The 115,343-nt window shown below is 72.4% G+C and carries 91 protein-coding genes and 3 pseudogenes (2 of these 94 cut by a window edge); 55 read left to right on the top strand and 39 right to left on the bottom strand.

All coding sequences use genetic code 11. The features are described 5' to 3' along the window. The 5 genes from GA0074692_RS11380 to GA0074692_RS11360 all read left to right on the top strand — a co-directional run. Positions 1-6,711 carry the 3' portion of a non-ribosomal peptide synthetase gene (locus GA0074692_RS11380; protein ID WP_091643040.1) on the top strand. The gene continues 1,044 nt to the left of window position 1, outside the view, so the window shows 6,711 of its 7,755 coding nt (coding positions 1,045-7,755); its start codon lies beyond the left edge, outside the window; the stop codon is at positions 6,709-6,711. Between the two features lie 137 nt (positions 6,712-6,848). After that, positions 6,849-7,046, top strand: a complete 198-nt coding sequence (locus tag GA0074692_RS11375) for a hypothetical protein (RefSeq protein WP_141725240.1) — start codon at positions 6,849-6,851, stop codon at positions 7,044-7,046. A gap of 10 nt (positions 7,047-7,056) precedes the next feature. Then, complete coding sequence (locus GA0074692_RS11370; RefSeq protein WP_091643031.1) at positions 7,057-8,001, top strand: phytanoyl-CoA dioxygenase family protein; 945 nt, start codon at positions 7,057-7,059, stop codon at positions 7,999-8,001. After that, positions 7,998-9,629: a condensation domain-containing protein gene (locus GA0074692_RS11365; RefSeq protein ID WP_091643028.1), complete on the top strand. Its 1,632-nt coding sequence runs from the start codon at positions 7,998-8,000 to the stop codon at positions 9,627-9,629. Before GA0074692_RS11370 ends, GA0074692_RS11365 begins: the two co-directional genes overlap by 4 nt. Positions 9,630-9,764: 135 nt before the next feature. After that, positions 9,765-10,559 carry a leucyl/phenylalanyl-tRNA--protein transferase gene (locus GA0074692_RS11360; RefSeq protein ID WP_091643025.1) on the top strand — a complete coding sequence of 265 codons (795 nt, stop codon included), beginning with the start codon at positions 9,765-9,767 and terminating at the stop codon, positions 10,557-10,559. Positions 10,560-10,601: 42 nt separating this feature from the next. Here the strand turns inward: GA0074692_RS11360 and GA0074692_RS11355 are convergent, their stop codons facing one another. Both GA0074692_RS11355 and GA0074692_RS11350 read right to left on the bottom strand, forming a co-directional pair. Continuing rightward, positions 10,602-11,471 (bottom strand): alpha/beta fold hydrolase, encoded by an 870-nt coding sequence (locus GA0074692_RS11355; RefSeq protein ID WP_091643021.1) that lies wholly within the window; start codon positions 11,469-11,471, stop codon positions 10,602-10,604. Between the two features lie 61 nt (positions 11,472-11,532). Continuing rightward, entirely contained in the window at positions 11,533-12,765 is a 1,233-nt protein-coding gene (locus GA0074692_RS11350) for an ATP-grasp domain-containing protein (RefSeq protein WP_176738403.1), read from the bottom strand. Between the two features lie 208 nt (positions 12,766-12,973). Here GA0074692_RS11350 and solA point away from each other — a divergent pair, with 208 nt between their 5' ends. The 3 genes from solA (at position 12,974) to GA0074692_RS11335 (ending at position 15,024) form a co-directional block, all read left to right on the top strand. Next, positions 12,974-14,116, top strand: coding sequence for an N-methyl-L-tryptophan oxidase (solA, locus tag GA0074692_RS11345; protein WP_218106629.1), 1,143 nt, complete (start codon positions 12,974-12,976; stop codon positions 14,114-14,116). Positions 14,117-14,219: 103 nt separating this feature from the next. Next, positions 14,220-14,594, top strand: coding sequence for a helix-turn-helix transcriptional regulator (locus GA0074692_RS11340; protein WP_218106771.1), 375 nt, complete (start codon positions 14,220-14,222; stop codon positions 14,592-14,594). 10 nt (positions 14,595-14,604) lie between these two features. Continuing rightward, positions 14,605-15,024 carry a VOC family protein gene (locus GA0074692_RS11335; protein ID WP_091653296.1) on the top strand — a complete coding sequence of 140 codons (420 nt, stop codon included), beginning with the start codon at positions 14,605-14,607 and terminating at the stop codon, positions 15,022-15,024. A gap of 142 nt (positions 15,025-15,166) precedes the next feature. Here GA0074692_RS11335 and GA0074692_RS11330 read toward each other — a convergent pair whose 3' ends face one another. Then, positions 15,167-16,108, bottom strand: a complete 942-nt coding sequence (locus GA0074692_RS11330; protein ID WP_091643011.1) for an EamA family transporter — start codon at positions 16,106-16,108, stop codon at positions 15,167-15,169. Positions 16,109-16,175: 67 nt separating this feature from the next. Here GA0074692_RS11330 and GA0074692_RS11325 point away from each other — a divergent pair, with 67 nt between their 5' ends. From GA0074692_RS11325 to GA0074692_RS11310, 4 genes and pseudogenes are all read left to right on the top strand, one after another. Beyond that, complete coding sequence (locus tag GA0074692_RS11325) at positions 16,176-17,051, top strand: LysR family transcriptional regulator (protein ID WP_091643008.1); 876 nt, start codon at positions 16,176-16,178, stop codon at positions 17,049-17,051. Between the two features lie 68 nt (positions 17,052-17,119). After that, the gene (locus GA0074692_RS11320) at positions 17,120-18,493 is read left to right on the top strand and encodes a cellulase family glycosylhydrolase (RefSeq protein WP_091653292.1); all 1,374 of its coding nucleotides are present in this window, start codon (positions 17,120-17,122) and stop codon (positions 18,491-18,493) included. A gap of 67 nt (positions 18,494-18,560) precedes the next feature. Continuing rightward, on the top strand, positions 18,561-19,043 hold the full coding sequence (locus GA0074692_RS11315; protein ID WP_091643005.1) for a hypothetical protein: 483 nt from the start codon (positions 18,561-18,563) through the stop codon (positions 19,041-19,043). 76 nt (positions 19,044-19,119) lie between these two features. Beyond that, a pseudogene (locus tag GA0074692_RS11310) lies at positions 19,120-20,232 on the top strand (MFS transporter); the annotation flags it as partial. Positions 20,233-20,283: 51 nt separating this feature from the next. Here the strand turns inward: GA0074692_RS11310 and GA0074692_RS35965 are convergent. Continuing rightward, positions 20,284-21,360: a DNA glycosylase AlkZ-like family protein gene (locus GA0074692_RS35965; protein ID WP_091643001.1), complete on the bottom strand. Its 1,077-nt coding sequence runs from the start codon at positions 21,358-21,360 to the stop codon at positions 20,284-20,286. Positions 21,361-21,506: 146 nt separating this feature from the next. Between GA0074692_RS35965 and GA0074692_RS33925 the strand changes: the two genes are divergently transcribed. After that, positions 21,507-21,689, top strand: coding sequence for a hypothetical protein (locus tag GA0074692_RS33925; protein ID WP_141725239.1), 183 nt, complete (start codon positions 21,507-21,509; stop codon positions 21,687-21,689). Here GA0074692_RS33925 and GA0074692_RS11300 read toward each other — a convergent pair. From GA0074692_RS11300 to ccsA, 5 genes are read right to left on the bottom strand one after another with little or no spacing between them, the layout of a single operon-like run. Next, positions 21,648-22,592, bottom strand: coding sequence for a cytochrome c-type biogenesis protein CcmH (locus GA0074692_RS11300; protein WP_176738401.1), 945 nt, complete (start codon positions 22,590-22,592; stop codon positions 21,648-21,650). The two genes, GA0074692_RS33925 and GA0074692_RS11300, sit on opposite strands and share 42 nt — an antisense overlap. Then, positions 22,589-23,140 (bottom strand): TlpA family protein disulfide reductase, encoded by a 552-nt coding sequence (locus GA0074692_RS11295; RefSeq protein ID WP_176738400.1) that lies wholly within the window; start codon positions 23,138-23,140, stop codon positions 22,589-22,591. The genes GA0074692_RS11300 and GA0074692_RS11295 overlap by 4 nt, the downstream gene beginning before the upstream one ends. After that, positions 23,137-25,032, bottom strand: coding sequence for a cytochrome c-type biogenesis CcmF C-terminal domain-containing protein (locus GA0074692_RS11290; RefSeq protein WP_091642993.1), 1,896 nt, complete (start codon positions 25,030-25,032; stop codon positions 23,137-23,139). Before GA0074692_RS11290 ends, GA0074692_RS11295 begins: the two co-directional genes overlap by 4 nt. Continuing rightward, positions 25,022-25,420, bottom strand: a complete 399-nt coding sequence (locus GA0074692_RS11285; protein ID WP_091642990.1) for a cytochrome c maturation protein CcmE — start codon at positions 25,418-25,420, stop codon at positions 25,022-25,024. The genes GA0074692_RS11290 and GA0074692_RS11285 overlap by 11 nt, the downstream gene beginning before the upstream one ends. Beyond that, a complete protein-coding gene (ccsA, locus tag GA0074692_RS11280) occupies positions 25,417-26,181 on the bottom strand; it encodes a cytochrome c biogenesis protein CcsA (protein WP_091642986.1) in 765 nt (254 codons plus the stop codon). Before ccsA ends, GA0074692_RS11285 begins: the two co-directional genes overlap by 4 nt. A 134-nt stretch (positions 26,182-26,315) precedes the next feature. Between ccsA and GA0074692_RS11275 the strand changes: the two genes are divergently transcribed. From GA0074692_RS11275 to GA0074692_RS35355, 12 genes and pseudogenes are all read left to right on the top strand, one after another. Continuing rightward, positions 26,316-27,347, top strand: coding sequence for a cytochrome c oxidase subunit II (locus GA0074692_RS11275; protein ID WP_141725238.1), 1,032 nt, complete (start codon positions 26,316-26,318; stop codon positions 27,345-27,347). 17 nt (positions 27,348-27,364) lie between these two features. Then, positions 27,365-29,287 carry a cytochrome c oxidase subunit I gene (gene ctaD, locus GA0074692_RS11270; protein WP_218106628.1) on the top strand — a complete coding sequence of 641 codons (1,923 nt, stop codon included), beginning with the start codon at positions 27,365-27,367 and terminating at the stop codon, positions 29,285-29,287. Next, complete coding sequence (locus tag GA0074692_RS35365; RefSeq protein WP_218106627.1) at positions 29,284-29,904, top strand: cytochrome c oxidase subunit 3; 621 nt, start codon at positions 29,284-29,286, stop codon at positions 29,902-29,904. Before ctaD ends, GA0074692_RS35365 begins: the two co-directional genes overlap by 4 nt. Next, positions 29,904-30,308: a hypothetical protein gene (locus tag GA0074692_RS11265; protein ID WP_091642980.1), complete on the top strand. Its 405-nt coding sequence runs from the start codon at positions 29,904-29,906 to the stop codon at positions 30,306-30,308. The genes GA0074692_RS35365 and GA0074692_RS11265 overlap by 1 nt, the downstream gene beginning before the upstream one ends. Further along, a complete protein-coding gene (locus GA0074692_RS11260) occupies positions 30,296-31,186 on the top strand; it encodes a cytochrome c oxidase assembly protein (protein ID WP_091642977.1) in 891 nt (296 codons plus the stop codon). Before GA0074692_RS11265 ends, GA0074692_RS11260 begins: the two co-directional genes overlap by 13 nt. After that, positions 31,183-31,572 (top strand): c-type cytochrome, encoded by a 390-nt coding sequence (locus GA0074692_RS11255; protein ID WP_218106626.1) that lies wholly within the window; start codon positions 31,183-31,185, stop codon positions 31,570-31,572. Before GA0074692_RS11260 ends, GA0074692_RS11255 begins: the two co-directional genes overlap by 4 nt. 3 nt (positions 31,573-31,575) lie before the next feature. Then, a complete protein-coding gene (gene qcrC, locus GA0074692_RS11250; protein ID WP_091642974.1) occupies positions 31,576-32,388 on the top strand; it encodes a cytochrome bc1 complex diheme cytochrome c subunit in 813 nt (270 codons plus the stop codon). After that, positions 32,385-33,251, top strand: coding sequence for a QcrA and Rieske domain-containing protein (locus GA0074692_RS11245; protein WP_176738399.1), 867 nt, complete (start codon positions 32,385-32,387; stop codon positions 33,249-33,251). Before qcrC ends, GA0074692_RS11245 begins: the two co-directional genes overlap by 4 nt. Beyond that, entirely contained in the window at positions 33,248-34,954 is a 1,707-nt protein-coding gene (gene qcrB / locus GA0074692_RS11240; RefSeq protein WP_218106625.1) for a cytochrome bc1 complex cytochrome b subunit, read from the top strand. Before GA0074692_RS11245 ends, qcrB begins: the two co-directional genes overlap by 4 nt. Positions 34,955-34,975: 21 nt before the next feature. Next, positions 34,976-36,742, top strand: coding sequence for a thiamine pyrophosphate-binding protein (locus GA0074692_RS11235; RefSeq protein ID WP_091642971.1), 1,767 nt, complete (start codon positions 34,976-34,978; stop codon positions 36,740-36,742). Further along, positions 36,739-38,243: pseudogene (locus tag GA0074692_RS35960) on the top strand (FAD-binding oxidoreductase); the annotation flags it as partial. The gene GA0074692_RS11235 and the pseudogene GA0074692_RS35960, both read left to right, overlap by 4 nt. Then, positions 38,232-38,906 carry an enolase C-terminal domain-like protein gene (locus tag GA0074692_RS35355; protein WP_281199110.1) on the top strand — a complete coding sequence of 225 codons (675 nt, stop codon included), beginning with the start codon at positions 38,232-38,234 and terminating at the stop codon, positions 38,904-38,906. The pseudogene GA0074692_RS35960 and the gene GA0074692_RS35355, both read left to right, overlap by 12 nt. A gap of 13 nt (positions 38,907-38,919) precedes the next feature. Here the strand turns inward: GA0074692_RS35355 and GA0074692_RS36480 are convergent, their stop codons facing one another. Continuing rightward, complete coding sequence (locus tag GA0074692_RS36480; RefSeq protein WP_091642968.1) at positions 38,920-39,111, bottom strand: hypothetical protein; 192 nt, start codon at positions 39,109-39,111, stop codon at positions 38,920-38,922. 122 nt (positions 39,112-39,233) lie between these two features. Between GA0074692_RS36480 and GA0074692_RS11220 the strand changes: the two genes are divergently transcribed. From GA0074692_RS11220 to GA0074692_RS11200, 5 genes are read left to right on the top strand one after another with little or no spacing between them, the layout of a single operon-like run. After that, positions 39,234-40,391 carry an ABC transporter substrate-binding protein gene (locus GA0074692_RS11220; protein WP_091642965.1) on the top strand — a complete coding sequence of 386 codons (1,158 nt, stop codon included), beginning with the start codon at positions 39,234-39,236 and terminating at the stop codon, positions 40,389-40,391. Between the two features lie 3 nt (positions 40,392-40,394). Then, positions 40,395-41,264 carry a branched-chain amino acid ABC transporter permease gene (locus tag GA0074692_RS11215; RefSeq protein ID WP_091642962.1) on the top strand — a complete coding sequence of 290 codons (870 nt, stop codon included), beginning with the start codon at positions 40,395-40,397 and terminating at the stop codon, positions 41,262-41,264. Then, positions 41,261-42,289: a branched-chain amino acid ABC transporter permease gene (locus tag GA0074692_RS11210; RefSeq protein ID WP_091642958.1), complete on the top strand. Its 1,029-nt coding sequence runs from the start codon at positions 41,261-41,263 to the stop codon at positions 42,287-42,289. Before GA0074692_RS11215 ends, GA0074692_RS11210 begins: the two co-directional genes overlap by 4 nt. Further along, positions 42,286-43,041 carry an ABC transporter ATP-binding protein gene (locus GA0074692_RS11205; protein ID WP_176738398.1) on the top strand — a complete coding sequence of 252 codons (756 nt, stop codon included), beginning with the start codon at positions 42,286-42,288 and terminating at the stop codon, positions 43,039-43,041. Before GA0074692_RS11210 ends, GA0074692_RS11205 begins: the two co-directional genes overlap by 4 nt. Then, positions 43,031-43,798: an ABC transporter ATP-binding protein gene (locus GA0074692_RS11200; RefSeq protein ID WP_218106624.1), complete on the top strand. Its 768-nt coding sequence runs from the start codon at positions 43,031-43,033 to the stop codon at positions 43,796-43,798. The genes GA0074692_RS11205 and GA0074692_RS11200 overlap by 11 nt, the downstream gene beginning before the upstream one ends. A gap of 73 nt (positions 43,799-43,871) precedes the next feature. Here the strand turns inward: GA0074692_RS11200 and GA0074692_RS11195 are convergent, their stop codons facing one another. The 3 genes and pseudogenes from GA0074692_RS11195 to GA0074692_RS11185 all read right to left on the bottom strand — a co-directional run bounded on the left by GA0074692_RS11195 (position 43,872) and on the right by GA0074692_RS11185 (position 52,029). Further along, on the bottom strand, positions 43,872-49,325 hold the full coding sequence (locus tag GA0074692_RS11195) for an ATP-binding protein (protein WP_091642949.1): 5,454 nt from the start codon (positions 49,323-49,325) through the stop codon (positions 43,872-43,874). A 703-nt stretch (positions 49,326-50,028) separates the two neighbouring features. Further along, positions 50,029-50,478, bottom strand: coding sequence for a flagellar protein FlhE (locus GA0074692_RS11190; RefSeq protein ID WP_091642945.1), 450 nt, complete (start codon positions 50,476-50,478; stop codon positions 50,029-50,031). A 217-nt stretch (positions 50,479-50,695) separates the two neighbouring features. Continuing rightward, positions 50,696-52,029, bottom strand: a pseudogene (locus GA0074692_RS11185) (MFS transporter). 918 nt (positions 52,030-52,947) lie between these two features. On the opposite strand from GA0074692_RS11185, the gene GA0074692_RS11180 reads away from it, so the two are divergent. The 11 genes from GA0074692_RS11180 to GA0074692_RS11130 all read left to right on the top strand — a co-directional run bounded on the left by GA0074692_RS11180 (position 52,948) and on the right by GA0074692_RS11130 (position 66,697). Continuing rightward, positions 52,948-55,083, top strand: coding sequence for an Agd3-related carbohydrate deacetylase (locus tag GA0074692_RS11180; protein WP_091642940.1), 2,136 nt, complete (start codon positions 52,948-52,950; stop codon positions 55,081-55,083). Positions 55,084-55,133: 50 nt separating this feature from the next. Continuing rightward, positions 55,134-56,858 (top strand): GT4 family glycosyltransferase PelF, encoded by a 1,725-nt coding sequence (gene pelF / locus GA0074692_RS11175; protein WP_141725237.1) that lies wholly within the window; start codon positions 55,134-55,136, stop codon positions 56,856-56,858. Continuing rightward, positions 56,855-58,384: a hypothetical protein gene (locus GA0074692_RS11170; RefSeq protein WP_141725236.1), complete on the top strand. Its 1,530-nt coding sequence runs from the start codon at positions 56,855-56,857 to the stop codon at positions 58,382-58,384. The genes pelF and GA0074692_RS11170 overlap by 4 nt, the downstream gene beginning before the upstream one ends. 16 nt (positions 58,385-58,400) lie before the next feature. Further along, positions 58,401-59,189, top strand: coding sequence for a sugar phosphate nucleotidyltransferase (locus tag GA0074692_RS11165; protein WP_091642930.1), 789 nt, complete (start codon positions 58,401-58,403; stop codon positions 59,187-59,189). After that, on the top strand, positions 59,186-60,082 hold the full coding sequence (locus GA0074692_RS11160) for an NAD-dependent epimerase/dehydratase family protein (protein WP_091642925.1): 897 nt from the start codon (positions 59,186-59,188) through the stop codon (positions 60,080-60,082). The genes GA0074692_RS11165 and GA0074692_RS11160 overlap by 4 nt, the downstream gene beginning before the upstream one ends. Next, the gene (locus GA0074692_RS11155; protein WP_245730270.1) at positions 60,079-61,032 is read left to right on the top strand and encodes a glycoside hydrolase family 191 protein; all 954 of its coding nucleotides are present in this window, start codon (positions 60,079-60,081) and stop codon (positions 61,030-61,032) included. Before GA0074692_RS11160 ends, GA0074692_RS11155 begins: the two co-directional genes overlap by 4 nt. A gap of 85 nt (positions 61,033-61,117) precedes the next feature. After that, on the top strand, positions 61,118-62,464 hold the full coding sequence (locus GA0074692_RS11150; protein ID WP_091642921.1) for a nucleotide sugar dehydrogenase: 1,347 nt from the start codon (positions 61,118-61,120) through the stop codon (positions 62,462-62,464). After that, a complete protein-coding gene (locus tag GA0074692_RS11145; RefSeq protein ID WP_091642918.1) occupies positions 62,461-63,426 on the top strand; it encodes an NAD-dependent epimerase/dehydratase family protein in 966 nt (321 codons plus the stop codon). The genes GA0074692_RS11150 and GA0074692_RS11145 overlap by 4 nt, the downstream gene beginning before the upstream one ends. Further along, positions 63,426-64,118, top strand: a complete 693-nt coding sequence (locus GA0074692_RS11140; protein WP_245730269.1) for a hypothetical protein — start codon at positions 63,426-63,428, stop codon at positions 64,116-64,118. Before GA0074692_RS11145 ends, GA0074692_RS11140 begins: the two co-directional genes overlap by 1 nt. Before the next feature lie 220 nt (positions 64,119-64,338). After that, positions 64,339-65,529 (top strand): hypothetical protein, encoded by a 1,191-nt coding sequence (locus tag GA0074692_RS11135; RefSeq protein ID WP_091642913.1) that lies wholly within the window; start codon positions 64,339-64,341, stop codon positions 65,527-65,529. 220 nt (positions 65,530-65,749) lie between these two features. Beyond that, positions 65,750-66,697: a hypothetical protein gene (locus tag GA0074692_RS11130; protein ID WP_091642909.1), complete on the top strand. Its 948-nt coding sequence runs from the start codon at positions 65,750-65,752 to the stop codon at positions 66,695-66,697. Positions 66,698-66,889: 192 nt separating this feature from the next. Here the strand turns inward: GA0074692_RS11130 and GA0074692_RS11125 are convergent, their stop codons facing one another. From GA0074692_RS11125 to GA0074692_RS11110, 4 genes are all read right to left on the bottom strand, one after another. Next, entirely contained in the window at positions 66,890-67,843 is a 954-nt protein-coding gene (locus GA0074692_RS11125) for a carbohydrate kinase family protein (RefSeq protein ID WP_091642904.1), read from the bottom strand. A gap of 54 nt (positions 67,844-67,897) precedes the next feature. Continuing rightward, on the bottom strand, positions 67,898-68,737 hold the full coding sequence (locus GA0074692_RS11120; RefSeq protein ID WP_091642900.1) for an ATP-binding cassette domain-containing protein: 840 nt from the start codon (positions 68,735-68,737) through the stop codon (positions 67,898-67,900). After that, on the bottom strand, positions 68,734-69,762 hold the full coding sequence (locus GA0074692_RS11115) for an ABC transporter permease (RefSeq protein WP_091642895.1): 1,029 nt from the start codon (positions 69,760-69,762) through the stop codon (positions 68,734-68,736). The genes GA0074692_RS11120 and GA0074692_RS11115 overlap by 4 nt, the downstream gene beginning before the upstream one ends. Before the next feature lie 87 nt (positions 69,763-69,849). Continuing rightward, positions 69,850-70,935: a substrate-binding domain-containing protein gene (locus tag GA0074692_RS11110; protein ID WP_091642892.1), complete on the bottom strand. Its 1,086-nt coding sequence runs from the start codon at positions 70,933-70,935 to the stop codon at positions 69,850-69,852. 241 nt (positions 70,936-71,176) lie between these two features. Between GA0074692_RS11110 and GA0074692_RS11105 the strand changes: the two genes are divergently transcribed. Both GA0074692_RS11105 and GA0074692_RS11100 read left to right on the top strand, forming a co-directional pair. Continuing rightward, positions 71,177-73,729 (top strand): GH32 C-terminal domain-containing protein, encoded by a 2,553-nt coding sequence (locus GA0074692_RS11105; RefSeq protein ID WP_091642889.1) that lies wholly within the window; start codon positions 71,177-71,179, stop codon positions 73,727-73,729. A 78-nt stretch (positions 73,730-73,807) separates the two neighbouring features. Continuing rightward, complete coding sequence (locus GA0074692_RS11100) at positions 73,808-74,863, top strand: LacI family DNA-binding transcriptional regulator (protein WP_091642886.1); 1,056 nt, start codon at positions 73,808-73,810, stop codon at positions 74,861-74,863. Between the two features lie 92 nt (positions 74,864-74,955). On the opposite strand, the gene GA0074692_RS34675 is transcribed toward GA0074692_RS11100, so the two are convergent. The 13 genes from GA0074692_RS34675 to GA0074692_RS34670 form a co-directional block, all read right to left on the bottom strand. Continuing rightward, complete coding sequence (locus tag GA0074692_RS34675; protein WP_091642883.1) at positions 74,956-75,387, bottom strand: hypothetical protein; 432 nt, start codon at positions 75,385-75,387, stop codon at positions 74,956-74,958. Positions 75,388-75,565: 178 nt separating this feature from the next. Next, positions 75,566-76,327 (bottom strand): M23 family metallopeptidase, encoded by a 762-nt coding sequence (locus GA0074692_RS11090; protein WP_091642880.1) that lies wholly within the window; start codon positions 76,325-76,327, stop codon positions 75,566-75,568. A 196-nt stretch (positions 76,328-76,523) separates the two neighbouring features. Further along, positions 76,524-77,093 carry an NADPH-dependent FMN reductase gene (locus tag GA0074692_RS11085; protein ID WP_091642877.1) on the bottom strand — a complete coding sequence of 190 codons (570 nt, stop codon included), beginning with the start codon at positions 77,091-77,093 and terminating at the stop codon, positions 76,524-76,526. Continuing rightward, entirely contained in the window at positions 77,080-77,655 is a 576-nt protein-coding gene (locus tag GA0074692_RS11080; protein ID WP_091642874.1) for a flavin reductase family protein, read from the bottom strand. Before GA0074692_RS11080 ends, GA0074692_RS11085 begins: the two co-directional genes overlap by 14 nt. A gap of 11 nt (positions 77,656-77,666) precedes the next feature. Continuing rightward, on the bottom strand, positions 77,667-78,938 hold the full coding sequence (locus GA0074692_RS11075) for an acyl-CoA dehydrogenase family protein (RefSeq protein ID WP_091642871.1): 1,272 nt from the start codon (positions 78,936-78,938) through the stop codon (positions 77,667-77,669). Further along, the gene (locus GA0074692_RS11070; RefSeq protein ID WP_091642868.1) at positions 78,931-79,488 is read right to left on the bottom strand and encodes an OsmC family protein; all 558 of its coding nucleotides are present in this window, start codon (positions 79,486-79,488) and stop codon (positions 78,931-78,933) included. Before GA0074692_RS11070 ends, GA0074692_RS11075 begins: the two co-directional genes overlap by 8 nt. A 47-nt stretch (positions 79,489-79,535) precedes the next feature. After that, complete coding sequence (locus GA0074692_RS11065; protein WP_091642865.1) at positions 79,536-80,681, bottom strand: LLM class flavin-dependent oxidoreductase; 1,146 nt, start codon at positions 80,679-80,681, stop codon at positions 79,536-79,538. Further along, positions 80,671-82,443 carry a dipeptide ABC transporter ATP-binding protein gene (locus tag GA0074692_RS36475; RefSeq protein ID WP_091642861.1) on the bottom strand — a complete coding sequence of 591 codons (1,773 nt, stop codon included), beginning with the start codon at positions 82,441-82,443 and terminating at the stop codon, positions 80,671-80,673. Before GA0074692_RS36475 ends, GA0074692_RS11065 begins: the two co-directional genes overlap by 11 nt. Beyond that, entirely contained in the window at positions 82,440-83,357 is a 918-nt protein-coding gene (locus GA0074692_RS11055; protein WP_091642857.1) for an ABC transporter permease, read from the bottom strand. The genes GA0074692_RS36475 and GA0074692_RS11055 overlap by 4 nt, the downstream gene beginning before the upstream one ends. Continuing rightward, entirely contained in the window at positions 83,350-84,303 is a 954-nt protein-coding gene (locus GA0074692_RS11050) for an ABC transporter permease (protein WP_176738397.1), read from the bottom strand. Before GA0074692_RS11050 ends, GA0074692_RS11055 begins: the two co-directional genes overlap by 8 nt. A gap of 45 nt (positions 84,304-84,348) precedes the next feature. After that, positions 84,349-85,965 carry an ABC transporter substrate-binding protein gene (locus GA0074692_RS11045; protein ID WP_091642853.1) on the bottom strand — a complete coding sequence of 539 codons (1,617 nt, stop codon included), beginning with the start codon at positions 85,963-85,965 and terminating at the stop codon, positions 84,349-84,351. A 12-nt stretch (positions 85,966-85,977) separates the two neighbouring features. Beyond that, on the bottom strand, positions 85,978-86,511 hold the full coding sequence (locus tag GA0074692_RS11040; protein ID WP_091642850.1) for an OsmC family protein: 534 nt from the start codon (positions 86,509-86,511) through the stop codon (positions 85,978-85,980). A 185-nt stretch (positions 86,512-86,696) separates the two neighbouring features. Continuing rightward, positions 86,697-86,846 (bottom strand): hypothetical protein, encoded by a 150-nt coding sequence (locus GA0074692_RS34670; RefSeq protein WP_176738396.1) that lies wholly within the window; start codon positions 86,844-86,846, stop codon positions 86,697-86,699. Between the two features lie 222 nt (positions 86,847-87,068). Here GA0074692_RS34670 and GA0074692_RS11035 point away from each other — a divergent pair, with 222 nt between their 5' ends. After that, positions 87,069-87,797: a GntR family transcriptional regulator gene (locus GA0074692_RS11035; RefSeq protein ID WP_091642846.1), complete on the top strand. Its 729-nt coding sequence runs from the start codon at positions 87,069-87,071 to the stop codon at positions 87,795-87,797. A 30-nt stretch (positions 87,798-87,827) separates the two neighbouring features. Here the strand turns inward: GA0074692_RS11035 and GA0074692_RS11030 are convergent, their stop codons facing one another. Next, positions 87,828-91,628, bottom strand: coding sequence for an nSTAND1 domain-containing NTPase (locus tag GA0074692_RS11030; RefSeq protein ID WP_091642841.1), 3,801 nt, complete (start codon positions 91,626-91,628; stop codon positions 87,828-87,830). A gap of 208 nt (positions 91,629-91,836) precedes the next feature. Between GA0074692_RS11030 and GA0074692_RS11025 the strand changes: the two genes are divergently transcribed. Beyond that, the gene (locus GA0074692_RS11025) at positions 91,837-92,319 is read left to right on the top strand and encodes a DUF2690 domain-containing protein (protein ID WP_176738395.1); all 483 of its coding nucleotides are present in this window, start codon (positions 91,837-91,839) and stop codon (positions 92,317-92,319) included. Positions 92,320-92,382: 63 nt separating this feature from the next. On the opposite strand, the gene GA0074692_RS11020 is transcribed toward GA0074692_RS11025, so the two are convergent. Further along, entirely contained in the window at positions 92,383-92,991 is a 609-nt protein-coding gene (locus GA0074692_RS11020) for an RDD family protein (RefSeq protein ID WP_091642833.1), read from the bottom strand. Positions 92,992-93,157: 166 nt separating this feature from the next. Next, positions 93,158-94,141 carry a GlxA family transcriptional regulator gene (locus GA0074692_RS11015; RefSeq protein ID WP_091642829.1) on the bottom strand — a complete coding sequence of 328 codons (984 nt, stop codon included), beginning with the start codon at positions 94,139-94,141 and terminating at the stop codon, positions 93,158-93,160. A gap of 104 nt (positions 94,142-94,245) precedes the next feature. Between GA0074692_RS11015 and GA0074692_RS11010 the strand changes: the two genes are divergently transcribed. From GA0074692_RS11010 to GA0074692_RS10995, 4 genes are all read left to right on the top strand, one after another. After that, entirely contained in the window at positions 94,246-95,184 is a 939-nt protein-coding gene (locus GA0074692_RS11010) for an NADP-dependent oxidoreductase (protein WP_342672834.1), read from the top strand. A gap of 173 nt (positions 95,185-95,357) precedes the next feature. Then, positions 95,358-97,232, top strand: a complete 1,875-nt coding sequence (locus GA0074692_RS11005; RefSeq protein ID WP_176738394.1) for a serine/threonine protein kinase — start codon at positions 95,358-95,360, stop codon at positions 97,230-97,232. Continuing rightward, complete coding sequence (locus GA0074692_RS11000; protein WP_176738393.1) at positions 97,229-99,652, top strand: FHA domain-containing protein; 2,424 nt, start codon at positions 97,229-97,231, stop codon at positions 99,650-99,652. The genes GA0074692_RS11005 and GA0074692_RS11000 overlap by 4 nt, the downstream gene beginning before the upstream one ends. Beyond that, entirely contained in the window at positions 99,649-100,290 is a 642-nt protein-coding gene (locus tag GA0074692_RS10995) for a hypothetical protein (protein ID WP_091642819.1), read from the top strand. The genes GA0074692_RS11000 and GA0074692_RS10995 overlap by 4 nt, the downstream gene beginning before the upstream one ends. Before the next feature lie 49 nt (positions 100,291-100,339). On the opposite strand, the gene GA0074692_RS10990 is transcribed toward GA0074692_RS10995, so the two are convergent. Continuing rightward, positions 100,340-101,881: a hypothetical protein gene (locus tag GA0074692_RS10990; protein WP_091642816.1), complete on the bottom strand. Its 1,542-nt coding sequence runs from the start codon at positions 101,879-101,881 to the stop codon at positions 100,340-100,342. A gap of 202 nt (positions 101,882-102,083) precedes the next feature. Between GA0074692_RS10990 and GA0074692_RS10985 the strand changes: the two genes are divergently transcribed. The 3 genes from GA0074692_RS10985 (at position 102,084) to GA0074692_RS10975 (ending at position 104,686) form a co-directional block, all read left to right on the top strand. Further along, a complete protein-coding gene (locus GA0074692_RS10985; RefSeq protein ID WP_091642813.1) occupies positions 102,084-102,476 on the top strand; it encodes a hypothetical protein in 393 nt (130 codons plus the stop codon). Positions 102,477-102,701: 225 nt separating this feature from the next. Beyond that, positions 102,702-103,679, top strand: coding sequence for a transporter substrate-binding domain-containing protein (locus GA0074692_RS10980; RefSeq protein WP_091642810.1), 978 nt, complete (start codon positions 102,702-102,704; stop codon positions 103,677-103,679). After that, positions 103,676-104,686: a hypothetical protein gene (locus tag GA0074692_RS10975; RefSeq protein ID WP_091653254.1), complete on the top strand. Its 1,011-nt coding sequence runs from the start codon at positions 103,676-103,678 to the stop codon at positions 104,684-104,686. The genes GA0074692_RS10980 and GA0074692_RS10975 overlap by 4 nt, the downstream gene beginning before the upstream one ends. 45 nt (positions 104,687-104,731) lie before the next feature. On the opposite strand, the gene GA0074692_RS10970 is transcribed toward GA0074692_RS10975, so the two are convergent. From GA0074692_RS10970 to GA0074692_RS10955, 4 genes are all read right to left on the bottom strand, one after another. Next, a complete protein-coding gene (locus GA0074692_RS10970; protein WP_245730268.1) occupies positions 104,732-106,360 on the bottom strand; it encodes a BCCT family transporter in 1,629 nt (542 codons plus the stop codon). Positions 106,361-106,665: 305 nt separating this feature from the next. Next, complete coding sequence (locus GA0074692_RS10965) at positions 106,666-108,300, bottom strand: PP2C family protein-serine/threonine phosphatase (RefSeq protein ID WP_091642802.1); 1,635 nt, start codon at positions 108,298-108,300, stop codon at positions 106,666-106,668. A 221-nt stretch (positions 108,301-108,521) separates the two neighbouring features. Further along, the gene (locus tag GA0074692_RS10960; protein WP_091642798.1) at positions 108,522-109,127 is read right to left on the bottom strand and encodes a YdeI/OmpD-associated family protein; all 606 of its coding nucleotides are present in this window, start codon (positions 109,125-109,127) and stop codon (positions 108,522-108,524) included. Between the two features lie 55 nt (positions 109,128-109,182). After that, positions 109,183-109,908, bottom strand: a complete 726-nt coding sequence (locus GA0074692_RS10955) for a TetR/AcrR family transcriptional regulator (RefSeq protein ID WP_176738392.1) — start codon at positions 109,906-109,908, stop codon at positions 109,183-109,185. Between the two features lie 24 nt (positions 109,909-109,932). Here GA0074692_RS10955 and GA0074692_RS10950 point away from each other — a divergent pair, with 24 nt between their 5' ends. The 3 genes from GA0074692_RS10950 (at position 109,933) to GA0074692_RS10940 (ending at position 112,636) form a co-directional block, all read left to right on the top strand. After that, positions 109,933-111,063, top strand: a complete 1,131-nt coding sequence (locus GA0074692_RS10950; protein ID WP_245730267.1) for an FAD-dependent oxidoreductase — start codon at positions 109,933-109,935, stop codon at positions 111,061-111,063. 121 nt (positions 111,064-111,184) lie between these two features. Further along, positions 111,185-111,703, top strand: coding sequence for an acetate and sugar kinases/Hsc70/actin family protein (locus GA0074692_RS10945; protein WP_176738391.1), 519 nt, complete (start codon positions 111,185-111,187; stop codon positions 111,701-111,703). Positions 111,704-112,096: 393 nt separating this feature from the next. Continuing rightward, positions 112,097-112,636, top strand: coding sequence for a hypothetical protein (locus tag GA0074692_RS10940; protein ID WP_141725233.1), 540 nt, complete (start codon positions 112,097-112,099; stop codon positions 112,634-112,636). Here GA0074692_RS10940 and GA0074692_RS10935 read toward each other — a convergent pair. Then, positions 112,608-115,343, bottom strand: the 3' portion of a protein-coding gene (locus tag GA0074692_RS10935; protein ID WP_091642785.1) for an alpha-mannosidase. 309 nt of this gene lie beyond the right edge of the window; the window shows 2,736 of its 3,045 coding nt (coding positions 310-3,045); the start codon falls outside the window, past its right edge; its stop codon occupies positions 112,608-112,610. The two genes, GA0074692_RS10940 and GA0074692_RS10935, sit on opposite strands and share 29 nt — an antisense overlap.

Genomic DNA, 115,343 nt, shown 5'->3' with positions numbered 1-115,343 from the left:
CACGTGCTCGACGCGGACCTCGCCCCGGTCGGCGCGGGCCAGGCCGGCGAGCTGTACCTGACGGGCGCCGGCCTGGCCCGGGGCTACGGCAACCGGCCGGCACTGACCGCGGAGCGCTTCGTGGCGTGCCCGTTCGGCCCGCCCGGCGCCCGGATGTACCGCACCGGAGACCTGGTCCGTCGGACCCCCACCGGGGAGCTCGAGTTCCTGGGACGCGCCGACGACCAGGTGAAGGTGCGCGGCTTCCGCGTCGAGCCCGCCGAGGTGGAGGCGGTGCTCGCCACCCACCCGGCGGTCGAGCGGGCGGTCGTCGTAGCCCGCCCGGACCAGACCGGCGGCGCCCAGCTCGCGGCGTACGTGGTGACCACCGGCGACCACACCGTGGCCGGCTGGTCGGCCCTCTACGACGAGCTGTACGAGGTGGCGCAGCCGCCACCGCTGGGCACGGACTTCCGGGGCTGGAACAGCAGCTACGACGGCGAACCGATCCCGCTGCCCGAGATGACCGCCTGGCGGGCGGCGGCCGTCGAACGGATCCGGCAGCTCGCCCCCCGGCGGGTGCTGGAGGTGGGCGCCGGCAGCGGGCTCATCCTGGCCGAGGTGGCCCCGGACTGCGAGCAGTACTGGGCGACGGACCTGTCCGCGCGGGCAATCCACCGGTTACGCACGCAGGTCGCCGCCGACCCACGGCTGTCGTCCCGGGTCGTCCTGCGGGCGCAGGCCGCCGACGACGCCACCGGCATCCCCCCGGGACGGTTCGACACGGTGGTCGTCAACTCCGTGGTCCAGTACTTCCCCGACCTCGCCTACCTCGAACGGGTGCTCGAACTGGCGCTGGACGCCCTGGCCCCGGGCGGTCACCTGTTCCTCGGCGACGTGCGCAACCACCGGCTGCTAGATGCCTTCCACGCTGGCGTCCTGCTCGCCCGGACCGGCGACGAGCGGCCAGGCGGCGGACGGGAGCCGAGCCACGCACCCGGATCGGACCTGGCCGCCGCCGTCCGTGCTGCCGCCGAGGACGAGCACGAACTGTTGGTCGACCCGGCGTACTTCGCCGACTTCCGGGCCCGCCGGCCCCAGGTCGACCTGGTCTGTACGCGGGTGAAGGCGGAGCGCCACCCCAACGAGCTGACCCGGTACCGGTACGACGTGGTGCTGCGCCGACGCGGCACCCCCGGCGCGGCCGACCCGGCGCCCCGCGTGCTGACCTGGGGCCGGCAGATCCGCTCCGAACGCGACCTGGTGACGCTGTTGGCGACCCACGCCGTTCCCGCCGCGGACCGACCGGCCGCCGCACCCACCGCGGAGCCGCTGCGGCTCGTCGGGATACCGAACCGGCGGGTGGCCGGCGACCTGGCGGCGCTGCGCGCCATCCGGGCCGGGGCGCGCCTCGACGCGGCCCGTGCGGCCGGCGAACGGGCGACGGCCGACCAGCCCCCGGATCCCGCCCTGCTGTACGAGCTGGGTCACCACCACGGGTACGACGTCGCGGTCCGCTGGTCCGACCCCGACCCCGACCCCGACTCCGCCCCCGCCCCCGACGCCGACTCCGATCCCGACTCCGCCGACGGCGGCACGGTCGACGCCGTGTTCGTGCCCCGCACCGGCGGCACCGGGCTCGTCGACACCGAGCGGCACGCTGGGCCCGTCGACCCCGAAGGGCGCAGCGGGCTTGTCGACACCGAACGGCCTGGCCGGGCCGCGCCGGGGACACCGACGGCGTACGCCAACCGGCCCCGCCGGGCGACGCACGCCGGCGGCCTCGCCGCGGAGCTGCGCCGGCTCGCCGCGACGACCCTGCCGGGCTTCATGGTGCCCGGCACCGTGACGGTCCTCGACCGGCTGCCGCTGACCCCGAACGGCAAGATCGACCGGCGGGCGCTGCCCGCACCGGACCGCCCGGCCGGCGGTGACCCGCGCGGGGGCCGTCCACCCGCCTCGCCGGTCGAGGAGATCCTCTGCGGCCTGTTCGGGCAGCTCCTCGGGGTCGACGACGTCGGGCCCGACGACGACTTCTTCGCCTGCGGGGGACACTCCCTGCTGGCCGTGCGGCTCTCCGGACGGATCAGGTCGAGCCTCGGCGTGGAGCTGGACATCCACACGCTGTTCGCCCATCCGACCCCGGCGTCGCTGGCGACCGCCCTCGCCGGGATGCGGGCCGACCCGGCACCACTGCGCCGGTACCCACAGCGGCCGGAGCACCTGCCGCTGTCGTACGCGCAGCAGCGGATGTGGTTCACCGACCAGTTCCGCGGACCGAACCTGGCGTACAACGTGCCGTACGTGGCACGCCTGTCCGGGCCGCTCGACCACGCGGCCCTGCGCTCGGCCTTCGGTGACCTGGTGGCCCGGCACGAGACCTTGCGCACCGTCTTCCCGGCCGTGGACGGTGTGCCCCACCAGCAAATTCTCGCCGCGCCCGAGGCCACCCCGGCGCTGCCGGTCGTCGAGGTCGCGGCGGCCGACGTGACCGTCGCCGTCGACCGGCTGGTCGGGCACACCTTCGACCTCGCCCGGGAGCAGCCGCTGCGGCCCACCCTGCTCCGGACGGGCCCCGACGAGCACGTCCTGGTCCTGCTGATGCACCACATCGCCACCGACGGCTGGTCGGTGGCGGTCCTGCTGCGTGACCTGGCCACGGCGTACGACGCGCGCCGCGCCGGCCGCGCGCCGGCCTGGTCCGCGCTGCCGGTCCAGTACGCGGACCACACGCTGCGGCAACGTGACCTGTTCGAGCCCCCGGACGGGCCGGATCCGGTGCTCGCCGGCCGGCTCGAGCAGTGGGTGTCGGAGCTGGCCGGGCTGCCGGAGCAGTTGCCGCTGCCGTTCGACCACGGCCGGCCACCGGCGGCCGGCGCGCGGGGCGGGAGCCGGGACTTCCGCATCGGGGCCGAGCTGCACCGGGCGCTGACCAGCCTCGCCCGGGAACACCAGGCCACCCTCTTCATGGTGCTGCACGCCGCCGTGACCGCGCTGCTCACCCGGCTCGGCGCCGGGACCGACATCCCGGTCGGCACCCCGGTCGCCGGTCGGGACGACGAGTCGCTCGACGACCTGGTCGGCTTCTTCGTCAACACCCTCGTCCTGCGGGTGGACACGTCCGGCGAGCCGAGCTTCGGGCAACTGCTGGACCGGGTCCGGGCGGTCGACCTCGCCGCGTTCGCGCGGCAGGACGTGCCGTTCGACCGGCTGGTCGAGGCGGTCAACCCGGCCCGCTCGCCGGCCCGGCACCCGTTGTTCCAGGTGATGATCGCCCTGGACAACAACCCGCCGCCGGTGCTGGCCCTCGGGGGCGTACGCGTGTCGACCTGGCGGATTCCGCCGACCGAGTCGAAGTTCGACCTGTCGCTCGAACTGGTCGAGGAACGCGACGAGCACGGCCGCCCCGCCGGAATCGGCGGCGTCTGGCAGTACTCGGCCGACCTGTTCGAACCGGCCACCGTCGAGGCGTTGGCCGACCGACTCCTGCTGGTGCTCGACCAGGCTGTGGACGCGCCGGACCGGCCGACGGGGGAGTGGGAGATTCTGCTCCCCGCCGAGCACGACCGGATTCTCGGACCCTGGCGCGGCGGCGGTCGGGGCGTCCCACCGGCCACCCTGCCGGATCTGGTCGAGGCACAGGTGGCCCGGACACCCGACGCGGTGGCCGTCGAGTCCGACGGGGTGCGCTGGTCGTACGCGCAGCTCGACGCCCGCGCGAACCGGCTGGCGGGACTGCTGCGGGCGCACGGCGTTGGCCCCGAGACACCGGTGGCGGTGCTGCTGGACCGGTCGGTCGAACTGGTGGTGGCGCTGCTGGCGGTGCTGAAGGCCGGGGGCGTCCACGTGCCGATCGACCCCGGCTATCCCGCCGCGCGGATCCGCCACATGCTCCGCGAGGCGGGCGCGCCGCTGGTCCTGACCGGCCGGCGGACGCCGCCGCGCCTCGACCCGGACGACCCCCGGCCGACGCTCGTGGTCGACGAGTCAGGCCCGGCACCGGACGACCCCGGTCCGGCCCCGCGCGCGGCGCTGCTGCCGGCCCACCCCGCCTACCTGATCCACACCTCGGGCTCCACCGGACGACCCAAGGGGGTGCTGGTCACCCACGCCGGCCTGCCCGGGTTCGTGGCGGCCCTGGTGGACCGGTTCCGGGTGACCGCCGACGCCCGGGTCCTCCTGGCCGCCTCGCCCAGCTTCGACGCCTCCGTCCTCGAGTTCTGTCTGGCGCTCGCCACCGGGGCGACCCTCGTCGTCCCACCCGCCGGCAAACTGGCCGGCGAGGCGCTGGCCTCGGTGCTGCGCGACCAGCGGATCACCCACACCCTGACCACGCCGAGCGCGCTGGCCACCCTCGACACCGAGGACCTGCCCGACCTGCGGACCCTCGTCGTCGGCAGCGAGTCCTGCAACGGCGAACTGGTGGCCCGGTGGTCGTCGGGTCGCCATATGGTCAACGCCTACGGCCCCACCGAGGCGACGGTCGTCGCCACGTGCAGCGACCGCCTGCGCGGCAGCCGGACCCCACCGATCGGCCGGCCCTTCGGCGACACCCGGGTCCACCTGCTCGACGGCCGGCTCAGGCCGGTGCCGGTCGGCGTGGTGGGGGAGCTGTACCTGGCCGGCCCCGCCCTGGCCCGTGGGTACGCCGGCCAGGCCGCGACCACGGCCGAACGCTTCGTGGCCTGCCCGTACGGCACCGGCGAGCGGATGTACCGGACCGGCGACCTGGTCCGGTGGACGCCGCAGGGCGAGATTGAGTTCGTCGGCCGGGCGGACGGCCAGGTCAAGGTCCGAGGGCACCGCCTGGAACTCGCCGAGGTGGAGGGCACCTTGCTGGCCGATCCCGGGGTCGCACAGGCAGCGGCCACCGTGCTGCCGTCGGACGGACCGGCCAGCGCCCGGCTCGTCGCGTACGTCGTCCCGGCCGACGGGTCGGTCCCCGCCGACCCCGGCGCGGAGTCGGCCCGGCTGCGCCGGCTCGTCGCCGGGGTGCTGCCCGACTACATGGTGCCGGCGGCGGTGGTGCCCCTCGCGGCGCTGCCGACGACACCCAGCGGCAAGGTCGACCGCGCGGCGCTGCCCGCCGTGGACTTCGCGTCGCTGATGTCCGGCCGCCGCGCGCGCACCGCCCGGGAGGAGGCGCTACAGGGTCTCTTCGCCCGGGTGCTGGGCTTGCCGAGCGTCGCCGTCGACGCCGGGTTCTTCGACCACGGTGGTCACTCGCTGCTCGCCGCGCGGCTCGTCAGCCTGGTACGCAAGGAGTTGGGCGCGCCGATCCGACTGCGGGACCTGTTCGAGGCCCCGACGGTGGAGGGCCTGGCGGTCCGACTGGACGCGGTCGGCGCCCCGGCGGACCCGCAGCCCGTGGCACTGCCGGAGTCCTGGACGGTTTCCGACGCCCAGCGTCGACTCTGGTTGCTCGACCAGTTCGAGGGCCCGAACGCGTTCTACAACATCCCCCTGCTGTTCGAACTGGACGGTGCGGTCCGGTGGGACGCCCTGCGGTCCGCCTTCGCCGACGTGATCGCCCGGCACGAACCCCTGCACACCGTGCTGCACGAGGAGGACGGCGAGCCGCTGCCGGTCCGCGCGCCGGACGCCGGGCTGGTCGACCGCCTCACCTGCGAACCGGTGCCGACGGCGGACCTGGACGCCCGCGTCGCCCGGCTGCGCGGCTACCAGTTCGACCTCGCCACCGAAGCCCCGATCAGGGGCTGGCTGCTCCGCCACGGCGAACGGCAGAGCGTCCTGCTCGTCGTGGTGCACCACATCGCGTTCGACGGCGCGTCGGTCCGGCCGTTCCTGCGGGACCTGGCCCTGGCGTACCGCGGCCGGTGTGCCGGTGGCCCGCCGACCTGGCCGCCGCTGCCGGTCCGGTACGGCGACCACGCCGCGTGGCAGCGCGCGACCCTCGGGGCGACGGCGGACCCCACCAGTCTGGTCGGCCGGCAGGTGGCGTACTGGCGGTCCCACCTCGCCGGCCTGCCCGCCGAGCTTCCGCTCCCCTTCGACCGGCCCCGGCCGGAGCAGCCGAGCCGCCGGGCGGCGGAGGAGCGGTTCATTCTCGACGTGCCCACCGTCGCCGGACTTCGGCAGGCGGCGCAGGCCCATGGGGCGACCCTGTTCATGGCGATGCACACCGCCCTGGCGATGATGCTGCACCAGAGCGGAGCCGGGCACGACATCGTGGTGGGGACGGTGGTGGCGGGCCGGTCCGCCCCGGCGCTCGACGATCTCGTGGGCTTCTTCGTCAACACCGTCGTCCTGCGGACCGACCTCTCCGGGGAACCGACGTTCCGGCACCTGCTGACCCGGGTGCGGGACGTCGACCTCCGGGCGTTCGATCACCAGGACGTCCCGTTCGAGGTGCTGGTCGACGTGCTCAGACCGGAACCGGCGCCGGGCCGGAACCCCCTGTTCCAGGTCGCGCTGGTCTTCGACCACCGCGACGAGACCGGTCTGGACCTGCCGGGAGTGACCGCGACATCCCGCCCACCGGAGCAGGACGTCGCGAAGTTCGACCTGACCGTCGTGGCGACGGTGGCCGGCGACGGCACGTTGTCGGTCGGCATCGCGTACGCGACCGACCTGTTCGACCGGTCCACGGTCGCGACGATGTGCCGCCGGCTGGAAACCGTGCTCCGGACGGCCGCAGCCGTCCCGGCAGCACCCGTCCCGGCCACGGCCGACCCAGCGACACCCGTCCCCGGGGACGACCGGTTCGCGTAACCGGTGCCGAACCGTCCGGACGTACGGTGCGCTCGTAGCCTCTCGTGACTCGTCGCCCGACCTGTCGGCGATCGAAGAAATCGAAGAAGTGGCCGGAAACCAATGCAGATCACGCGACCGGAAGGCGGGTGAGGACGATGCCGAGTTCGTTCTCGAGGTTCGTCAGCGAGGAAGACCTCAATCGCGTGCGTGACGAGTTCCTGTCGGCGCTGGCCGAGCTCGAGGCCGAGGAGTTCGGCGAGGTCGACGGGGAGCCGGGGGACGGCGCGCAACCGCCGACGATGCCCGCCGCCGGACACGAGGACCGCCGAATCCAGGTAACGCCGCAGGACTAGGAGCATCGTGATGGAAGCACAGTTTCTCGCCCCCGACGACCCCGGCATCGGCGAGGCGCTGCGCCGCGACGGGGTGGTCTACATCCGGGACATCCTCGACCCCGAGCAGGTGGCCCAGACCCGTGAGGTGCTGGCGAGCTACGAGAAGACGGTTCTTCCCAAGATCCGGCGCTCCTCCCAGGAGGCCGACTCCCACGGTCGCCTGGTGATGTACCGCGACGTCGAGCGGTACGACCCCTGGCTGAACGACCTCGTCCGGCAGCCCAGCCTCCTGGGCCTGGTGCAGCGCGCGGTCGACTGGGATCCGATCATCTACTACCTCGACGTCTTCCCCAAGCCGGCCGGTGGCACGCCGATCGACGCCCACCAGGAGCTCTACACGGTGCCGGTGGATCCGCCGCAACTGCTGCACCTGTGGATCCCGCTGGAGGACGTGACCCCCGAGAACGGGAGCATCCACTTCTACCACGGCACCCACCGGCTCGGCCTCGCGCCGCACGTGGAGCGACCCGGGGTGGCGCCGACGGTCGATCCCCGGGTGCTCGACCGGATCGAGAACATGCGGGTCGAGGTGACCTGCCCGGCGGGCTGGGGCGCCATCTTCGGCGGCTACATGATCCACTGGAGTGGCCCGAACCGGAGCGACCGCGACCGACCGGCCATGACCATCGGCCTCCGCGGTCGGCACACCACGATCAAGAGCGAGGCGGAGAACGTCACCAGCCTCGTCGCCCGGGTCTTCCGGGAGGAGACGGAGCTGCCGACCTACGGCTGGGACGACGACTTCTACGGCAGTGGCGGCAACGACGAGGTCGCCGGGCGTGTGCTCGCCCGGATCCACGACGACCACGGCGTGACGATCCCGCTGAGCGACTTCAGCGCGTACCGTACGCCCAGGGCGATGGCGGCCCGGGTGCTGGAGTTGCAGGGCCACGACGCGCTGGACCGCCGATGAGCCAGTCCCCGACGGCGCCGCCGCAGGCCCGGCCGGCCGACCCGCCCGCGCCGCGCGAGGAGATCGCAGCCCGGATCGCGGCGCTCTTCGACGACGTGCTCGACCGGGCCGGCTGCGGACCGGAGGACCAGTTCTTCCAGCTCGGCGGTGACTCGCTCACCGGCATGCGGATGCTCGCCCGGGTGCACGAGGAGTTCGACGTCCGCATCCAGGTGGCGGACCTGTACCACCACAACACGCCGTTGGCGCTGGCCGACCGTCTGGTCGAGCTGCGCGCCCAGCCGGACACCTGGCAGCGGTCCCTGGCGAGCACGACGCGCCGCCGACGCGGCAAGCCGTTCCCGCTGGCGCTGGGCCAGGAGGGCTTCTACGCGATCGAGCAGGTGACCCGGGGCGCCGGGTTCTTCAACAGCGTGCTGCTCATCCAACTGGTCGGCGACGTCGACGTCACGGCGCTCACCGGCGCGGTGGAGGACCTGGTCCGCCGACAGACCCAACTACGGGTGGTGTTCTGCGAGGAGGACGGCCTGCCCGGCCAGCGCATCGTGGACCAGCCACCCGAGATCACCCGGCTGGACCTGCGGGGACGCGGCGCGCAGGCGCTGCGCCGCCTGACCCAGATGGAGTACCTGCGCGGGTTCGACCTGCACGCCAAACCCGCCGTGCGGTTCACCATCGCCCGGACCGCCGACGACACGTACGCCCTGGTGCTGGCGGTGCACCACATCGTCTTCGACGCCATGTCGCAGGAGATCCTGCTCGACGAGCTGGCCCACGCGTACCGCAGCCGCGTCGGGGAGGAGCGGGCGCGGCCACCGTTGCGCACCGACTACCTCGACTTCGCCGAGTGGCAGCGCGACGTGCTGTGTGGGGAACGGTTGGAGCGTCACCTGGACGCGCTCAGCCAGACGTTGAGCGAACCGGCAGCCCGGATCGCCCCCGGCGAGCCGACCAGCCGGTTCACCGCGCGGATCGACGACCTCGAGATTCCGCCGGACACCGTCAACGGCCTGGACCGGCTCGCCATGGCCCACGGCTCCACGCTGTTCCTGGTGCTCTTCACGGCGGTCGCCGAGTTCGCCCAGCGCCGTACCGGCCAGCGGCGGCAGGTGGTCACCGTACAGACGGCCAACCGGAGCCGGCCGGGCAGCGAGCAGATCGTCGGCTGCTTCTCGAACATGCTCTGCGTGGGCGTCGACGTCGACCCGGCGGGGACCATGGCCGAGTCGCTGGCGCGTACCCAGGCCAGTCTCGGCCGGGCCCTGGCGCACGAGGAGATGCCCTTCGACCACGCGTTGGCGCTGCTGGAGCAGCGCGGCTGGGACCCGGTCGCCGCAGGGCACATGCCGCAACTCGGCTTCACCCTGCAACAGGGCTCCGACGACCAGATCGACCTGCCCGGGTGCACCATGCGCGCGGAGGCGGTCCTGCAGGAGGCGGAGAACTTCGACCCCACCAGCTTCCCGCTCGTGGTCGAACTCGGCGCCGGTCAGGGCCGGCTGGTGGGGAAGACGCACCATCTGCTGGACATGTGGCCGGGCGACTCCTTCCCGGTCGCCCGGGACGAACTGCTCTCGACCATCGCGAGCTTCGCGCGGGCAGGAGGTGCGGCGCCGACCACGCCGTGAGTCCCACAGCCGCCCGTGCCCCCCGGGGCCCCACCGCGTCCGCATCTGACATATTCGATGCGGTACGCGGTTCGGCCGTCGCGAGGTGACGCTGGCCGTCCCGGCCGGACAGCGGCACGGTAGGGAGAAACCACGGTGACCTGGACGTTCCCCGACTGGACCCAGTCGAACGACGACATGCCGGTGGCGGTGGGCGCCGACCTGTCGGTGGAGGCGCTGACCAACGCCTACCGCAGTGGCTACTACCCGGTCCCGCCCACCAACGACTACTGGCGCAACTGGAACGAGGAGAAGTACGGCCCCGCTCTGGACTCCGGCGTCATTCCCGCCCTCGGTGACCGCTATCCCCGCTTCACTCTGCCGTGGTGGTCGCCGGCGCGGCGGGCGGTCCTGCTCCCGGAGACCGTCCGGCTGGGCCGGACCGTACGCCAGAGCCTGAGCCGGACCGGCTGGACCACCACCATGGACACCGCCACCGAGACGGTGATCGAGCGCTGCGGTCCGGCCCGCGACGAGCCGACCTGGCTCTCCCGCGAGGTCGCCGACGCCTACCTGCGCCTCGCCGAGACGGGGATCGTGCACTCGGTCGAGGTGTGGGACGCCGACGGCGAACTGATCGGTGGGACGTTCGGCGTGCTGACCGGTACGGTCCTGACCGGCGAGTCCTGCTTCCGTACCCGGGACAACGCGGTGCGGGTCGCCCTGCTGGACGGCCTGCTCCGGCTGCTCGACGCGGGCGGTGAGCTCTTCGACTGCCAGATCCTCAGTGGCTACCTCCCGTCGATCGGCGGGGTCGAGATCGCCAAGCGGGAGTTCCACGAACGGCTGGAGGCCGGCAGGAAGTCCGAACTGGTGCTCCCCACGGAGCGCCGGTCGCTGGAGCGGATCCTGCGGCTCCGCCCGAAACCCGGGTACGTGCCGGAGCCGTGAACCGGCCGATCCGGCCTCCCCGCCGGTAAGGCCCGGGGACACTCACCGCCAGTGGGCGAGCAGGTCGACGAGCACGTCCTCGGCGTGGCGGCTCGGTGCCGTGTGCCCCTCGCCGTACCAGATCGTCAGCGCCGCCTGCGGGATGGCCGTGACCAGCCGCCGCACGGCGGACAGCGGGCTGTTGGCGTCGTCGTCGCCGTGCCAGAAGCGAACCGGGCAGGTGATCGTGGCCGGATCGAACCCCCACGGCTGGCCCGGCACCAGCGCGACCGCGTCGTCCGCCCAGCCGTCCACGCCGGGCCGCAGCGCGTCGACCAGGTTCTCGGCGGCGATCCGCCGGACCTCGGGTCGGGTGAGCCAGTCGCGTTCCTCCGGGGACGCGTCGGGGGAGTGGGTGACCTGGCTGCCGTACGGATCGGCGAGCATCTTCTCCCGCAGGTCCGTCAGTCGCCGCGCGAGGCCGGCCCGGCCCTCCTCCCGCACCAGCCGGAACGACTCCCGGTTGATGTCGGCCATGGCGGCCTCCTCCGCCACCGTCAACGGCGCCACCGAGCCGACCGCGGCGCAGGCGGCGACCCGGTCACCGAGCAGGGCCGCGAGGGCCAGCGCGTACGGTCCTCCGGCGGAGAGGCCCTGGACGGCGAACCGGTCGATGCCCAGCCGGTCGGCGACGGCCGCGACGTCGGCGGCCACGTGCGACACCGGACGTCCGGGCAGCGGAGTCGACTGGCCGTATCCCGGCCGGTCCACCGTCACCACCCGCAGCCCCAGCCGCCGCCACAGGTCCGGATCGGAGTGTCGAGCCAACCGGCCCCCGGGGGCGCCGTAGAGCCAGAACAGCGCTCGCCCCCGGGCGTCCCCCCACTCCTCGAACGCATACCCGCGACCGTCCCCCAGCCGCATCGTCGCCATGCTGTCCTCCTTCTTGATCTACCGTGCAAAGGGGGCCGCGCGGCGCGCGTGGGGCGATGGGTCAGTTGGGCGGTTGGGTGGTCAGGGAGAGCAGATCGGCCAGGCGGGCGGCGTTCTTGCGGGAGTCCTCGACCGACTCACCCACCGCCACCAGCACCGCCGGCATGTCACCGGCCTGCCGGATCGGCGGCACCTGGTCGCCGGGGCGGACGCTGACGTACAGGCCGAGGCAGGTCGGATCCGCGGTCACGGTCTCCACCGCCAGGCCCGCCTGAACCCGGCCGGGCGGCGCGTACACGTCCAACAGGGTGGCCGCGCCCGCGCGGGCCTCGCGGTCCAACCGGGGCGTACGGCCGAGCAGTTGCGCGAACACCACCCCGTGTACGTTGACGCCGGTCACCGCCTCGATCATCTGGATGGACATGCCACGGGGGGCGCCCGCCGGCCGGTTGTGCACCTCACCGAGGACGACGGTCTCCCCGTCGATCCAGAACTCCACGTGGAACGTGCCGAAGGAGAGCCCCACGGCCCGCAGTCCGTCCTCGACGACGCGTCGGGCGCGCGCGGCGAGGTCGGCCGGGAGCGGGGCGGGCATCGTCAGCTCCTCCACGACGATGGTGTCCCGGATCGGTGTCTCCCGGGTGAGCACGAGCACCCTCGGCTCACCGTCCACGAACACCCCCTCCGCGCTGTACTCGTCGCCCGGCTGGAACTCCTCCACCAGGAACGACGTACGGTGGGCCGGCGGCAGCGCGTCGACCGCGGCCGGGAGGTCCTCGGCCCGGTGCACCACCGTGACGCCCAGGCTGCCGTGCGCGTCGTTGGGCTTGACCACCCACGGGCCGGCGACCCGGCGGGCGAAGGCCACCGTGTCGTCGGGCCCCGTGCACATCGTGCCGCGCGGCTGCGGGAAGCCGGCGGCCCGCAACCGTTCCCGGCAGCGGAACTTGTCCCGGACGAGCAGGGCCGACGTCACGGGGCTGCCGGGCAGACCGAGGGCCTCGGCCACGGCGGCGGTGGTCGGCACCGCGTACTCCCGGAAGCAGTAGACGCCCACGATGGCCTCCCGCTGCGCGTTGGCGGTCGCCCAGGCGACGTGGCCGTCGACGTCCCGGCGGTCCAACGGGACCGCGAGGTCGGCCAGCTCGACGGCCCGGCCCGCGCCGGCCACCTTCTCCTCGGCCTCGGTGACGATCACCCGGAGGCCGTGCGCCTGGGCCAGCCGTACGCACTCCGTCCCCGCCCCGTCGACGGCACCGCCCACGATCAGCACCGAAGGTCGTGACCCGCTCAAGACAGACACCCCTTAGTCGTCGAAGGTCCGAGGTGCGGCCGACGACCGACCTGGTTTCGCCGGTTGGCCGGGCGGTGCCGGACGTCGCGCCAAGGCTGACAGCCGCCGGTTGCGCGCCGGTTACGCGGCCGACGCAGCGGACACCCGCCAACGGCCGTGCTCGATAGCCTGGTGGCCGGTCGGGCACCCACCGAAGGAGGCAGCGGACGTGGCAACGTATGACGTCATTGTCGTGGGACTCGGCGGGATGGGCGGCAGCGCCGCCTACCACCTGGCCGCGCGGGGACGGCGCGTGCTGGGCCTGGAGAAGTTCGAGCCGGTGCACCGCCGGGGGTCCAGCCACGGCGGCTCGCGCATCATCCGGCAGGCCTACTTCGAGGACCCGGCCTACGTGCCGCTGCTGCGGCGCGCCTACGAGCTGTGGGAGAAGCTGGAACACGACGTCGGGCAGGACATCATGTCGCTCACCGGCGGCCTCTTCGTCGGTCCCGCCGACAGCCTCACCTTCGCGGGTAGCCTGCGCGCCGCACGGGAGTGGGACCTGCCCCACGAGATCCTCGACGCCGACGAGCTTCGTCGCCGCTTCCCGACCTTCAGCCCGCGCCCCGACGAGGTGGCGTTCTTCGAGGCCAAGGCCGGCTTCGTCCGGCCCGAGGCGACCGTCGCCGCGCACCACCGGCTCGCCGCCCGGCACGGCGCCGACCTCCGGTACGAGGAGCCGGTGCTGCGCTGGGTGGCGTTGCCCGGCGGCGGGGTGCGGGTGACGACCCCGCGCGGCTCCTACTCGGCCGATCGGCTCGTCCTCTGCCCCGGTGCCTGGGCCCCGCGACTCCTGTCCGACCTGGGCCTGCCGATCACCGTCGAGCGGCAGGTCATGCACTGGTTCCAGCCCCGGGACGGGGTGGCCGCCTTCGAGCCCGGACGGCACCCGATCTACATCCACGAGGACGGCGGGGGCACGCAGATCTACGGGTTCCCGGCGATCGACGGGCCGGAGGGCGGGGCCAAGGTAGCTTTCTTCCGTCGCGGTCGGCCCTGCGATCCGGAGACCGTGGACCGGCAGGTGCACCCCGAGGAGATCCAGGACATGCGGGACCACCTCGCCACCGTCCTGCCCACCCTCGCCGGTCGCTTCCTCACCGCGGCCACCTGCATGTACACCCTGACGCCGGACCACCACTTCGTCATCGGGCCGCACCCGGAACACCCACAGGTCAGCGTGGCCTGCGGCTTCTCCGGTCACGGCTTCAAGTTCGTCCCCGTCGTCGGCGAGATCCTGGCCGACCTGGCGACGACCGGTACGACCGCACACCCGGTGCGCCTCTTCGACCCCCGACGCGAGTACCGGTGACACCCGCCCGCGCCGTGCGACCGGCGCGGGTGTCGGAGCGGCGTGGCATGCTGGCGGGGTGAACCGGGACGACCTTGTCCGGCTGCGCCGCGCCCGCGACCGGATGGACCGCGATTTCGCGGAGCCGCTGGACGTGCCCGCGCTCGCCCGGGAGGCCCTGATGTCGCCGGGCCACTTCTCGCGCAGCTTCCGGGCGGCGTTCGGCGAGACGCCCTACAGCCACCTGATGACCAGGCGGATCGAGCGGGCCAAGGCGCTGCTGCGTCGGGGCGACCTGACCGTCACCGAGGTCTGCTTCGCCGTCGGCTGCACCTCGCTCGGCTCGTTCAGCTCCCGCTTCACGGAGTTGGTCGGCGAGACCCCGAGCGCCTACCGGGCGCGGACCCACGCGACGGGCGCCGCCATCCCACCGTGCGTCGCCAAGATTCTCACCAGACCGGTCAGGAACGGAGAAGCCCGCACGGCCTCGCGTAGGTAGCGTGAGCTGCATGAACATCAAGGTTTCGCACTGCTTCATCACCGTCGACGACCACGACAAGGCCCTCGGGTTCTACCGCGACGTGCTCGGTCTCCAGGTCCGCACGGACGTCAGCTTCGAGGGCATGCGGTGGGTGACCGTGTCGCCGCCGAGCCAGCCCGAGCTGGAGATCACCATCGAGACGCCCGACTCCAACCCCGGCGCCTCCGCCGAGGACAAGCAGAAGCAGTCAGAGCTGCTCGCCAAGGGCCTGCTGCGCGGACTCATCTTCGTCACCGACGACGTCGACGCCACCTTCGAACACATCCGTGCCTCCGGCGCCGAGGTGCTCCAGGAGCCCGTCGACCAGGCCTACGGCGTACGCGACTGCGCGTTCCGGGATCCGGCGGGAAACATGGTCCGCTTCAACCAGCCGCGCACGGACCGCTAGGCCCGGAGCTGACCCTGGTGGTGGGGGGCGGAGCCGGACGGATCACCCGTCGGGATGGACGCGGATCGGGTCTGTCCCACCCTCCACCAAAGCGTCGAGCCGTCCGACACGGCCACGGGTATGCCGGAGGCGGCCTCGGCCGTCACCCGGCAGGGCGGGCACGACGTCGGGCTGCCGTCGTGGAACGGGTGCCGGCATGGGCGGCGACGGCCGCCGCGTTGGCAGCGACCACGACGGCGATGCCCACCCACTCGTGCGGCGCGAGGACCTGGTGCAGCAGGACCAGCCCGGCGAGCGCGGCCAGGACCGGGTGGACGCTCATGACCAGGCCGAAGAACCGCGCCGGCACCCGCCGCAGGGCGACCAGGTCTGCGGCGTAGGGCACCACGGAGCTGAGCAGCCCGGCGACCACCGCGTACCGGACACCGGCACCGTGCAGCTGTCCCTGAGCGACGAGGGCCGCGGCGACTGGTAGGTAGGCCAGTGCGGAGACCGCGGTCGCCGCCGCCGGTGCCTCCAGGCCCGGCAGCCGGGCTCCGACGAGGCGGTTGAGCAGGATGTACGCCGCCCAGCAGCCGGCTGCGACCAGGCCCAGTCCCAGCCCCGGGTAGTCGCTGCTGGGATCCGGCATCACCAGCACGTACACACCGACGGCCGCCCCGGCCGCGCACGCCAGGTCCAGTCGCGTGCGTGAGCCGGCCAACGCCACCGCGAGCGGGCCGAGGAACTCCAGCGTGACCGCCAGGCCGAGCCCGATCCGGTCGATCGCCGTGTACAGGCTCAGGTTCATTGTCGCGAAGACCAGCCCCAGCAGAAGGGTGGGCCACCACTGCGCCCAGCCGAAGCGGCGCAGGTTCGGGCGGGCGACCGGTAGGAGGACGGCAGCCGCCACGAACTGCCGGACCGCGACGACGCCCGCCGGTCCGATCGTGGCGAAGGCGTGCGCGCCGACGGCGGCACCGACCTGGTTGCTGGTCGCGCTGGCGACCATCGTCGCCAGGCCGCCGAGCAGCGAGGCCCGGCCGGCGGCGGCTGGTCGGTCGGCTGTTCCAGAGGTACGGGCCGTGGTGCGGTTCAGGGGCATGTCCTGACTGTCGGCGGCGGCGACGGATACCGGAAATGCGCTGCGGGAACAGCTATACGCTCGGCGTATGGAGGTGGAGCTGCGGCATCTGCGGGCGCTGGCCGCGGTCGTCGACGCGGGCACGTTCACCGGTGCGGCTGCCTCTCTGGGCGTCTCCCAGGCCGCGGTCTCGCGTACCGTCGCCGCGTTGGAGGCCGCCCTCGGCACCCGGCTGCTGCACCGCAGTGCCCGCCATGTCACGCTGACCGCGACCGGTGTGCAGGTGCTGGCGCGGGCACGGACCCTGCTCGACGAGGTCGCCGCGCTGTACCGCGTCGTCGAACGGTCCCGGACCGAACTACGGGTCGGTTACGCCTGGGCCGCGCTGGGCAGACATACTCGCCACCTGCAGAAGGCGTGGGCTGCGGAGCATCCCCGGGTGCCTCTGGTGTTCGTCCAGGTCGCCACGGCCAGCGCCGGCCTCGCCGAGGGCGTGGCGGACGTGGCGGTGATCCGCCGACCGCTGCGCGACCAGCGCTTCCGCACCGTGCAGGTGGGAGTCGAGGCCCGCTACGCAGCCGTCGCCACCGGCAGCCGCCTGGCTCGACGTCGAGCGGTCGGCCTGGACGATCTCACCCGGCACACCGTGGCGATCGACGACCGCACCGGCACCACCACCGCTGACCTGTGGCCGTCCGGGCAGGCGCCGAGGGCGGTCCGCTCCGTGCACGGCGTGGACGAATGGCTCACTCTGATCGCCGCCGGGCAGGCGGTCGGTATCACCTCCGAGGCCACCGCCCACCAGAACCCCCGCCCTGGCGTCGCCTACCGGCCGGTGCGCGACGCGCCACCCCTGCCGGTCTGGCTCGCCTGGTGGACGGACGACCCGCCCTCCCACCTTGCGGACCTGCTTGATCTCGCCTGTGTCACCTACCGCTTCAGTCCGCGTTGCGCCAATACTTAACTTTGTTTATTGTTTGATGACGGTAAGTTCCTCGCCGTCCCCGGAGGTGCCTCGTGCGCGGCAGAAGGATCCTGCTGGCCAGCCTCGTCGCGGCGGTGGCGCTGGTCCCGCTCGCCCTGTCCAGCGCCGCCGGTGCGGCCGACGCGCCGACCGCGAGCTTCACCAAGGTGAACGACTGGGGTTCGGGGTGGGAGGGCAGGTACACGATCACCAACTCCGGTGCCGTCACCATCACCTCCTGGCGGCTGGAACTCGACCTGCCCGCCGGCACCACCATCGGCTCGTACTGGGACGCGCTGCTGACCAGCGGCGGCCAGCACCACACCTTCACCAACCAGTCCTGGAACGGCACGGTCGCCCCGGGCGCCTCGGTGTCTTTCGGCTTCGTCGCGAACGGATCCGGCAGCCCGACCGGCTGCACCCTGAACGGTCGGCCCTGCACCGGCGGCATCACCCCGACCACCCCGCCGCCGACCACCGTCCCGCCCACGACGCCGCCGCCGACCGCCGGCACGCCGGTCGCGGCCAACGGCCAGCTCCGGGTCTGCGGTCGCCAGCTCTGCAACCGCAACGGCAAGGCGGTCCAGTTGCGGGGCATGAGCACCCACGGCATCCAGTGGTACGCGAACTGCGCCACCCCGGCCTCGCTGGACGTCCTCGCCCGCGAGTGGAACGCCGACGTGCTGCGGATCTCCATGTACGTCCAGGAGGGTGGTTACGAGACCGACCCACAGCGCTTCACCGACCTGGTGCACAACTACATCGAGCTGGCCACCGCCCGGGGCATGTACGCCATCGTCGACTGGCACATGCTCAGCCCCGGCGACCCGAACGTCAACCTGACCCGGGCCCGTACCTTCTTCGCCGAGATCGCCGAACGGCACAAGAACAAGGTAAACGTCCTCTACGAGATCGCCAACGAGCCCAACGGGGTGGCGTGGAGTGCCATCAGGAGCTATGCCGAGCAGGTCGTTCCAGTGATCCGTAGCCGTGACCCGGAGGCGGTGGTGCTGGTCGGTACGCCGGACTGGTCCTCGCTCGGCGTCTCCGGCAGCGGCGGCGGGGTCGACACGATCGCGGCCACTCCGGTCACCGGCGGCAACCTGATGTACGTCTTCCACTTCTACGCCGCCTCACACGGCGACCTGTACTACAACACGTTCGCCCAGGCCGCCGACCGGCTGCCGCTCTTCGTGACCGAGTTCGGCACCCAGGAGCACACAGGTGACGGCGCGAACAACTTCGCCATGGCCCAGCGCTACCTCGACCTGATGGCCAGTAAGAAGATCAGTTGGACGAACTGGAACTTCTCCGACGACTTCCGCTCCGGCGCGGTCTTCACCACCGGCACCTGCGGCAGCGGACAGTTCGGCGGCACCAGCCGGCTCAAGCCGGCCGGCGGCTGGATCCGCGACCGGATCCGCACCCCCGACGACTTCTGAGTCCTCCGGGTGACCGCCGAGCGGCTGGACGAGCGACGGTCGCCAGCTGTCAATGTAGCGTTGACGAATGATGCCGGAGATGGCTCAGTTGGCTGACCTCACCGTCGACCGCGTCCGGCTGGACGAGCGGGAACTCGAGCTGATCGACCGGGCCCGGCACGCGGGCGTGACGTGGGCGCAGATCGCCGCCGCCCTGGGCCTCGGTAGTCGGCAGGCCGCCGAGCAGCGCCGACAGCGCCTGGCGACGGCACGGCGGTCCCGGCGGCAGGAACGCGACCTCGCGTACTCCGTACGGATCGCGTCCATCCGCACCGCGATCCTCGATCTGCACCGGTGGATCGACGCGGACCGGCGGTGGGACGCGCGGTTCCGGCGCGCGGCGCTCGTGCGGAGAACCGCCGAGCTGGCCCTGGACGCCGACCCGGGTCCGCTGTACGCGTTGGCCGCGCTGCTCGCGGCCGACCTCGCTGAAGCGGGGGAGGAACGGCTGCCGGTGCCGGTACGGACGGTCGCGGCGAGCCTGGACACCCTGCTGTCAACAGAAGATTGACACGCTTCCATCATCTTGCTCCGACCGCACTCAAGGTTGAGGATCTGAGTCGATTCGACTCAACCTGGGAGGGTGTATGCGCCGCAACGCCGGGCTGTTCGTGGCGATCTCGCTGTTGTCGGGCTTCGGCAGCGGCGCCATGTCGCTGGTGGCCGGCATCTGGATCCTCGACCTCACCGGCTCCACCAGCCTCGCCGCCCTGGCCGGCCTCTGCGTGTACGCCCCGGTGCTGGCCGGTCCCTGGCTGGGCGGTCTGCTCGACCGGGCACCGAGGCGACCGCTGGTGATCGCCGTCAACCTCGCCCTGGCAGCCGTCCTGCTGAGTCTCCTCGCCGTGCGTGGGCCCGACCAGACCTGGCTCATCTTCGCCGTGTCCGGCGCCTACGGAGTCAGCTACGTGCTTATCGACGCGGGCGAGACGGCGCTGCTGCCCGCCGCGTTGTCGCCCACCGAACTGGGCGACGTCAACGGCTGGCGCTCCAGCGCCCAGGAGGGCATGAAGCTGGTGGCGCCCCTGGCCGGGGCGGGCCTATACGCGTGGCACGGCGGGCACGCGGTCGTCGTGCTCAGCGCCGCGCTGCCGGTCCTGGTCGCCGTCCTGTACGTGGCCGTACGGCTGAGGCAGGTGCCGACCAGGCCGCCGACCGAACGGCGAGCCGGGTTCCGGACCGGGCTCGTCGCCCTGTTCGGACCGGCGGCGACGCGCGTCACCGTCGTGCTCGCCGCCGTATCGATCGGCATGTCCGGCTTCACGACCGCGGCCAACTACGCCGTCGTCACCACGAATCTGGGCTTACCGTCCACGTTCCTCGGCGTGCTGCTCAGCGCCCAGGGCGCCGGGTCCATCGTCGGCGGCCTCGTCGTGGGCCGGCTCATCGTCCGGTGGAGTCCGGTCACCGTGGGCGTCGTCGGTACGACCCTGTTCGCCCTCAGCTGTCTGGTGCGCTGCCTGCCCTGGTGGCCCGGCCTGGTGGTGGCGTCCGTGGTCGCTGGCGTCGGCCTGCCCTGGGCGTTGGTCGCCGCGGTGACGGCCGTGCAGACGCACACGCCGACGGAACTGCTCGGCCGGGTGGCCGGGACCGCCAACACCGTGATCTTCGGTCCGATCGTGCTGGCGATTCCGCTCGGCTCCGCCGCCGTCCACCTCGGCGGTCGCCCGACGCTCGTCGCGGCTGCGGCGTTCTGCCTGGCGTCCGCCGCGATCTCGGCGCGCTGGTCCGCCCCAGGAAACCTAACCGGGTCAGGCGACTCGGAGGCCGAGCCAGTCGGCGAGGTCCTCGATCTCGGCGCGGACCCCGGCGCTCATTGCCGGGGTGAACGGCACGTCCTCGTGGACGGCGTTGACGACGAGGACGCCGGCCTTGCGGTCGGCGGTCGCGTCCAGCTTGCCGACGAGTTGGTCGCCGTGGAGGACGGGCAGGGCGTAGTACCCCCACCGGCGCTGGTCCCTGGGCTTGTACATCTCGAGGACGTACTCGAAGTCGAAGAGCTGCTCGGCGCGGACCCGGTCGTGGATCAGCCGGTCGAACGGCGATAGCAGCGCGGTACGTCCCTCGAACGGCAGGCCCAGGTACGCCGGGTGGACCCGCCAGGTGCCCGGGGTCCCCTCGACGGCGACCTCCTCGCCGGCGGTGCCGACGTACGGCGACTCACCGGGTAGCTGGGGGCCGCTGGACCGGGCGATGCCGAGCGCCGCGAGCCGGCGCTCGTCGCGGTGGCGGACGGCCGCGTCGAGGTCGAGGCTCGGCAGGTCGGCGGGGTGGACCCGCTCGGGGAGGTCCCAGTAGCGCTGTCGCCCCCGGCGTCCGGAGATCGCGACGTGTCCGTGCAGCGCCAGGCACTCGAGCATCTTCGTGACGTTCCGGTTGTTGGTCCAGCCCGACGACGGCCAGGGCACGACGCTCGTGTCGGGAATGTCCCGGGACAGCAGCGGGCCCCGCGTGGCCAGCAGCGCCAGGATGTCCCGGCGGAACGGCTCGTTCTCCGTCAGCCACGCTCGGGTGGACGGGTGCGTCTGGGCGCGGGCCTCGGCGAGCACGGCGGGCAGGTCGCCGGGAGGCCGGAGGTAGGCGACGGTCTCGACGAGCGTGCGCTCGGTCTCGACGGCCCTGGTCAGGTCGGCGGGGTCGTACGCCGAGCCGAGCCGGCTCCACAGCACGAGGTCGGCGCTGGGGGCGATGGCCGCCGTGGGGTCGATCTGCAGCAGCGTGAGGCGCTCGACGACGGCGACGAGGTCGGTCGGGCGCGGCATGTCGAGCGCCTGCGCGTGGACCGCGATCCGACGTGCTTCGGCCTTGCTCAGGCGGGGGACGACCATGCCGCAGACCCTAGCCGTGGTGACCCTGGGCGTGGTCGGCAGCATGGCGGGGTTTCGTCGTCGGCGCACCGGGTACCGACCGGCGACGGGCGCAAGAGAAGGTGACGGTCGCGAGGGAACGGTGGGCGCGAGAGAGCGGTGGGCACGTGAACCTCGGCAAGCTGGGTGACGTGGTGGTGGGAGCTGCGGGTGACGTGGCCGGAACCGTGGTGGACCCGAGAGCGGGTCTGGGCAGGCTCCGCGCCGCGGTCACCCCCCGCGCGGTGGCCATGCTGACCGCCGGTCTGCTACTCGGTTTTCTGCTGGCCCGGTCCCGGCGTCGTCGCTGAGCGCGGTCGGGGTTCGAGCAGCCGACGGATCTCCGTGGCGGCCGGGTGCCCCGCCGCGACGGCGAGGAAGCGCCGCAGCGTCGTCGGCGCGTCCGCCGGCCGGGTGGTCCGCTGGGCCAGGCCCAGCACCAGCAGCCCGTCGGGCAGGTCGGGCGCGTGTTCGAGGACCTGCCGTGCGGCCTCTTCCGCCCCGGCGGCGTCCGACGAGCGCAGCAGAGCGAAGGCGAGGCGCAGCCGGACGTCGTCGTCGGGCCGCTCCCGCAGCGCTTCCCGGTACAGCTGCGCGGCGGCGTCGTACCGCTGCTGACTCTCCAGGTCCTGGGCCAGCCGTAGCGTGACTGCCGTCGGGTCGGCAGCCGGGCGCTGCGGGGCCGGCGGCACCAGCCGGTCGGCGGCCATGGCCACCGTCGCCACGAGGGCGACCAGCCCGGCGGCGGTGAGCCACCAGGCGAGGCGAGGTCGTCGACGGCGGACCGGGGCCGAGGCGCCGTCCGGCCGCCGGCGTTCGCCGTCCGGGGGTCGGCGTCGCAGGGTACGCGCCGCGGCGGCGCCGACGCCGAGCAGCGTCACTGCGGGCACCACCCAGAGCAACAGCGCGAGCCCCCGTACGCGCGGCGCAGCGAGGACCTCCTCGCCGTACCGGGCGACGAACCAGCGGCGGATCTCCTCCGGGCTGCGGCCCTGCGCCACCTGGTCGGCGACCACCTGGCGCATCGAGGCGGCGATCGGGGATCGCGAGTCGGCCACCGACTCTCCCTGACAGGCGGGGCAGCGGAGTCCGGCGGCTATGTCGGCGACCGGGTCGGCCCGGTCCGCCGACCCGGTCGACCGGAGCAGCCCGGCGACCGCCAGCGCGAGCAGCACTGCCAGGCCCAGCGCGACGACCGGACGTCGACGGGTCACGCCGCACCCAGCAGGGCGGACAGCTCGTCCCGAAGCCACTGTCGGGTGACCACACCGTTCCGGTGCGCGACGACGCGTCCGTCGCGGTCCACCAGGAAGGTCTCCGGCACGCCCCGGACACCCCACTCGACGGCCCGGACGCCGTCGGGATCGGGCAACACGGTGAGTGCGTCGGCCCGCGTCTGCCGGAGCAGGGCACGGACCGCGTCCGGCCCGTCGCGCAGGTTGAGCCCGACCACCCGCAGCCCCCGTGGTGACCAGTCCCGGGCGGTCTCCACCAGCAGCGGCAGCTCGTCCCGGCAGGGGCCGCACCACGACGCGAAGACGTTGACCAGGACGACGTCTCCGCGTGCCGCCGCCAGGTCGAACCGCTCACCGGTGAGGGTGGTGCCGGCCAACGCGGGTGCGGCCACCGCCGGTCGTGGTCCGTCGCCGCCTGCGCGGGTGCGGTGTTCGGCGGTGAGTACGAGCCCGAGGGCGACCGCCAGCAGCAGGACCGCCGCCGGGGCGAGCCGGATCCGCCGCCACCGTCCGACCCCCGCGCTCACGCCGGTGCTCCCGCCGCCACCGGTGCGCCGGCTGCGACCGGCTCCGGTCGCCGTGGCCGACGGGATCGCGCCACGCCGGCCACGGCGAGCAGGCCACCGGCGGTGCCGACCGCGCCGCCGGCCCAGATCAGACCGACGAGCGGGTTCACGGCCAGCCGTACGGTCGCACTGCCGCCGTCCTCGGCCACGGCGAGGAGGGTGAGGTAGACGTCGCGGCGGAGGCCCTCGTCGATTGCCGGGACGGTGACCACGGTGTCCCGTGCCGGGTCGTACCGCAGCGCCGGGGCGGCCGTGCGGGTGGTGTCGCCCGACGAGACCGCCAGCCGAGCCCGCACCGTCATCCGGCCGCCAGGTGCGGCACGCTGCACTGACGTCAGCCGCGCCGACACATCGGACACCCGCAGCGTCTCGCCCACCCGCAGGGTCCGCTCGTCGGCCCGCGCGTACGCCGAGGAAGCCGCGACGCCCACGGCGAGCAGGGCGAGTCCGGCGTGCCCCAGCGCGGCGGCCCGGGGCCGGGCGCGCGTGGCGACCAGGCCGGTCAGGACGAAGGCCGCTGCCCCGAACGCGGTGAGCGCCGCGGGACCGGGCCGGCTGAGCAGGCCGACGGTGGCCACCGTGGCCAGCGCCGCCGCGCCGGGCAGGACGAGACGGCGCCGCGCCTCGCCCGGGTTCCGGCCGCGTAGTGCGGGTGGCAGCCCGGCCAGCAGCAGCACCACCACGGCCAGCGGCACCGCCGTGCGCTGGTAGTAGCTGGCCCCGACGCTGGCCCGGCTGCCGGTGAGCGGCTCGGTGAGCAGCGGCAGCACGGTGCCGATCAGCACCACGGCGGTGACGGTGACCAGCAGGACGGCGTTGACCAGCACGGCGGTGCGCCGGGACCACAGCGGCGCGGCGTTGGGTAGCGACCCCGGTTGTTGGCGGCGTCCGGTGAGGACGGTGGCGGCCAGTACGGCCAGCAGGACGAAGCCGAGCAGCAGCGGCCCCAGCGGCGACTCGGTGAACGCGTGCACGCTGGCCACCGCGCCGGAGCGGGTCAGGAAGGTGCCGAGCAGCACCAGCAGGAAGCCGGCGCAGGCCAGCACCTGGTTCCAGCGTTCCCGCGCCCGGCCGGCGAGGCTGGTGTGCAGGAGGGCCGTGGTGGTCAGCCAGGGCAGCAGGGAGGCGTTCTCCACCGGGTCCCAGGCCCAGTAGCCGCCCCAGCCCAGCACCGCGTACGACCACCAGGCGCCGAGCACGATGCCGGCGGTCAGCGCGCACCAGGCGGCCAGTGCCCACGGGCGGGCCACCCGGAGCCACCGCCGTCCGGCCCGCCCGGCCAGCGGGGCGGCCAACGCCAGCGCGAACGGCACCAGCATGCCGAGGTATCCGGCGTACAGCAGCGGTGGGTGCACGCCCATGGCCGGGTGCTGTTGCAGCAGCGGGTTCGGGCCCGGCCCGTCGAGCGGGACCGGGTCCACGGTCCGGAAGGGGTTGGCCGCGAAGGTGGAGAGCGCGAAGAAGCCGGTGCTGACCACGCTGACCACCACCATCGCGTACCCGCGCAGCCGGTCCGGTCGCCCTCGGGCGAGCAGGGCGCCGTACCCGGCGAGGACCAGGAGCCAGAGCAGCAGCGACCCGTCCATCGCCGACCACAGGCTGGTGACCGCGTAGTAGGTGGGTACGTGTCGGCCGCCGTTCTCGGCGACGAACCGCACGCTGAAGTCGGGCGCCAACAGTGCCGCCTCCAGCGCGGCGCAGGCTGCTCCGGCGGCGAGCAGCGCGCCGACCGTGGCCAGCCGGGCGGGCCGGGCCGGCGCTCCGGCCAGCGCCACCCGGAGCCAGAGCAGCGCGGCGAGGGGAGCGGCGACGAGTCCGGCGGCGAGGCTGGCGGTGCCGAAGTCACCGAGCATCGGCCGGCTCCGGGGCGGGTCCGTACTCGTTGCCGTGTCGCACCACCACGTGGTCGGCGTCGAACACGCCGTCGGCGCCGAGCCGGCCCTCGACGACCGCGTCCTCGCTCTCCCGGAAGGTCTCCGGAGGCACCCCGCGCTGTCGTACGGTCACCTCGTCGCCCCGGTCGGCCAGGCGGAACACCACCAGGTCACCGTCGCGTCGTATCGACCCCGGGACGACCTCGCCGCCGAGGCGGACCCGCTGCCGTGCCGCGTCCGGGTCGGCCAGCACCTCGCCCGGGGTGCGGTAGTAGGTGAGGGTGTCGCGCAGCGCGCCGGCCACCAGCAGTCCGCCCGTGGCGAGCAGTACCGCGACCAGCGCCAGGCGTCCGGGGCGGCGGATCATCGCACCCGCGCCGGCACCGGCCGTCGCTCCCGCAGCGGGGCACGGGCCGGGTCGGGTCGGCGCTGCGACCGCACCACCCGGTGGGCCAGCACCCAGGTGGCGGCGACGGTCGCCGCGGCCACGGCCAGCAGCAACGCGAGCGCCATCCGGGGGTCGATCGGCGGTCGTTCGGGGGCGAGGATGGTGGCCTGCTGGTGCAGCGAGCGCCACCAGCGCACCGAGAAGTGCACCACGGGAACGAGCAGGAAGCCGCCGATCCCGAGGACGGCGACGGGGCGGGCGACCGTCGGGTCACCGTGCCACGGTGCACCGGTCCGTTCGGCGAGGGCCCGGCGCAGGGCTAGCGCGGCGGCGTACACCAGGAGCAGCAGAGCGGTGCTGACCAGGCGGGGATCCCAGGCCCACCAGGTCCCCCAGACCAGGTGGCCCCAGAGTGCCCCGGTGGTGAGGGTCAGCACGGTGAGGACCACGCCGATCTCGGTGGCGGCCAGGGCGATGGCGTCCCACCGGGCGTCGGCCCGGACGAGGTACGCACCGCTGGCCGCGAGCACGACGACGAACGCCAGGTAGGCCACCCAGGCGGCTGGTACGTGCAGGTACATGAGGCGTTGCGCCTGGCCCTGGAGGGCATCGGTCGGGGCCAGCAGGCCGCCGGCGAGTCCGGCCGCGGCGGCGAGGCCACCGCCGATCCAGGCGGTCGTACGTCGGGCCGCGCGGCCCCGTGCGGAGTCTGCGGTCAGTTCAACGGTGGAAGTGCGCATCCTCGTCCCGTCCGCGCCGTCGATGCTCGCCTGCTGCCTACCTGTGCACCCACTCTAATCAGCCAAAAGCGGCCAATTTTCCCAATCCACCTAAAACCTGATATGAGGGTGCGAAGTCACTAGGGTTGGTGCCGGTGGACACGAGAGACGATCCGACGACGCGCTCCCGGTGGCAGCGCTGGCGTCGGCACCTCACCCCGGTGGCGCTGGGTGGCGTGCTGGCGTCCGCCGGCTGCACCGGGCAGGCGCCGTCCACACTCGACCCGGCGGGGGTGGGCGCCGGCCGGGTAGCCGGGCTGTGGTGGGCGCTGTTCTGGATCTCCATGGCGGTCTTCGCCGAGGTCATGCTGGTGTTGCTCTGGGCGTTGGTGTTCCGCCGCCGACCAGAGGTCCGGGTCCGGCACGGCCAGCCGCTGCGCTTCGTCGCGGTCGCTGGTGCCGGGGTGCCGCTGGTGATCCTGGTGACGGTCTACAGCCTCGGGCTGCGCGACCTCGCCGCGCTGGGTGACGGTCCGGGCCCCCGGGCACCCGTCATCGAGGTCACCGGCCACCGCTGGTGGTGGGAGGTGCGGGTGCCGGGTGTCGCCGGGGCCACCGCCAACGAGCTGCACATCCCGGTGGGCGAGAAGGTGCGGATCCGGCTGCGTACCGCCGACGTGCTGCACAGCTTCTGGGTGCCGCAGCTCATGCCGAAGACCGACCTGATCGCCGGGGAGGAACGGGAGACCTGGCTGCACGCCGAGCGGGCCGGCCGCTACCGGGGCCAGTGCGCCGAGTACTGCGGCACCCAGCACGCGCACATGGCGTTCCTCGTGGTGGCCGAGCCCCGCAGCGACTTCGACGCCTGGCTGACCCGACTCGGTGCACCCGCACCCCAGCCGCAGACCGACGCGCAGCGACGCGGGCAGCAGGCGTTCGTGCAGGGCAGCTGCGCCGGTTGTCACGCCATCCGGGGCACCGGCGCGAACGGCCGGGTCGGTCCCGACCTGTCCGACGTCGGCTCCCGGTGGAGCATCGGGGCGGGAGCGGTGCCCAACGACGGCGGCCATCTGGGCGGTTGGATCGCGAACTCGCAGACGGTCAAGCCGGGCAACCGCATGCCGCCGCAACCGGTCGACGCGGCCCGGCTGCCGGACCTCGTCGCCTACCTGCAGTCGTTGACGTGAGCGGAGGGGAGGGAGGAGTGTCCACGACCGCCGCACCGGCACCCGTCGTCAGCCAGGAGGACCTGGCCCGGCTGGAGGCGCACTGGGCCGAACGGCCCTCGCTGCGCTCCTGGTTCACCACGGTGGACCACAAGCGGATCGGCCGGCGCTACCTGGTCACCGCCGGGCTGTTCTTCGTCCTGGCCGGGCTGAGCGCCCTGGCGATGCGTACCCAGCTCGCCCGGCCGGAGTCGCGGCTGCTCTCGCCCGGGGAGTACAACCAGCTCTTCACCATGCACGGCACGGCGATGATCTTCCTGTTCGCCACCCCGATGCTCTTCGGGTTCGGCAACTTCCTGGTCCCGCTCATGATCGGCTCGCGGGACATGGCCTTCCCCAAGCTGAACGCGCTCGGCTACTGGGTGTTCCTGTTCGCCGGACTGTTCATGTGGGCGAGCCTGCCCTTCGGGGCGGCCCCGAACGCGGGCTGGTTCGCGTACGTGCCGCTGACCGACGAGCAGCACACCCCGGGCCTGCACATGGACGTCTACAGTCTGGGGCTGCTGTTCCTCGGCATCGCCACCACCGCCGGCTCGATCAACTTCATCGTCACCGCGCTCAAGCTGCGCGCTCCGGGCATGTCGCTGAACCGGGTGCCGTTGTTCGTCTGGGCGATCGTCGTCACCGCCTTCATGGTGATCTTCGCGTTGCCCGCGCTGAACCTCGACAACGCGATGCTCTTCCTCGACCGCCGGTTCGGCACCCACTTCTTCGACCCGGACGCCGGCGGGAACGTGCTGCTCTGGCAGCACCTGTTCTGGATCTTCGGCCACCCGGACGTGTACATCATCGTGATGCCGGCCCTGGGCATCGTCTCGGCCGTGCTGCCCGCGTTCACCCGGCGGGGCGTGGTCGGCTACGCGCTGATCGTGCTGGCCCTCGTGTCCATCGCGATCATCTCGTTCGGCGTCTGGGTGCACCACATGTTCGCCACCGGGCTGCCCCAGCTCTCGTACAGCTTCTTCAGCGCGGCGAGCACGGTCATCACCATCCCGTCCGGAATCCAGATCTTCGCCTGGCTTGCCACCATGGCGCTCGGCCGCCTGGTGCTCCGGGTGCCACTGCTGTTCGTGATCGGGTTCGTGGTGACCTTCGTGCTCGGCGGGTTCACCGGCGCCATGTTCGCGCTGACCGCCTTCGACCAGCAGGTGACCGACTCCTACTTCGTGGTCGCCCACTTCCACTACGTGCTCTTCGGTGGGGCGGTTTTCCCGATCCTTGCCGGCATCTACTACTGGCTGCCGAAGATCACCGGGCGGATGTACCACGAGGGGCTCGGCCGGTGGGCGTTCTGGCTGGTGTTCGCTGGCATGCACGGCACGTTCTTCCCGATGCACCTCTACGGGCTGTTCGGCATGCCGAGACGGGTCTACACCTACCCGGGCGAGCTGGGTTGGGACGGCTGGAACCTGGTCAGCACCATCGGGGCGTACGTGCTGGCGGTCGGGCTGCTGCTGGTCCTCGTCGGCGTGGGGCACGCGATCCGGCGCGGCCGGCCGGCCGGCCCGGACCCGTGGGGTGGCGACAGCCTGGAGTGGGCCACCGACTCGCCGCCGAAGCCGTACAACTTCCCGGTCCTGCCCCGGGTGCACAGCGTGCACCCGGTCTGGGACGAACCGAGCCGGGAGTCGATGGGCGCCGACCCGGACCGGATCCTGGCCGACGGGCGGACGACCCTGCTCACCAGCGAACTCGACGGGCGTCGGGAGCGGGCGGTGGAGATGCCGGAGGCGTCCCTGCAACCGTTGCTGCTCGCCGTGGCGATGCTGGTCTTCTTCACCGCGCTGCTGTTCGCCTGGTACCCACTGGCTGCCGTGGCCGCCGTGGCGGTGGCCGGCACCATCGCGGTCTGGCTCTGGCCGCCGCGCCGGCCGGACCAGGAAGTCGGGGCGAGCCGATGACCAGGACCATCGCGGCGGTCACCGGCACCGAGGCGCTGACCACCGAACTGCCGGTCGGCCGGTCCACCGGCTGGTGGGGGATGGTGATGTTCGTCGTCACCGAGGCCACCCTCTTCGCCTGCCTGCTCGGCAGCTACTTCTACCTGCGCTTCCAGTACGGCGCGCCGTGGCCCCCACCGGGGATCGAGCCGCCGGAGCTGCTGCTCCCGCTGGTGATGACCGCCGTGCTGGTGCCCAGCAGCCTGCCGATGGTCTGGGCCGAGCGCGGCATCCGCAAGGGGCAGCGCTGGCGGCTGCGGTCCGGCCTGGCCGCCACCCTCCTGCTCGGGGTGACGTTCCTGGCCATGCAGGCCACCGAGTACACGGACAAGCTGCGCCACTTCACCATCACCACCGACGCCTACGGGTCGCTCTTCTACGTCATCACCGGATTCCACGGGCTGCACGTGGCGGTCGGGCTGACCATGATCGCCTGGCTGCTGGCCGCCTCCCTACGTGGCGGCAGCTTCGGCGCGCACCGCCACGACCGGGTCCGCAACGCCGCCATCTACTGGCACTTCGTCGACGTGGTCTGGGTCGCCATCCTGTTCGTCATCTACCTCTCCCCGAGGCTGTGATGAGCACCCATCCCGGACCCCGGGTCCGCCTCGCCGGCGGGCTGCTGCTCTGGTACGCCGTGCTCGGCGGCGCGGTCGCCTGGGCGGTGCACCTGCTGGCCGGCTGGGGAGTCGACGAGTTGACCTGTGCCAGCGGGTCCGAGCGGATCGGCGCGGTCCCGCTGCGTACCGTCCTCGGGGCCGCCGTGGTGCTGCCGGCGCTGGCCACGGTGGGCGCGCTGCTGGCGTCCACGTTGCTCTGGCGGCGTACCGCAGACTCGCCGCCGCCACCGGACGGCGCGGACCGGTCGGTGGGGCGCAGCCGGCTGCTCGCCGTGGTTGGCATCTGGTCCAACCTGCTCTTCCTGACCATCATCATGCTGGGCGGCGTCGCCCTGCTGGTGCTACCGCCATGCCAGCGCTGACCGCCCCCGGGCCTGCGGGCGCGGACGAGGTGGCCGGCGGCATTCTCGCCATGCTGCTGGTGACCGTGCTGGCCCTGCTCGCCGCCGGCTACGGGCGGGGCGTCCACGAGCTGTGGGCCCGGCGAGGTGTCGGCGACGTCCTGCCGGGCTGGCGGGTGGTCGCCTTCGGAGCCGGCCTGCTCGTCCTGCTCGCCGCCCAGAACGGTCCGATCGCCGCGCTGGCAGCCCGGGGCCTCGCCGTGCACATGACGCAGCACATGTTGCTGCTGCTCGTCGCGGGACCGCTGCTCGCGGCCGGGGCCGCCGGACTGCCGCTGACCCTGGCCTGCCCGGCGGCGCTACGTCGTCGGCTGGCCCGGCTGCGGGTCACCGGACCGGGCCGGTGGCTGCGTCGCCCGGTGGTCGTGGCGCTGGTCGCGGGCGGTCTCCAGACGGTCGTGCTCTGGTTCTGGCACCTGCCCGTGCCCTATCTCGCCGCCGAGCGGCACCCGGTCGTGCACGTGGTGCAGCACGCCTGCTTCGTCGGGTCGGCCTGGCTGCTCTGGGCGCCGCTGCTCGGCGCTCCCCGGCACCGGCTGCCCGCGCCGACCGGCATGCTGCTGCTGATCGGCACCATGCTGCCGGCGTCCGCGCTGGGCGCCGTGCTCACCTTCGCGCCCCGGCCGGTCTACCCGGTGGCGGTGCTCGGTGCCGACCCACTGGCCGACCAGCAGTTGGCCGGGCTGCTGATGTGGGCGCCGATGGACGTCGTGGCGCTGATCGCCGCCCTGGCGACGTTCCTGCGCTGGCTGTCGGCCCTGCAACGGCGACGCCCGGAGCGGGTGACCTCGCCGGAGAGCGGGGGCCGGCGGGCGGCCACCGAGGGAGTGGCGTCGTGAACCGCCGGATCCGGGGGCCGCTGACCCTGCTGGTGGCGCTGCCGTGGCTGCTGGTCGTGCCCGGGTGCGCGCGCACCGACCCGCCTCCGCCGCCCGAGGTCCGTGGCGGACAGCCGGACCGGGGGGCGACGCTCATCGCCCGGTACGGCTGCGGCTCCTGCCACACCATCCCCGGCATCGACCGGGCCAACGGTCTGGTGGGCCCGCCGCTGACCCACTTCGGGTCCCGCTCCTACATCGCCGGGAACCTGGTGAACAACGCGGACAACCTGCAGCACTGGATCGCCGATCCGCAGGCGGTCGAGCCCGGCACGGCCATGCCGGACCTGGGGGTCAGCGCGATCGACGCCCGGGACATCGCCGCCTACCTGCACACCCTGGAGTGAGCGATGCGGAAGCGGACGTACCAGCGGTGGCGGGCCGGCGCGGCGGGCGCGGCACTGGCGTTGGTCGCCGGACCGGCAGCCCTCGCGGCGCCCACGCCACCCGGCCCCGCCGGGCCGGGCGGCAGCCCGACCATGGTGACGCCGAGCGGCAGTCCGACCATGGTGACGCCCGGCGGGGGGAACCGGGGCGAGGCGTTGTACCGGCAGAACTGCGCGAGCTGCCACGGCGATCAGGGTCAGGGCAGCCAGCGCGGCCCCTCGCTCGTCGGGGTCGGGGCCGCGTCGGTGGACTTCCAGGTCGCCACCGGACGGATGCCCCTCCCGTCCGAGCAGCGGCAACCGCGCCGTGGCGAGCCGGTCTTCTCGGCCGGCGAGATCGCCGCGCTGGTCGACCACGTGACCAGCTTCGGCGGTGGCGGCCCGGGGATTCCCCGGGTCGCCCCGGGCCGCCTCACCTCCGGGCGGGAACTCTTCGCCACGAACTGCGCCCCCTGTCACGGCGCAGCCGGCGCCGGGGCGCCGCTGACCAGCGGCTGGATCGCCCCACCGCTGTACGACGCGACGCCGGTCCAGGTCGCCGAGGCGATCCGCGTCGGCCCCGGCCTGATGCCGGTCTTCCCCAGCCAGGTCTTCACCGACCAGCAGGTGGACGACCTGGTCGGCTACGTCCAGCAGTTGCGCGGCCAGCGGTCGGACCGGGGCGGGAACCCGCTCGGCCGGATCGGCCCGCTGGCCGAGGGCCTCGTCGCCTGGATCGTCACGCTGGGGCTGCTCGTCGCCGCGGCCCGCTGGCTCGGCCGGAGGGCCGGGGAGTGAGCCGACGTCCACCGGTGGCGCCGGCGCCGCCCGGAGTGACCCGACGGATCACGCTGTCCTTCCTGGTCAGCGCGGCCGGCGCGATCGGCTTCGCGGTCGTCTACGGTCTCGGTGGGCAGACCCGCTGGGAGGGGGTGTGCCTGGCGGTGGCGTTCGCCGGGCTGGCTACCGGCCTGGCGATCTGGGGACGCCGGCTGGCGCCGGTCGGCGGGTACGTCGAGGAGCACGAGGGCTTCACCCCGCCGCCGGTCGAGCAGGCGTTGACCGCCGCCGAGCTCAGCGCACCGGACAGCCCGATCCGCCGACGCGGCCTCGTCGCCCCGCTGGGTCTGGCGCTGACCGCGCTCGGCGTCGCGGCGCTGTTCCCGCTCCGGTCACTGCTCCCCTGGGACCGTGGCCACCCGGTGCGGGCCCGCCGGGACACCCCGTGGGGGCCGGGCGTACGGCTGCTGACCAGCGGCGGGCAGCCGCTGCGACCCGAGGACGTGCCGGCCGGGACGCTGGTCGGGGTGTTCCCCGAGGGCGGCGTCGACGCCGGTGACGCCCCGGCCTTCGCCGTCCGGCTGGCACCGGAGCGGTTCACCCGGCCGCCGGCCGCCGGCCACCTGGCCGGACTGGTCGTCTACTCGCTGCTCTGCACCCACGCCGGCTGCCCGGTGCGGCTCTACCTCAAGGGCACCGGCCGGCTGCTGTGCCCCTGCCACCAGTCGTCGTTCGACCTCCTGGCCGACGCCGCCCCGGTAGCCGGACCCGCCGCCCGTTCGCTGCCCGGCCTGCCGGTCGAGGTCGACCCGGACGGTCACCTGCGGGCCACGGGCGACTTCACCGCGCCGCCCGGCGCCGGCTTCTGGAGCCGGCCGTGATCGTCGACCGACTGGCCCGCGCGGTCGACGACCGGCTGCGACTCTCCCCGCTGACCCGCCGGGCACTGGCGAAGGTGTTCCCGGACCACTGGTCGTTCATGCTCGGCGAGATCGCCCTCTACTCCCTCGTCGCGCTCATCCTCACCGGCGTCTACCTGACCCTGTTCTTCGAACCTAGCTCCGCCGACCGGGTCTACCACGGCGCGTACGCCCCGCTGGACGGCAGCACGACCTCCGCCGCGTACGCCTCCACTGTGCGGCTGAGTTGGGACGTACGGGCGGGGCTGCTGATCCGGCAGACCCACCACTGGGCGGCCCTGGTCTTCGTCGCGGCGATCCTGGTGCACCTAGTCCGGATCTTCTTCACCGGCGCGTTCCGCAAGCCTCGGGAGCTGAACTGGCTGGTCGGCGTGACCATGCTGACGCTGGCCCTGGCGAACGGCTTCACCGGCTACTCCCTGCCCGACGACCTGCTCTCCGGCCTCGGCCTGCGGATCATCGTCTCGGTGGTGGAGTCGATCCCGCTGGTCGGCTCGTGGCTGGCCTTCCTCGGCCTCGGCGGCGAGTTCCCCTCCGCCGAGATGATCCCGCGGCTGTTCGTCACGCACGTGCTGCTGGTGCCCGCGCTGCTGGTCGCGCTGGTCTCCGCGCATCTCGCGATGATCGTCCGGCAGAAGCACAGCCAGTTCCCCGGCCCCGGCCGGACCGAGCACAACGTGGTCGGCTCCCGGCTCTACCCCAGCTACACGCTGCGCTCCCTGGCGCTGTTCGCCTGGGTGCTGGCGGTGCTGTTCGCGCTCGGCGGTCTGGTGCAGATCAACCCGGTCTGGCTCTACGGGCCGTTCGCCCCCGACCAGGCCACCTCGCCCGCCCAACCGGACTGGTACGTCGCCTGGGGCGACGGGGCGTTGCGGCTGTTCCCGCCGTGGGAGATCCACGTCGCCGGTCACCTGGTGCCCGCGCCGTTCTTCCCGGGCGTGGTGCTCGGCGGCGTCACCTTTCTCGCCCTCTACGCCTGGCCGTTCCTGGAACGCTGGTGCGGCGGGGACCGCCGGGCACACCACCTGCTCGACCGGCCCCGCGACCACCCGGTCCGGATGGGGGTCGGGGTGATGGCCCTGACCTTCTTCGGAGTGCTGGTCGTCGCGGCCGGCGACGACGTCATCGCCCGGCTGCTGCGCGTGCCGCTGTACGACGTGCTCGATGTGTTCCGCGTGCTGGCGCTGGTGCTGCCGGTGCTCGCCGGGGCGCTGGCCTTCCTGCTGGCCCGGGCGCTGCGCCGGGGCGACGCCGCGCGCCTCGGCGACCTGACCGGCGCCGACCTGCGGGCCGCCCGGCAACCGGACGACAGTGCCCCGGAGAGCGAGCCGGAACTGCCGGCGCCGGACCGGCCGGGAGAGCGGATCGAACGCTGGCCCGACGGTCAGGTGTGGCGTTGGCGCTACCGCGACGACCAGGCCGGTGTCGCGGTCCTCGGTAACCGGGCCGTGCTGACCGAGCAGGAGGCGGTGGACGCGGCGCGGCTCGCGTACCCCGATGTGGACCAGACGCGGGTGCCCGGCCCGCCGCCATCTCCGCCGCCCGGCCGGGTCCGCGCCGCGTTGCGCCGCTGGGGCAACACCGCACTGGGTGTCTCGCTGTTCGCGGCGGCCCTCCGGCAACGGCGCGCATCCCGTCGTGGGGACCCACGGACGAAGGACTGACCAGGAAACGAGGAGGACGACGTGCAGGAGATCGTGGGCGAGAGCCTGGCCCGACGGCTGGTGGAGTGGGGTGTGGACACCGTCTTCGGTCTGCCCGGGGACGGCATCAACGGGCTGATGGAGGGCTTCCGTCGACAACAGGAGAAGTTGCGGTTCGTGCTGGTGCACCACGAGGAGGCCGCCGCCTTCATGGCCACCGGGTACGCCAAGGCCACCGGCCGCCTCGGCGTCTGCGTGGCCACCTCCGGCCCGGGGGCGATCCACCTGCTCAACGGGCTCTACGACGCCAAACTCGACCATGTGCCGGTGCTGGCGATCACCGGCATGCAGGAGACCTCGGTGCTCGGCTCGCACTACCAGCAGGAGGTGCACACCACGCAGCTCTACCAGGACGTGGCCGCGTACAACCTGATGGTCACCAACCCGCAGCAGATGCCGGCGGTGGTGGACCTGGCCATCCGTACCGCGTTGAGCAGGCGGACCGTGGCCCACCTGACCTTCCCCAACGACGTGCAGGTCGCGCTCGCCTCCGAGGACCCGTACCGGCACGTCAGCCCGGGGCGACCGCCGACGAGCCTGGCGGTGCTGTCGTACCCGCAACTGCCGCCGGACCCCCGGGAGTTGGCGAAGGCGGCCGAGGTGCTCCAGGCGGGCCGGAAGGTGGCCATGCTGGTCGGGGTGGGGGCCCGGGGCGCCCGCGCGGAGGTACTCGCGGTGGCCGAGGCCCTGGCCAGCCCGATCGTGAAGACCCTGCCGGGCAAGCAGGTGGTGCCCGACGACCACCCGCTGACCACCGGCGGGCTCGGCCTGCTCGGCACCGCGCCGAGCGAGGAGCTGATGGAGGAGTGCGACACCCTGCTGATGGTGGGCACCTCCTTCCCGTACGGGAAGTACCTGCCCGCGCCGGGGCAGGCGAAGGTGGTGCAGATCGACGTCGATCCCAGCCTGATCGGGATGCGGCTGCCGGTCGACGCACCGGTCTGCGCGGACGCCCGCCAGGCGTTGCGCCAACTGCTGCCGCTGCTCCCGCGTCGCCCGGACCGGTCGTTCCTCGAGACGTGCCAGCGCAGGATGGCCGCCTGGCGGTCGGAGATGGCCAGCTTGGCGGACCCGGAGCGGGCGCCGATCGCTCCGCAGTACCTGATGAGCTGCATCGACGACGCCGCGGCCGACGACGCCATCCTGACCTGTGACTCGGGCACCATCGCCACCTGGTCGGCCCGGCACTGGACGATCCGCGGCGACCGTGAGTTCTTCCTCTCCGGCAACCTGGCGACGATGGCGCCCGGCCTGCCGTACGCGATCGCGATGCAGCACGCGTATCCGGGCCGGCAGGTGATCGCGTACGTCGGTGACGGCGGGTTCGCCATGCTGATGGCCGAGTTCCTCACCGCCGTACGACACGAACTGCCGATCAAGGTCGTGGTCAACAACAACAACTCGTACGGGCAGATCCTCTGGGAGCAGATCGTCCTCGGCTACCCCGAGTACGCGGTGCGGCACCGGCAGCCGGAGGCCGACTTCGGGGCCTGGGCGCGGGCCTGCGGCAGCTTCGGCGTCAAGGTCACCGACGCGAAGTCGGTGCCCGGCGCGATCCGGGAGGCCCTCGCGCACCCCGGCCCGGCGCTGGTCGACTGCGACGTCAACCCGAACGAGCCGCCGATGCCCGGCAAGGTCAAGTACGACCAGGCGAAGCACTTCACCGAGGCGTTCCTGCGCGGCCAGCCGCACAAGGCGGCGACCCTGGCCACCATTGCCCGCGACAAGATCAACGAGCTGCGGTCGTGACCGGGGTACTGCCCGATCCGGTCCGGCGGCCATCCGAACCGGCCCACCGGATCGACCTGGCCGGTCTCGCCGCCGACCTGCGCGCCGAGGTGGACGGCGAGGTCCGCTTCGACACCGGCTCCCGCGCCGCGTACTCCACCGACGCGTCCAACTACCGGCAGGTGCCGCTCGGGGTGGTCGTGCCGCGTACGGTCGACGCGGCGGTGGCTGCGGTCGCGGTGTGCCGACGCCACGGCGCGCCGCTGACCTCCCGGGGTGGCGGCACCAGCCTGGCCGGCGAGTGCACCAACACCGCCGTGTGGTGGACTGGTCGAAGTACTGCCACCGGCTGCTGGAGGTCGACGAGCGGGCCCGCACCTGCCTGGTCGAACCCGGGATCGTGCTGGACGAACTGAACGCCCAGCTCAGCTCGACCGGGCTGGAGTACGGGCCCCGGCTGGCCACCCACGACCACTGCACCCTCGGCGGCATGCTCGGCAACAACTCCTGCGGCGCCACCACGCAGCGCGCCGGGACGGTGGTCGACAACGTCGTCGAGCTGGAGGTGCTGCTCTACGACGGCACCCGGATGTGGGTGGGGGAGACCAGCGACGACGAGTACGCCCGCATCCAGCGCGACGGCGGCGACAAGGCCCGGCTCTACCGGCAGTTGCGCGCGCTGCGCGACGAGTACCTGGCCGACATCCGGACCCGCTACCCGGACATCCCGCGCCGGGTCTCCGGCTACAACCTGGACAGCCTGCTGCCGGAGAAGAACTTCCACGTCGCCCAGGCCCTGGTCGGCTCCGAGGGGACCCTGGTCACCATCCTGCGGGCCCGGCTGAAGCTGATCCCCCGGGTCAAGGCCAACGTGATGGTCTTCCTCAGCTACCCGGACATCGCCGCCGCCGGCGACGACGTGCCCAGAGTCCTGGCGCACCAGCCGATCGTCCTGGAGGGGATCGACGACAAGCTGGTCAGGTTCGAACGGCTCAAGCGCCTGCACCCGCACGCGCTGCACGAACTGCCCGAGGGCGGCGCCTGGCTGATGGTGCAGCTCGGCGGCGACACGCCCGAGCAGGCCCGGTCCGCCGCCGACGGGCTGATCGCTGCCGTCCGTCGCGACGGCGGGCCACGGGTGCACGAGTTCGCCGACCCCGCCGACGAGCAGCGGATGTGGGCGGTCCGCGACTCCGGGCTGGGCGCCACCGCCCACGTGCCCGGCGCGGACGACACCTGGCCGGGGTGGGAGGACTCGGCGGTCGCCCCGGAGCGGCTCGGCGACTACCTGCGCGACCTGCAACGGCTCTACCGCGAGCACGGCCTCCAGCAGGCCTCCGTGTACGGGCACTTCGGGCAGGGCTGCGTGCACAGCCGGATCCCGTTCCGGCTGCGTGACGCCGACGGGGTGCGGGACTTCCGGTCCTTCGTCGAACGGGCCGCCGATCTGGTCGTCTCCTACGGCGGCTCGTTCTCCGGCGAGCACGGCGACGGGCAGGCCCGGGGCGAGCTGCTGCCCAAGCGCCAGCACCGGCAGCTCGCCGACGGGGTGCACGAGCAGGGCATTCCCCGGGTGAAGATCAAGATCGGCGGGTCGTGCGGCACGGAGGTGGGGCGGTACCTGGCCCGGATGGCGGCGGCCCGGCGCAGCATCGGCGACGGCGCGGAGCTGTACGTCGACGCCAACGGCGCGTACCAGCGCAAGCAGGCGATCCGGGTGGCGCACGCCGTGGCGGACCTGGACGTGCGCTGGTACGAGGAACCGGTCAGCTCCGACGACCTGCCCGGCCTCGGCCTGGTCCGCGACCACGTCCGACCGGACGTGGCGGCCGGAGAGTACGGGTACGACCTGGTCTACTTCCGGATGGCCCCGTACGTGGACTGCCTCCAGGTCGACGTCACCCGCTGCGGCGGCATCAGTGGGTTCCTCCGCGCGGCCACCGTGGCCGACGCCGCCGGGCTGGAGGTGTCCGGCCACTGCGCGCCGCACCAGCACCTCCCGGTCGCCGCCGCCGTCCCCAACCTGCGGCACCTGGAGTGGTTCCACGACCACGTCCGTATCGAGCCGATGTTCTTCGACGGCGCCGAGCCGGCCACCGGCGGGGCCGCCCAGGTGCCGGTGGACCGGCCCGGCAACGGCCTGGAGTTCCGGGCCGACCGCGCACAGCAGTACCGGGTCGCCTGAGTCGACCCGCCGGTCAGTGGCAGGGGCCCACCTGCCCGAGCGTCACCGCGGTCTCCAGCATCAGCGCGTGTACGAACCCCTGCGGCAGGTTGCCGCGCAACTGGCGCTGCCGCACGTCGTACTCCTCGGCGTTACCTGGCTCGGACCGGCCACCGGTCGCCGCGGGCCGGCCGGCATGGTCGCCACCGCAATCCTTGCCCCACATTGATCCATTGCATACGGTCAATGCGCAGGAGTTGATCGCTGTCGATTGTCGGAGCCGCCGGCGTCGGTGGCCGACGCGGTCGACCCGGCACCGTCCGCCGTACCGCGAGGGAGAAGACGAGTATGAGATCCCCGATCGTCCGCATGGCGTCGCTCGCGGTGCTCCTGACACTGACCGGCGCGGCCGGCGCCTGCGGGCAGGCCGGCACGGCAGACGACGGCAGGACCGTCAAGGTCGGCCTGGCCGCCGCCTTCAGCGGAAAGTCCGCCTACTACGGGCAGGACGCCAAGAAGGGCATCGAACTCGCCATCGAGCACCTCGGCACGAGCATGCCCGAGGTCACCTTCGAGCTGGTCACCGCCGACGACGAGTGCTCGCCCCAGGGCGGCGCCTCCGCGTTCCGCAAACTGGCGGACGTCGACCGGGTGGCCGCCATCCTGGGCTCACCCTGCTCCTCCGGCACCCTCGGCGGCATGCCGACGCTCGCCCGGAGCAAGACCCCGGCGATGACCTTCGGCTCCACCAACGCCAAGATCAGCCAGCAGTCCGGGGTGGGCGGCAACCCGTACATGTGGCGGATGAACATCGACGACTCGATCATGGGGGAGTACTGGACCCGGTACATCGCCGACGCCGGCCGCAAACGCGCCGCGATCCTGGCCGCCAACAACGACTTCGGTCGCGGGGCGGCCGACCTCTACGCGAAGCTGCTGCCCGCGGCGGGGGTGGAACTCGTCACCACCGAGTTCTACGACCTCGGCGCCAGCGACCTGCGCCCCCAGCTGTCGAAGGTCCGCGACGCCGACGCGGACGCGTTCATCACCTTCGCCGAGCCACCCGACTGCGCCCAGATGCTGCGGCAGATGCGTGAGCTGGGCATGACCGTCGCGCTGTACGGGCGCGGCGGCTGCGCCACCGCAGAGGGCATCCGGCTCACCGGTGACCCCGCCCTGGCCGAGGGCGTCCAGGAGGCCACCTACTGGACGGCCACCGACGCGCAACGCCCGCTGCTCGACGGCTACCGGGCCCGGTACGGCGAGGACGTGCCGCCGTACAACGCCGCGCTGGCCTACTACGGGATGCTCACCCTCGCCGAGGCGGTCCGGCACGGCGGCACCGACCGGGCGGGCATCCTGGCCGGGCTGAAGAAGGTCGACTTCACCACCGGCATCGGGCCGATCCGGTTCGACGACCACCACCAGGCCCACCCGAACATGTTCATCCTCCGGATCGAGGGCGGGAAGATCAAAGTCCTCGACGTCGTCGACACGGGCAAGTGACCGGTGAGCGGACTCGTCGACCAACTCGTCAACGGCCTGACGCTCGGCTCCCAGTACGCCCTTGTGGCGGCCGGGTTGGCCCTCATCTTCGGCGTCCTGGAGATCGTTAACTTCGCGCACGGCGAACTGGTGATGGTCGGCGCCTACCTGCTGTACGCCGGATCCGCGTACCTGGGGTTGCCGTATCCGGTCGCCGCGCTCGCCACGGTCGCCGGGATGGTGGTGGTCGGGGTTGGGTTCTACCTGGCCGTGGTGCACCGGATCCTGCACCGGGGCTGGCAGGTCCAGCTCGTCGCCACGCTCGCCGTGTCGATCGTCCTGGTCAACCTGGCGACCGTGGTCGAGGGCTCGCTGCCCAAGACCGTGTACAGCGAGCAGAGCCTGCGTACCGTGCAGCTGGCCGGGACCCCCATTGCGGTGCAGCGCCTGGTCGTCCTCGGCGTCACCGCGCTCACCTTCGGCGCGCTGGTGGTGTTCCTGCACCGTACCCGTACCGGCCGGGCGATGCGGGCGCTCGCCCAGAACCGCGAGGCGGCCGTCGTGGTGGGACTGCCGGCCACCCGGATCGGGCTGGTGACGGTGGCGACCGCCGCCGCGATGGCGGGCGTCGCCGCGGCCACCATCACGCCGCTGTACAGCGCGTCGCCGACGATGGGGACGCTGCTGTCGGTCAAGGCGTTCGCCGCCGTGATCATGGGCGGCTTCGGCAATGTCAGCGGCGCGGTCCTCAGCGGCTTCGTCCTCGGGATCAGCGAGGCGCTGGCGATCGGCTACCTCTCCAGCGCGTACGCCGACGTGATCGTCTTCTCCGTCATGATCGCGGTGCTGCTGGTCCGCCCGCACGGGCTGTTCGGCCGGGCGGTGCGCGCGTGACCGCGACCGGCCTGCCCGGGCGGCCCGGCCGGCTCCGCATCGAACCGGTGGTCTGGCTGCTCGGGACGGTCTTCGCGGTCGTGCTGCCGCTGCTCCTCCCGGTGCCGTACTACCTGTCCACCGCGATCACCGCGCTCATGTTCGTCGCCCTGGCGGTCGCCTTCGACCTGGTGGTCGGCCGGATCGGCGCGCTCAGCCTGTGCCAGCCGGTGTTCTTCGGCTTCGGCTCGTACGCGGCGGCGATCCTGAGCACCCGGTACGGCTGGTCGTTCGGGGCGACCCTGGTCGTGTCCGCGCTGGCCGCCGTCGTGGTGGCGCTGGCCATCGGCGTCCCGTCGTTCCGCCTGTCGCTGCACGCCTTCGCGATCGCCACCCTCGGTTTCGCGACCATCGCGGTGCTGCTGGCCAAGAACTGGGTCGGCCTCACCGGCGGCCCGTTGTGCACGACGGGCGTACCGGCGATGACCCTGTTCGGCGCCGAGCTGACGTCGCTGACGGCGCAGTACTACGTGGTGCTGGGCCTGGCGGCGCTCGCCGTCGGGGTCGTCTTCGGTGTCTCCCGCAGCCGGCTCGGCCTCGCCCTCACCGCGGTCCGCGACGATCCGGTGCTGGCCGCCGCCCGGGGCCTGTCGCCCACCGCGTTCCGGCTCGCCGCCTTCGGCCTCTCGGCCGCGCTGTCGGCCACGGTCGGGGTCTTCAACGCGTACTTCCAGTCGGTGGTGTGCCCGGAGAACCTGGACATGTCCTACATGACCGCACTGCTGATCATGGTGTTCATCGGCGGGCGGGGCAGCCTGCGTGGCGTGGTCTCGGCGGCGCTGCTGTTCACCGTGCTCCCGCAACTGCTGCACCTCGCCGAGGAGTGGCGGCTGGTCATCTACGGCCTGATCCTGCTCGCGGTGGTCATCGCCGTCCCGGACGGACTGGAACGGTTGTTCCGGACGACCGGTCGACTCGGCCGACCGGCGCCGCCGGGACCGCCACCGACCGCCCCACCCGTGCGCGCCGAGGAGGCGAACCGGTGACCGGCGGGGAACTGGCGGTACGCGGGCTGCGCAAGGCGTACGCCGGGGTGCGGGCCCTGGACGGCGTGTCGATCACCGTCCCCGCCGGTGAGATCGTCGGGCTCATCGGACCCAACGGGTCGGGCAAGACCACCGCGATCGACTGCGTCACCGGTCTTCAGCGGCTGGACGCCGGCACGGTCCACCTCGACGGTCGGGACGTCACCTCGTGGCGTCCCGACCGGCTGGCCCACCACGGGCTGGTCCGGACGTTCCAGCAGGTCCGCACGTTCGAGTCGCTGACCGTCCGGCACAACCTCCGGGTGGCCGCCCTCGGCCGCCGGTCGCGCTCCCGGCGCCTGGCCGACCTGGTCCGGCCGGACCGGGAGGACCCCGCGTTGCGCGCCCGGCTCGACGAACTCGTCGACAGCTTCGCGCTCGGTCCGGTCGCCCACCGGCTCGCCGGTGAGGTCTCGTACGGGCAGCGCAAGCTGATCGAGTTCGCCGCCGCCTGCGTGGTGCCGCCCCGGGTGCTGCTGCTCGACGAGCCGGTGGCGGCGGTCAACCCCACCGTCGGCAACGTGATCCGGGACCGGATCCGGGACCTGAACGCCGCCGGCACCACGGTGCTCCTGGTCGAGCACAACATCGAACTGGTCGTCGGCCTCTGCCACCGGGTGGTCGTGCTGCACCAGGGCCACACGCTGGCCCAGGGGAAGCCCGGTGAGGTCATCGCCCGCGACGACGTCCAGGAGGCGTACTTTGGCCGCTGACCCTTCCTCGACGCGTACCGGGGCCACCGCCGGTCACCACCAGCAGCCGGTGTTGACCCTGCGGGACGTGCACGCCGGCTACCAGGACGTCGAGATCCTCCGCGGTATCGACCTGGACCTGCACCGGGGTGAGACGGTGTGCGTGATCGGGGCCAACGGTGCCGGCAAGTCCACCCTGCTCAAGACCGTGTTCGGCATGGTGGCCACGCGGCGCGGGTCGATCCGCGTCGACGGGGTCGAGGTGAGCCGGGACTCGACCCGGGCCCGGCTCGGCCGGGGGGTGGTCCTCGTGCCGCAGGGCCGGTGCAACTTCCCCCGGATGAGCGTCGAGGAGAACCTGCGGATGGGCGGCTACACGCTGCCCCGAGGGGCGGTCGCGGCCGGCATCGAGCGGGCGTACCGGACCTTTCCCGTGCTCGGCGAGCGGCGCGGCCAGGCGGCCGGCAACCTCTCCGGCGGGGAGCAGCAGCTCCTGGAGATGGCCATGGCGTTGATGCTCGACCCGAAGGTGGTGCTCATCGACGAGCCGTCGCTGGGACTCTCGCCCGCGATGCAGCAGCGCGTCTTCGCCGCGCTCCGCGCGCTGGCCGCGCACCAGGTGGGCGTCCTGCTGGTCGAGCAGAACGCCGTGCAGGCGCTGAAGGTCGCCGACCGGGGCCTGGTGGTCGAGTGGGGCCGGGTCGCGAAGTCGGGGACCGGTTCGGCCATGCTCGACGATCCCGACGTCCGACGGGCCTACCTCGGGTTGCCCGCCTGACCGCCGTCCGGGCTCTGCTGACGTCCGGCGCTCAGGGCCTGCCGTGGGCAGGCCCTGAGCGTCACGACTCCGACTAGCCCATCCGGGACTCGATGGCCTCGATGATGCGCGGGCGCAGTTCGGCGGCCCGGATGACGGCGTCGACCGAGCCGACCTCGACCGCGCGCTGGATGTTGTGCACCCGGTCGAACTCCGTGGCCACCTCGCTGAGCTTCTCCGCCCGGACCGAGGAGCGGAGCTCGTCGAGCTCGGCGGTCAACGCGGCGCGCTCGGTGCCGGAGGCGGCCGCGACGCGCGCCTCCTGGTCCCGCACCCGCAGGTCCGCTGCGGTGCGCGCGTTGACCTCGCTGGAGAACACCACCGCGGCGGCGGGGGCGCCACCGAGCACCGAGGCGAACGAGCCCTCCAGCGCCAGCACGGTCATGTTCGGGTTCAGCGCCTTCGAGAACACCACGAACGCGCCACCGTGGTACCGCGAGATCACGCAGAACACGATGGGCCCACGGAAGTTCACGATCGCGCGGCCGATCTCGGCGCCGTACTCCAGTTGCAGCTTCCGCATCGACTCCGGCGAGCCGTCGAAGCCCGACAGGTTCGCCAGCACCACCAGCGGCCGGTTGCCGCTGGCCGCGTTGATCGCCCGCGCGGCCTTCTTCGACGACCGCGGGAACAGCGTGCCCGCGGTGTAGGTGTCCGGGCCGTCGGTGGGCGGGAAGCCACGCCGCGGCACCGACCGGGACTCGATGCCGAGCAGGCACACCGGAATGCCACCGAGGTGCACGTCCTGCACCACCGCGGTCTCCGCGTCGGCCATGCCCGCCCAGCGTTCCAGCACCGGGTGGTCCTGGTCGGAGAGCGCCCGCATCACGGTCCGGATGTCGAACGGCTTCTTGCGGTCCGGGTTGGCCGCAGCGGAGAAGATATCGCCGACCGTGGTGAAGTCGCTGCCTTCCAGGGTGTGCGGGAAGTCGGAGACGTCCCGGTCGACGGGGTCGGTGCTGACCGCCCGCCGGGGTGCCTCCTCGCCGGGTGCGACGTAGGTGTGGTCGTAGTGCAGCATCAGCACGTCCCGCGCGGCGGCCAGGTTCGGCGCCCAGTACTGGGCCTGCCCGTTCGGGCCCATCACCCGGTCGTAGCCGCCGATGCCGAAGTTGTCCTCGGCCGACACGCCACCGGAGAAGTCGAGCGACTGCTTGCCGGTGAGCACCATCGCCGAGTCCGGCGTCATCACCAGGATGCCCTTGGTGTGCATGAGCATCGTCGCCTCGGCGTTCCAGTACGGCTGCGCGCCGACGGTGATGCCCGCGACCACGATGTTGATCTCGCCGCCGTCCTGGGTGAACTCGACGATCCGCTTGAGCGCCGCGGCGACCCAGTCCATGTTCTCCGTGCCGGACTCCATCGAGATCCGGGCCCCGGCGGAGAGCGCGTACCACTCCACCGGCACCCGCAACCGCTCGGCCAGGTCCAGCGCGGCGATCACGCGACGGCACTCCGGCTCGGCCAGCGCGCCGAGCGCCTTCGTCGGGTCGCCGAGCAGCACCACCCGGGTGACGCCCTGCGGGTGCCGCAGGGTGGGCGTGGTGACCACACCCGCGACGATCCCCGCGGTGTTGCGCCCCTTCGGCCGCTCGACCGGCACCAGCGCGTGCTGGTCGTCGAGGTCGTGCTCGACGAAGTCGCCGAGCAGGCCGGTCAGCTCGTACGGGTAGACCGTGTTGCGGCTGCTCGCCCGGAGCACCTTCTGCCGGTAGCTGTCGAGCGGCTCGACCGGCTCGTCCGACGGCTCGCCGACGGTCAGCGTGGTGCCCCCGGTGGCGTCGAAGGAGACGCGTACCGCGACCTTGGTCAGCTCGCCGGTCTCCCGGTCGCGCTGCCGGCCGATGAGCAGGATCTCCTCCAGGCCGGCGTCCGCCGTCGTCGGCAGCACCCGCCCGGCGATCATCTCCAGCTCCGCGATGGTGAGGTCGCTCGGCGGCCAGACGTAGACCACGATCCGGTTGGTGTTGACGCGCTTCGTCGACGGCCGCCGGGACCGTTCGCGGCGGACCGAGTCGAGGCAGGCGGCGAGGGTGTCCTCGGCCGTCGGCAGCGCGATCAGCCGGCCGTCGTGCTCCCGCAGCGCGGTCAGGTCGCGCACCTGGGCGAACGCGACGAGCCGGTCGTCCGACGGGTTCTCCCGGGCCACGCACCGGAAGAGGTAGACCTCCTCGTCCGAGGACGGCAGCCGGGTGAGGTCGAACTTGCTCAGCCGCTCCAACTGCATCCGCTGCGCGATGTACGGGTGCAGGCCGCGGACGAGCCGCTCCTCGGTCATCCCGGTCGTCGACGGGCGGAACGTGAAGTGGTGGTGCATCACCGCGCCGCTGCGACCCGCGACGGTGGCGGTGAGCCGGCGGACCTCGTTCGGCAGCGGGTGCGCGCTGACGACCTCGTGCAACTCGGCCGCCATCGCGGCGGAGTCCTCCGGCTGGTTCTCCCAGGCGAGGTAGATGTCGGCGTCGATGGGACTGCCCTCGCCGCCGGCCAGTTCCGCGAGCCCGCGCAGCACGTTGCCCAGCGCGTCGAAGCTCACCGCGGCGGAGGCCACGCACGAGTCCGCCCGCTTGGCGACCACGAACGTGCAGCCCGCGACCTCGGTGGTACGGACGCTGAGCAGACCCTTGTTGCCGTAGTACCGCCGGGTCAGCACCTCCAGCATGACCGCGTTGTCCAGGTCGGCGCGGACCAGCCGCTGGCCGAGCAGCCGCACCAGCGGCTCGGTGCTGCGCACCATGTCGGCGATGCGCTCGGTGCGGTCCGGCGCGTCCGGCTGCTCGTCCAGGTGGTGCAGGTGCTTGCGGACGTTGGCGTAGACCCGGGCCCGGTTGCGGCGCAGCAGCGGCTGGGCGAACCAGGCGAACACCACCCCACGCGCCAGGTCGGAGATCACCGGGAACCGGACCTGCGTCGCGGCCACCAGCCGCTCCAGCACGAGACCGGCGGGCTCGCGCAGCGCCTCGTCCGGCGGGGACTCCTGCAACCACGCCCGGAGCAACGCCGTGACGACCGCGGCGTCGGTGGCCGCGCGCTGCTGGGCGAGGAAGATCCGGAAGACCGCCGCTTCGAGCTCGGGGGAGCGCTCCAGGTCGGTGACCCCGTAGTGCCCGAGGGCCTTGCCGAGCTTGGCCTGGAACGTCGGCGGCAGCCCGGCCCGCTCGACGTCGAGGCACTGTAGGTAGGTGTGGAAGTACTCGCGGGCGCTGTGCAGGTGCCCGCTGCCGTCCTCGCCGGTCAGCCGGTTACGGCTCAGCTCGGCCAGGTCGGCGAAGACGTCGACGAGTTCGAGTTCCTCGGCCAGCGGCCGGTAGCCGTCCACCACGGCCGCCTGGCGCGCGGCCAGGTAGTCGTCGAGCACCCGGCGTTCGTCGTGCGGGTCGACGTCGTAGCCCAGCAGCAGGCTGCGCAGGTCCTCCTGGCCGCGCGTGGTGCGCGTCCGGGCCGGGAACACCGCGGGCGCGGGGAGGTCCAGTTCGACGGACTCGGTGGTCGAGGTGTCCTCGGCCTCGGCGTCGGCGATCGGCTCCAGCCGCACCAGCGGCGCACCGGCCTCCACCTGGCTGCCGACGGAGACGACGCACTCCTTCAGCCGCGCCTTGAACGGCGCCCGCAGCACCGTCTCCATCTTCATGCTCTCCAGCACCAGCACCGGCGCGCCGGCCTCGACCTCGGCGCCGACCTTGAGCGGCGTGGCGACGACCAGCGCGGGCGAGGGCGACCGGACGACGCCGCCCTCGTCGCGGCTGACCCGGTGCGTCACGCCGTCGACCTCGATCAGGTGGATCGGGCCGTGCGTGCCGGTGAGCAGGCGGTACCGGGTGCCGTTGACGACGACCTGCCCGGTGTGCCGGTCGAAGCGGTCCAGCTCGACGTCGGCGGTGCGGACGTCGTCGCCCGCCTCGATGCCGACGCGGAACCGGTGCGCGCCGACCCGGGCGACCCGCACCCGGTAGCCGACGCCGCGCAGCTTGAGGTCCAACGGTCGGCCACTCTCGTGCTGCACCTGCGGGCGTCCGCCGAACGCCGTGGAGAGCAGGCGCTCCCGCTCGGCGCGCTCCTCCTCCTCATACGCCTCGATGGCGGCGGCGGCCAGCGCGACGGCGGAGTGTCGGTGCGTGACGAGCCGGCCCTCGCCACGGACCCGGTCGATCCAGCCGGTGTCCGCGCTGGCGTCGATCACCTCGGGCTGGTCGAGCAGGTCGAGCACGAAGCTCTTGTTCGTTGCGCCGCCCTGGATGATCACCGTGGTCTGCGCCATCGCCCGGCGCAGCCGGCCGAGCGCCTCGTCCCGGTCGCGGCCGTAGGCGATGATCTTCGCGATCATCGAGTCGAAGTCGGCGGGGATGGTGTCCCCCTCGCTGACGCCGGTGTCCACCCGGATGCCTGGCCCGGCGGGCAGGTCCAGCCGCGCGATGCGGCCGGGGGAGGGCGCGAAGTCGCGGTCGGGGTCCTCGGCGTTCAGCCGGGCCTCGATGGCGTGCCCGCGCTCCACCGGCGGCGTGCCCTCGAGCCGCCCGCCCGAGGCCACGTGCAGCTGCGCCTTGACCAGGTCAAACCCGGTCGTCGACTCGGTGATCGGGTGCTCGACCTGGAGTCGGGTGTTGACCTCGAGGAACGCGAACATCTGGTCGCCGGGGTGGTAGAGGAACTCGACGGTCGCCGCGCCCCGGTAGCCGACCGCCACGGCCAGCCGCTCGGCCGACGCCTTCAGCTCGGCCGCCTGCGCCGGGCTGAGCACCGGCGACGCCGACTCCTCGATGATCTTCTGGTTACGTCGCTGCACCGAGCAGTCCCGGACACCGAGCGCCCACGCGGTGCCCTCGCCGTCGGCGATCACCTGGACCTCGACGTGCCGGGCGCCGGTGACCAGGCGCTCCAGGAACACGATGCCGCTGCCGAACGCCCGCGCGGCCTCCTGGCTGGTGCGCTCGTACGCGTCAGCGAGCTCGGCCTCGTTGGTGACCACGCGGATCCCGCGTCCGCCGCCGCCGGCGGTCGCCTTCAGCATCAGCGGGTAGCCGATCTCGGCCGCGGCGGCCAGGGCGGCGTCCAGGGTCTCGACCGCGCCGCGGCTCCACGGCGCGACCGGTACGCCGACCTCCTCGGCGATCAGCTTCGCGCCGATCTTGTCGCCGAGCTTGCGCATAGCGTCCGGGCTCGGTCCGACGAAGGTGACGCCGATCTTCGCGCACAGCTCCGCGAACGCCGGGTCCTCGGCGACGAAGCCCCAGCCGACCCACGCGGCGTCCGCCCCGGTCTCCCGCAGCGCGCGCTCCAGCACGGCCAGGTTGAGGTACGGCCGGGCGGCGGCGGGACCGAGGTCGTACGAAAGGTCCGCCTCACGGACGAAGGTGGCGGTACGATCGACGTCGGTGTACAGGGCGACGGTCTCGATCCGGGTTCCGGTCTCCGCGGCGAGATCCCTTACGGCATGGATGAGCCGCATAGCGGCCTCGCCGCGGTTGACGATGGCGACACGACTGAACATCCGACCGAACCCCTTCTCGGTGCCCCTTTTGGGGCGAATCCGCACCCTTACATCGACGTACGTCGCTCATAGTATTGGCTCACCAACCCTACGCAGCAACCTCCTGTCGCTCCCTGCGCCCGGGTCGAAACACCACCAGCTTAGACATCGGGGGTGCTCCTGCCTGTCGTCTGGCGGTCGCCCCAGCCCTTGTCGGGTTCCGGCGCGGTACCGCCGTGGGGGCGCGCTCCGTCCCGGGGCCTGACCCGACGAACGGCGGACGTGGCCCGGTGCGGTGAGGAGTCTCCACCGTCTGCCGGCTACCGTCCAGTCGCACTGGCGAGGGGCATGATCGACCGGCCACCACACCCCGCGCACCCCACGGTTGCCGTGGTGGTATCCCGCCGGAGACACCCGCTCGACGCGCCGCCGGAGCGGGCGAGCGCGCCGGCGGAGGTTCCGCCACCGGGGGGTGTCCGTGCATGTTCTGACGATGGGTGAGGTGCCTCGAGGAATGAGCGAGGATCCCGAACAGGCCCGCTCGGCCGGGCCGGGGCCGGCCCGTCGTCGGGTGTTCGCTGACGCGGTGGGGCTGGATGCGCCACACCGAATGCCGCTCACTCCTGGTGTCCGCATGGCTCCGGTTGGTAGCCGGTGAAAGATCCGTCACATCGCGGACCGGGCGGATCGGAGTGGGGCGGCCCGCACCGGCCGCCCCGGGGGTTCAGTACTGGTAGTTGACGGTCACGTTGTGGGTGTAGGCGTACACCGGTGGGTTGATCAGACTGGAACCCGACCCGAAAACCAGCACGAATCTGAAGTACCAGCTGTTGGTGGCCGGGTCCCCGTTGAAATAGGTGGAGGTTCCGGAATTGCCACCGAACGTCCACAGCGTCTCGCAGCGCTGGTTGTTGCAGAGCTGCCGGGTCAGGTTGGAGGGATAGCTCGACAGGGTGAACTGCCAGTTGACGCCGGTGACCGTGGCGCCGGCCGGCACGGTGATCGGGCTGTTGGCGAACGAGCTGGAATAGACCGTGTTGGTGCGGTAAACGGTGCCACCGTTCGGCGAGACACTGTAGGAACCGGCGGCGGCGGCCGCCTGGGCGGCGGGTGCGAGGAGCACCATGGTCAGGGCGGCGGCGAGACTGAAGATGGTTCTACGCCACGGGGACATCGCGCCTCCTGATGGAGTGGAAAAGATTGGATGCCACCAGTATTTCCCCGCTCGTGGTCAGCGCCAGCAGCCGGGATGCCCCGACGTGCATGACGCAACAAGCGGCACTTTCTGCAAAGCGGCGGGCGGCTGAAACGTCACCCAGATCCGAATTGATGGCACGAAGTTAGGAAAGTGCCGGCACGGCTACTCACCTGACTCCCGGCCGGTCGGGTACTCAGCGCGCCGGCGGTGTCCGGGGGGTGCGGAGGCTGGCGGCGAGCAGGCCCAGCGCGAGGACCTGGCTGGCACCGAGGACGGCGATCAGGACGGGCAGCGAGCGGGTGTACAGGGCCCCGGCCACGCCTCCGCCGGCCAGTGCCGCAGCGCCCTGGACGGCGGCGAAGACGCCGTAGGCGGTGGCCCGGCGGGCGGCGGGAACCAGGTCGGCCACGAGCGCCTTGACGGTCGAGTCCTGCACTCCGACGGCGGCCCCCACAGCAGGGTTCCGGCCACGATGGCGCCGGCCGTGGTGGACAGGGCCAGTGCCGGCACGGCGGCGCCGAGAACGGGCAGGGCGAACAACACCCGGGCGTGCCACCTGTCGTACAGGTAGCCGCTGGCCAGCGCGGCCATCGCGGCGGCGACCATCGCGGCGGCGTACAGCAGCGGGATCGCCGCGGCGGCGAGCACACCGGTCTGGCTGGCGTGGAAGGAGATGATCCCGAAGGTCACCAGCCCGGCGGTGGCGGCCCCGGCCGCTGCGGCGAACAGGAAGAAGCGCCGGGGCAGGTCGGCCCCGAACCAACCGCTGCGGGGGGTCGGCGGCGCGGTGGTGGCCGGGGCGGGTGCGGCCGGCGGTGTACCGGTGTCGGAGCCGGCCAGGGCGGGTGCGGCTGGTGGCGTACCAGTGTCGAAGACGGCCGGGTCGGGCACGCGTCGGCGGATCCACAGCAGCAGGCCGATGGCCGCCGCGCCGGGGATGGCCAGGCCGGCCAGGGCCGGCCAGACCAGGCCGGTGGCCGCGATGACGGCCGCGACCAGCAGCGGCCCGGCGAACGCGCCGAGCTGGTCCAGAGCCTTGTGGACCGCGAAGCCACGACCGCGACCGACGGCGCCGGCGGCCTGGGCCAGCAACGCCGACTTGGCCGGGCTGCGGACCGCCTTGCCGGCCCGTTCGGCCAGGATCAACGCGGCGGCGACGGCCAGGCCGGCGCCGCCCAGGAAGGGTGCCACGGCGAGGAGGGGAACGCAGACGGCGGTCAACGCGTATCCGCTCAGGGTCAGCGACCAGTAACGGCCGGTGCGGTCGGCCAGTGGCCCGAAGGCCAGCCGCAGCAGCAGCGACATGCCCTCTCCGGCACCGGTGACCAGGCCGACGACCAGCGCCGAGGCGCCCAGGGCGCCCAGCAGCGGTCCGGTGACCGACCGCGCGCCCTCGTAGACCATGTCGGCGGCCAGGCTGACCATCCCGAATCCGACCACGGCCCGCCAGGCGGACCAGGCGGGGGCCGGTCGGGCCGACAACCCCGGCGTGGCGGGATCGACCGGGTCGGTCGACACCTGCGACATGCTGGCTCCCTCCGGTGCTGCGCGTCGGTGTGCGCGGCTCGTCAAGCAGGCTGGCGCCGCCGGCGCAGCCTCCGGTGCTGCGCGGTGGCGTGCGCGGCGATGATCGTGGTGACCACGGTACGGGGCACGCCGCCTACGTCGTCCTGGTCGGCGGGGCGGACCCGCCAACGGCGACATCAGGGCCACTGCCGAGTAACGACGTTGACGGCACTTTCTCGTATGCAACGTTCCACCGATTATCGCTGCACCGTTCCACCGGTTGCGCATTCGTGCCCCGTTACACCGCGACTGGCCTGGCGCAATCCTCGAAAATCGACGACATTGCCGCTCGGGTCGCCGTGCGCCATCAAAGCGGGCAGAGAAAAATCCCCGACGTACGCGACACCCGCCGGGTTTTCCCACCAAAAGGGTGGCTGCCTGCGCAAACTTCAAAGCCTCGACATCGGGCGGGCCGGTGGCGGATCGTGCCGTCGCCGGCCAACCGCGCGGACCCGGCCGCCCATCGGTCGAACGTACGATTTCTGTCGCCGGTACGGCCGTGTCGCCGCCCAATTCGGCTGGGCCGTGGCGGTCGAACGTCGCAGGCGCTGGTTCGATCGGTGTCGGCCTGCGCCCTGTCCGCCCCAATCGTGGCGAAAGCGGCCATGGGTGGCCGTTGCGGCATTTCTTGGAAAACTGCACGTCAGGCTACCGGGGCTCGTATTCAAGACCCACGAAAAGGGGTCACTGGAAGCGGCGGCGAAAATGCCGCACTAGCAGGCGATCGAATTTGCGTCAATGCGGCAGCCGACAGCTGAAAACGTGGCAATCGAAAGGCCGATTGATAGCCTTCCTCGGCACCTCACCGGTCCACGGTGGACTGTCACTGTCCACATCGGACTCTCTCTCCCCGGTCGTCTCCTCATCGGAGGTCAGTACATGGTCCACACCGGACCTGCGCGCCGTCGCGCCACCCGACTCGCCCTCGCCGGGCTGACCGTGCTCACGGTCGTGCTCGGCGCCCAGACCCCCGGCCTCGCCCGGCCGTCGACCGCACCGGCCCAGCCGCCCACCGTCCCTGGTCTCGGCCAGGTCGCGAGCCCGAAGCAGGCCCGCCCCGCCCCGCTGCCCAAGAAGTCCGGCACCGTCCGGGTCGCCGAGTCCACGACCGCCCAGCGCGGCGGCGTCGGCACCCAGGCCCTCAACGACCAGGTCGCGCTCAAGGCGCTGATCGTGGCCACCAACACGGCCGACTTCGGGGTGCCGACGCTCACCACCACGCTCGACCGGGTCGGTGCGCCCTACGACATCATCTACACCGCCACCCAGACGCTCAGCGCCAGCACGCTCGTCCGCTCCGACGGCGTCGGCAAGTACAACGCGATCCTGCTGACCAACAGCATGCAGATGTACGAGCACAACGGTAACTACCTGAGCGGTCTGACCAGCACGGAGTGGAACACCCTCTGGGCGTACGAGCGCAACTTCCAGGTCCGGCAGGCCGCCCTCTACACCAGCTACGGCACCTGGCCGGAGGACTACTGCCTCACCTCCAACGGTGAGGGTGGGGTCGGCGAGACGCCGCTGCCCGTCTCGCTGACCACCAACGGCGCCGCGGTCTTCGACTACCTCAACAGCGCCGCCCAGATCCCGGTCACCCACTCGTACGTCTACCGGACCTCGATTCGGTCCGGCTGCGCCGCCGACGCCCTGATGACCAACGGCTCGGACGTGCTGGGCGTGCGCACCACCTCCACCGACGGCCGGGAGCGCATCGCGCTGACGTTCACCTCGAACCACGCCCTGCTCCACTCCGACCTGCTGGTCTACGGCCTGTACCGGTGGGCGACCAAGGGTCTGCACTTCGGTGAGCAGAAGCACCACCTGAACGTCGACATCGACGACTGGTTCAACACCTCGGACCACTACCTCGAGGACGGCACCGTCGAGTACAGCCCCGGCTTCCAGGTCAGCGGCCACGACACGGTCAACCTCGACGCGCGGCAGACCGCCCTGCGCACCGCCTACCCCAAGGCGGCCGGGTTCACCTACAACATCGCGTTCAACGGCTCCGACATCGACCCGTTCGCCGGTGACCAGTGCAGCCCGAACGGCGACGCCACCACGTTGACCGCCACCACGAAGTGCCTGAAGAACAACTTCCGGTGGATCAACCACACGTTCAACCACCCCGAGCTGAACTCGACGGACTACACCACCTCGTACAACGAGATCAGCGACAACCGGACCGCCGGCGCGGCGATCGGGCTGACCTCCCCGAACAGCGTGCTGAAGACCCCCGAGTACTCCGGCCTCGGGGTCTACAACGACGACCCGGACAACGACACCGGCCCGCCCACCGACCACGGGCTGACGGGGTCCAACTCCGACCTGCTGGACGCCGCCGAGGACCTCGGCGTGACCACCATGGCCGGCAACATGTCGTTCGCCAGCCACCGCCCGGCGCACTTCAACGGGGGCACCGCGCACCCGCTGAACTCGACCATCCAGGTGGTGCCGTGCTGGCCGACGAACATCGCGTACCACACCACCACCCCGGCTGAGCAGACGGTCTTCTACAACTCCTTCTACGGCCCGAACGGGCTCTTCCCGTACTGGCCCACCGACCGCACCTACGCCCAGCTGCTCGACTACGAGGCCGGGGTGGCGTTGCAGCACGTGGCGTCCGGCTCGATCTACGCGCACACCTTCCACATCGCGAACGTGCGCGACTACGGCTCGGGCGACAGCCTGGTCAGCGACTGGGTCGAGGCCGTGGTGGGCAAGTACGACGCGCTCTACTCGGTGCCGCTGCTGAACTCGGCGTGGACCGACATCGCCGCGTACACCAAGTCGCGCAACAGCCACTTCGCCGCGCTCGGCGCCGGGGCCGAGGCGATCTACAACCGGACCACCGGTGAGATCACGGTGACCTCGCCGGCCGCCGGCAGCCTCCGGCTGGCGGGTGTGACCTCGACGACCACGGGTGCCACCACGTACGGCACCGACGTCACCGTGCCGGTGACGCTCGTGGCGAGCACGCCCGTGACGTTCACCGCCGCCCCCCGTCCCTGACACCGGGGCGGACGACAAACCAGTGAAGCAGAAGTGAACGGGAGCACTCGGTGAGGATCGCTCTGGTCTCGGAAGGGACCTACCCCTACGCGATGGGCGGCGTGAGCATCTGGTGCGAACAGCTCATCAAGGGGATGCCCGACTACCGGTGGGAGGTCGTGGCGCTCACCGTGGACGGCACCGAGCAACCGGTGTTCGACCGGCCGGCGAACCTGGACCGGGTGCACTCGATCCCGTTGTGGGGCGGACGGCCGCTGGGCCGCCGCCCCCAGCGGGGGTCGCTCGTGCCCACCGGCCGGCCCGGCGCGGGCTTCGTCGAGTCCTACGAGGTGTTCCTGCGGGCGTTGGTCACCCCGCTGGAGTCGACCCGCTCCCAGGCGGGTGCGGTCAACCGGAGCACCTTCCTGCTCGCGTTGCGCGGCATGTTCGAGTACGCCGCCGACGGCGGTGACCTGAGCGAGGGCCTGCTCTCCAACCAGGCCCTCGGGATGATGCTGGATGCCTGGCACACCCTCCGGGTCGACGAGACCGGACCCGCGCTCACCGTTGCCGACGCGCTCGAGGCGGCCTGGCTCATCGCGCACATGCTGCGGCCGCTGAGCGCGCCACCGGTCCGGGCGGACATCGTGCACTCGTCGATGAACGGCCTCGCCATGCTCGTCGGCATGGCCGCGAACTGGGCCTACGGCACCCCGCTGGTCCTCTCCGAACACGGCATCTACCTGCGGGAACGGTACATCTCCTACCTGCACGACAACGCGCCGCACGCGGTACGGGTGCTGGTGCTGAGCTTCTTCCGCTCCCTCGCCGGCGCGGCCTACCTGATCAGCAGCGCGCTGGCGCCGCACTCCCAGTACAACCGGCGCTGGCAGCTGCACAACGGCGGCGACCCCGAGCGGATGTGGACCATGTACAACGGTGTCGACCCGGACGAGTTCCCGCCGGCGGCCGGCGAACCGGACGTGCCGACCATCTCGTTCATGGGCCGCATCGACCCGCTCAAGGACCTGCACACTTTGATCCGGGCGTTCGCGCTGGTCCGCGCCGAGATCCCGACCGCCCGACTGCGCATCTTCGGCGGTACGCCGGCCGCGAACAAGGTCTACCACGCCAGTTGCGAGGCGCTGATCGACGAACTCGGACTGACCGGCCACGCCGTCCTGGAGGGCCGGGTCGGCAGCGCGGTCGAGGCGTACCACGCCGGCAACCTGGTCGCGCTGACCAGCATCTCCGAGGGCTTCCCGTACACCGTGGTGGAGGCGATGGCGTGCGGTCGGCCGACCGTCTGCACCAACGTCGGCGGCGTCGCCGAGGCGGTCGGCGACACCGGCTTCGTGGTCGCCCCCCGGGACGTGTCCGCCGTCGCCGACGCCTGCGTGCGGCTGCTGCGCGACCGGGAGCTGCGGCTTCAGCTCGGCGCGGTCGCCCGGGCCCGCGTCCTGGAGAAGTTCACGCTGCAACGGTCGCTACAGGCGTACCGCGACATCTACGAGGGGCTCGCCGTGCCCCGGACCGGGTCGGCACCGTCGAAGCCGTTGCGGGGCCAGGCGCAGGGCCGGGTCGTCGTGCCGAACCGCAAGATCCGGCCCGGGGTGGCCACCGTCCCCCGGGTGCCCCGCCAGCGCGGGCCGCAGGAGCAGGGTCGGGTCAACGGGGCGTACGTCCCGCGCCACGCCCCGGACCCGGCCGCGTGGCCGCCGCGTGCGGCCAGGCCGGAACACCCGGACGGCGACCCGGCGGGCGGGACGCTGCGACTGGCCGGCGGGCCGCGATGAGCGCCTACTCCGACCCCGACGCCACCATTCAGCTGCGGCGGCCGGTCGGCACGATGACCGCCCACCCGGCACCGTCCCGGGATGATCGCGCGGGCGAGCCGGAACGCACCATCCTGCTGCCCAGGATCTCCACCGATCCCGTCGACGAACTGGTCGAACGGGTCCGCCCCCAGCTCGGCCAGGCGGTCGACGCCCTCCAGGTCGCCGCCGCCCTGGAGGCCGCCGGGCACACCGACCGGGGCGCCCAGGTCGAGTACGGCTACGCCGACGTCTTCACCCTCGCCTCCGAGGTCTACCAGCGACTGGGCCCGCGTTCCCCGGTCGCCGAGGCCGCCACCTCGGTCGACTCCGGCCGCCGCCGGTGGGAAGGGCTGCGACCGATCTGGCACGGACCGCTCTACCTGCTGCCGAGTGCGACGTTCCCGGCGGTGCTGACGGTGGTCGGCCGGCCGGGTCTGGTGCTCGGGCTGGTCCTCGCCGGGACGGTCGGCTGGGTTTTCTCGGGTGTCACCGCCTACGCGGCGTACCGGCTGCTCGGACTGGGGCGGCCCCGCTCGGCGGCCCGGCTCCTGCGGGCCGCCGCGCTGATCGGCCCGTCGCTCGGCGTGCTGCTCGGCGTCGCCGTGCTGTCGCAGGGTGGCCTGCCCCTGGCCGCGATGATGGTCTGCCAACTGGCGTACCAGATGGCCAGCACGCTGCTGATCTTCTACCGGCGGGAGACCTGGCTGGCCGTGACGCAGCTCCCGGCCTTCCTGTTCGGCGCGGCTCACCTGCTCCTCGGCGATCCGACGTCCCGACGGTGGGCGGTGGCCGCCGCGGTGGTCTGCGTGCTGGCGGCGTTCGCCGTGGCCCTGTACGCCACCCGCGCCCCCGCGCGGGCCGACGAACCGGCCCCCCGGGATCCGCTGCTGCCGGCGGCGTCCGCGTTGGTCGGGGTGGCCGGCTACGGGCTCTGCTCGGCGGCGCTGCTCTTCCACGCCCAGACCGCGTACCTGCTGGACCGGTTGGACATCGCGGCGGCGGCCGCCCCGCTGCTGCTCTCCATGGGCTTCGTGGAGTGGCGGACCAGCCGGTTCCGGGTTAACGCGGTGGCGTTGACCCGGCAGGCCCGCCGGCCGGAGGAGTTCGCCGCCCGGATCTGGCGGGCGATCGGCCGGGACGTGGCCGCCTGCCTCGCGGTCGCGGCGGTGCTGGGGCTGGTGCTGCTGGCCGTCTTCGCCCAGGCGGGCCTGCTCTCGCCCGCCGGCGTGGTGATGACGGCCGCGCACGTCGCGCTCGCCGGCACCTACTACCTGGCGTTCCTGCTGGCCGGCCGGGGCCGGTACGGCTGGCTGTGCCTGTCCATGGTGGTCGTGATCGCCGTGCACGTCGGGGTCGGTGGGCTGCTCGGCGTCGCGCCCCTGCTCGGGCAGGACGGCTCCGCGCTCGTCGACACCTCGCTCCACCTGGGCAGCGTGCTGCTGCTCCAGGCGTTGTTCGCGCTCGGTCTCCTCCCGGTGATCGGGCAGGTCCGGCACTACCGATGAGACTGGGGAGGTCAGGATGCACGCGGTGATCCTTGCCGGCGGCAAGGGAGTGCGGTTGCGGCCGTACACGACGACGCTGCCCAAGCCCCTGATGCCGATCGGTGACAGTCACTCGATCCTGCAGATCGTGCTCGATCAGCTCGCCTCGCACGGGTTCACTTCGGTGACCCTGGCGATCAACTACCTCGGCCCGCTGATCCGGGCGTTCGTCGGGGACGGCCGTCGCTGGGGCCTCACCATCGACTACGTCGAGGAGGACCGCCCACTGTCCACGGTCGGCCCGCTGTTCGGACTCAAGGACCGGCTGCCCGACGAGTTCCTGGTCATGAACGGGGACATCCTCACCGACCTGGACTACGCCGACCTGCTGCGTACCCACACGGTCTCCGGCGCGGCGCTGACCCTGGCGACCTCCGAGCGGGTGCACCGGATCGACTTCGGGGTGCTGGACGTGGACGCCGGGCGGATCGTCGGGTTCCGGGAGAAGCCGGCGCTGCGCTATCCGGTCAGCATGGGTGTGTACGGCATGTCGCGCAAGACGCTCACGCCGTACCCGCCTGGGGTTCCCCTCGGTTTCGACCAGTTGGTGCTGGACCTGCTCGCGGCGGGGGAGCACCCGGCCACCTACCCGTTCGACGGGTTCTGGCTGGACATCGGCCGCCCGGAGGACTACGACGAGGCGAACCGGACGTTCCTCCAGCTCAAGCCGATCCTGTTGCCGGCGGGTCCGGGGCCGGCGGACCCGGCGGTCGGCTCGGTCGCCGGTGTCGCGGCCGGCATCGCGCGCTCCGGGGAGGGCCGGTGACGCGGGTGCTGCTCTTCGGCGCGTCGGGCTTCATCGGCGGGCACGCGCGCGCCGCGCTGGAGTCCGACCCACGGATAGCCGAGGTGGTCTGCCCCGGCCGGGCGACCTACGACCTGCTTGACGGCGACCCGGACGGGCTCGCGGCGGTCCTGCGCCGCACGGCCCCGGACGCGGTCGTCACCTGCGTGGGCGCGCTCACCGGCTCCGCCGCCCACCTGGTCACGGCGAACACGCTGGTCGCGGCGAAGCTGCTCGAGGCGACCAGGGCGGTGGCACCCGGGGCCCGACTGGTCCGGCTCGGCTCGGCCGGCGAGTACGGCCTGGTGCCGGACGGCGTGTCGGTCACCGAGGAGGACCCCGCGCGGCCACTCAGCGCGTACGGCGTCAGCCATCTGGCCGGGACCCGGCTGTTCCAACTCGCCGGCGAGACCGGGCAGGTCGACGCGGTGTCGCTGCGGGTCTTCAACCCGATCGGCCCCGGCATGTCGGAGGAGAACCTGCTCGGCCGGGCGGCGGCCCGCATCCGGCACGCGCTGGCCGGCGGCGCGCCGGAGGTCACCCTGGGGCCGCTGTCGGCGTACCGGGACTTCGTGGACGTGCGGGACCTCGCCGCGCTGATCGTCGCCGTGGTGCTCGCGCCCGAACTGCGGCACCGCGTCTTCAACGCGGGCAGCGGGCGGGCGGTCACCGCGCGGGAGGCGGTCGAGCTGTTGGCCACCACCGCCGGCTACCCCGGCCGGATCCGCGAGGCCGGCACCGGACCGCAGCGCTCGACCGCGGTCGACTGGATCCGGGCCGACGTCGGCCGGGCCGGCCGCGAGCTGGGCTGGTCGCCGGTGCGTGACCTGGCGACGTCGATCAAGGACGTCTGGGCCGCCGGGGAGGCCCGGTGAGCCACCGGGCCACCGGCGGCAACCGGCGCCGACACCTCCTGGCCGCCCTCGCCAGCATGACCGTGCTGGTGCTCGCCGCGGGATGGGGGTTCGTCGCCCGCCGCCCGGCGGCCAGCCCGCGGTCGGCGCCGCCGCCGGGGCGGATCACCAACTGGGCGTACCAGCTACAGGGGTACGCCGACGGCCGGCTCGACACGTTGGCCCGGGGCCGCTACCAACTCGCCGTCGTCGACCTGACCCGGGACGGACACACCGACTACTTCACCGCCGCCGAGATCGGCGCGCTGCGCCGCAGCGGCAAGCGGACACTGGCGTACTTCGAGATCGGCAGCATCGAGGACTTCCGCCCGGAGTACCCGGTGCTCCGCCGGGACGCCCCGGACCTGCTGGCCAACGAGTGGCCGGACTGGCCCGGCGAGTACTTCGTCCACTACTGGGATCCCCGCTGGTGGGACCGGGTCGTGCGGCCCCGGGTGGACCAGGCGCTGCGCGCCGGCTTCGACGGGGTCTACCTGGACACGCCGCTGGCGTACGAGGAGATCTCCCTCGACGCCGCCCAGGGCCGTGACCGGGCGCGGCTCGCCGCCGAGATGGCCGCGCTGATCGTCCGGATCAGCGAGTACGCCAAGGCCCGGCGGCCCGGCTTCCTGATCGTCCCGCAGAACTCACCCGAGCTGCGCGAGCAGTCGGGTTACCCCGCCGCCGTCGACGGCATCGCGATGGAGGAACTCTTCTACCAGGCCACCGACGAGCCGTGCACACGCGACTGGTGCGCGGAGAACCTGACCCACACCCGGGCGCTGCGCGACGCGGGCAAGTTCGTGCTCGCCGTCGACTACGCCGTGCGGGCCGACCACGTGCGGACGGCCTGCGGCCGGTACCGCGCGGAACGGTTCGCCGGCACGGTCACCGTCCGGGACCTCGACCGGCTCACCGCCCCCTGCGGCTGAGTCGCCCCGTCGCGGCCGCACGCATGCGTCGCGACGGCCGGTCCGCGCAGGCGGACCTCCCCTCAACACCGAAAGGACGAGACAAGTGCGCACCAAAATCGGAGTCGTCGGCCTGGGCTACGTGGGTCTCACACTCACCGCCGCGCTCGCCGACAAGGGCTTCACCGTGTACGGCGCGGACGTGTCACCGGCGGTTCTGGCGTCGTTGTCCCGGGGCCGCCCGCACATCTTCGAGCCCGGCGTCGAGGACGTCTTCGCCGAGCGCATCGGCCGGGACATCCACGTGGCCACCGAACTGCCCAAGGACACCGTCGACGTGGCGGTGATCAGCGTGTCGACCCCGGTCGACGACGTCACCCGCCGGCCGAACCTGGCGAACCTGGCCGCCGCCGCCCGGGCCGTCGCCGCCAGTTGCCGCCCCGGCACCCTGGTCGTGGTCCGCAGCACGGTGCCGGTCGGCGCGAGCCGCCGGATCGTGCTGCCAGAGCTGCGGGCCGCCTGGGGTGACCAGGTCCGGCTGGTGATGGCACCGGAGCGGACCATCCAGGGCCAGGCCCTACGCGAACTCGTCGAACTGCCGCAGGTGGTCGGTGGTCTGGACGACGAGAGCCTCGCCGCCGGGGTCGAGTTCTTCGGCGGACTGGCGCAGGCCATCGTCCCGGTGTCCGACCTGGAGACCGCCGAGCTGGTGAAGCTCTCCAACAACTGCCACACCGACCTGATCTACTCCTTCGGCAACGAGATCGCGCTGATCGCCGAGCGGCACGGCCTCGACCCCCTCGAGGTGATCAGGGCGGCGAACGTCGACTACCCACGCCCGGACCTCGCCAAGCCCGGGTACGTCGGGGGAGGCTGCCTCTCCAAGGACCCGTACATCATGATCGACAGCGCGGGGGAGCGGGCGCCGTTCCTCGTCGGCAAGGCCCGCGAACTCAACGAGTACCTGCCGGTCCACGTCGCTGAGACCGTGGTCCGGATGCTGACCGAGGCGCGCGGTAGCAGCCGCGGCACCCGGCTGGCCGTGCTCGGTTGGGCGTACAAGGGGTGGCCGCCCACCGACGACATGCGCGGCACCCCGATCGCCGCGATGATGCCGGTCTTCTCCGCCGCCGGCGTCACCGTCCTCGGCCACGACCCGATGGTCACCGACGAGGTGATCCAGCAGTACGGGGGCGAGCCGGTCAGCCTGGACAAGGCGTTCACCGACGCGGACGCCGTCCTGGTCATCAACGACCACCCGGACTACCGGGCGATCCGGATCCCGGAGGTGCTCGGCACGGCCCGGCCCGCGTTCATCTACGACTCCTGGCGGGTGCTCGACGCCGACGCGGTCACCGCCGCCGGGATCCGCTACGCGGGCCTCGGCTACCTGCCCGCCGCACCGGCCGCCGCCGGGTCGGTCGCGCCCGCGACGGAGGTGGCGACGGCATGAGGACGCTCCTGCTCGGCGGGGCCGGCTTCATCGGCCTGCACCTCGCCCGACGCCTGGTCGCCGACGGACACCAGGTGACCATCGTGGACGACTTCTCCCGTGGTCGCGACGACGCCGACCTCGACCGCCTCCGCAGCTACCCAGCGGTGCGGGTGGTCTCCGGAGACCTGACCGACCCGGACACCTGGGCCGCCCTGCCGTCCGGCTGGGACCAGATCTACCTGCTCGCCGCCGTCGTCGGCGTCCGCAACGTGGAGCAGGACCCGGCCCGGGTGGTCCGGGTCAACACCCTGGCCGCGCTGCACATGCTCGACTGGGTGGCCCCGGGGGAGCGGGTCTTCTTCGCCTCCACCAGCGAGGTCTACGCCGGTGGCGTGACGGCCGGGGTGGTGCCGGTGCCGACGCCCGAGACCGTGCCGACGATGATCTCCGACATCACCGCCCCCCGGTTCGCGTACGCGGCCAGCAAACTCCTCGGTGAGGCCGCGTTCCTGCACACCGCCCGGGCCCGGGGCTTCGAGACCGTGGTCGGCCGCTTCCACAACGTCTACGGACCACGGATGGGCGCCGACCACGTCGTCCCGGAGATGTCCCTGCGCGCCCTGCGCGGCGCCGACCCGTTCCCGGTCCCCGGCGCCGACCAGTACCGGGCCTTCTGCCACGTGGACGACGCGGTCGAGGCCATGCTGCGGCTGATGGCCGCCCCGGCCGCGGCGGGGCAGATCGTGCACATCGGCAACGACCGCGAGGAGACCAACATCGGTGACCTCGCCAAGCTGGTGCTGCGGGTGGCCGGGGTGAGTCCCGCCATCGCGGCGGAGCCGGCGCCCCCCGGCTCGGTCACCCGCCGCTGCCCGGACCTGTCCCGGCTGCGCGAGCTGACCGGCTACGAGCCGACCGTCAGCCTGGAGGAGGGCGTGCGCAGCACCTTCGCCTGGTACCGAGAGCACGGGTGGCCGTGATGACCCGACGACCCATCTGCTTCTACTACGGTCAGGGACGTCTGGACGACCTCGCCGGGTACGTGCGCGTGGTCCTCCAGCCGGACGCCTACCAGCCGGCCGAACTGCGGTACCTCGCCGAGCAGGACGTCCAGACCCTCGCCTACCTGTCCCTGTCCGAGGACCAGGGCCCGCCCGCGCCCTGGCAGCGCCGGGAACGCAACCCGGACTGGGGCGGCGCGTTCGTCCACGTCGACCACCCACTCTGGGTGGCGCATGTCGTCGGCGCGGCGAAGCAGGCGGTCGCCCGGGGCTTCGCCGGGCTCTTCCTGGACACGCTCAACGTCGAGCTGACCTATCCCGAGGACGTACCGCACCTGCTCACCCTGGTCGCCGCGGTACGGGAGGAGGCCGAGCCGGCGTACCTGCTGGCCAACCGGGGGTTCGGCATGCTGCCCCGGCTGGCCGAGATCGTCGACGGGATCGTCTTCGAGTCGTTCTCGGCCCGGTGGACCGAGCAGAGCTACGCCCCGTGGCCGGCCGACGTGCTCGAGTTCCACGCCCAGATCGCCGAGCAACTGCTCCAGTTGGAGCTGGACCTGTACAGCCTGGACTACGCCGACAGCCAGGGGCTCGCCGACTTCGCCGAGCGTCGGGCCCGCCAGTTCGGTCTCCAGTCCTTCGTCAGCGACCGGGCCCTGTCCCGCGCCTGACCATTTTCGTTCGTTCCGTTCCCGAGCTGGGGCCGGTCGCGTGGTCGCTGCCGATCACGCGACCGGCCCCAGCCGTGGTGTGACGATGGCCGCTGGACCGGTCGTTGGCCGGCCGGGCGACGTAACCTTCCGGCGTTGACAGCCAGCCGCTGTGGACGGTCGAGCCGAGTGCCGGCGTCGGCCAGGCCCACGGTCGGTGACGGGGGAAGGCGGACCTCTCATGCACTTGACCAGCGCACCACGTCGTCGGGCGACAGCCACCCGATGGCGGCACCTGGCCGCGGCGGTCGTGGCGGCGGCCTGTGTCGTGACGACGGCGACCCCCGCCCAGGCCGTCACGTCCGGGTACGTCTCGGCGTCTTCGGTGGAGGCACTCGGTGGCAGCCTGTCCACGGTCAGCCCGGCGGTGGTCACCACCTACTCCGGCGACCCGCTGGTCGCCGCCGACTACCTCAAGCCGATGGGCCCGCTGGGCCACTACGGACTGATCGGCCCCTGGGGGCCGCTCGGCGTCGCCGGTCCGGTCGGCGAGACGGTCTGGCACCCCTCGGCCTGGATCACCGGTACGGCCTGGGACGACTGGGCCAGCATGCTCGGCTGGTCCGGCGGCCCGATGAGCGGGTGGGGACCGCTCGGTCCCACCGGCCCGCTCTCCCCGCAGGCGTACCAGCAGACGCTGCCCGGCCTCGGCGACTTCAGCAAGCAGTTGCAGGCGGGCGGGGTGTGGGGCGTCCTGGGACCGGTGGGACCACTCGGCGCGCTCGGCCCGCTGGGTCCACTGGGCCCGGTCGGCGCGCACGGATTCGGTAGCACCGCCGACGGCGCGTACGTCAACGGTGGCGGCGCGGTCCAGCGCAACGTGGACGTGCCGTACGGCTCCACCACCCGCCGGTACGAGCTGTACGAGGTCTACGGCGACACGTACGCCCGCAACCTCGGCTACGACAACGACACCTCGTTCATGGTGGAACGCAGCACCCTGGCGCCCGGCACCACCGTCGAGTACACGTTCACCTCCCGCCACACCCAGTGGCTCACGGTCAACGTGGTGCCGAACTGGATGCGCTACGACCTCGCGACGCTGTCGGCGTACGTGAACAGCGCGGCGGGCAACCACCTGAACTACCCGGTCGGCGCGGCTCGCGGGACCGCGCTGGTGGACGACTTCGACCTGCGTCTGACCAACGACACCGGGCAGGTGCTCGCCACCTCGGACTCCGTCGAGCTGGCCGACACCATCCAGATCCCGGTGACCGCCGGTCAGCGGCTGAAGTTGCAGGTCACCCACTACCAGCGTGGCTCCTACGTCGGCTACCACGACGGCTACCGGTTGTTCGTGACCGGCTCGACGCCGCACATCGTCGGCACCGACATCACCGGGGCGCACCAGCGCCCTGTCGGGACGGTGTGACGCCACCGGGATCACGCTGCTGCCGGGAGACGCCGGCAACACGAAGCCGCCGGGGCGGAGGTACTCGCCCCGGCGGCTCTCTGTTGCCTCCGCGACTGCCCGATAATTCGACTGACATCTATACTTTCGGGTGTCGGTCGGAGCCGCGGGCGGGCAGCGTGGCCGGCGCGGCAACCCGCTCCGGCCCCGGAAAAGGTTCGGCGAGCATCGAGGAGATCTCATGATCAGGCGTCTGCTCACCGTCACGTCCACCACCGTCGCCCTGGTCCTGGGCCTCGCCGCCGCTCCGGCGCAGGCCGTGGTGGTCGGGGCGACGGGATGCAACACGAACGTGTCCACCGTGCTCGGCAGCTGGGACGTCGACGGCGACAGCGCTCTGGAGACCGTCTACGACCGGCACACCGGCACGTTCACCGAGATCGGTTTCGTCTACCTGCTCGACAGCGGCGTCTGCTACGGGTACGAGATCCCCGGCGCGTCGAGCTACGACTGGGTGCTGTTCAGCCCGCCGTCGGACCTCGACGGCATCGCCGGCGCCGAGCTCGCCGTCTCCTGGAAGACCACGCCGGGCACGGTCCTGAACCAACGCAAGACCTGGATCGTCAAGCACCGCACCCGGACGATGTCCGAGGTCGCCTCCGGTGGGAACCTGTCCTGGGACTGGCAGTACGACCTCGACAGCCTGGCCGGCAACGACCTGCTGTTCACCTATCAGACTCTCTACCAGAGCCAGCCCGACTACGGGCTCGTCAAGGTCTACAGCACCCAGACCGGCCAACTGCGCAGCTACTCGTTGCAGACCCAGATCATCGATCCCCGCTTCGACCAGCGGGCGTTCGGCGACACCAACGGCGTGGCAGGCACGGAGGCGGTCTTCATCCAGTACCCCTACATCAGCAACAGCTACTACCACGGTGGCTTCGTCAAGATCCTCGACGCCCGGTCCGGTGTCGTCCGTAGCTACTCGACCCTGCCGCAGGCGTCGTACTGGACGTCGCTGTGGAGCCTCGCCTCGTACCGGTACGAGGTGAGCCAGAAGAACGGCACCGGCGGTGCCGAGGTGACGGTGTACTACCAGTTCTACAACAACTCCACCGGTCGCAGTGACTACCTGCGCTGGGTGGTCGACGACACCCAGCAGCGGGCCACGCTGTACTACTCCTGGTGACGGGGATCCTGTTCCGTCTCGGGTAGTGCCTTGTGAGGTTCCGTGGCGTTTGTCGCGGGTCAGATCGGCAGCTCGCGCACCGCTCTGCAGCAGCGCGGGCAGGCCGCTCCTGCCTACGCCGCCGCGACGCCGAATCCGGTCTGCCCCGACGGCGGGCGCGAGCCGGGTTCGGCGGGGCAGGTCATGCAGCGCTCAGCCGACCCGCAGCGGTCCGCCGGCGGATTCCCCGGCAGCCAGCTCGGCCCGCGTGGGCGGGTCAGCCCCACGCCGACGGCAGGTCCAGGTGGCGACGTCGGCAGCCCGGCGGAGCACGATGGCGATGTCACCATCGCCGGCCACGGCGAGCGCCTCCCGCCGCGCCGCGCCGAGCAGGCCGAGGTCGCTCAGTGCGGCCAGCAGGCCCGCCGTGAACGCGTCACCGGCTCCGACCGTGTCCACCACCTCCACCGGCCGGGCGTCCACCTGCACCTCGCCGCGCCGGGTGACACCCCAGGCCCCGCCACGCCCCCGGGTGACCACCACCAGGCGCGCGCCCAGGTCCAGCCACTCCCGCCCGACCTGCTCGTGCCGGCGTCCCGGATGGAGCCAGGCCAGGTCCTCTTCGCTGACCTTGACGATGTCGCTGGCAGCCACCAGGTCTTCGACCCGGCTCCGAGTCAGCGACCGGTCTCCCATCAGCGACGGCCGGCAGTTCGGGTCGTAACTGATCATCGTGCTGGCCCGCCGGGCGTGCACCAGCGCCCGCACGTCGTCGGCGCCGGGCGACAGGATCGCGCCCAACGACCCGGTATGCAGGCACTCGTCACCGACACCCGCGCCCGTCAGGGCCACGCCCGGAAAGGACCCCCACCTGATACGGAAGTCGTAGCCCGCCTGACCGTCGGCGTCCACCTTTGTCCGGGCCACGCTGGTGCTCGGCAGGTCCGGCACCGAGCCGGGGTCGAGCCGCACGCTGTTGTCGGCCAGATGAGTGCGGAGCATCCGCCCGTACGCGTCGTCAGCGAGCTGGGTCAGCAGGGTCGTGGGCAGGCCGAGGCGGGCGAGGGCCACGGCCACGTTCGCCGGGCTGCCTCCGGGGTGAGCGACGGCCTCCCCCGGTGGATCCTCGATCAGATCCACCAGGGCCTCGCCGACAACAGTGATCACGGTCTTTCCTTTCCCGAGGCTGCACCGAGCCCCGGCCACGTCCGGAGCGGCCCATCAGGCCGCTGACCGGCCCGGACTCTCGTCGAGGGTGGTCGCGCCCGTCATGATCGCCACTGCCTCCGGCATCGTGTGCGACGTCGGCGTCACCACGCCCGCGCAGCGACCCAGTCGCTGAATGTGGATGCGGTCGGCGACCTCGAACACGTGCGGCATGTTGTGGCTGATGAGGATGACCGGCAGCCCTCGCGACCGGACCTCCTCGATCATCCGGAGCACCTGGTTGGACTCCTTGACGCCGAGGGCGGCGGTCGGCTCGTCAAGCACTATCACCTTGCTGCCGAAGGCTGCGGCGCGGGCCACCGAGACCGCCTGGCGCTGCCCACCGGAGAGCGTCTCGACTGCCTGCCCCACGTTCTGCAGGGTGCCGATGCCGAGTTCGGCGAGGGCCTGGGCGGCCTCGCGCCGCATGCCCTTCTGGTCGAGCATCCGGAAGACCGAGCCGAGGAGGCCCCGCCGCCGCTTTTCCCGGCCGAGGAAGAGGTTGGTCGCGATGTCCAGCGCCGGTGCGACGGCGAGTGTCTGGTAGACCGTCTCGATGCCGGCGTCACGGGCGTCCTGCGGTCGCCTGAACTGCGCGGGCTTTCCCTCGAGGAACAGCTCGCCGGCGTCCGGGGTCAGCGCGCCGGTCAGGCACTTGATCAGCGTCGACTTGCCCGCGCCGTTGTCGCCGATGACGGCCAGTACCTCGCCGGGATAGAGGTCGAGATCCACCCCGTCGAGACCGACGACCCTGCCGAACGTCTTGACCAGACCTCGCGCCGCCAGCACCGGTGAGCGCCGTCGGGTGTCGGCCGCGCCGGTCCGTCCGTCGGGGGTGTGCGTGGTGGCGGTCATGCCTTCACCTTCCTGATCCACTGGTCGACGGCCACGGCGAGGATCACCAGTAGGCCCACGGCGAGTACGCGGTAGTGGTCGTCGACCCCGGCCAGCGACAGCCCGCTGCGGAAGAAGCCGACGATCAACGCGCCGAGCAGGGTCCCCAGCACCGCACCGCGTCCGCCGAACAGGCTGGTGCCGCCGATGACCACGGCGGTGATGCTCTCCAGATTCGCGTCGGTGACCGCGTTCGGGCTGGCCGCGCCGGCACGGCCGATGAGGATCCAGGCGGTGAGGCCGTAGATCGCGCCGGCGACGAGGTACACGCTCAGCAGGACCCGGTCGACCCGGATGCCGGCGAGTCGTGCGGCTTCCTTGTCGTCGCCCACCGCGTAGACGTGCCGGCCCCAGGCCGTTCTGGCCAGCGCGTAGCCCACCACGAGATAGAGGAGCACCACCGCGACGACACCGGCGGTGATCCGGAACGGCCCCACCGGGAAGGACTCCCCAGTCCAGCTGAGTACCGGCGGAAGGTCGGTCGCCTGCACGCTCTGGCCGCCGGAGTAGAGCAGGCCGACAGCGGTGAAGACGCTGAGCGTACCGAGCGTGACGATGAAGGGTGGCAGCTTCAGTCGCGTCACCAGGGCCCCGTTGAGCGCTCCGGCCACCGCGCCGACGGCGATGGCGAGGAGGATCGCGAGCACGCCGGGGAGGCCCTGCCCCTCGGCCAGCCTGGCCGAGAGCATCATGGCCAGGATGGCGATCGCGCCGACCGACAGGTCGATGCCCGCGGTGATGATGATCAGCGTCTGGCCCACGGCGAGCGCGCCGATGACCGCCACCTGCTGCAGGACGAGCGACAGGGAGTTGGGCGAGGCGAACCGTGGGTTGACGGTGGCAAAGACGACGAACGAGACGATCAGCACGAGGAAGGGGCTGATCGCGGGGTGCGCGTGCAGCACGTGCTGGACGCGTCGCAGCGGTGAGTGCCGGCGCAGGGCGAACTGCTGCGCGGCGGTGGTCGGTCGGGTCGTGGTGGTCACGGCGTCACTCCTGCCGTTGTCGTTGCGGACGGCCTGCCCGGCGGGGGCCCGGGTGCTTCCGGGCGCCCCGGCCGTGGCGGCGGTTGCTCAGCCCCAGCAGCGCTGGGCGGCGTCGGCGCTGGTGATGTTCTCGACCCCGGTCGCCGCCTTGTCGGTGACCAGGGTGACGCCGGTGTCGAAGAAGTCCAGGCCGTCGGTGACCTTCGGCTTCTCCCCGCCGTTCGCGATCGACTTGATCGCCTGCACGCCCATCTCGGCCATCTTCAGCGGGTACTGCTGGGAGGTCGCGCCGATGACGCCGTCCTTGACCTGTTGTACGCCGTCGCAGCCGCCGTCGATGGAGACGACCAGGACGTCCTGGGTCCTGCCCGCCGCCTGTAGCGCCTTGTGGGCGCCGACCGCGGCCGGCTCGTTGATCGTGTAGACCACGTTGATGTCCGGGTTTCTGGTCAGGCAGTTCTCCATCGCCGTGCGCCCGCCGTCCTCGGCGCCGTTGGTCGGCTCGTTGCAGACGATGGTGTAGGTGCCGCCGGAGTAACTGCCCGTCTTCACCTCGTCGCCGTTCTTCCTCTTGTCGGCGGTGTCGATGCCCATGCCGGTCAGGAAGCCCTGGTCCCGGTTGTAGTCGACCGAGACGACCTTGTCGTTGAACAGGTCCAGCATCGCGATGATCGCCGGCTTGCCGCCGAGCCGGCCCGCGGTCCACTTGCCGATCAGCTCGCCGGCCTTGAAGTTGTCGGTGGCGAAGGTGATGTCGACGGTGTCGGCCGGGTCGGGCGGGGTGTCCAGCGCGATCACGTAGAGGCCGGCGTCCCGGGCCTTCTTGATGGCCGGATTGACGCCGGGGCCGTTCGGGGTGATCAGGATGCCCTCGTCGCCGCGGGCGATGGCGTCCTCGATGGCCTGCACCTGGCCGGCCTCGTCGCCGTCCTCCTTGCCCGCGGCCAGAGTCAGCTTCACGCCCTCCGCTTCGGCGGCCTTCTTCGCACCCTGCTGCATGGCGACGAAGAAGGGGTTTGTGGAGTTCTTGGTGATCAGGGAGACGGCGACACCGTCGCCGCCTCCGGAGCCCGTGCCGCCGGAACTGTCCCCGCAGCCGCTGGCGACCATGCTGGTGGCCGCGGCGACGGCGAGCAGCAGGGCGGCGCGGTGCCGGCCCGTGCGCTGGGTCATGTTCTCTCCTCCGAAAAACATCCGGCCAGGATCGCCGGTCCGCTCGACAACGATGTCAGCGGAGTTTCCAGTGACCCGCACCACGATGTCAATACCCCACTTCAAACCATCTCGTAATCGCGCGGTAATCCGCCAGCAACCCTTGACAACGATGTCGGCGGCCGCGCAGCATTCGCTCCACGTTCGGCCGCCCGGCCTCGGTTCGACAGGTGGGCGGCCCCTGACGGACGGAGGAGTGCGGATGAGGGTCCGCCGATGGCCGGCCGCCATCACGACCGCGGCCGTGATGGCGACACTGCCCGGCAGCGCCAGTGGCGCGCCGCCCGCCACCAGAGAGGAGCCCCACCGACCGCAGATCCACTACAGTCCCGAGCGGAACTGGATGAACGACCCCAACGGGCTGGTGTGGCACGAGGGCGAGTGGCACCTCTTCTACCAGCACAATCCCGAGGGCAGCCGGTGGGGCAACATGTCCTGGGGGCATGCGGTCAGCCGCGACCTGTTCCACTGGCAGGAACTACCCGTTGCCATCCCCTGGTCGGCCGACGAGCACATCTTCTCCGGTTCGGTGGTCGTCGACGAACGCAACACCTCGGGCTTCGGTCGCCCCGGCGCCCCCGCGATGGTCGCCGTCTACACCAGCGCGTACCCGGCGACCGGCATCCAGGCGCAGTCGCTGGCCTACAGCACCGACCGGGGACGCACCTGGACGAAGTACGCCGGAAACCCGGTGCTCGACCTCGGCTCGCGGGAGTTCCGCGACCCCAAGGTCTTCTGGGACGCCGACGCCGGCCAGTGGGTCATGGCGATCGTGCTGGCCACCGAGCACAAGGTGCGCTTCTACCGCTCCGCCGACCTCAGGTCCTGGCACCATCTGAGCGACTTCGGGCCGGCCAACGCCGTCGGTGGCGTGTGGGAGGTGCCGGACCTGTTCGAGCTGCCGGTCGACGGCGACCCGACCCGCACGAAGTGGGTGCTGGTGGTCAACCTCAACCCGGGGGCTGTGGCCGGCGGATCGGGCGCGCAGTACTTCGTCGGCGACTGGGACGGCACCACCTTCACCGCCGACAACGTGGTGACCGGCGACCCGGCCCCGCCGGCCGGAACCCTCTTCGCCGACTTCGAGGACGGCTACGCGGGCTGGACGGTCGAGAACGACCCGGAACTGGGACCGGGCCCCTTCGGCACTGCCCCGTACCCGGGCACGGTCCCCGGCCAGCAACAGGTCAGCAGCTTCCAAGGCCGGTCCCTGGTCAACAGCTTCCTCGGCCTCGACGCGCCGACGGGACGCATGCTCTCTCCCGAGTTCACCCTCAAACAGGACTACGTGAACCTCCTCGTCGGTGGCGGCGCGCATCCGCACGTGCCCGGCACGACCACCGCGTTCGTGCCCGCGGGAGCCGAGACGGTGTTCGACTTCGAGTTCCCCGCCGGCCGGACGTACGAGGAGGCGGGCTGGACGGCGACCGGCGGTCTGCGCGACCGGACGCCGGTGGCCGGCCCGGCGCGGTCGGAGCGGGGACACGTGGGCGAGAAACTGCTGACCACGTTCGTCGAGGCCGACACGGCCACGGGCACCCTGACCTCGCCCACGTTCACCATCGGCCACGACCACCTGGGCGTCCTCGTCGGCGCTGGCGGTCACACCGGCTCCGACGGCCCGCCGACCGTGGTCGAGCTGCTCGTCGACGGGCAGGTCGTCCGCACCGCCACCGGCGGTTTCTCGGGCTTCATGAACTGGCGCGGCTGGGACGTCGCCGAGTTCCGGGGCCGCGACGCCCAGTTGCGCGTCGTCGACGAGCACACCGGCGGCTGGGGTCACCTGCTGGTCGACCACCTCATCGCCACCGACGAACCGGTGCTGCCCAGGTCGGTGGAGACCGCGGTCAACCTCGTCGTGGACGGCGAGGTCGTGCGTACCGCCACGGGCCGGGACAGCGAACGCCTCGACTGGGTGGCCTGGGACGTACGCGAGCTGGCCGGCCGGCGGGCCCGCCTGGAGATCAACGACTTCAACTCGGGGGGCTGGGGACACGTCCTCGTCGACCACGTGATGTTCGGCGACCGACCGGCGACCAGCGCGCTGGAGCGCTACGACTGGGTGGACCACGGCAAGGACTACTACGCCGCCGTCTCCTACAACGACGCCCCGGGCGGCAAGCGGATCCTGATCGGCTGGATGAACAACTGGCAGTACGCCGGCGACGTCCCGACCTCTCCCTGGCGCGGCGCCATGGCCCTGCCCCGGGAGTTCGGGCTGACCACCGTCGACGGGAAGATCCGGCTGGTCCAGCGGCCCGCGGCACAGATCCGCGGCCTGCGCGGCGGGGGCACCGCGTTCACCCTGCGCGACGCCATCCTCGGAGCCGGGGTGCGGAACCTGCCGCCCGCCGCCGCCGGCGACGTGCTGGAGATCGAGGCGGAGTTCGAGCTGCGCGACGCCCACCGCTTCGGCCTGCACGTGCGCGGCGGCGACGACGAACGAACGGTGATCGGGTACGACGCGGCGGCACGACGCCTCTTCGTCGACCGGACCCGGTCCGGCCAAACCGAGTTCAGCCCGCACTTCCCCGGCGTGCACAGCGGCCCGCTGGCGGTGGACGGGAACCGGGTGCGGATGACGGTCTACGTGGACCGCTCCTCTGTCGAGGTCTTCGGCGGGGCGGGTGAAACCGCCATCACCGACCAGATCTTCCCGGCCACGTCCAGTGACCAGACCCGTCTGTTCGCCGAGGGCGGGCAGGTGATGGTGCGCTCGCTCACCGTCCGACCGTTGCGCCCGGTGTGGCGATAACCTGAAAGCCGATCATCGGCGGCCGGGGGCAGGGTCACTGCCCCCGGCCGCCGCAGCACCAGCCCGGTAGGAGCGCTCATGCACGGTGCCGCCTCCGCTACGTCGACCGCCGCCAAGGCCCGGCCCACCCTGCGGGACGTCGCGCTGCTGGCGGGCGTGAGTCCGAAAACCGTCTCCCGGGTCGTCAACGGCGAGGCGGGCGTCTCCGCCCCGAAGACCGCGGCCGTGCAGCGGGCGATCGCGCAACTGGACTACCGGCCGAACTTCACCGCGAGCAGCCTCCGCCGCACCAACGGCCGCAGCGCCGCGATCGCGGCGGTTCTGGAGGACGTGGCCAACCCGTTCTCCGCCGCCCTGCACCGGGCCTTGGAGGACGCCGCGCGGGAACGCGAAGTGTTGATCTTCGCCGGCAGCGTCGACGAGGATCCGGCGCGGGAACGGGACCTGATCCGCGCCTTCACGATGCGGCAGGCCGACGCCCTGGTCGTCGTGCCGGCCAGCGACAACCAGAGCTACCTGGCCGGTGAGGTCGACGCCGGCACCCCGGTGGTGTTCGTCGACCGCCCGCCGGTCGGGCTGGCTGTCGACGCCGTTCTCACCGACAACCACGAGGGCGCCGCCAGGGCCGTCCGGCATCTTGTCCAACACGGCCACCGCGCCATCGCGTACCTCGGCGACCTGCGGACCATCCCGACGGCCCGACAGCGGTTCCAGGGCTTCAAGGAAGCGCTCAGCGACCACGGCATCGCGCCGACGCCTTCCCTCGCGGTCCACGACCTGCACACCGAACAGGAGGCCGAGGACGCCGTACGGCGGCTGATGTCCGCAGAGCCCCGCCCCACCGCGCTCTTCACCTCCCAGAACCTCGTCACGATCGGCGCGATCCGGGCCCTGCAGGAGCTGGGTCGCCAGCACGACGTCGCCCTGGTCGGCTTCGACGACTTCCCACTGGCCGACCTGCTCCAGCCTGCGGTCACCGTCGTCGCGCAGAACCCGTCGGAGATGGGCCGCGTCGCCGCGTCACTGATCTTCCGGCGGCTGGACGGCGAACAGTGGCCGCCGACCATTCACCTGGTCGCGAGCCGGTTGATCCCGCGCGGCTCCGGAGAGATCACCGGACCGCATCAGGGCTGACGGCGAGCATCCGCGGCCGGTCATGTCCTCGTTGCTGAACGGCGCGTTCGGTACCGCCGCGTCAACGGCCTGCCGGGGTCCTGACGGGAAGGTCAGCCGGTCGTCTTCCGCGCCGTGCGGCGATTGCCGAACGACTCCATGGTGGTCGCCTTCCTCGCCGGGGCCCGCGTCGCGGTGGTGGTCTTCCGCGCGCGGGCCCCGGTGGCCTTCTCCGCCTGCGTCTTCTTGGCGGGAGCCTTCGTGGCCGGTGCCCTCTTTGCGGGTGCCTTCTTTGCGGCGGTCGCCTTGGCGGTCGGCTTCCGGGTGGGCACCGCCGTCGCGGTGGTGTCCTTCTTGCGGGCCGTCCGGGTCGTCGTCGGGGTGGGCTTGCCGCCCGGCGTCTTGGCCAGGCTGGCGCCGGTGGCCCGTTTCGTGGCGGTCGCGACCTTCTTCGCCGCCGTCGCCCGCTTCGGCGGCGCCTTACGGGCCCCGGTCGCCTTCCGTGCGCCGGTGGCCCGGGTGCTGCCCCGTGCCGCGTCCGCCATGGTCGCTCCTCCCCGCCGGATCTGCGCCGACCCGGGGCGGTGGTGCCGCCGACCGGGCCGGGCGTTGGTCAGCCGAGTCAGGCCGGACCGGCCCACCTCGGCGGGCCGGTGTCTTCCCCCGTCCCGGATCCCCAAACCCCGTGTCGGCGGACACCGACGGTCGGCGCTACGGGGTCCGTCAGGACGGGGCCTTGACCTGGCCTTCGAAGGCGATACTGCGCCAGAGGTCGAACTGGCGGTCGTTGCCGACGAGGGGGTTGCCGGCTAGGGCGACGGCGGCGTGCACCTCCTCGTCGCTGTTCAGCTGCCGGAAGTAGCCGGGGCCGACCAGGGCGATGCCCCGGTTGGTGGACTGGATCAGCTTCATGGTGTCCCTCCAGATGTCGAACGGCGGGTTCGTGGGGTTCGTCGGGTTGACGTACGTCAGCGGGTTGATCCGGCGACCGGCGGGATCGATCATGTGCCAGTGCAGGTGCGGCCCGGTCGATGAGCCGGAGCCGGGCGCGCCGGCCGCGCCGCCGGACCGGCCGACGATGGCCCCGGACGTCACGGTGGTTCCGTTCGCCAGCAGGAACTGGGACAGGTGCATGTACTGGCTGCGGTACCCGTCGGCGTGGTTGATGGTGACCGTGTGGCCGCCCGTCCCGTTGTACGGGATGTTCTGGATCGTCCCGGCGCCGCAGGCCGGCAGGTTCGTGCCGACCGGCATCGCGAAGTCGATGCCACCGGCCGAGCCGCGAGCGAGGTGCTCCTGCCAGTCGTCGCTGATCGGATACCCGCCGAACGGGTTGTAGATCACCGGCGCCGCCCGTGCGGCGCCTGGCTGGAGCAGGCCGCCGAGGGCCACCCCGCCCGCCACCGCCGCCGCCGTGCCGAGCAGCAGCTCCCGACGCCCTAAGGCTGGTGAAGCACCGTCGAATCCTGGATCAGGCGTTGCCATCGACAGACTCCTTCCGTGGACACTCCGGCCGCCAGGCCGGGAGGAAACGGAACCCCGGAGAAGCAGAGCAGGGACAGCCGATCCGCGGAGAGCATGCCGTTGAGCGTGCGGTCGTGGACGTGCCGGTGCGGCACGATCCACGGCCACCCCCTGCCGCCCGGAGCCCCGGATGATCGGTGCGCCTCAATGTATGTGATCACCCCGGGCGCTGGGAACCCCTCGCCGGCTGACGGACCGCCCGCGCCGTCTGGAGCACCGGCAGGTGCCGCTCGCCCCACTCGTCGAGCACCAGGTCGAGGGTGGGCAGGTGCGCCTCCTCCAGAAGCACGGCGGGGGTGGGCAGGGTGGCACCGAGTTCCCGCAGCACGGTCCGCAGGTGCAGGTCCGCGAGCAGCAGGTGGCCGGCGGACGCGGAGACCACGACGGGGACGACCGGGGCGCCCGCCAGCGAGCCGGTCGGGAGCAGGTCCAGGAACGACTTCAGTAGACCGGTGAAGCTGGCCTTGTACACCGGTGTGGCCACGACGAGCACCTCGGCCGACCGCACCGTCGCCAGTGCCTCCCCGATCCTGGCGTGACCCGGGTCGTGCAGGTGACCCGCCAGGTGGGCGAGGTCCAGCACCTGCCGGACGTCGGCGGGCACCCGCTGGGCCAGCCGGGTCGCCGCGTCCAGGGTGCGGGAACCCGGCCGAGGGTTTCCGGACAGCACGACCACGGGTCCCGCCGGCCGACCGGCGTCGCGCGTCGTCCGTTCATCCGTGGTCAACGTCGGGCCGCCTTTCCTCGGGCACCGTCGTGTAGGCGCCGTCCCAGTAGAGCAGGGGTGCCGTGGCGGCTCGGGTCGTCACCGCCAGGACCCGTCCGACGACCAGGTGGTGGTCGCCGACCGGTATCCGGTGCTCGACGGTGCAGCGCAGCGAGACGGGCACGTCGTCGAGCACCGGCTCGCCGGTCGGCAACCGCGTCCACCGGGTCGGTGCGGCGAACCGGTCGACCCCGCGGGTGGCGAACCGGCCGGCCAGGTCCTCCTGCCCAGCGGCCAGCAGGTTCACCACGAACGAACCGGCCCCCTGGAACGACGGCCAGCAGGACGAGGCGGTGGCGAGGGCGAAGGAGAGCAGCGGTGGAGTCAGCGACAGCGACGCCAGTGAGGTGACGGTGACCCCCACCGGACCGCCGGGGCCGGCGAGGGTGAGCACGGCGACGCCCGCCGCGTGTCTCCGGAACGCCCGACGGAAGGTACCCGAGTCCACGCCGGTCGGGTCGGTGGTGGGGACGGCGGCCACCGGCTCCGGGAGTCCGGCGCGGTACGGGGCGGGCGTTGTCATGGCGGGGCGGATCATGCCGACCTGCCGATTGGTGTCGGTGCGGGGAAACGTGCGAGGGCCGCGCGGCCCAGCTCGGTCACGACGGTGTCCTCCTGTGGGAAGTGCACCCGGCTGCACAGCACGTCGCGCAGGTGCCGTTGCAGCGGGTTGTGTTGGCTCAGCCCGGGATTGCCGACCAGCGAGACGGCGTATTCGACCGCCCAGATGACGGCCCGGTTGACCAGCAGCTTGGTGGCCCGACCGGTCGCCCCGAGATCGGCCGACGCGGGGTGCGGTGCGGTGGGTTCCGGCGCGGTGGCGGACGCCTCCCCGCCGCTGGCGTCGACCCGTTCGGCCAGCCCACGCAGCAGTTCCGCGGCTTCGATCAGCCGTACCTGGATCTCGCCGAGCGCCGACTCGAAGCGGGGCAGGGAGGCCAGCGGCCGGCCGAGGTTGGCCGGGGTCCGTTCGTGCAGGAACCGGACCAGCCAGTCCCGGGCCGCCTCGGCCACGCCGAGGTAGACCGCCGGGATGGCGGCATTGCCCCAGACCCGCGTCGCCGGGTCCTGGCTGGCCACGGTGGTGCCGCCGGCGGAAAGTTCCACCACCGCGTCGGTGGCGACCGGCGCGTCGCGCAGCACGACGTCGTGACTTGCGCTGGCACGCATGCCCAGGTGCGCCCAGGTCGGCTCGATGGTGATCCCGGGCGCGTCCGCGCGCACCGCGAAGGTGCCCACCCGGGGCGGCTCGTCCGGGGTGCGGGCGAGCACGAGCATCCAGCGCAGGCCGGGCGCGCCGGTGGAGAACGTCTTGCGTCCGTTGAGCAGCCAGCCGCCGCCGGCCACCGGTGTCGCGGTAGTGGCGGGCACGCCGCCTCGGGACGGCGTGCCCAACTCCGGTTCGACCTGCAACGCGTTGACCAGCGCCGGCCCGGCCAGCGAGTCGGCCAGCACCCGCCGATAGAGCGCCGCCGGCCAGGTGCCGCGCCGGGCCTGCCCGGCATGCGTGGCCAGCGTCATCGAGGCGATCAGCGCCACCGACGGGTCGCCCCGGCCGAGGGCCCGCAGCAGCCGGACGGTCTCCACCAGCCCGGCACCCGGGCCCCCGTACCGGCTGCCCACCGTCGCCGTGAGCACCCCGGCGCGGTGTACCGCCGCGATGCTCTCGGCAGGGAACGTCGCCGTGCGGTCGTACTCCGCGGCTCGCCCCGCCAGGTCGTCGACCAGTTCGGCGAGAGCCCGGTCGGCGGGCACCGGAGGAAACACCGGGCCGGGGTGACCCTCGACCGGAACCTGGTCAGGCATCGGCCGGTACGGTGCCCGTCGGCTCGGCCGTGTTGCGTACCGTACCGGTCACCTCCTGCGGGTTACGGAGCAGGTTGAGGATCAGGCTGGCCTGCTGCGCCTCCTTGTGCAGCCGCTCCAGGTCCGCGTCGCTGGCCGACGGCGCGGCGAGGAGCACCTCGTAGGTGATGTTCTGCGGTTCGACGACGGCGTCCGGGAACTCCGGTTCACCGCCCCGGGGGTCGATCTCGCCGTGCACCTGGACCTCCAGTGCGTCCAGCGGGATCTCCAGTTCGGCGGCCTTGACCAGGAAGATGTGGGTGAGGCAACTGCCGAGCACGCCGAGTTGCAGCTGCGCGGAGGAGGGGCCGAGGTGGTAGCCGGCGTAGTGGTAGCCGGAGTCGGAGAGGATCTGGAAGTCGCCCAGCCGGATCCGGCGTACCCCGCTGCGGCCCTCGGCGGTCACCCGCGCGGTCACCGCACTCCGCGGATAGCCCTTGGCCCTGCTGTTGGCACGCAGCGCGAGCAGCGCCTGTCGCTTCTGTACCAGGTATTCGGAGAGTCCACTCATCGGTCGGTTCCGCCTTTCGGGGTGTCAGGTTCGGGGTCGGCGAGGCTCTACCGGCCGAGTGCGCCGGCCGCCACCGGCAGCGGCGCGTCCGGCGGGTTGGCGGCGGACTGTCCGGTCCGCTGGCGGTGGGCCAGTTCGGAGCGGACCAGCGGGATGAGGTGCCGGCCGTAGTCGATCGCGTCCTTGAGCGGCTCGTAGCCGCGGATCAGGAAGCTGGTCACGCCGATGTCGACGTAGTCGAGGATCGCGGCGGCCACCGTCTCGGGCGTACCGACCAGGGCCGTGGTGTTGCCGAAGGCGCCTGCGGCGGTGGCGGTGGCGGTGAACAACGCCCGGTCGTGCCGCTCGCCCCGGGCGGCGGCGTCCACCAGCCGCTGCCCGCCGACGGTGAGCGTCCCACCCCGCCGGTCGCCGTTGCGCTTGGTGAAACCGCTGTGGTTGATCCGGTCGACCACCCAATGGGCCCGCTCCCAGGCCAGCTCCTCGGTCGCGCCGAGGATGGGCCGGAACGAGGCGCTGATCGCCGGTGGGGTCGATCGTCCGGCGGCGGTGGCGGCGGCGCGGATCTCGGCGATCCGCTGCGCCGTCTCGGCCAGCGGCTCACCGAAGAGCATGAAGTTGTCCGCGTGCTTGGCGCCGACCCGGATCGCCGCGGGTGAGGAACCGCCGAAGTAGATCGGGATCCCGCCCGGCTGGTGGGGCTGCACCTGTGCGCGCAGGTCGTCGAAGCGGTAGAACCGCCCCTGGTGGCTCAGCGGCGCCTGGCCGCTCCAGATCGCCCGGAAGATGTCGAGGTGCTCGTCGGTGCGGGCGTACCGCTCCTCCTTGGTGGTGTAGTCGCCGTCCCGGTTCATCTCCGGTTCGCTGCCGCCGCTGACCACGTTGACGGCCAGCCGTCCCTCGGTGAGGAGGTCGAACGACGCGAAGGTGCGCGCCGCGTAGGTCGGCGCGACGAAGCCGGGCCGGTAGGCGACCAGGAACCGCAGCCGGTCGGTCTGCGCCGCCGCGTGGCCGGCGGTGACCACCCCGTCGGCGCGTTCCGAGCCGTAGCCGATCAGGGCCGCGTCGAAGCCGCCGTCCTCGTGGGCCCGCGCGATACGGCGCAGGTAGTCGCGCTCCACGATCGGCGTCCGGTGTGGGTGGATCTCGGAGTTGTCGTGGGTGAAGAGGCTGCCGATGAACTCAACTGACATGGGTGTTCTCCTTCGGTGCGCCGGCCGGTGCGGCGCCGACCCGGCTGGTCCGGTCGCGGTAGCGACGACCGGCGATCGCGTCCAGCAACGACCGGGTGTACTCGTGGGTGGGGTTGGCGAAGACGGCGGTGGTCTCGCCGGCCTCGACGATCTGACCGGCGCGCATCACCGCGACCCGGTCGCAGAGCTGCCGCACGACCGCCAGGTCGTGCGAGATGAACAGGTAGCTCAGGCCGAGCTCGGCCTGTAGCTGGACCAGCAGCTCGAGGATCTGGGCCTGGACCGAGACGTCCAGGGCGGAGACGGGTTCGTCGCAGACGACCACCTCCGGTTCGACGGCCAGCGCCCGGCCGATCGCGACCCGCTGGCGCTGCCCGCCGGAGAGTTCCGCCGGCCGGCGGTCCAGCAGGGTACGGGGGAGCGCCACCAGGTCGAGCAGTTCGGCGGCGCGCCGTCGGCGGCTCGCCCGGTCTCCGATCCGGTACGCGCGCAGCGGCTCGTCGAGCACCTCGGCGATGGTGAACCGGGGGTCCAGGGAGGCGTACGGGTTCTGGTAGACGAGTTGGATCCGGCGGCGCAGTTGTCGTAGCCGCTCGCCCCGGTGTCCGGTGATGTCCACCCCGTCGAACTCGATCCGGCCGGCGTCGGGCCGCTCCAGCCGTACGGCCAGCCGGGCCACGGTGGACTTGCCCGACCCGGACTCCCCGACCAGGCCGAGGGTCTCGCCCCGGCCCACCGCCAGGCTCACCCCGTCGACCGCGCGGAACCTCGACCGGGCGCCGCCGACGGTCGGCAGGCGGAACTCCTTGACCAGGTCCCGTACCGCCAGGATCACGCCGGAGCGCTCGCCGCCGGCCGATTCGGTGGCCGGGCTGCCGCCGGTCGCCGCAGCGGTGGTCGACGACGACTGTCGTGGTTCGGGACCGGGGGAGAGGCGACCGCTGGCCATGCTGGGTGCGCTGGCCACGAGGCGGCGGGTGTAGGGGTGCTCCGGCCGGGTGAGGATCTGCTCGGGATCACCGACCTCGACGACCTCGCCCCGGCGCATCACGACGATCGTGTCGGCCCGGTCGGCTGCCACGGCGAGGTCGTGGGTGATCAGCAGCAGGGCCGAGCCGCTGGCGGCGCTGCGCCGTTCGATGTGGTCGAGGATCTGCCGTTGCACGGTGACGTCCAGCGCGCTGGTCGGCTCGTCGGCGATGAGCAGCTTGGGTTCACCGGCCGTGCCGATGCCGATCAGCACCCGTTGGCGCATGCCGCCGGAGAACTGGTGCGGGTACTGCCGGGCGCGTGCCTCCGGGTCGCGGATGCCGGCGGTGCGCAGCACCTCGACGGCACGCCGCCGGGCCGCCGTCCGTCCGGCCAGCCCGTGTACGCGCAGCACCTCCGCGATCTGGTCGCCGACCCGTCGGGTGGGGTTGAGCGACACGGTCGGGTCCTGCGGGACGAAGCCGATGTGCCGGCCCCGGATGTCCCGCCACTCGCGTTCGGTCAGCGCGGTGACCTCGCGGCCGGCGAAGGCGATGGTGCCGCCCTCGACCCGGCCACCGGCGGGCAGCAGCCCGATCACCGCCTGCGCGGCCGTGCTCTTGCCCGAGCCGGACTCGCCGACGACCGCGACCACCTCCCCGGCCCGGACGGTCAGGTCGACGCCGCGCAGGGCGGGCACGGTGCCGCCCGGCACCCGGTAGCTGACCCGCAGGTCACGGACCCGCAGGATCGGCTCCCGGGAGTCGGTGGGCGGGGTCGTGGACGGAGTCATGGGCGATCGTCTCCGGTGCGTTCCAGGGCCCGGGCGATCCGGTTGGCGGCGAGCACGACGGTGGCCACCACCAGCCCGGGCAGCGTGGTCAGCCACCAGGCGGTGGCCAGGTAGTCCCGCCCGTCGGCGACCAGGGCACCCCACTCGGGGGCCGGGGGTTGGGCGCCGAAGCCGAGGAAGCTCAGCGACGAGACGGCGAGGATGGCGGTGCCGAACTCCAGCGCGGACAGCGCGATCACCGGTCCGACGGCGTTGGGCAGGACGTGCCGGCGCAGCACCGACCACCAGGTGGAGCCGGCGGCCCGACCTGCCTCGACGTACACCGACGAGGTGACCCGCAGCACCTCGGCGCGCATCACCCGGGCGAAGCCGGCCACGTTCGCCACGCCGATGGCGATGGCGACGTTGATGGTCCCGAAGCCGAGCGCGGTGACGATGGCGAGCGACAGGACCAGGCCGGGGATGGCCAGCATCACGTCGACGATCCGGGTGATCACATCGTCGACCCAGCGGCCGACGAACCCGGCGAGCAGTCCGAGCGACGAGCCGACCACCAGCCCGACCAGCACCGCGATCAGGGTCGCCCGCAGGGTCAGCGACGAGCCGTGTACGACCCGGGTGTAGACGTCCCGGCCGAGGTGGTCGGTGCCGAACCAGTGCGCTCCGCTGGGCGACTGGAGTCGCTCGGCCGGTACCCCGTTGATCGGATCCTGCCCGGTGAACAGCCCCGGGACGACCGTCCAGGCCAGCACCAGCGCGACGGCGAGTACCGACAGCGTCAGCCCGGGACGGCGCAGCAGGTGCCGGGCTGCGCTGCCCCGCCGTCGCACGGGCGGAACGCCCACCGCGGCCGGCCCGGCCGGGCCGGGTGTGTCGGGGTCCGCGTCGGTGCGGGCGATGGGCAGCTCAGTCATCCCGACCTCCGACGCCGGCGACGATCCGCGGGTCGACCAGCGGGTAGACGACGTCCACGGTGAGGGTCACCAGGACGAACAGGACCGCGCTGAGGACCACGAGCGCCTGGACGACGGGGATGTCCTGCGCGTCGACGGCCTGGAAGGTGAGTCGGCCCACGCCCTCGCGGGAGAAGACCGTCTCGACCACGGCGGTGCCGGCTACCAGGTTGCCGACGATCATCCCGACCATGGTCAGCGTGGGGATCGTCGCGTTGCGCAGCGCGTGGGTCAGCAACACCCGGCCCCGGCCGAGGCCACGGGCCCGCACCGCGCCGACGTACGGCTCGGCGAGGGTGCCGCGCAGGCTCTTGGCGAGCAGTTGGGCGATCACCGCCGCGGTCGGGATGGCCAGGGTGACCGCGGGCATGACCAGGCTGGCGAAGCCGTCGTTGCCGATCGCGGGCAGCAGTCCCCAGCGGAACGACACGAACTGGACGAGCAGCAACCCGATCCAGAAGGTCGGCATCGACACGCCGACCGACGGCAGCGACAGCAGCACCTGTCGCAGCGCCCGGGACCGGACGTACACGCTCCCCAGCGCGATGCCGACGCCGAGCAGCAGGGCGATGGCCAGGGCCAACAGCCCGAGCTGGACGGTCTGCCCGATCGCGGCGGCGACCATGTCGCTGACCTCGGCGCCGGTCTGGATGGAGGTGCCGAAGTCACCCCGCAGGGCGCGGCCGAGCGCCTCGAGGTACTGCACGTGCACCGGCTGGTCGAAGCCGTACTGCTGCCGCAGGGCGGCGAGCTGTGCCGGGTCCTGGCTGCCCAGCTCGCCACCGCCGGCGGCCATGATCATGATCGGGTCGCCGGGCAGGAGGTAGAGGACCACGAACGAGACGGTGAACGCCGTCCAGAGGACGAACACCCCCTGTAGCAGGCGCAGGCCCAGGTAACGCGCCACGGTGTCACCTCCTCGGCTGGTTGGTCGGTACGGTCCGGTCCACGGCTACTTCTCGGTCCAGGTGTCGTAGAAGACGAGCCGGGCGTTCGCCTCGAACCGCAGTCCGTGCACGTGCTTGCCGAGCGCGTGTCCCTGGCTCTGCTCGACCAGCGGAATCGCGAGGGCGTGCTCGACGATGTACCGCGCGGCCTGGTCGACCGCCGCCTGCCGCTGGGCCTTGTCCGGGCTGGCCGCCTGGGCGTCCAGATGGGCCTCCAGCGGGCTCGCCGCCAGGTGCAGCGGGTTGTTGCGCTTGGTGGAGAAGTGCATCCGCAGCGCGTCCGGGTCACCCCGGGTGAGCCCGTACGGCACCAGGTCGGCGGTGCCGTTGTCGAGCCGGGCGAGCATCTCGGCCCGCGACACCTGGGTGATCTTCAGCTCCACGCCCACCTTGGCGAGCTGCTGCGCGACCAGTTCGTGCGTGGTCGGCTTGCCGGCCTGGCCGTTCACCACCTCCACGGTCAACCGCTTGCCGTCCCGGACCCGGATGCCGTCCGGCCCGGGAGTCCAGCCGGCCTCGTCGAGCAGCTTCCGCGCGCCGTCCGGGTCGTGGCCGAGCAGCGGCGACAGGTCGGAGTAGAGGGGCGTGGTGGAGGAGAGAATGCTGGTCGCCGGCTTGTTGCGGGGCAGCAGGAGGGTGTCGACGATCTCCTGCCGGTTGATGCCCTTGAGGATCGCCCGGCGGACCGCCTCCTCCTTCAGGATCGGTCCCGAGTTGTTCACCAGGTACTCCGACACCGTGCCCGGGTTGTTGCGGGCCAGGATCGGGTAGCCCGCCGACTCGAGCGACGGCTCGTCCTGCGAGGGCACGTCGGCGACCGCGTCGAGCTGCCCGGAGCGGAGGCTGCCGGTGCGCACCCCGGCCTCCGGTACGACCTTGAAGGTGATCTTCTCCAGGTACGCTTCGCCCTGGTGTCCGGCCACCGTGGACGCCCATTGGTAGCCGGTCCGGCGGGTGAGGACCGCCTCCTGCTTCGGGGTGTAGTGGTCCAGCACGAACGGCCCGGTGCCGACCAGGCCGGTGCCCTGGCACCTCGCCTCGGGTCTCACCGCCACGGCCTTCGGGCTCAGGATGCCCAGGGTCATGGTCGACACCGCGTGCAGGAACCCGGCGTTCGGCGCGCCGAACGACACCCGCACGGTGGACTGGTCGAGCACCTCGGTGCCCCGGTAGCCGGCCAGGTACGTCGCGCCGACGATGGCCTTTCCGCCGAGGGCGTCGACGCCGTCGAAGTTCGCCTTGACGGCGGCGGCGTCGAGCGGTGTGCCGTCGCTGAAGGTGACCCCGTCGCGCAGCGTGAAGGTGTAACTGGTGGCGTCGTCGTTGACCTTCCAGGACGACGCCAGCCACGGGACGAACTCGCCGGTGTCCGGGTTCTGGTCCACCAGCGAGTCGACGACCTGCCGGCTGACGTTCAGGCTGGTGGTGAGGTCGGACTGTTGCGGATCGATGCAGATCGGGTCGCTGCCCAGCGCGAACGTCAGCTCGCCGCCGTGCCGTGGTTGCCCACCGCCGCCACTGGTGGTGGCCGCCCCCGAGCCGCAGCCGGTGGCGAGCAGCGCCGCCGTGACCGCGAGTGCGATCCCGGCGTGCCGGGATCGGGCAGGTGTTCTGCGGGCCATCACTGTTGCTCCTCAGTTCGTGGGGCCGGTGTGGACGAGGCGTCCGGAGACGCGCTGTGGGTCCTTGACGAGGTTGAAGATCGGGCACGCCGCCTCGACGACGGCGCGCAGCCGCTCGACGTCCGCGAGGGGGGCGGGGGAGGAGATGTGCGCGACGTACGCGATGTCGTGCGGGTAGAACGGCACCTGCTCGAACCCGGGACTGCCCGCCCGGGGGTCCTGCACGGCGGTGACCTCGACGCGGACCCCGTCGAGCGGGATCTCCAGGTCGGCCGCGTGGATGAGGAAGGTGTGCGCCAGGCAACTGCCGACGGTGCCGAGGAAGAGTTCCTGGGACGACGGGCCGAGGTGGTACCCGGCGAAGTCTGGTCCACTGTCGAGGACCACCTGGAAGTCACGGATCCGGATCCGTCGTACCCCGCTGCGGCCCTCGACGGTGACCTCGGCCCGCTGGTGGTGCACGGTGGCGGTGCCGTCGGACACTGCCGACTTCTTCGCTCGGACGGCGGCGCGTTTCTGGATCAGGTACTCGCGTAGCGAACTCATGGCAGGAGGGCTCCTCCGGTGGCGGTGCCACGTCAGCTGGGCGCACGAGGGTGCGGGACACGTCAGGTCGATCCGGGGCGTGGGCGCACGCGTGCGCCCACGCCGCCGGGAACGAACCTGGGGTGAGGGGGGCGGTCAGGCAGGCGCGACGTCGGGACTGCCGAACCGGTGGGATCGTGGTGGCGTCAGCGACAGACGCTGCTGCACACCCGCATGAGGTCGATCGACCGGCGGGTGTAGAAGACGCCCTGGAAGGTGGCCGGTGTCGCCGCCGACCCGCGCCGCGGCGGGGCGATGCGCCCGCGTCGGCCCGGGGTGAGCGGGGTGGCGATCATGCTGGCCTCTACCTTCGCGTCTCGGTGTTGTCAGCACGCTAGCACCGGCAGGTATCCATACTCAATAGGTAGGATTACTCGTGTATACAGAGTCACAGGCAATGGATACGTTCGCTCGACGGCGGAACGTTCCAGGGGCGGCAGGTGCACTACGGTGGTCGCTACGTTCATGGCAGTCGGTGGCGTGACCCGACGCTGCCTCGTCACCCCGGGAGGCCGCGCATGACCCGCAGGACAGGCACCCGGCCGGCGGACGCCGGCGAGCCGATGGCCGGTGACCCTGCCGACCTGGCGGACGGCGTCGCGTCCGACGCCGTGGGCCGGGACGCGACCGCCGGGCAGTACCAACGGCTGCGCCGAGAGCTGATCGAGGGACGGTACCGGCCGGGGACGCTGCTCCTGGAGACCGCCGTCAGCGCCGACCACGGCGTCTCCCGTACACCCGTCCGCGAGGCCATGGCCCGGTTGGAGCAGGACGGCCTGCTGGAGCGGGCGGTCCGGGGATACCGCGTGCGGACGAGGTCTCCGGAGGAGGTGTTGGACGTCTACGAGGCGCGGATCGCGCTGGAGTCGCACGTCGCGGCCACCGCCGCGATCCGGCACACCGCCCTGGACCTGGCGCTGCTGCGACACATCCAGGAGCAGGCGCTGCGGGCCGAGGATCCGGTGGAGAGCCGGCGGCTGGACGGCGAGTTCCATCGGGCACTGCGGCAGGCGGCGCACAACGTCACCACCGCGGAGTTGCTGGAGCGCCTTGACGCGCAGATGGCGCTCTACGGCAACCGGGCCACCCGGGACCGGTCCAACCTGGACCTGACGCGCGCGGAGCACGAGCGGGTCCTCGACGCGGTCGCCCGCCGTGACCCGCAGGCTGCCCGGGAACGGCTCACCGAACACCTCACCCGCGTACGCGACCTGCGTATCGCCGAGCTCGTCGAGGGCCGCGACTGATTCGCCAGACCTGGAAACGCCTAGGCCGACTCAGCCCGGACAGGGTGGTTGGTAGCGAGGTCCCGGGACGTAGGTCGCCCACTCGGCCGGGGTGAGGGGGTCGCCGACCGCGCCGCAGAGCCCGGCGGCGACCCGCTCCGGACTGGTGTTCCAGAGCCACACGGTGTTGCCGGTGCCACCGGCGGCGAGGGTGTGACCGTCGCGGCGGAAGCCGACGGTGTACGCGCCACCGCCGGGGGTGGCCAGCACCGCGCGTACGGCGGGCCGGGCCCGGTCCTCGAGGTTCCACAGCCAGGTGCCGGCGTTGGTGACGGCGGCGGCCAACGCCGTCCCGTCCGAGGTGAACGCCAGGGCGTACACGTAGTTGGTGGGGCCGGTCAGCGGCGCGCCGAGCGGGACCGGCCGGTGGGGTCGGCTGACGTCGTACAGCCTGACGGTGCTGTCGGCGCTGCCGACGGCGAGTGTCCGGCGGTCCGGGCTGAAAGCGACGGCGTACACGTAGTGGCCGGCGACGAGCGCCTCGCCGAGCGGCACCGGCGCTCGGGGCCGGGTGGTGTCCCAGAGCCGGATGGACCGGTCGATGCTGCCGGCGGCGAGCAGGGAGCCGTCGTGGTTGAAGGCGAGGGTCTGTACGTAGTTGTCGAAGCCGCGCAGTACGGCCAGCGGCGCCGGCGTCGCGGGGCGGGTGATGTCCCAGAGTCGGACGGTGTGGTCGCGGCTCCCGGTCGCCAGGGTCTGCCCGTCCGGGCTGATGGCGACGGTTTCCACGAGTTGGTCGTGCGCCTGGAGAGGACCGCCGTGGCGCAGCGGGCGGCCGGGCTCGGAGACGTCCCACAGGTGCACCCGCCCGGCGCGGGCGGAGACGGCCAGGGTACGGCTGTCAGGGGTGAAGGCCAGCGCCCCGGAGAAGCCGTCCGGGTTGGTCAACGGCGGGCCGACGGGGGAGGGGCGGGCGGGATCGTCGAGGTTCCACAACTGGGTGGAGGTGCTCCCGACGGCCAGGATCCGGCCGTCGGGGCTGAAGACGTTCGCACTGACCACGCCTGGTGTGGTCAGCACCGGTCCCGGCAGCGGCCAGAGCCGGGCGGTGCCGTCGTTGGAGCCGGTGGCCACGGTGCCTCCGTCCGGGCTGAACCGGACGGCGGTGACCGGTGTCGGATGCGGCAGGGTGGCGGTGATCCGTCGACTGGCCAGGTGGTACACCTGCACGCCGATCGCCGGGTCGGAGCTGCCGACGGCGAGGAGACTGCTGTCCGGGCTGAACGCGACCGCGTTGACGAAGCTCCTCGGCCCGGTCAGCGCGGGACCGAGGCGCACCGGCCGGGCCGGCTGGCGGATGTCCCACAGATGGGTGGTGAAGTCGGTGCTGCCCACGGCGAGCGTCCGGCCGTCCGGGCTGAAGGCGACCTGACCGACCTCCCGGGACGGTCCGGCGGGCTGGCTGAGCGGGTGGGGCCGCTCGGGGCGGGTGACGTCCCAGAGCCGGACGGTCCCGTCGACGCCACCGACGGCGAGGACGCGGCCGGACGGGTGGAAGGCCACGGACTTCGCGCCGGCGGAGGCGGGCAGGCCCGCCCCGACCGGGATGGGTCGGGTGCGGTCGGTGGTGTCGTACAACCGGGTCAATCCGTCGGCGCTGGCTGCGGCGAGCAGGCGTCCGTCAGGACGGTAGGCCACCGAGTAGACGGTGTTGCCGGCGTCGGCCAGCGGCGGCAGGCGGACCGGCCCGGATCCCGCGCCGAGATCCCACCGGTGGACCCGATGGTCGCCGCTGCCGACGGCGAGGGTACGGCCGTCCGGGCTGAAGGCGATCGAGTAGCCGGGGCCGGCGGGGCCGGTGAGCGGCTCACCGAGCGGCACCGGGCGGGGTCCGCTCGCCACGTCCCAGAGCCGGATCGTGCTGTCCACGGCCGCGGCGAGCACCCGGCCGTCCGGGCGGTACGCCACCGCGTACATGAGCTGGTTCCGGCCGGTGAGCAGCCGGACCGCCGGCAGCGTCGCCGACGAGCTGATCAGGCTCGACCGGGCCTCGGTGGTCGGGGCGATCCGGTAGGCGACCAGCGCCAGTTGCCGGGACAGCGAGACGTCCTTGTCACGGAGCTGGTCGGCACGGGCCGCCACCAGCCGGGACCGGGCCTCGTCGCGCTGCTGGGCGACCTCCCGTTGCAGCGCCACCGCCTCCCCGGTGCGGCGCACGGCGGCCACCCCGGTGAACGCGCTGACCACGGCGAGGACGGTCAGCGCCGCGATGGTCTGGTGGAGCCGGCGGGTCCGGCGGCGGGCGTGCCGGGTGCTGGCCCGCAGGAACTGCGCCGACAGCGCCGGTGGCGTCGGCTGCCCGGCCAGCCACTGCCAGGCCGCGACCAACCGGCTGCCACGCAGCAGCAGGGCCGGATCACGGCCCTCGGCGTCCCAGCCGGCGGCGGCGTCGGCCACCTGCTGCCCGACCAGCAGACCGGCCCGGTCGGTGGTGAGCCAGTCCCGCAGGTGCGGCCAGGCGGTCAGCAGCGCCTCGTGGCTGATCTCCACGGTGTCGTCGTCGACGGTGAGCAGCCGACGCTCGACGAACCGGTCGACCACCTCGTCGATGTCCTCGGCCGTGGTGCCGGCGGGGGCGCCCGGCAGCAGGTGGGTGCGGGCGAGCCGGCGGCGGGTGTCGGCGGTGCCCTGGCCGACGTGCACGAGACGGAGGAACAGCGTCCGGGCGAGCGCCTGGTGGCGCGGATCGAGGGCGGCGTGGACGGCGTCGGCGGTGGTGGCGACCGCGCCGTCGATGCCGCCGGTGGCCCGGTACCGTTCGGCGGTGAGCCGGCCACCGCCGGACTCCCAGGTCGCCAGCAGGGCGTGCGACAGCAGCGGCAGCACACCGGGGTCGTGGGCGGCCGTCGGGTCGCCGGAGCGCGGCGCGACCTCCCGGAGCAGCAGGTCGACGAGGCCGTCCTCGACGTCGACGCCGGCTCGCCGGGCCGGCTCGGTGATCGCCCGGCGGAGTTCGGCGGCGGTCATCGGACCGACGGTGACCTGATGCTCCTGGGCCGCCCGGGCCAGCACCGGGAAGCGGAGCAGGTCGGCGTAGAAGTCGGCCCGCAGTCCCAGCACGACGACCGCGCCGGGGCCGGGTCGCCCGGCGGCCGTGGCCAGCGCCGCGACGAAGGCGTCGGCCGCCGCCCGGTCGACTCCCTGGGCGAACACCTCCTCGAACTGGTCCACCACGATGACCGGCCCGGTCGCGGGGTCCCGGCCGGCAGGCCGTTCCCGCCACGCCCGCGCCGGGTCGGCTCCGGGGACCAGCACCACGGTCTCCGGAGCCGGCGCGCCGTCGGTGGGCTCCCGGAGCGCCGCGACCAGGCCGGCGCGGAGCAGGGACGACTTCCCGGCGCCGGACGCCCCGGTGACCAGAAGGATCCCGCCGCCGGCCCGCCGGAGGGCGCGTACCCGGGTGACGAGCCGGGCGGTCAGTTCCTCCCGGCCGAAGAACCAGTCGGCATGGTCGGTCTCGAACCAGTTCAGTCCCCGGTAGGGCTCCACCCCGGCGCGGGGCGTCCGGGTCCGGCGGACCCGCTGCCACGCCGCCAGCCACCGGGACACCTCGTCGTCGGTCGCCCCGCAGGCCCGGACCACCAGTTCGAGCAGGTGACGGGAGGCCGGCTGGGGCAGGCCGCGCCCGGCGAACCAGTCGCCGATCGTTCCGTGCCGGCGTTCCCGCTCCGGCAGGGCCGCGACGACGTCGCGTACCGACAGTCCGGCCCGGTCCCGTAGTCGGGTCAGCTCCCGGGCGAAGTCCTGACGGGTCCGGATCGAGTCGGGTCCGGGTGGAGGCGGTTCGAGCACGCGGGGCCCTCCTTGATCGGAGCGCGGAACCGACGCGGCTGCCGGTCGGCGCCACCCACGGTGGGACCAGGGCGTACGGGCTCGTACGGAGTCCCGTCCGACACTTCCCGGCCGTGGCGCGGCAGCCAATTCTGGTGCTCGTCCACCGGGTGTCCGCATCGGACAGACAGGAACCGGACACCCGGACACCTCAGGAGGGAGAAGAATGATGCGGCTACCGAGGATCGTGGCAGCCCTGGTGCTCGCTGTCGGGCTGGCCCTGGCACCCGCCGGGACCGCCCAGGCGGCACCGCCCGGCACCGGCTACGACTACACCGACCCGGCGCAGACCGGCTGCTCGGCCAGCGCGATCACCATCTGGTCGAAGGACCTACGGCACCCGGCGACCGGTGTGGTCAACGGTGTCATGGAGCTGCGGTACTCCACCGTCTGCCAGACCAACTGGGTACGGGTGAACAACTACGTCAGCGGGGCCGCCGCCCGCAAGATCATCGTACGGCCGCGGGTGCACGCCCCGTACGGCGGGTCGCTGGAGTACGCCATGGACAGCACCGTCGACGTCTACTACGGCTGGAGCTACGGGCTGCAGTTCTACGCCCCCTCCTGGGTGTGCGTCGAGGTCGGTGCCGTGCTCACCCTCGGCACCGAGGTGATCGGCCAGAACGGGCAGGCGCTCGATCAGGTCTGCTGACCAGGAAGACCGTGGGGTCGGGCCGCCTGCCCGGCCTCACGGCCCGGTCGACGACGGGCCCGCTCACCGTCTCGACGGCGTCGCGGGTGCGGCCCCGGTGGGGTGTGCGGCCGCCGCCGGGTCGGGGACGGGAGCCCTGCCCCGGGCGAGCCCGGAGCGGAGGTCGATGGCGGTGTAACTGCTGTCGACGCTGTCCCCGCCGCTGCCGCTGAGGGCGGCGGCGATGCTCAGCACCAGGTACAGGGGGGCGAAGGACCAGCAGACGGCCCGCCAGCCGCCCCGCCAGGCACCGGAGCGCCTTCCGTTGGAGATCCTGACCGAGCGCATGCCGGCGGCGGCGTCCCCGAGGCTGCCGACCGAGCCCCAGACCATGCCGTACGCGAAGAGCACCCCGAACCAGATGCCGGCCATGACGCCGGCGTGCACACCGGTGTTGACGGCCATCGCCGTCGACAACCCGCCGAGCGCGGAGTGCTGGCGCGCCACGTCGACCACGCCCATCAGGATTCCGGCCAGGGCCATCACCACGAGCGCGTCCAGGGTCCGGCCCCAGAAGTGCGGCCAGCCGGCCTTGCGGACGTAGTAGGCGCCGGTCTCCGGGTGCCGGCGTATCGGCCGGCCGTTCCCGGCGTCGAGCAGTCCGGTTGTGGCTGGTGGTGTGGAGCGGCTCATGACAGTCCTTCTGTCTGGGGCAGGCTGCGGGGCGACCTGGACGGTACAAGATCGACGCCCGCCCGCAGCCGGTCCGGCGCGGCGTGACGGGGCCCTGACCTGCCGATATCAGGCGGCGCCCGGCTGGTCGGTTCGGCGGCCTCGTCGGGTGTGCCGGGGAAGCTGGTCAGTGCGGGACGCTCGTCGACGTGTCACGACTGGTGCGGAACGTGTGGCGGTAGGTCATCGGCGACACCCCGATCGCGACCGTCAGGTGCTGGCGCAGCGAGGCGGCGGTCCCGAAGCCCGCCTCGCCGGCGATGCGGTCCACCGGGAGGTCGGTCGACTCCAGCAGGCGGCGCGCGTGTTCCACGCGCTGCTGGGTCAACCACTGGCCAGGGGTCATTCCGACCTCGTCCCGGAAGCGCCGGGAGAACGTCCGCACACTCATCCGCGCGTGTTCGGCCAACTCGGCCAGGGCCAGCGGCCGGTGGAGCTGGCCGAGCGCCCAGTCGCGGGTCGCGGACGTGGTGGCCGCCGAGGACTCGGGCACCGGACGTTCGATGAACTGCGCCTGGCCGCCGTCGCGCCAGGGCGGTACGACGCACAGCCGGGCCACCCGGTTGGCGACCTCACTGCCGTGGTCGCGGCGGACAAGGTGCATGCACAGGTCGACCCCGGCAGCGACTCCCGCCGCCGTGAGCACGTCTCCGTCGTCGACGAACAGTACGTCCGGATCGACCCTGACCTGTGGGAACATCCGTTGGAAACGGTCGGCCTCGTTCCAGTGCGTGGTCGCCGTGCGGCCGTCGAGCAGACCTGCGGCGGCGAGCACGTACGACGCGGTGCAGATCGACACGATCCGGGTGCCCGGACGGAGGCGGCCGAGCGCCTCGGCCAGCTCGTCCGGGAGCCAGGTCCGGTCTTCGGTGGGGCCGCACACGAACGGCGGGATCACCAGGGTGTCCGCCGTCCCGAGGGCCTCGGCGCCGTGCTCCACCGCGACGGCGAAGTCCGCGCTCGTCCGGATCGGGCCCCCGTCGAGGCCGCAGGTGACCACCTCGTAGAGCGGGTCGCCGTCCCCGTCCCGCGCGGTGCCGAAGATCCGCACCGGGATGCTCAGTTCGAACGGGTAGACACCCTCGAGGGCCAGGACGACGACGCGATGCATGGCCAGATTCTTTCACATGTTGGCGATCTGGCCACTCGTCGGGTGGGCCCGCCTCCCGCAGGGTTGGTCGTACGCAGGCACCACCGTACGGAAGCAGGAAAAAAATGATCATGCGTGCTGTCAGCCAGGACTCGCTCGGCGGGCCCGAGGTGTTGAAGGTGGTCGAGGTGGACCGCCCGGAGCCGGGGGCCTCGGAGGTGCTCGTCCGGGTCCACGCCGCCGGTGTCAACCCGACCGACTGGTGGCACCGGGCCACCGGCGGGCTGGGCGACACACCGGTCCGGCTGGGGTGGGACGTCTCCGGCGTGGTCGAGGCGGTCGGGCTCGGGGTGACGATGTTCGAGCCGGGCGACGAGGTGTTCGGCATGCCCCGGCTGCCCCAACCGGCGGGCGCGTACGCGGAGTACGTGACCTCCCCGGCCCGGCACCTCGCCCGTAAGCCGGCCGGGCTGTCCCACGTGGAGGCCGCCGCGCTCCCGGTGGCGGCGCTGACCGCGTACCAGTCGTTGGTCGACACCGCCCGGGTGCGCCCTGGTCAACGGGTACTGGTCCATGCTGCGGCGGGCGGTGTCGGCCACCTCGCCGTCCAGATCGCCAAGGCACACGGCGCGTACGTCATCGGTACCGCCCGGGCGGCCAAGCATGCCTTCGTGCGCGGTCTCGGTGCCGACGAGGTCGTCGACTACACGCAGGTCGACTTCGCGTCGGCGGTGCGCGACGTCGACATCGTGATCGACACCATTGGCGGTGACTACGGCCCGCGCTCCCTTCAGACACTGCGCCCCGGCGGCATCGTGGTGTCGCTCGCCTCGCCGGCCGAGGCGTATCTGGCGGCGGAGGCGCGCGAACGCGGCCTGCGGGCCGGCTTCACGATCGTCGAACCCGACCACGCCGGGATGAAGGCGATCGCGGCCCTCGTCGAGGCGGGCCAGCTTCGTCCCGAGATCGACGTGGTCCTGCCACTCGAACAGGTCGCCAAGGCCCACGAGATCGGCGAGACCGGCCGTACGACCGGCAAGATCGTCCTGACCGTCGTCGACTGACCGAGGGCGCCTGTCGTGCCCGGTGGCGGACCGGCACCTGCCCGGCGCCGGTCCGCCACCGGGCAGCCGGCCACCTCGGCCCACTGTGGCGGATACCGCGACAGGACCTCCCTTGTGGTGCGAAGTGGAACCCAGGTTTGGTTCGGTCGTACGGCGCTGGCAGGATGCTCGCCGTGTCGAATGGGCAGCACAACTACGTGGGACCGCCGGATGCGCCGGATCGTTATGAGCTGATTGAGCGGCACGCCGCCGGCGGCGAGGGCGAGGTCTGGCGGGCTCGCGAACACCACGGGGACGTGACGTTCTCGTACGCGGTCAAGGTGCTCCGGGTGCCGGCGGAGGACCCGACCGACCGGGGCCTGGAGGGTCTCCGGCTACAGGCGGCGCTGGCCACCCAGCTCGAACACCCGGCGCTGGTGAAGGTCAAGGAGGTCTTCGTCGGCCCGCCGCCGCATCTGGCCGGAGCGGCCAGCACGGACAGCGCGCCACGGCTCTACTTCGTGATGAAGTGGATCGAGGGCCGCAGCCTCCAGGAGTTGCTGGAGAGCGGCGAGGTGCGTGGCCTGGACGTCCTCACGCCGCTCCAGCCGATCGCGGCGGCCGTCGACTACCTGCACAGTGGCCAGGACACGGACGGCGTGCCGGTGCTGCACCGGGACATCAAGCCGGCCAACATCCTGGTCTCCGGCAGCGGGCGGGCCTACCTGGTCGACTTCGGCCTGGTCCGACTGAACAGCACCAGCGGCACCGCCCGGGTGTACGGCACGGCGCCGTTCATGGCACCGGAGTGCCTGGCTCGGGGCGAGTACACCCCCGCAACGGACCGCTACGCCCTCGGCGCGACCGTCTACTACGCGGTGACCGGCGAGATGCCGGTGCCCGGCGACATCGACGGCATGACCCAGCGACTCACCGCAGTACTCGGGCCAGGGCAGGACCGGGTGATCCGCGGGATGCAGTCGATGGTCGCGGTGACCGCCGAGCGCCGGCCGGCCGCCGCGGCGGCCTGGATCAGAGCGCTGTCGGAGGCGCCACCGGAGACCTCGATCCAAGGGGCGCGGCAGCCGGCCCTGCCGCCCGCCCCCGGGCCGGCCCACCCTCCGCCGCCACCCACGGCCGGACCGTCCGGCTACCCCCTGCCGCCCGGCTCGCCGACGGCGCCCACCTCCGGAGCCCCTGGCCGCCCGTCGCCCGCCGGTTACCCGCTGCCGCCCACCTCCGGGGCCCCCGGCTCCCCACCGTCGGGCAACCCGGCGTCGTCGGACTACCCGCTGCCGCCCGGCCCACGGCCGTCCACGGCGGGGCCGTCGCACTACCCCCTGCCACCCAACTCGGGGGCGGGCTTTCCCGGGGCGCCCGGCCAGGCCCGGAAGAAGTCCAAGGTCCCGCTGGTCCTCGCGATCGTGGCGACGGTTCTCCTCGCCGCCTGCTGCATCCCCACGGGGTGGAGCCTCGTCCAGGGCGAGCTGCCCGGCGGCCTCTCCGCGAGTCCGACCCCCAGCGTCGACCGGGCCACCCCGCCACCGGCGGTGACCGCGCTGGAGCCGGTCCTGCTGTCGGTGGCCGACGTGTCGTCCGCGATGAAGGTCGACCGTGACTCGGTCAAGTCGAGTACGACCGACGACGCGCTGCACGACGGTCTGAACAAGCTCACGCTCTGTGCGGACGGCACCGTGCGCGGCGATGCGATCGGCGCGCACAGCAGCAACAGCTACTGGGTGGACACCGGTCAGTACCCGTACCTCGGCTCGGCGGTGGCCGGGTTCTACGGCGACGCGGCCGACCCGTTCCTCGACGCCGTCCGCACGTCGGCCGAGCGGTGCGGATGGCGGCCGTTCACGGTGCCGAAGTTGGGCCAGGAGTCGTTCGGGATCACCGCAGGCGACGGATCCGACGGGGTCTACGCGATGATCTTCGTTCGTTCGGGCCAGGTGCTCTTCCAGGTCGCGATCCAGAACGACTACACCACCGGCAGCTACCAGAGCGACCTGATCAAGATGGCGACGTCGATGGCGAAGCGGCTGCCGAAGCCCAGGGCGAGCCGGTGAGTACCCCCGCCGACGGTGCCGACGTGAGCGGCACGCTGCTCGTCGGCGTACCCGGCGGGGGAGGGGAACGACGGGTCACGGCGGCCGGCGGGCCGCTGCGGATCGGCCGTGATCCGCTCTGCGAGATCGTCCTGGACGACTCGCGGGCCTCCCGCGAGCACCTGGAACTCACCTACCGGGCCGGACGGTGGCACCTGCGGGACCTGGCCAGCCGCAACGGCACGTTCGTCGACGGCCGCCAGGTGCACGAGCTCGAGCTGACCGCCGCCTGCTCGGTGCGGCTCGGCAACGCCGTCGACGGCCCGGTGCTCACCTTCCGCCCCGAGGGGCCGCCCGCCGTCCCGCTCACGGTGACCGCCCCGGCGCGGGCGGGCGACCTCCAGGCCAGCCGCGCGGAGCCGGGCCTGGACCGGTCTGCTGAGGCGCGGCCGGTCAGCCAGCCGTCGCCCGGCGCACGGTTCGCGGCGGGCCGCGCCCCCTCGGCCAGCTACCCGACCGCGGACCGGATCCGGATCGGGCGGGCGCCGGACAACGACATCGTCCTCGACGACCTGCTGGTCTCCCGGTACCACGCCGATCTGGTCCGCGACGGCACCGGCTTCCGCGTGGTCGACCTGGGCACCCGCAACGGCACCTACGTCAACGGACAGCAGGTCGGGCAGGCGACGCTCTCCGGCGGGGACCTCCTGTCGTTCGGACACCACCAGATGGTGTTCGACGGCACCGCACTGCACGACTACGTCGACACCGGCCGGGTATCGCTGCGCGCAGAGGGGCTCGGGGTCACCGTCGGCGGGCGAACCCTGCTCTCGGAGGTCTCGTTCGACCTGGACGAGTGCAGCCTGCTCGCCGTGGTCGGCCCGAGCGGCGCCGGCAAGTCGACGCTGCTGGGGGCGCTGACCGGTAACCGTCCGGCCCAGGCGGGCACCGTCCGCTACCAGGACCGCGACCTCTACGCCGAGTACGCCGACCTGCGGCACCGCATCGGCCTGGTGCCGCAGGACGACATCCTGCACCGCCAGTTGACCGTGCGCCGCGCGTTGCGCTACGCGGCGGGGCTGCGCTTCGGCCCCGACGTGACCCCCGCCGAACGGGACCAGCGCATCGACGAGGTGCTCGAGCAACTCGCCCTCACCGCGCACGCCGACCAGCGCATCGACACCCTCTCCGGTGGGCAGCGCAAGCGCACCTCGGTGGCGCTGGAACTGCTCACCGAACCCTCGCTGCTCTTCCTCGACGAGCCGACCTCCGGCCTGGACCCGGCGCTCGACCGCGACGTGATGCACGGCCTGCGCGAGCTGGCCGACCGTGGTCGGACCGTCGTGGTGGTGACGCACAGCCCCTTGCACCTGAACGTGTGCGACCAGGTGCTGGTCCTGGCCCGGGGCGGCAAGGTCGCCTACTTCGGCCCGCCGGACGAGGTGCTCGCCTTCTTCGGCGCGGCCGAGTACGCCGACGTGTTCACCGCGGTCGCCGCCGAACCGGACGTCTGGGCTGCCCGGTTCGCGGCCACCCGTCCGTCGGCCCAGGCCGCACCGGCGGCCGAGCGGGCGGCGGCTGCCCCGGCGCCGCCGCGCCAGGGCTGGTGGCGGCAGGCGGCGATCCTCGCCCGCCGCACGGTCGCGGTCACCCTCGCCGACCGGCTGTACGCGGCCCTCTCTCTGGGCCTGCCGGTGGGCCTCGCGATTCTGCTGCACGTGGTCCCCGGGTCCGACGGTCTCGGGGTGCCCGCCGAGCCGCCCGGGCGCAGCACCGAGGCCGCCGAACTGCTGGTCATCCTGATCACCGGGGCGATCTTCATCGGGCTGGCCGGCGGGATCCGGGAGTTCGTCGGGGAGGGCGCGATCTACCGCCGGGAACGGGCGGTGGGCATGGCGCCCGGGGCCTACCTGGGCGCGAAGCTGGTCGTGTTCGCCGTCCTGAACGCCTGCCAGGCGGCGCTGTTCGTCCTGCTCGGCCTGGTCGGGCGGTCGGCGCCGGCCGACGCGCTCGTACTGGGCGCGCCACTGGTCGAGCTGATCGTGGTGGTCTGGCTGACCACCCTGGCCGCCACCGTGCTGGGGCTGCTGGTCAGCGTGTACGTGTCCACCAGCGAGCAGACCATGCCGGTGCTGGTCGGGCTGGTGATGGCACAGCTCGTCCTCTGTGGCGGGCTGTTCGCCGTGGTCGGGCGCACCGGCATCGAACAGCTATCCTGGCTGGCCCCGGCTCGCTGGGGGTACGCGGCGGCAGCGGCCACGGTGGACCTGCGCGCGATTATGCTCAAGCCCACGCCGGAGGCGCTCTGGGCGCACACCACCGGTGCCTGGAGCTGGGCGATGGCCGTCCTGGTCGGCCAGACCGTTCTGCTGACCGGGGCGGTGCGGTGGGCGCTCCGCCGTCACGAGCCCGTACTGGAGAGCCGGAGGAAGCGCACATGAACCGCCGCAAGGAGTCCGCCGCCCTCGAAGCCGTACTGAGCGACGGCTGGAGCAGCGCGTGTCGGCTGTACGAGCACCTGGCGGGTGGTGGGCGGCTGGTCGCCCTGCCCCCCACCGGGATGCGGCTGGGCCAGGACGAGACGATCTTCAGTGACACGGTGCTGGGGTACGCGCGTTTCTACGGCACGAGCGTGCAGTACCGGGAGAGCAACCACTTCTGGTTCGGCTCGACGGGTTTCGTGCTGGCCGGCATGGCCGGTGACGCCATTGCCAATTCCAGTGCCCGCAGCCGAGCCCAGGCGATGGCGGCGGCGCAGTGGCGGGACCAGGCGCAGGTGCGGATGATCCTGTCCAACCAGCGGCTGCTCGGGGACTACCAGGGCAACCTGCTGAGCTTCTGGCACAACGGCGTGGTGGAGCTGACTGCCGACCTGACCCAGTGGTCGTTCATCCTCCGCTACCAGGAGGGGAACCCGCTGATGCTGCACGGGCCGGCGGCGCCGTGGTACGCGGTCGCGGTCGCCTGGCTGATCTTCGGCCCGCAGGGCATGCAGCTCCCGGCGCTCGCACCGATCAGCGCGGCCGTGGCGCAGCGCTCCCGCGCCATCACCGGCGAGGTCCTGCCCGACCAGTCCTGACCGGACCGGCGGTGGGCCACCCACGCCCGGGGTGGCCCACCGCCGACCGCTACCGCTCCTTGAGACGGCGGTTGATCTCCTCGGACACCTGGCGGTTCAGGTCGGCCAACTGCTCGTCGCTGTACCGGGCCAGGTCGGCCGGATCCGTGCCGCCGTTCGCCGCCTGTTCCTGTTGCTTCTGCTGCTCCCGGCGTTGCAGTTCCTGCTCCTCCGGCGAGCCGGGTGCGGCGTACGCGCAACGGATCAGCACGCCGTCGGCGTCCTTCAGGCAGGTCGCCTCCCGGCCGTTGATCTGGCCCCGGCCCTCCACCCGGTAGCGGATGCTCTGCTCGCTGCCGAGCGTCGCGGTCCACGTGCTGCCGCCGGTCGGCACCACCTCGAACACCCGGTCGTCGTTCCAGCAGCACACGTCCCGGTACTCCGCCTTGATCAGCGCGGCGATCGCCTGCGGGGACGACCAGGTCGGGTTGAGCCGGTGCACGGTCAGCGGCGCGAGACCGCGCCCGGAGTGCCGGGTCGGCACCGTCGACACGGCCACCACCGAACTGGCCTCGCCCTGCGGGGTGAGCGGGGTGACGTACGCGCTGCGTCCACCGCCGTCCCGGTGGCGCAGGGTGAACTCGGACTCGTTGCCCTCGTTGGCGCCGTCCTCCGAGGCGTCCCAGCCGCTGCGCTCGAACCACCAGTCGGCGAAGCTGCCGACGGCGGCGGTGCCCTCCCGCTGTTGGGCGGCCAGACTGATCGGATAGGACGGTCCGGGCACGTTGGACGTGTCGTCGGTGATCGTGACCTTGCCGGTCGCGCCGTCGTACCGGGCTACCCCGGCCGGCCGTTCGGTCACCACCAGGATTCCGGTCTGCCGCTTCAGCGGCACCACCACGATGGGGGTGTCGCCCTGGCAGTGGACGTACGCGTCCTCGTCGGAGAAGCGGGCCCAGCGCCGCTCGGCGGAGATCTTCCGGGCCAGGTTGTGGGTGAACCAGCCGCCGATCCGCGCCGACGCCGACTCGTCGAAGCGGCACCGCTGCTGTTCCCGGCCCTTGCCGCCGAGTGGCACCTCCTGCACCAGTCCGACCTCGTAGCCGGTCAGCCAGCCGCGTCGTTCGACCAGGACGGCGAACCGGTCGGCGTCGGGCAGGTAGCTGACGTCGGTGATCTCGCCGGTGACGTCGCCCAGGTTGGGCGCGGCCTGCGCCTCGCCGACCAGGTACGGGGCGCGTGCGGTCAACTCCGGGACCGGATCGGTGACCACCCGCATGGTGGCCACGTACGCCCGGTCCTGGAGGTACTGGCCGTAGAACAGCCAGAGCACCCCCAGGGCCAGGCCGACGGCGGCGCCCAGCCAGCCGAGGACGACGGTTCCGCCGGTCGCCACGGGTGTGCGTCCGCCCGTGCGGCGTCGGTGGCGGAGCCGGTGCAGCAGGATCGGTGCCCCGCCGAGGAGGGTCACCAGCGCCGGCGCCACCAGCCAGGGTACGAGTTTGCGCAGCTCCCACACGAGGACCGTGGTGGCGTACGAGGCGTACCAGCCGACGGCGCCGAGCAGGAAGAGCAGAAGGAGGGGCGTACCCACCCGCAGCGCGCGACTCATCGATGTTCCTCCTCTGCCGACCTGACGGGCCACGATCCTATGTGGTACGGCCAAGGGCGCCGGGCCGAGGCGGTCCCGGCCGGGGTGCCGGGGTGGCCGTCCCGGTCGGTCGCCGTCCAGGGGTTCCCCGGCCGGCATTTCTTTGCCAGGATCCGATTGTCGGTGGAAAATTTCTACACGACCTGACGTGGGAGGACGAATCATGCGTATCCGCAGTCTCGTCGGTGCGGCCGTACTCGCCGGTGGCCTGATCGCCGCCGCCGCGACCCCGGCCACGGCGGTCGCCGCAGCACCCGACCAGAGCACGGCCTGCTCGTTGACGGTCACCAACCTCTACTACTCCATCGGTATGCAGACCGCCTCGGCCAAGCTCTCCGGTGGATGCAGCGGCCCGATCGACATTGTCCTGGAGCAGGCGGCGACACCCGCCGGCCCGTACCAGGAACTCCCGGACGCCCTCTACCACCTGCAGCAGTCCGCCGACGGCACGGCGGCGCTCGCCTACTTCATGGATCCCGCCGAACGCGGGTACTGTCGCGCCAAGGCCAGCGCCGGCACGCTCGTCGCGTACTCCCCGGCCGCGCAGTCCTGCTGACCCGATCGTGGCGTGACCCCCGTTTGACCTGACGCCAGCCCCTGGTCGGTCAGGCATCCCGGGACGGGAGGCGCGGTCCCGACCAGGGCTGCCGTCACGCGGCGCCCCGGGCGCGCCGGCGGCGCGGTGCTCGACCGGGACCGGGTCGCCGGCGCGCGAACTGCCCGCACTTGCCGACTTCTGGTACAACGTCGGTACTCACCGCAGTCGAGAGGTCGGTGAAGCGTGGACCAGGAGCCGGAACCGAGCGTGCGACGCTGGCTGGGCGTCGTACGGCTCACCGCAGTGGTGGCGCTGCTCGCGACGGTGGTCGCGGTCGGGTACGTGGTCGTGGTCCGTGCCGGCCCACCGTCCGAGGAGGACCTGCGCCAGCGGGCGGGTCTGATCGGCAAACAGGAGTTGCTGATCGGCGTACATGACGACAATCCGGGCGTCAGCCTGCTCGACGCCGACACCGGCGTCTTCTCCGGCTTCGACATCGACATCGCCTACCTGGTGGCCGCGGATCTCGGGTTCCGGCGGACCGAGGTGCGGCTGCTGCCCATCGAGAGCGAGGACCGGGGCAAGATGCAGGCCCGGACCTCGGACAACCGGTTCGTCACGGTGGACCTCGTGGTGGCCAGCTACAGCATCACCGAGGAGCGCGAGGACTCGCCCGGGGTGACGTTCTCCGAGCCCTACCTGCGGACCGAGCAGTCGGTGGTGACCCGGCGCGACCACGGCGTGGTCAACACCTACGACGACCTGCGCGGACGTAAGGTGTGCAGCATCTCGACCTCGACCTCCGAGAGCCCCGCCGCGCAGGCCGGCGTGGTGCCGGCCAACCGGCTGCGGACCAGCCAGTGCATCGAGGACCTGCTGGCGGGCCGGGTGGAGGCGGTGACCCAGGACGCCGCGCTGCTGGCCGGTTTCGTGGCGCGAGACCCCCAGCGGCTGAAGCTGCACGACATCGGCCAGGCCACCGAGGAGTACTGGGGAATCAACACCGGTGCCAACACCGCCCTGCGTGACCTGGTCAACCTGGCGCTCTACGACTCCCTGCACGATCCGGCCGACCGGCGTTGGGAGGACGCGTTCGACCGGCACCTCCGTCCGGCGCAGCCGGCGTCCCTGCCGCAGCAGGTGGCCGTGGACCGACAACCGGACGCCCGGCGGGTGGACGTGCGCCGCTGGCCCTGGGAGTGGTCGGCGCTGGCGCCATGAGCGAGCAGACCCCAGCGCCGGTCCGCGCCCAGCAGCAGTGGCTGCTCACCGTGCTGCCGGCCTTCCCCCTGCTGCTGCTCGTCCTGCGGGTCTGGTACCTGAGCCGACAGAACCTGTCCACCATGCTGTTGGTGGTGCAGCACATCAGCCCGCTCGGGATGACCAGCGCACTGCTCATCACGATGGTCTGGGTCGTGCCCGCGGTGCTCCTCGTGCTCCGGATGCTGGGCGCCCTCCTCGCGGTGAGCGCGGCCACCGACCAGAGCACCTCGCTGCTGGCCCGGATCACCCGGTGGATGCCGGACTGGGTGGTCGCCCTGGCCGTCGGGTTGGCCGTACTCACCTGGCAGTTGCGTTTCCTGCCCACCCTGCTGATGCTGACCGTGGCGATCATCGGCCTGGTGGCCCGCCAGCGGTATCCGGGCAACCGGCTGGTCCGCCGGACGACCGGCGTCGCGCTGCCCGTCGGATCGGCACTGGTGGCGTACGCCTGGCTGGCGCCCGGCATCGCCGCTGCCGTCGACGCGGGCGAGCACGTCACGGCGCTGCTGCTGCTCCTGCCACCCGCGTTCGCCGCGTTCCTCACCGGCCCGGTGCCGTCGTCGTCGGCGCGGCTGGTCACCCACTGGGCGGCGCTCGCCGGTGCCCTGGTGGCGCCGATCGTGGTGGGCGCGATCTTCCTGCGCGCGCCGATCCTGCCCATTCAGGCCGTCGAGGTGGACCCGGATCCTCGGCCGGACAACCGCCCGGTGGTGCTGCGCGGTCATCTGATCAGTGTCGACGACCGGATGACCACCCTGCTGGACGGGCGGGGAACGGTCCACTTCGTGCCGAACGACCAGGTCGTCTCCAAGACGCTGTGCCCAGAGCCGGAACAGGTCCCGACCAGCCGGGTCGACGTGCGTGGCTGGCACGTCGAGCGGACCGCGCTGGAGTGGCTCGCGCCGACCCAGGACGCGCTCCCCACCGACCCGCGCTGCCAGGGGCGCCCCGCGCAGGTCCCCTGACGCGGGCCGCCCCCAGTCCGGGGGCGGCCCGCGTCGCGGGCGTGGTCAGTGGACCTCGGGTTTCGCGGTCGCCGGCCGTGCGGCGGCCGTCAGGGCCCGGATCTCGGGGGACATCGTCGCGGCGAGCGGTTCGCGGCGCAGCTCGCGGAGCAGCCCGGCGACCATGCCGACCATCACGAACAGGAACGGCAGCGCGGCGAGGATGGTCAGCGACTGGAGGGCGGACAGTCCGCCGGCGAGCAGCAGCACCGCGGCCACCAGCCCGGTCAGTACGCCCCACATGGCGACCAGCCAGCTCTTCGGCTCGATGCTGCCGCGGGCGGAGAGCGTGCCCATTACCACCGACGCCGCGTCGGCTCCGCTGACGAAGAAGAGTGCCACCAGAACCATCACCAGGATCGCGGTGACGGTGAAGAACGGGAACTCCCGCAGGACCGCGAAGAGGGCGGCCTCCGGGCTTTCCGCCACGGCGGCCGACAGGTCGGTGCCGCGCAGTTGCAGGTCGATGGCGGTGCCGCCGAAGACCGAGAACCAGACGAAGCTGACGAGGCTCGGGATGGCCACCACCCCGAGGACGAACTGACGGATCGTGCGGCCCCGGGAGATCCGGGCGATGAAGGAACCGACGAACGGGGTCCAGGAGATCCACCAGGCCCAGTAGAAGATGGTCCAGCCCGCCATCCACTCCTCGCCGCCGAAGGCGCCGGTGCGGAAGCTCATCGGGATGAGGTCGTAGAGGTAACCGCCGGTCGACGCGGTGAGCGTGTTCAGGATGAAGATCGTCGGGCCCACCACGAACAGGAAGAACAGCAGTACCACCGCGAGCACCATGTTGGTGTTCGAGAGGAACTGGATACCGCGCTTGACCCCGGTGACGGCGGACACCACGAATGCCACGGTGAGTACGGCGATGATGCCGATCGCCAGCGGAGTCGACTTCGGCACGTCCCAGAGGTTCGTCAACCCGCTGTTGATCTGGAGGGCACCGAGACCGAGGGAGACGGCCGATCCGAACAGCGTCGCGAAGATGGCGAAAATGTCGATGGCCTTTCCGGGACCGCGGTGCGCGCGCTCCCCGATGAGCGGGAAGAACGCGCTGCTGATCAGGCCGCGCCGGCCCTTGCGGAAGGTGAAGTACGCCAGCGCCAGACCGACCACGGCGTAGATCGCCCACGGGTGCAGCGCCCAGTGGAAGAACGAGTACTCCATGGCCACCCGGGCGGCCTGCGGGGAGTTCGGTTCGTTGAGGCCGCGCGGCGGAGTGCCCAGGTGGGACAGCGGCTCGGCCGCACCCCAGAACATCAGGCCGATGCCCATGCCGGCGCTGAACATCATCGCCACCCAGGAAACGGTGGAGAACTCCGGCTTCTCGTCGTCGCGGCCGAGCTTGATCCGGCCGTACCGACTCAGCGCCAGCCACACCGACAGCACCACGAAGGCGGCGCTGGCCAGTACGAAGACCCAGCCGAACGCCTTGACCACCCAGTCGAGCGCCGCGCCGGTGACCGACGTCAGGTTGTCGGTGGCCACGATGCCCCACAGGACGAAGAGCGCGGACACCGCGGCGGCGACGCCGAGCACCGTCCAGTCGATCTCCCGTGGCTGACCGTCCGGCTGTACCGGTGTGTCGCCCGGCGGCGCGCTGGGCTCGGTCGATGCGCGTGGGGCAGGCACGGTCATATTCTGTTGACCTCCGTGATCTCGCGAGACGCCGGCCATGTTCAGCTACGTGCACCGGTTGGCCCGCATCTCTGGTTTCACCGACGTCGGCGGCCCGAGAGAACGGAGAACTGTCGCTCATCACGGATGTTGCGGTATATGCGGCAGGCATGAAGAGTTCGCTGCGGCTCGGATCCTCCGACGTTGGTGACGATGCGTCATCACTCTTGGTGTGAATCTTGGCGGTGATCCTGCGATTCGATGACAGTTGTGTGACAACGTTGTTGATTGTCCGATATGGATGGGTGCGTCGGCCGGTCCTATCGACCCGGCGGCCGGGGCGGTATCCGCAGCACCACCATGGCGAGGTCGTCCTCGCCGCTGGCCGGGTACCGGTCGAGCAGGTGGTCGCACAGCTGCTCGGCGGTCAACCGGTGCTGACCGGTCAGGACGCGGGTCAGCTCGGCGAGGCCCTCGTCGAGGACGGTGCCGCGTCGCTCGATCAGGCCGTCGGTGTAGAACACGACGGTGCTACCCGGGGCGAGGGTGACGCGATGATCGCTGCGCGTGACGGTGCTGTCCATGCCGAGCAGCACCTCCGGTGGCGTCTGCAGCAGGCCGGCGCTCCCGTCGGGAGCGACCAGCACGGGCGGCAGATGCCCGGCGTTGGCCCAGACCAGGGTGTGCCGGCCCGGTCGGCCCTGCTGCTCGCACCGCACCACGCGGGCCAGGATCGCCGTGGCGAACACGTCGACCTCCAGGCCGTTCATCGCCGTGTCGAGACCGGCCAGGAGGGCCGCTGGGGACTCCCGCAGGCCGTACGCCACCCCGCGCAACAGGTTCCGGAGCTGCGCCATGGTCGCGGCGGCCTGCCGGTCGTGCCCGGCGACGTCGCCGATGACCAGGGCCAGGGAACCGTCGGGCTGCCGGAACGAGTCGTACCAGTCGCCGCCGAGGCGGGCCCGCTCGGTCGCCGGCCGGTACCGTACGGCCACCTCCAGGCCCTCGAGCTGGGCGGGCGGGGTCAGCAGGCTACGTTGCAGCTTCTCCGACAGCTCCCGTTCGAGTTCCGCCACCCGGCGCTCGGCCTGACGGGTCTGCGCCCGGTGCAGCGCCTGCGCCACGGCCGCGCCGACCAACCGAACAAAGCGCAGGTAACCCTCGTCGACCGGTAGATGCTGGCTCAGTCGGGCCATCAGCACCGCGTCGCCGTCGGCCCCGGACGCGTCCGGCAACCGGACCCGGACCACCGTGGTGCCGGCCAACTGCTCCACCACGACGTCGCCCGTGTCGAACACGGAGGACGGCACGGCGGGCAGCAGTCTGCCGGTGGTGTCGTCGGCGGTGCCGGGCAGCAGGATGTCCACGCCGGGTAGGTCCTGGGGGTCGTGCCGGAGCACCGCCACCGTCCGGTCCAGGATCTGGTCGGGCTCGTCCAGTTCGCCCAGGGCATCGGTGAGTTCGGCCAGCAGCACCAGCCGGCGCTGGGACAGCACCTGCGCCGTGGTCTCCGTCGCGATGTCGAGCACCCCCTCGACCCGCCCGTCGGTGCCCCGCACCGCGGAGTAGGAGAACGTGAAGAAGCACTCCTCCGGGTAGCCGTGCCGGTCCATCAACAGCCGCAGGTCCGGAGTCCAGGTTGCCCGCCGGGTCGAGCGCACCGACTGGAGCATCGGCCCGATGACGTCCCAGATCTCCGCGAACACCCGGGCCGCCGGTGCCCCGAGCGCCGCCGGGTGCTTGTTCCCGATCAGCTCGACATAAGCCTCGTTGTACACCATGACGAACTCCGGGCCCCAGAACAGGGTCACCGGGAACCGGGTGTGCAGGGCGACGTCGACGGCGGCGCGCAGCGTCCGGCTCCAACCGGACACCGGGCCCAGAGATGTCGCCGCCCAGTCGACCGTCGAGTAGGCCGACCGCAGCGACCCCGCCGCGTCGAACAGTTCGTCCACCGGCCGACCATAGCCCCGCCGGTCGCCGGCCGCCCGACCGCACCGACGATCCGTTTTCCCTGGTCATGCGCATGCCCCGACGCCGGGGCCGGCCGGTGCGGAGGGTGCCGGTCAGGACGCGAGCCGTGGCCGCCCGGGCCGCACCGGTGACCGCGCGACCGGAGCCGAAGAGAGCCCGGACGGAAGCAGTGGGTGCGGCAGTCTGATCATGAAGATGCTGCTTACGGCGAGGTCGGCGGCTTGGCCTTCTGCGGGTAGATCGTCTCGTGCCGGGCCAGCATGGCGACGAACTCGCCGATCTTCCGCTCGCGGGTCTGCGCCTGTTTGACGGCGTTGACGCGGTGGATGAGGGCGAACCGGTTGGTCTTGGTGAGGACGTCGAGCATGGCCTGGGCGGCGGGGTCGGCGGCGATGGCGGTGAGGAGGTCGGCCGGCATCTCGGCTTCCGACGGTGGGGCGTAGGCGGCCGCCCACCGCCCGTCCGCTTTCGCGGCTTCCACCGCGGCGCGGCCGGCGGGCTGCATGAGCCCCTGCGCCTCCAGTCGGGTCACGTGGGCGACGTTGCGTTGTGACCAGGAGCTGCGGGGCCGGCGAGGCGTGTACCGGATCCAGGAGGTTTCCTGATCCCGTTTACGGGCCTGCCCGTCGATCCAGCCGAAACACAGGGCCTCGTCGACCGCCTGCTGCCAGGTCAGCGTCGTGACGGTGCCGCCCTTCTTGGTCAGGGCGAGCCAGACGCCGGGCGACGTGGCGTGGTGGGCCGACAACCACGCGCGCAGCGCGTCGGCGTCCGCGACGATCAGCTCGTCCAGTTCGGCGCTCGCCATCACGGCAGCCTATCGAGGCGTGGGCGTTCGGCCGGTACCGGCTGCGGGTGGTAGGTCACGGGTGGGGGTGGCTGGTGATGCCGTCCAGGATGGTGGTCAGGTTGCGGTGGAAGGTTTCCCCGGCGTCGAGGTGGGCGCCGTCGATGACGAGCCGGGCGACGGTGGGGTAGCGGCCTGTGTCGAGCATGCGGGTCAGGTAGGGGCCGAGGGCGGCCTGCCAATCGGACACGTCGGTGCCGGTCGAGCGGGTGGTGCGTCGCTCGGTGATCTCCCTGCGGAGGGCTCCGACGACGAACGCGTTGAGGGCGCCCAGGGCCCGCTGGAGATCGTCGATAGTGCGCACGCCGGGGGCCTGGCTGAGGGCCGCCGCGGTCGATTCGCCCACGGCGAGCGCGTGCGGTCCCATCTGTGGCCTTCCGCCGAGCAGGTCGGCGAACCACTCGTGGTCGAGAGCGGCATCGCGGGTCCGGTGAACGATGGCCAGTACCGTGGCACGCCACTCGGAGTGCTGACCGGCCTCGGCGATCTGGGCATACACCGCGTCGACCATCAGATCGAGCAGTTCGGACCTGTTGATCACGTAGTCGTAGAGCCGCATCGGACCGACACCGAGCTCTTTGGCGATCTTGCGTACCGACAGCCCGTCGAGGCCATGTGCGTCGGCGAGCCGGATCGCCGTGGCGGCGATCTTCGCGCGGCTCAGCGGCACCGGCGCCGCCCGCGGCTGAGGCTCAGGCCGTTCCCAGACGGGCAGCGGCGCGCTACCGTACGGCGTATCCATAAGATACAGCGTACGGTAAGGGAGATGACGATGCGAATAGCGATCACCGGTGGTGGCCTCGGCGGCCTGACGCTGGCCCGAATTCTGCACCGGCACGGCATCGACGCGGTGGTGTACGAACGCGAGGCAAGCCGATCCGCGCGATCACAGGGCGGGTCGCTCGACCTGCACCCGGAGTCCGGGCAACGGGCCCTGGCCGACGCGGGCCTCGCCGGCCGATTCCGGTCCGAGGCCCGGCCGGAGGGCGAGGAACACCGCATCCTCGACCCGGCCGGACGCACCCTCGTGCACCACAGGCCAGAACCCGGCTCGTTCTCCGGACGCCCCGAGATCGACCGCCGCGTACTACGTGATCTTCTGCTCGATTCGCTCCCCGGCGACACGGTGGTCTGGCAGCACCGGCTCGTCGCGGCGACGCCACGACCCGACGGAGGCTTCGGGCTGACGTTCGACGGCGGCCACCGCGCCGACTACGACGTCCTCATCGGCGCAGACGGCGCACGCTCGGTCGTCCGGTCGCTGCTGACCGACGCGACACTGTCCCCCGTGGCGACCCTGGTCGAGCTGAGCATCGGCGACGCCGACCGGCGCCACCCGGATCTCGCCGAGCTGGTCGGCCCCGGAAACCTGTGGTGTATCGGCGTGAACCAGATCCTGGCCGCGCAACGCCTCGGCGACGGCAGCATCCGAGTCGGCATCTCCCTACCCGCGGACGAACGCCACCTGGACACATGCCGCAGCAAGCGCGCCCTGCTGGACATGTTCGACGGGTGGAACCCCAACCTCACCGCACTCATCGAAGCCGGCGACGGCCCGCCCACCCCACGCAGGATCGAGGCGATGCCCACCGGTACACGCTGGACCCACCAGCCGGGCATCACCCTCATCGGTGACGCCGCGCACCTCATGCCACCGGTCGGCGAAGGCGCCAACCAAGCCATGCTCGACGCCGCCGAACTCGCCGCCGAACTCGCCACCAGCCCCGCCGACCCCGACTCGGCGATCCGGAGGTACGAGGAGGCGATGTTCACCAGGATCCACCCGATCGCCGAGATGTCCGCACGGGTCCAGGCGATGATGCTGTCTCCCACCGCAGCCGACGACATCGTCCGTTTCTTCACGCCGCAGCCCACCGAGCCGGCACCCGCAGGCTGACGACACGCGACGCAGCGGCCTCGACCCTGGCAGCCGCTTCGGGGTGATTGACATCCCTCGGTAAGCGACGGAGAGTGGCATCGATGGTGGGGGAGCGGGAAGACCGACGTTGCTGGCCGGCGTGGACGTCGGTACCACGCACACCAAGGCCGGGGTCTACCGGCTGGACGGCACCCCGGTGGCCCAGCGTCGGGCGGCCACTCCGCCCGACGCCGTAGGGCTGCGGGACACCGCGTTGCGGCTGCTCGCGGAGTGCGTCGCGGCCGTCCCCGTACCGCCGCTGGCCGTCGGCCTGGCCAGCATGGCCGAGACCGGGGTGCCGCTGGACGCCGCCGGCGAACCGGTCGGCGAGCTGCTGCACTGGCGGGACCGCCGGGCCCACCGGGAGGCCGACCAACTCGGCGAGACGGTTGGTCGGACCCCGTTCTTCGCCGCCACCAGCCCCACCCTGGCCGCCCTCGTCGAGGTCCGGCCCACCGGCGCCGCGACCGTGCGGGTCCGCCTACGCAACGTCGGCGCCGAGCCGGTGGCGGCGACCGTCCACTGGGACGGTCCGGGGGTGACCGGGGGCGGTCAGGTCCGGCTGGCCGGGCACGGCGTCGCCGACGTGACCATGCGCCGCGCCGCACCGGTCGGCTAGCGACACCTCTCACCCGTGCTGGCCCGTGCTCAGCCCGTGGGAGACATCCCAAAGTGATCATTTAATTACGTTCAGTGCATCTGTTTCGTACAATCGGCAACCCGCGAGGGGTGACTGTCGGAGGTCCGGATGCCTCGTCGTAGCGCCGTGCGAGCTGGTCGGGTCGTGGCCGGGCTGGCGGTGGCGGGTCTCGTCGCCTACCTGGCGGTGGTGGGGTTGGACAGGGCGGACAAGTTTGGTAGTGCCGCCGGGGTGGTGGTCGCGATGCTCGGGTTGGTCGCCCCATATCTGCTGCCTCCACGTCCGCAGCCGCTGGTCGAACCGGGACCCCCCGCAGGGAGAGAACCCGCGGCGGCAGCGCCGGGTGGGATCGATGCCCGGGGTAGCCGGAGTGTGCATATCAACCAGGGCGGCACCCACATCCAGAACAACAACTTCTACCCAGGCATGTTTGGACAGAAGGCCCATGTTCTCGCGGCCGGGACAGCCGTGGTCATGACGGGCGCGGGGGTCCTCTGGTGGTGGCTCCCGAATGATGCCACTCCACCATCGCCTACGCCGACGCCCACCAGTACCTTCGCGGTTACCGCCGTGTCCTTCGCCGGCGCCGCCGAGGGCCGCTTCATCTGGTACAACCGCTCGATCGGAATCGAAGGTGAAGTCTGCGACGCCGTCGAGCCGACGTACACCCGGGTGCGATTCTCCTTCTACCAGGGCGGCAACCATCTCGACGATGACGGCTATCTTGATCAATCTCATGAGGTGACAGCCGGCTGCATGCCTTTCGGCTCGACCTACGGCGGCCCTGCTGGGGGTATCACCGCCGTGGTCGTGACGCTCTCCGATGGCGAGCACTCCCACGAGACCCGGTATTCGCGCCCCCCGTTGAGGTCGCAAGCCATCGTCACGCCTGCCGTGACGGCAACACACTGAATCGGAGGGTCACCACCTGGAACGGCCCCAGCACGAGGCCGACGGCGCTGCCCTCGACCACGACCGGGGCCAACGCGGCGATCTCGGCGTCCGCACGTTCGAGCAGGTCGCACACGTCGACCCGGGCGAGGTCGAACGACGCGGTCAGGCGGGCGCGGGCCCGTCCGCCGAGCGCCTCGTAGAGCCGGACGACGACGTCACCGGAGCGGTCGTCGGCCAGCTTCACCGCCTCGATTACCACGGCGGGGTTCGACACCTCGACCAGTGGGGCGACCGGGCCGGCTCCGGTGCGCCGGCGCAGCGGCAGGTTGCTCCGGTAGCCCTCGCGTACCGCGTCCTGGATCTCCGCGCCGCAGACCAGCGCGTACCCGAACCGGTGCGTGCCCCGGTCGGTGCCCGGGTCGGGGTAGTTGGGCGCGCGCAGCAGCGAGAGCCGCACGGTGGTGCCCCGCGCGCCCAGAGCGTCCCCGGCCGGATCACGGGTCACGTCGTGGCCGTAGGTGCCGTCGTTGACCAGCGCCACGCCGTACCCGGGTTCGCCGACGTGCAGCCAGCGGTGCGCGCAGATCTCGAACCGCGCCGCGTCCCAGGAGGTGTTGGTGTGGGTCGGCCGCCGGACGTGGCCGAACTGGATCTCCGAACTGGAGTGCGCGGCGTGCACGTCGACCGGGAAGGCGACCTTGAGCAACGTCTCCCGTTGCTGCCAGTCCACCTCCGTGGCGAACCGCACCACCCGTTCGCCGGCCGCCAGCGTCACGGTCTGTACGTACGCCGAGTCCCCGTCCCGGCGGGTCACCCGGATCCGGGCCCGCCGGGGGTCGTCCGTCTCGACGGTGAGCGAGGTGACCCCGGTCAGGTCACGGCACCGGTTGCGGTAGAAGGCGTCGATGTCCCAGGCGTCCCACTTGTTCGGGGTGTCCGGGTGCAGCTGCAGGACGTTGGCCGCCGCCCCGGCGCGGAGCACCTCGCGGTCGGCGACCAGGTCGCGGATCGCCGACACCGTCCCGTCCGGGCCGACGGTCACCCGGAGCAGACCGTTGTCCAGCACGGTGCCGTCCGGTCCGGTCCGTACCGACACGTCGGGCGCCTCGACCTCGGCGGGCACGGCCAGCCCGAGGGCCGGCACCCCGGCCGAGTCGTACGGCCCGGAGTTGCCGGCCAACGGCACCGTGCCGGAGCCGGCCAGCGCGGTCAGCGCCGGACCGATGAGCGCCTCCAGCCGTTTGGCCAGCCGCGCGTACGTCTGCCGGGCCTCGCGGTGCACCCAGGCGATCGAGCTGCCGGGCAGAATGTCGTGGAACTGGAGCAGCAGGGTGTCCTGCCAGATCGCGTCGAGCTCGTCGTACGGGTACGGGTGACCGGCGCGCAGCGCCGCCGCCGTACACCACAGCTCGGCCTCGCGCAGCAGGTGCTCGGTGCGCCGGTTGCCGCGCTTCATGGCCGACTGGCTGGTGTACGTGCCCCGGTGGTACTCGAGGTACATCTCGCCGCTCCACACCGGCGCGTCCGGGTACTCCCGTTCCGCCTCGGCGAAGAACTCGGCGGGGGCGCGGACGCCGACCCGGGGTGATCCCTCCAGGTCGGCGACCCGGCGGGCGGTCTCGAGCATCTCCCGGGTCGGGCCACCTCCGCCGTCGCCGTAGCCGAACGGCAGCAGCGACCGGGTGGCGCGCCCGTGGTCGGCGAAGTTGCTCACCCCGTACGCCAGCTCCCGCCCGGACAGCTCCGAGCTGTAGGTGTCGGCCGGCGGGAAGTGCGTGAAGACCCGACTGCCGTCGATGCCCTCCCACCAGAACGTGTGGTGCGGGAACCGGTTCGTCTGGTTCCAGGACATCTTCTGGCTGAGGAACCAGCGGAACCCCGCCAACCGGGCGAGCTGCGGCAGCGCCGCCGAGTAGCCGAACGAGTCGGGCAGCCACACCTCCCGGGGCTCGACGCCGAACTCGGCGGCGAAGAACCGTTTGCCGTGGGTGAACTGGCGCACCATCGCCTCGCCACCGGGCATGTTGGTGTCCGACTCCACCCACATGCCGCCCACCGGGACGAATTGTCCGCTCGCCACCTTCTCCGTGACCCGCCGGTACACCTGTGGGTGGTGTTGGCGGGTCCACGCGTACTGCTGCGCCGAGGAGCAGGCGAAGACCAGCTCCGGGTACTCGTCGGCGAGCGCCACCACGTTGGCGAAGGTCCGCGAGCACTTGCGGATCGTCTCGCGGACCGGCCAGAGCCAGGCCGAGTCGATGTGGGCGTGACCGACGGCGAAGACCCGGTGGGCGCTCGGCACGGCCGGCGCGGCGAGCACCCCGGCCAGCCGGGCCCGCGCGGCGGCGGCTCCGCCGGAGACGTCGGCGACGTCGAGGTGGTCGAGCATCTGCTCGAGGGCCCGGTGGATCTGGTGCCGGCGCGGGTCCGCCTCGGCCAGGGTGAGAGCCAGCTCGTGCAGCACCCGGACGTCCAGGACGAGCCCGTGCACCTGCTCGTCGAGCACCGCGAGTTCGGCCCGGTCGAGCCGGTAGAGGGGAACGTCGGAGGCGGTGTCCCGGTCCCCGAGCGGAGTGACCGCGCCGGTGAACCGAGGGTTGGCGGCGGCTTCCACGTACACCTCGACCCGCTCGCCCCCAGCGGCCGCCCGCGCGATCGGCAGGTAGGCCGTGCGTGGCTCGATGCCCTTGATCGGCGTGCCGTCCGCCGTGTAGGCCAGCCCTTC

It is taken from the genome of Micromonospora pallida (assembly GCF_900090325.1).
GTDB classification, from domain to species: domain Bacteria; phylum Actinomycetota; class Actinomycetes; order Mycobacteriales; family Micromonosporaceae; genus Micromonospora; species Micromonospora pallida.
The sequence above is the reverse complement of the archived record's forward strand: the minus strand, read 5'-3'. Positions and strand labels throughout refer to the sequence as shown.

Excerpts from the sequence above, each read along its gene's own strand:
- GA0074692_RS11375 (WP_141725240.1), top strand. The coding sequence starts at position 6,849 with ATGCCGAGTTCGTTCTCGAGGTTCGTCAGCGAGGAAGACCTCAATCGC.
- GA0074692_RS11370 (WP_091643031.1), top strand. The coding sequence starts at position 7,057 with ATGGAAGCACAGTTTCTCGCCCCCGACGACCCCGGCATCGGCGAGGCG.
- GA0074692_RS11365 (WP_091643028.1), top strand. The coding sequence starts at position 7,998 with ATGAGCCAGTCCCCGACGGCGCCGCCGCAGGCCCGGCCGGCCGACCCG.
- GA0074692_RS11355 (WP_091643021.1), bottom strand. The coding sequence starts at position 11,471 with ATGGCGACGATGCGGCTGGGGGACGGTCGCGGGTATGCGTTCGAGGAG.
- GA0074692_RS11340 (WP_218106771.1), top strand. The coding sequence starts at position 14,220 with ATGGACCGCGATTTCGCGGAGCCGCTGGACGTGCCCGCGCTCGCCCGG.
- GA0074692_RS11335 (WP_091653296.1), top strand. The coding sequence starts at position 14,605 with ATGAACATCAAGGTTTCGCACTGCTTCATCACCGTCGACGACCACGAC.
- GA0074692_RS11330 (WP_091643011.1), bottom strand. The coding sequence starts at position 16,108 with ATGCCCCTGAACCGCACCACGGCCCGTACCTCTGGAACAGCCGACCGA.
- GA0074692_RS11325 (WP_091643008.1), top strand. The coding sequence starts at position 16,176 with ATGGAGGTGGAGCTGCGGCATCTGCGGGCGCTGGCCGCGGTCGTCGAC.
- GA0074692_RS11315 (WP_091643005.1), top strand. The coding sequence starts at position 18,561 with ATGATGCCGGAGATGGCTCAGTTGGCTGACCTCACCGTCGACCGCGTC.
- GA0074692_RS35965 (WP_091643001.1), bottom strand. The coding sequence starts at position 21,360 with ATGGTCGTCCCCCGCCTGAGCAAGGCCGAAGCACGTCGGATCGCGGTC.
- GA0074692_RS11290 (WP_091642993.1), bottom strand. The coding sequence starts at position 25,032 with ATGCTCGGTGACTTCGGCACCGCCAGCCTCGCCGCCGGACTCGTCGCC.
- GA0074692_RS11285 (WP_091642990.1), bottom strand. The coding sequence starts at position 25,420 with ATGATCCGCCGCCCCGGACGCCTGGCGCTGGTCGCGGTACTGCTCGCC.
- ccsA (WP_091642986.1), bottom strand. The coding sequence starts at position 26,181 with ATGCGCACTTCCACCGTTGAACTGACCGCAGACTCCGCACGGGGCCGC.
- GA0074692_RS35365 (WP_218106627.1), top strand. The coding sequence starts at position 29,284 with ATGACCAGGACCATCGCGGCGGTCACCGGCACCGAGGCGCTGACCACC.
- GA0074692_RS11265 (WP_091642980.1), top strand. The coding sequence starts at position 29,904 with ATGAGCACCCATCCCGGACCCCGGGTCCGCCTCGCCGGCGGGCTGCTG.
- GA0074692_RS11260 (WP_091642977.1), top strand. The coding sequence starts at position 30,296 with ATGCCAGCGCTGACCGCCCCCGGGCCTGCGGGCGCGGACGAGGTGGCC.
- qcrC (WP_091642974.1), top strand. The coding sequence starts at position 31,576 with ATGCGGAAGCGGACGTACCAGCGGTGGCGGGCCGGCGCGGCGGGCGCG.
- GA0074692_RS36480 (WP_091642968.1), bottom strand. The coding sequence starts at position 39,111 with ATGTGGGGCAAGGATTGCGGTGGCGACCATGCCGGCCGGCCCGCGGCG.
- GA0074692_RS11220 (WP_091642965.1), top strand. The coding sequence starts at position 39,234 with ATGAGATCCCCGATCGTCCGCATGGCGTCGCTCGCGGTGCTCCTGACA.
- GA0074692_RS11195 (WP_091642949.1), bottom strand. The coding sequence starts at position 49,325 with ATGTTCAGTCGTGTCGCCATCGTCAACCGCGGCGAGGCCGCTATGCGG.
- GA0074692_RS11190 (WP_091642945.1), bottom strand. The coding sequence starts at position 50,478 with ATGTCCCCGTGGCGTAGAACCATCTTCAGTCTCGCCGCCGCCCTGACC.
- GA0074692_RS11180 (WP_091642940.1), top strand. The coding sequence starts at position 52,948 with ATGGTCCACACCGGACCTGCGCGCCGTCGCGCCACCCGACTCGCCCTC.
- GA0074692_RS11170 (WP_141725236.1), top strand. The coding sequence starts at position 56,855 with ATGAGCGCCTACTCCGACCCCGACGCCACCATTCAGCTGCGGCGGCCG.
- GA0074692_RS11165 (WP_091642930.1), top strand. The coding sequence starts at position 58,401 with ATGCACGCGGTGATCCTTGCCGGCGGCAAGGGAGTGCGGTTGCGGCCG.
- GA0074692_RS11145 (WP_091642918.1), top strand. The coding sequence starts at position 62,461 with ATGAGGACGCTCCTGCTCGGCGGGGCCGGCTTCATCGGCCTGCACCTC.
- GA0074692_RS11140 (WP_245730269.1), top strand. The coding sequence starts at position 63,426 with ATGACCCGACGACCCATCTGCTTCTACTACGGTCAGGGACGTCTGGAC.
- GA0074692_RS11135 (WP_091642913.1), top strand. The coding sequence starts at position 64,339 with ATGCACTTGACCAGCGCACCACGTCGTCGGGCGACAGCCACCCGATGG.
- GA0074692_RS11130 (WP_091642909.1), top strand. The coding sequence starts at position 65,750 with ATGATCAGGCGTCTGCTCACCGTCACGTCCACCACCGTCGCCCTGGTC.
- GA0074692_RS11120 (WP_091642900.1), bottom strand. The coding sequence starts at position 68,737 with ATGACCGCCACCACGCACACCCCCGACGGACGGACCGGCGCGGCCGAC.
- GA0074692_RS11110 (WP_091642892.1), bottom strand. The coding sequence starts at position 70,935 with ATGACCCAGCGCACGGGCCGGCACCGCGCCGCCCTGCTGCTCGCCGTC.
- GA0074692_RS11105 (WP_091642889.1), top strand. The coding sequence starts at position 71,177 with ATGAGGGTCCGCCGATGGCCGGCCGCCATCACGACCGCGGCCGTGATG.
- GA0074692_RS11100 (WP_091642886.1), top strand. The coding sequence starts at position 73,808 with ATGCACGGTGCCGCCTCCGCTACGTCGACCGCCGCCAAGGCCCGGCCC.
- GA0074692_RS34675 (WP_091642883.1), bottom strand. The coding sequence starts at position 75,387 with ATGGCGGACGCGGCACGGGGCAGCACCCGGGCCACCGGCGCACGGAAG.
- GA0074692_RS11090 (WP_091642880.1), bottom strand. The coding sequence starts at position 76,327 with ATGGCAACGCCTGATCCAGGATTCGACGGTGCTTCACCAGCCTTAGGG.
- GA0074692_RS11080 (WP_091642874.1), bottom strand. The coding sequence starts at position 77,655 with ATGACAACGCCCGCCCCGTACCGCGCCGGACTCCCGGAGCCGGTGGCC.
- GA0074692_RS11075 (WP_091642871.1), bottom strand. The coding sequence starts at position 78,938 with ATGCCTGACCAGGTTCCGGTCGAGGGTCACCCCGGCCCGGTGTTTCCT.
- GA0074692_RS11070 (WP_091642868.1), bottom strand. The coding sequence starts at position 79,488 with ATGAGTGGACTCTCCGAATACCTGGTACAGAAGCGACAGGCGCTGCTC.
- GA0074692_RS11065 (WP_091642865.1), bottom strand. The coding sequence starts at position 80,681 with ATGTCAGTTGAGTTCATCGGCAGCCTCTTCACCCACGACAACTCCGAG.
- GA0074692_RS36475 (WP_091642861.1), bottom strand. The coding sequence starts at position 82,443 with ATGACTCCGTCCACGACCCCGCCCACCGACTCCCGGGAGCCGATCCTG.
- GA0074692_RS11055 (WP_091642857.1), bottom strand. The coding sequence starts at position 83,357 with ATGACTGAGCTGCCCATCGCCCGCACCGACGCGGACCCCGACACACCC.
- GA0074692_RS11045 (WP_091642853.1), bottom strand. The coding sequence starts at position 85,965 with ATGGCCCGCAGAACACCTGCCCGATCCCGGCACGCCGGGATCGCACTC.
- GA0074692_RS11040 (WP_091642850.1), bottom strand. The coding sequence starts at position 86,511 with ATGAGTTCGCTACGCGAGTACCTGATCCAGAAACGCGCCGCCGTCCGA.
- GA0074692_RS34670 (WP_176738396.1), bottom strand. The coding sequence starts at position 86,846 with ATGATCGCCACCCCGCTCACCCCGGGCCGACGCGGGCGCATCGCCCCG.
- GA0074692_RS11035 (WP_091642846.1), top strand. The coding sequence starts at position 87,069 with ATGACCCGCAGGACAGGCACCCGGCCGGCGGACGCCGGCGAGCCGATG.
- GA0074692_RS11025 (WP_176738395.1), top strand. The coding sequence starts at position 91,837 with ATGCGGCTACCGAGGATCGTGGCAGCCCTGGTGCTCGCTGTCGGGCTG.
- GA0074692_RS11020 (WP_091642833.1), bottom strand. The coding sequence starts at position 92,991 with ATGAGCCGCTCCACACCACCAGCCACAACCGGACTGCTCGACGCCGGG.
- GA0074692_RS11015 (WP_091642829.1), bottom strand. The coding sequence starts at position 94,141 with ATGCATCGCGTCGTCGTCCTGGCCCTCGAGGGTGTCTACCCGTTCGAA.
- GA0074692_RS11010 (WP_342672834.1), top strand. The coding sequence starts at position 94,246 with ATGATCATGCGTGCTGTCAGCCAGGACTCGCTCGGCGGGCCCGAGGTG.
- GA0074692_RS10995 (WP_091642819.1), top strand. The coding sequence starts at position 99,649 with ATGAACCGCCGCAAGGAGTCCGCCGCCCTCGAAGCCGTACTGAGCGAC.
- GA0074692_RS10990 (WP_091642816.1), bottom strand. The coding sequence starts at position 101,881 with ATGAGTCGCGCGCTGCGGGTGGGTACGCCCCTCCTTCTGCTCTTCCTG.
- GA0074692_RS10985 (WP_091642813.1), top strand. The coding sequence starts at position 102,084 with ATGCGTATCCGCAGTCTCGTCGGTGCGGCCGTACTCGCCGGTGGCCTG.
- GA0074692_RS10975 (WP_091653254.1), top strand. The coding sequence starts at position 103,676 with ATGAGCGAGCAGACCCCAGCGCCGGTCCGCGCCCAGCAGCAGTGGCTG.
- GA0074692_RS10960 (WP_091642798.1), bottom strand. The coding sequence starts at position 109,127 with ATGGCGAGCGCCGAACTGGACGAGCTGATCGTCGCGGACGCCGACGCG.
- GA0074692_RS10955 (WP_176738392.1), bottom strand. The coding sequence starts at position 109,908 with ATGGATACGCCGTACGGTAGCGCGCCGCTGCCCGTCTGGGAACGGCCT.
- GA0074692_RS10950 (WP_245730267.1), top strand. The coding sequence starts at position 109,933 with ATGACGATGCGAATAGCGATCACCGGTGGTGGCCTCGGCGGCCTGACG.